Genomic DNA, 113,264 nt, shown 5'->3' on the forward strand with positions numbered 1-113,264 from the left:
GGTCATCCTCGTTTCGGCGTCACGCTGCGCAACAACGATCGATCCGGACGCCAAGCGACAATCCCCCCAGACGGGCTACTTTGAAATCGCCCTGCCCACAGGCAGAGACCGTCGTGACCAGGGCCAGACCTGTGAGGGCCATCGCGGCGGAACGAACAAAACTTGACATGGCCATAAGAGGAACCTTTCGGCTGAGAGGGCACGGCGAAAGAACGCCTTGAGGCGTCAGACATCCAACGACGTATAGCGGTGCTTGATATACCACCGGTGCATCAGAAATCCGGCGACAGGCGTGCCAGATGATTAGCTCGGCGGAGAAGCTTGTCGATGATCATACCTGAGTATGGAGAGCGGCCATCGCGTTCTTCAGGCCCTCGGCCACTCCGTCTGCCTCACCTTTACGTTTGCCGATCATCGGGCTGCGGCATGCCAAGGCAACCGACGTCGCTACAGAGAGCTAATGACCGTTACAGACAATGGCTCATTGTCTGCGTTCAGGATGGCGACCAGCAGGTTCGTCAGACCGATCACTCCGCGCGGTCGAGGATTGGTGAACGGAGGTCCTGCTTTCAGGGAAGTGATTCGATCCGCAGTTCGCCGAAGACCTGCGGGAGTTCCGGGCCCCCGATCAGCGGGGAGCTGCTGCCCGTACCGGAGGCCGCAGAGCGGACCACGCCGCATCGTTCTCCGACGCTCTGCCCAGAGACGGTTCGATCGACGGCAGTAAAAATCAATCCCGTCTGCCTTCGCCCGCCCTTCGGACGTGTACACGGCTCAGCCGCGACGGCGAGAACCCCAACGCCTTACTCAACCACTTACGGAATGGAACCCACCAGGATCCATGCCCGGCGGTATTTCGTGCCCTAGCACCTTTAGATGATTAAGCGAGAATGATGGGATCGTTGGCGGCGGATCTGACTGACTCCAAGGATGCGCACCTGTATCACGGTCCAGGCGATGCCAACGGACTCCATCCCAAGGGCGAGAGTCACACTCAGACCGAGCGCCATCACCGCGGTGAGCCAGCCGTTCAACTCTGCGGACATAGTTGCCCAGTTGATCTCTACCAGCCAGCCGACACCCGCAAAGACCGGCGGCTCACCACTCAAAGAGCTCGTTCAGTAGTAGGCCGGCTCTTCGGGGAAGACCACCAGGCGGTACGCGAAGCGGGAGCCGCCAGCGCCGCCAGGTTCAACAAGGACAACCCCCAGCGCGGGGGAATCGCCGGTAACGGAAGCAAGAGGGCCGCCACCTGTCGTAGATCGAGGCGCCCAGCCTAGATCATCTCTGGAGCCCTTCAGCTTGGCCGCTCATTGGCCGTGGCGACTCCGGATCAAGGACACGACCAGGGGAACATGCCATGACGTCGCCGTACCCATTGACCGGCGCATGCCCAGGCCAGCACGTGCTGTCATGGCTCAGCGCTAATACTCGCGAGTGGAGTACGGCCTCCCGTGTTACCAGTCCTGCGTGCCGCCGGTGCGGGCGTACCAGTTGAGGTAGGCCACTCCGAGCAGTGACGAGCCGAACTGCGGTCCGATCTCCCTGGCCGCGAAGATGGACCCGGAGTGCGTGAATATCTTCGAATCCTGGAAGGCGAACGGCATCCAGCGTGGCGCCTGCGTGTACTGCCCTTCCGGGGCGAGCCCGCCCGTTCCGTCCACGCGCATGAATGTGGTCGGCACACCAGACGGATCGGCGGTGGCCAGATTCCTGCTGTAGGTGCGTGCGAACCTCGCGCCCCAGGTGGGGCTCAAAAAGGCGAGTCGGCTTCTCAGAGCGGCCGCGACGAACTCCACGTCGATGGCGCCGTGGCTGAGGTCTTCGATCTGCTTGGCGCCCGTGCCCGACGGGGTGTACACGGAGATGTTCTGGCTCGCCGTGTAGCCCTGGTAAGTGCGACCGTATGTCGGCCAGTACGACCAGGTGTAGGCGTTGTCGGCGGTGTCCAGCTTGAGCTCGCGGGAAAAGGTGTTGGCCAGGCGCTGCACCCGGTCGGAGTAGATCGGGTCGCCGGTGGCCATGGCGAGCTCGGCGTAGGTCTTGCCGAGCGCGAGGGTCTGGTTGTTCGGCTGCGCCGTACCGTCGTAGGCGAGCGGTGTGCCTTTGTTCCACACGAAATACCCGCCACGGTCCGCGGTCTCCCGCCATTCGGCATCGTGTACGGCTACGGCCGCCTGGACGGCCTCAAGGTACTCTTGCGCTTTGGCCTGGTACCTCGAATTGCTCGCCAGTTCCGGACGGGTCTTTACCAGCCGCACGAACGTTGCGATGGGGTAGGTGATCATCCCGGTGTGCACCGTGAAGATCACCGGCGGGGACACGCATTGTGTCACCCCCAGAGCCGGCAGCGCCCTCCCCAAAGCCTTCGCCGTCACCAGGGGCGGCGTCGGGTAGGCGGCCAGGACGCGCTTCTCCACGAAGTTGGTCGACGCGGGGTCCATTGACAGGTCCGCGAACGTGGCGGTGGCGCCCGTCCTGCTGTTGAGTACCTCCAGAGTGAAACGGTAAGAGACGCTACCGGCCCGCACTGTGACCGCGGTCAGGTCGGCATAGCTCAGCGCGCTGCGCACCTCCAGTACCGGCTGGCCGTCAGCGGACTTCAGCGTGGCGATGCCTGCGGTGTAGGGGTGCAGCGCACGCCACGCGGGCAGCGACTGCCCTCGATGATCGGTGACGCCGCGTACGGAATCGCGACTGGCCAGCACCTGGTCGATGTTGTCGATCATCCGGTCCAGGTAATGGGTATCGCTGTAGGCCCGGTACATACGGGCGAGGCCCAGCAGAACGTACGACTGCCCCCAGGCGAGGCCACCACGCTCATTGGTGTCCGTCGGCTGGCCTGCGCTATTACTGGAATGGAAGACCTGGTCAAATTGGTCGAAAGTCGCCCTTGCCGTGTAGTCGTAGGCCACTGCCCGCGCGGCGCGGGCCGTACCTGTCGAAGTGACAGCCAAGGCACTCGTAGCGAGCGCCCCAAGCCCGAGCTGCCTGCGTGTCAACATGCTGGTCGCCCTTTCCGCAGCGTCAGGCCCCGACCCGCCGCAACTTTGGAGGAAGAAAATTCCGGTCCAGACCTAAAGCTGCACTATCGGCGTCGACGAGATTGACCGTCAGTGAAATCGCCCGTCATTGATGAGCAAAATAAGATCATGATGCACGATAACGGTCAAGACCCAAATCGACGTGGTGACGGCATCCTCAACGCAGCCGAGGCCAGGCGTACCTGACCAATCCGGAGACCAACTCCCCGGGCGAGGTGGTCGAGGCAGGGGCGGTCGCCGTACCGAACCGTGGATGTCCTGCTCCGCGTCTAAGCCAAGTGCATCGACGGACAGGAGGAAATCGTCAACCAGCGGATCGAGGACGCGCTTGCGGCCTGAGATCTCGTCAAGACCGGCCAACGGGCTCCGGATCACCCTCCGGGGCCCTTCGGCGTTGCCGGGGCCTGATCGTTCCGTGACTGTTCCGGATCAAGGTGTCCGACTTGGGGAAACACGCCATGATCCATTCCGGATATATTCCGGGACCAGCTACAAACGGTGGCTCAGAGCGGCCTACGGCCGCATACCCCTGAAACGCAGAAGAGGCCCCGTAGGGCCTCTGAACTGCGCTAACTGCGTGTGGCAGGTGCAAGGTTCGAACTTGCGTAGGCTGAGCCGACGGTTTTACAGTCCCGTCGCGATCAAGCCCTGACCTCGGCTTTCGTAGCCAGCAGAGCGAATTTGGCCGCGTATTGGCCGTGATCAAGCTTCAGACGGCTTCTGACAGGCGGCAGCCCATCGTTGGCACTGTGCCTGCGCTTGACGTTGTAGAAGTCCGCGATCCAGGTCGCGATCTTCAGACGGACCTCGGCCCGGGTGCGGAAGCGCTGCCGGTGGACGTACTCGACCTTGAGCGTGCTGTTGAACGCCTCGGAGGCTGCGTTGTCCAGCGCGCAGCCCACCCGGCCCATCGACTGAACCACCCCATGCCGACGACATTCAGCCTGGTAGCGGGCGGCGGTGTACTCCGACCCGCGATCGGAATGGAAGATCACCCCATCCACGTCGCCACCACGGGTGGTTACTGCCATCTGCAGCGACGCGACGGTCAATGCCGCATCGTGATGCTCCGACATGGCAAAGCCGAGCAGACGGCGGGAAAACAGGTCCTCGACGGTGGCCAGGTACAGCGGCCCCTCATCGGTATCGATCATGGTGCCGTCGCCGACCCACAGCACGTCCGCAGCGACCGCGGTGAACTTCCGGCCGACCAGATCCGGCGCGGCCGGACGCTTGCCCTGCCGGGTCAGCGAGCGCGGCCTCTTCGGCTTGCGGCCGGCCAGGCCCAACTCGACCATCCGCTTAGCCACCGTGTTCTCCGATACCTTCCAGCCCTCCGCGTGCAGATCTTGAGTGATCCGAGGCGAACCGTAGGTGCCGCCCGACGCTTCGAAATGCCGCTTGACCTCCTCATCCAGCCTGATCCGTCGCTGCTCTCGGGCCGTCGGAGCGCGCTTGTTCCACTTGTAGAACCACGACTGCGACACCCCTAACGCGCGGCAGGAGATGACGTGGTCGATGCCGAAGTCGGTCTTCTGGGAGCTGATGAAGGCCGCCACGCTCACCGGCCCATCGCCTCTTTGACCCACAAGACCACCGAACGCTTGAGGACATCACGCTCGCCTTCCAGCTCGGCGCGTTCCTTCTCCCAGGCCGCCTTCTCCTTGGCGTGCTGCCGGGCAAGCTCGGCCTTCTCCCGCCGCAGCCGGGCCAGTTCCTCCTGCTCGGACTCCGTCAGCTTCCCGCTCCCACCGCCGTTGCCACCGACCCGGCCGCTGGCATGCCGATCCATCTGCATCCAGTTGTGCAGCGTGTACTCGTTGATACCAAGGTCCCGCGCGACATGCGAGACGGGCTTACCGGTCTCCTTGACGATACGCACCGCGCCCGCCCGAAACTCCGGATCAAACCTGCGCCTGATCACTCCCATGACCCAACCTCACCTCAGGTTCGGTCTCCACGGTATGAGGGGAAGCACATTCCCCCGTGCACCACCCAGCGCGTCAGCTCAGCGTCATCAGCCACACCGTGAAGCTACCGGCCCACAACCCCGACGTACACGCACTTCCAGGTAACAGAGGCATGAGACCTGGAGGGTAGGAGGCTGAGCCCAATCCTCGCCACTACACCAGCGAACAGAGTTAGTTTGGCTCGCTTGACAAAGACAAGGCTACGCCGCCGCAATGTGCATTGATGCGTCCCGCATGGCTCCCAAAGGGCGACCCCAAAGCAAGTCGCCTTTTTGCAACACAATCTAAAAATATCAGAGAGCCCTACTATTCATGCATATTGGCGGCGTATCATCATTTTGATGACCGTATAGAGCCTTGGTGATCAGAAATCTGAAACCAATGCAAGTTCCTGTGCCTATAAATGCCGTCACCATATCTCCGCAGTCGATAAGAAAGGTGCACGCACGTTAACGCACACTGCGATGGCGAAGCAGAATAGGAACATTCCTCTGAGCCACGGCTCATTGAAGGGGTCAGTCATGGGGCAATTTATCGTCAACGGACAAGTAGTAGATTTGCGCAGCCCACAACCGACAGCTCGCGAACTCAAAGCGCACACAGTAGGGGCTAGCCAAGATGACGGGGTGATGGCCTATTTCGAAAATGGCGAATACTCCCTACTTCGAGATGACGAAGTCCTCCCCTCCACTGCAATTGATTACAATATCTCCCCACAGCATAGCCTAGGCGACGGCTAAGGAGAGATACGCCATGGCATCAGACCTTGAAAAGCGCTTGCGCTTGTCTAGGCTTAGGTCAGAAGCGATGCTACTTGGGCGGAGATACGGCGAAGTAAGCTTCGATAGCCAAGACGCAAGCTGGATTCATATACCTAGCTTTCCCCTCCCTCCGGGGTGGGATAGGCGACAGGTTGCCATCCTGATTGATATCCCATGGGGCACTCCGGGGTATCCGTCCGTAGCCCCCGAATGGTTCTGGACAGAACATGATCTGAGGACCAAAACGGGCAAGAAAATTGGACACTTCTTCGTAGAAGCTCCTATACGCGATAGCGACAGAGATTACCTAGCGGCCGGGTGGGGGCACTTCTGTGTGCATCTACAAGGACCATGGCGTCCAAGTACAAATATCGCTAATGGTCACAATCTTCTCTCCTACGCAAATCTAATCTGGTCTGTCTTGCGGAACCCGCCAGACCTTGCAGTTGAATGAGTTCCGTTTCTGCAATATCTAGGAGAATCCCGTGTCCATAGAAATTGTTTTTCCGGTTGGCTTGTGGGATGAGCTGAATCGCCACCTACTACGGGCGCCGAAAGACGGGTCGGATCATCTCGTAGACGAGCAGATGGCCTTTGTTATCGCAGGGATTAATAGGTCTGACAGTCGTATCAGAATTCTCGCACATGAGATTCATACTGCAAAACCAGAACATCTTTTCCGGCAATCGCCCGCAGCCATAGCGCCACGTATGGAATACGTGGCAAGCATGCTAGCCCGGTGTCGACGAGATGGATGGAGTCTGATCGAGGTTCATTCCCATCCGTTCGCAAGCGGCCGTGGGACTACATTCAGTTCCATTGACTGGCGCAACGATCGCAGAACAATGCCTCCTACGTCCGGGTTCCTGCCTGACGTAGCTATGTATGCGTCCATGGTAATCGGCCAGGAAAGTCTAGATGCACATGTATATGAACGCTCAACCAATTCTATTGTACCGGTGACAAATATTTATGTGCTAGGGCGTGGCGCGAACAATCGAGCTATTACCTCCATACCCACCACAAGTGGCTTCAACGGGAATTACCATGCAGGATCCGTTGAAGAACGCCATCAACGCCAAGAACTGCTATTCGGCGGAGAGGGCCAACGCATGCTCTCGAGAGCCGCCATTGCCGTCGTAGGACTCGGCGGGCTGGGCTCCTTCGTGGCACTGGAGCTTGCCTACCTTGGCATTGGGAGGCTTGTGTTGATCGATCCGGATTGCGTAGAAAAGAGCAATTTGAATAGACTGATGGGTGCGAAATCTACTGACATAGGACGCAAGAAAGTGGAAGTATATAGAGACCTAATTGGCGCCATTGCGCCTGGAACGCAGATCGCCGCCGTGGATTCCTCTATCGCTTCAGAAGAGGCTCTGAACTATGCTAAGGATTGCGATCTACTTATGGGTTGCGTTGATAATCATGGCGCCCGTCTGATTCTAAATCACTTGGCGATACGCTACCTGCTCCCGTTGATCGACGCCGGCACTGGTATCCGGCTATCCGGAGTCAAGCGATCCTTTGCTATGGGAGGACAGGTTCACGTAGTAATCCCAGGTACCGGATGCTTGGAGTGCCGAGGCTTCATCGATGCCTCCAAAGCTGCCTTCGAACTGGCACCTCCAGATATTCGAGGATATGAACGTGAACACGGTTATGGTACACAGCAAGTTGCGCCGTCGGTTGTATTTCTGAACGGGGTTGTCGCGTCCCTCCAAGTAGCGGAAATAGCTTACCTTTTGAACCTGTCTGAACTGATTCCCGTGATTCCGCTGAACATTTATGATGCCATCAAGCGCAATGTGATAGCAGTATCTATAAAAGACTATAAGGCGTGCCCCACTTGTGGCGTAGATGGCGTTCAGGGCGTCGGTGATCTTGCCCCTATTCACGTCCCTATCGCTAGCGCGGGGAAGCCTCCTCCCTCTATAGCTCGCTGAAGGGGGCGGAGGCGGGTGCCTGAACGAATTCCACATAGCCCTAGCTTTCGGAGAATAAGGCAACGCGAAAGAAATCACCTGCCTTATCCGCGTCAGCGCACGCGCCAGTTCCCCTGGAAGATAATCTTTGGCTTGGCTATCGCAGCAGTATTCATTTATGTCGTCGCCATTAACATATCCGGGAAGGTCTCAACGTCACCGGGGCCCATTACGCAGGATCCGGATGTTCTCTTTCAGGATCCTCTGACTAGCGACAACCACGCCGCGGGGTGGCCTGATGGTTCCAGCTGCAACTTTGAGAGCGATGGCTATCACTTTGCGCAAGATACGGGTACGTGCACACTCAGTTCAGGGAATTTTGGGGACGCGACAGTTTCAGTGACTGCTAGATGGATCGATGGGCCCAAAGCTGCAACTTATGGATTGGTTTTTAGGGGCTACTGCTACATAATCAGAGGGGACGGAAGATGGAAAGCCTATCGATGCTATTACGATAGCAGCGAAGTCCGCTTCCGGCGCAGCTCCGCCATCAATAGGGGAGAGGGAGCTATTAACGTGCTTAAAATGAAAATCAAAGGTGCTCGCGTTACGTTGAGCGTGAATGGCAAGGTGGTGGCCAAAAACAGGCATGTCCACTTGGAGGATGAGGGTGGCGTAGCGCTTTATGCCTACAATGGAACCTATGAAGGCCATAATGAAGTAGTCTACACCGACCTTGTTGTAAAGCGACTAAAATAACCACGTCCGATCGTCGGAGCCGGGGGCGCAAGATCGGGCAGCAACAAGTACTCTCAGTGAGCCGTTTTTTATCCATCAGGAGCTGTCTGGACACAGCATGATCGCGGACAAGGACAGCGATTCGAAACTGACGATCATGGTTGACACCTGGCCTCCGGCCACTAGGGAGATCCTTCATGTGGGACCCGACCCCCACAAGCGTGACGGGACAGACAAGCACAGCGTGTATTGGTAAGCATTCACGTCCAGCGCATGTCGGGTTCTGTTGATCGCGCTGTGTGATCGTTCAGAATTGTGCGAGGGTGCGGCCGGCTCCGGAACGTCAGGTGGTGACCGGGTCGGGTGGCATCCAGAGGTTGCCGAGGAGGGCATCGCGCAGGACGGTCATGACGTCAAGGCCGTGTTTGAGCGCGGTGGACAGGTAGCCGCGTACGGTGTACCGGTGCTCGGTAGCCTTCTCCGAGCGGAGCCTGCCAGAGATCTTTTGCTGAGTTTTCGCTGGTCGCAGGTCCCGCTCGGCCTGGTTGTTCGTGGGTGGGATCCGCAGGTCATAGGCGAAACGCAGGACGTCGCCCGCACGGTCGCGCAGCACCTCCAGCAGCACGCGGCCGGCCGGCTGGGTGACGGTCTTGGCCGGGCCGGGCAGGCGCTTGACCTGTGACAGGCCGACAGCGACTCCGCCGCGGAACATCTTCACGAACATTGCCAGGGTGCCCGGCGCGATCGCGTCCCTGGCCTGGGCGCGGGCGAGGTTGGCGGCGTGGACCAGGCCGCGCAGCGCCATCTGGAGTTGCCGGGGCCAGCGGACATCGGGATGGGTCTCGGCGCAGTCTTCAAGATCGCGTAGCAGGTGCGCGACACACAGTTGATGATCGCGCGTACCCAGGTCGGTGGCGTCGTAGTTCTGGTAGCGGTCGTGCACCACGACGCCGGCCAGGTCGGCCAGCACGAACCGCTTGAAGGTGGCCATGTCGCGCCCGCCGAGCATGTACCAGGTCAGCAGCTGGTTGCAGGCCACCAGGAGGTACTTCTTGGCCTTCTTCGGCCCCACCCGGATCGGCGTCTCGTCGCAGCACACCACGTAGGCGAGAGTGAGCAGCGTCCGGATCCGCGCATTCGCGGATGCGACCGCGCCGGCGGCCCGGCTGATCAAAGCGTGCACGAACCCCGCCGACGGCTCCGCACCGGTCAGCGAGGCCACCAGCTCGGCGACCCGGTGCACCGGAATCGCGTGAACGACCAGCAGATACACGCACCACGCCTGCAGATTCACCCCGAGGCTGACCGGCGCTGCGGGTACCCCCGCCGGCCGCGTCGCGGTGTGCACCCGGCCGCACCGGCAGGCCACCGAGTGCAGGTGATGCTGCAGGCGGCGGGCCACCACCAGCGGGATCTCGATCTGCGGGTGCCGGGCCGTCACCCCTAGATCGGCCGCCTGTCCGAGATCGGCCCCGCACCCGCACGGACCGTGCGGATAGTGCTCGACGATGTCCCCATCGGCGACCTCGTCCGACCAGGCCAGCGCCTTGCCTTCGGCGCCGGGCTGCTTGCCGGCCTGCGCCCGGCGATGCTGCCAGGCATGCGGTCCTTCGGCCGCTTACGGCCGGGAAGGTCATCGACCGAGGGCGGCATCCCGGAGTTGCCGCTGTTACGCGAGACCAGCCGCTCCAGCTTGGCCACCCGCTCGCGCAACGCAGCGTTCTCGGCCCGAAGCTCGGCTACCTCCGCCTTCAGCGCGGTGTTCTCGGCCATGAGCTCGCGCGTCAGAGCGATCAGCTCCCCGCGGGACAGCTCCTCCAGGCCGGACACCTGAAGATCACATCACCCATGACCAGATTCATCAAAGTGACGGACAGTTACGTAACCACTCGGACTACTACACCCTGTACACGACGTGAATGCTTACGTGTATTGCCGAATAGCCCCTGTAGGAATCAAGGCGGCGGCTACGCCGCCGCGCCCGCGCGGCCCGTCCCGCGCGAGCATGCGGCCTGGGGGCCGGTCTCGCACGGAGGACCCGCGCGGGCAGCAGCAAGCCTCCCAAGGACCTACCCGTCTCCGCCGACAGCCAGCGAGTCATACCGGTCCCACATGTTCAGCGCACGAGGGGTTCCAAGGGAGCCTCTGCCCGCAGACGCAACCTCATTGGCCCGTCTCCACCAGCGCCTCAGGCAGCTCACCGAGGCGAAATAATGGCGTCGGACGGCCTGCCGCACCATCAAAGTGACCGGGGGAGGGTCGCCATTCACGATTTCCCTTTCACCAACAGCTCAATTCTCGCCACCGTCCCACTCGGGCCCCTCCTCCAGTGAACGCTTTTCATCCTCACGCTGCCTGCGCAGCTCGGTGGTTCTGGAGGACGGCGATGGCCTTGCAGAGGTGGCCAGCCTTGCTCGGGCTGCAGCGTAGCTTGCGCAGGATCTTCCAGCTCTTCAGCTGGACGTTCGCTCGTTCACCGGGCCCCCGAAGCTTTGCGTGGGCACGGTTGGCCTGCTTCTGGGGTTCAGGCTTGTTCTTGCCCTTATACGGAGTGAGCACCGGACCTTCGGCTCCCTGATACGCCTTGTCTGCCAGGGTGATGATCCCGGCCGCCTCCAGCGCGGCAGGATGCTGTATGCGGCCATCTGAAACCCCAGGTCGGCGGACAGTCGGTTCCCGCGCCACGGTGTTCGTTCCGGAGAAGGACGCGGGCACCGGCTACCTGGTCGGCGCGACCCCGATGCCCAAGGTGGTCAAGGCCGCCTACCTCAACACCCCGGACACTCAACTCATCGCCGACCGCGCCTACGCGCTTCGCAAGGCGGCAGGCACGCTGTCCGGGTACGCCCTCGGCGAGACAGCCGAGCAGACCGCGCCTAGCTACGACCTGCTGGCCGACATCCGGGCGGTGGTCCCGCCGTCCGAGGCCAAGGTGTGGAACGAGGTCATCGTGGATCGCCTGGCCGAGCTGCGGCCCGACATCTACGGCCCGTGGGCGGCGCTGGAGGGCGGCGCGAAGACAGCCCAGCTCACCACCGTGCTCAAGCCGTACGGCATCCGCACCTTGCAGGTGTGGGGCACGCCGGAGGGCGGCGGCAAGGGCGCCAACCGCATCGGCATCACCCGTGACGACATAGTCACTGCAGTCACCCAGCGCGACAAAGGCAAAGCGTCGTAGCCCCGTCGAGCGCCTCTAGACCTAGAGGCATGCCCCTCTAGGTCTAGAGGCTCCCCTAGAGCCCGAAATGGTGTTCTACCTGGGCTCTAGCGCCTAGACATCGACCTGTGGAAACCCTGGAAACGGCCCTGGAGGCCCTCATGGCTACTGTCATCGCCCTTCTAGCAGCCTGCCTACCGTTCATCACTCTCAGTTACATCATCGTCTGCCTGGCGTGGCCCTGGGGCCGCTGCACCCGATGCCGCCCCGGCGGCAAGAACCGCACCTGCCGCGCCTGCAACGGCACCGGCAAGCGGCCCCGCCTCGGCTGGCAGCTCTACGTCTACGCCCGCCGCCTCCACCACGACGGCAACCGCTGATGCCGCCCAGCACCCACGGCATCACCTCTCAGGAGAGCCACATGCACGACCTCACCCGCTACGCCCTGGCCGCCGTCGCCCGCGGCTGGCACGTCTTCCCGCTTACTCCGAACGACAAGCGCCCGCTGCCCGGCTTCACCGCGTGGGAACGGCACGCCACCACCGACACCACACTCATCCGCCACATGTGGGCCCGCGGCCCGTTCAACATCGGCATCGCCTGCGGTCCGTCCAACCTCGTCGTCCTCGACCTCGACGTACCCAAGCCCGACGAGCGCCCGCCCGCCAACTGGGCGAAGCCCGGCATCAACGACGGCGCGGACGTCCTGGCCTCGCTCTGCGAGCAAGCCGGCCAGCCGCTCCCGCTGGAGACCTTCATGGTCGCCACCCGACGCGGCGGCACCCACCTCTACTTCACCGCACCGGCCGACACCGACCTGCGCAACAGCGCGGGCAAGCTCGGCTGGAAAATCGACACTCGGGCGCAGGGCGGCTACGTCGTCGCCCCTGGCAGCCACGTCACCCTGCCGGACGGCAGCGGCTCCTACGACGTCCTGCACGACCAAACTCCGCCCGTGCTCCCGACCTGGCTCACCGAGCGCCTCAACTCTCCCCCACCGTCCACGTCCAGCACGTCTGCGGGGGCTGTATTGGCCGCCAGCGGCGGACACCGGGCAGCCGGATACGCCCTGGCGGCACTGCGCGGCGAAGTCGAACGAGTCCTGGACGCCGTCCCCGGTACCCGCAACGACACCCTCAACCTCGCCGCGTTCGCTCTGGGGCAGCTCATCGCCGCCAGCCTGCTCCCGCGCAACCTCGCCGAGGCATGTCTCCACAATGCCGCCGAGGCCATCGGGCTCGACTTCCGCGAGGCGTTCAACACCGTCCGCTCCGGGCTCGACAGCGGCCTACGCCGTCCAAGGAGGTCAGCCGCTTGACCGCCAACGGACGCCCCACCGCCGAGAACATTCTGAGCAGTCTCGGCGCTGCCCAGCAGCTCACCGACCTGCACAACACACCCGCACCATGGGAAGCGCCCGCGCCTCTCGGCCAGCGCGGAGAACTTCCCTCCTTCCCGGTCCACGTACTCCCGGCCTGGGTCGCCGACCACATCAGCGCTGTGGCGGAGGAGACACAGACGCCCCTCGACCTGGCGGGCTGCGTCGCCCTGGCCGCGCTGTCCACCGCCGCCGGAGGGCGCGCGGTGGTCAACGTCCGCGGCTCCTGGGTTGAGCCGGTGAACCTGTTCGTCCTGGTCGCCATGCCACCCGGCTCACGCAAGTCCGCCGTCTTCCGTGCCATGACCACGCCACTGCTTCACGCCGAAAGCGTCCTGCTCAGCAAGGTCGGCCCGCAGATCACCGAGGCCGAAGTCGCCCGCCGCCTGGCCGAGGACCTCGCCGAGAAGGCCGCCCGCGCTGCCAGCTCGGCGCGCGGCGAGGCGGCCACGGAAGCCATCGTGGAGGCGCAGAGCGCGGCCCTGGCCGTCGAAGGCATCAAGGTACCGGTCAAGCCCCGGCTCATCGCCGACGACGTCACACCGGAGACCGCCTCAACCATCCTCGTCGAACAAGGCGGACGCCTGGCCGTCCTATCCGCCGAGGGCGGCATCTTCGCCACCCTCGCCGGCCGCTACTCCGGCGCACCCAACCTGGACCTGTTCCTCAAGGGCCACGCCGGAGACCCGCTCATCGTCGACCGGCGAGGCCGCAGCGAACGCGTCGACCAAGCCGTCCTGACCATGGGCCTGGCCGTCCAGCCCGAAATCGTCTCCGACATCGCCACCATGCCCGGCTTCCGCGGCAAGGGCCTGCTTGGCCGCATCCTCTACAGCCTGCCGAAAAGCAACGTCGGCTACCGCAACGTCGAGTCACCCACCGTTCCCGACCACATCGCCGCCCGCTACGACACCAACCTGCAACGCCTCACCATCGACATGCACGCCTGGGACGACCCCGCCCGCCTCGTCTTGGCCCCCGAGGCCGCCGAAATCTTCACTGAACACCGCCGCACCACCGAACGCCGCCTGCGCCCAGACTCCGGCGACCTCGGCCACATCACCGACTGGGCAGGCAAATTCGACGGCGCCGTCATGCGCATCGCCGGCCTTATCCACCTCGCCGCCCGCGTCGAAGACGGGTGGCGCCACCCGATCACCGCCAACACCGTCAACGCCGCCATCACCATCGGCCAGTACTTCATCGCCCACGCGCTCGCCACCTTCGACGCCATGGGCGCCGACCCAGACCTCGAAGCCGCCCGCACCGTCCACGCCTGGCTCCACCGCACCGGCACGGCCCGCTTCACCGTCCGCGAAGCCTTCACCGCCCTGCCGCGCAACCGCTTCCGCAAGGTGGGCGAGCTGGAGACACCGCTCGATCTGTTGGAACAGCTCGGCTGGATCCGCCGCGAGCCCGAACCGCCGCGCACCGGCCCCGGCCGGCGGCCTTCCCCTGCGTATGCCGTCCATCCCAGCCTCCACCAGCACTCCGCCTGAGAAGGACCGCCCTTGAAGACAACAACCCGCACCGACGAAAAGCTCACCGTCGCCGAGGTCTGCGCCGAACTCAAGATCGCCCGATCCACCTTCTACGACTGGCGCGCCAAAAGGCAGGGACCGCGCTGCATCACCCTCGCCAACCGCGAACTGCGCATCCGCCGCTCCGAACTCGACCGCTGGCTGAACGCGCGAGAGGACGCCGCCTGATGGGCAAAATCACGTACAGCGTCCGCTTCTGGGCGATCAAAACGTACAAGGGCAGCAGGGTCACCACCCACACCGTCCGGTGGATCGTGGAAGGCCGCGAGCGGAAGGAGCCCTTCCGCACCCTGGCCCACGCCGAGAGCTTCCGCGCCCAGCTCATGACGGCTGCTCGGCAAGGCGAGGCGTTCAGCGTCGCAACAGGACGCCCTATCTCCTGGCAGCGCGAGGAAACCGTCCTTACGTGGTTCACCTTCACGTTGTCCTACGTAGAGGCCAAGTGGCGATACGCCTCTCCCAACCACCGCCGGGGCATTGCCGAGGCCCTCACCGACGCCACAGAAGCCCTACTGACCAAGGAAAACGGCGGGCCAGACACCGACACTCAACGCGCCGCCCTCCGCTGGGCATACAGCGAACGTGTACGGAGCGCGGCAGAACCGCCGGCCGAGTTCGCGACGGCACTGCGGTGGCTGGAAACGAACACGATGCCCATGACGACATTCGAGGAACCCGGCAAGGGAGCCCTCCTCACACGCGGTGTGCTCGATCGGATCAGCCGTACCAAGGACGGCAGGACCGCCGCCGCGAACACGGCGAACCGCAAGCGCATGAGCATCAACAACGCCATGGAGTACGCCGTGGAGATCGGCGTTCTGTCCTCCAACCCCCTCAAGACGGTGAAGTGGACGAAGCCACGCACGCTCAGCAGCATTGACCCACGCGTCGTGATCAACGTCGAACAGGCACGACGCTTCCTCACTGCCGTCCAGCGGCAGGGCGCGCGAGGCCAGCGCATGAAGGCGTTCTTCGGCTGCATGTACTTCGCAGCCCTTCGGCCGGAAGAGGTGGTCGACCTACGGCAGGAGCATCTCGTCAGCCTCCCAGAAAACGGTTGGGGCGAACTGCGCCTCACTCACGCGGAGCCACGCGCCGGCAGCCGCTGGACCGACAGCGGAAAGGTTCGCGAGCGCCGTGCGCTCAAACACCGAGCAGAAGGCGAGACCCGCTCCGTGCCCATACATCCAGAACTCGGCGCGATGCTTCGCAAGCACATCCACAGATACGGCACCGGCCCCGACGGCCGAATCTTCATTGGCCCCCGTGGCGGCCTCATGACGGATCGGGCCTATCTAAAGGTCTTCCATGAGGCCCGCGCAGAGGCGTTCACTGCAGCAGAGATCAAGTCGCCTCTCATGATCGTGCCCTACGACCTACGGCACGCCTGCGTGTCCACGTGGCTCAACGCGGGCGTTCCCGCGCCCCAGGTCGCGGAGTGGGCAGGCCACAGTGTCAACGTCTTGCTACGCGTGTACGCCAAGTGCATCCACGGCCAGCAAGTTGACGCCATGCGACGTATATGGGACGCAACCAAGCCCTGAACCTCGACCGCCCTTCCACCAGTTGGCCAGGGGCCTAACGCTTCCACACGGGCGGTAGGCGGCATCGGCTCCCCACTTGAGCCGAACAACTGGCCCCTGCCCCGCAACGCCCAATCTACCTTCAGTGATGCTTGAGGGTTCGGCTCCTCGACGGCTTCAAGGACGTGCCGAGACGGCGGCACGTCGGCGGTCGTCTGCCGCGCTGCAGCTAGCCAGCCGGTCGCGGCCAACGCCGCCAGTGCAACGGAAGCCGAAGCGGGAAGTGTGGACCTTGACCGTAGCCGCTCTAGCAGAAAGCAGTCGAAGCCTGTCACCCTGGCATGAGGTGTGACAGGAGGAGCCCATGCTTCGCATCTTGATCTGTGCGACGACGCAAGAGGAATATCGTTGGCTAAGCGGCTCCCACATCATGGCCGTCCCCTGTCCCACGGACACCTCTGCACAAGCCCGTCTAGAGGATTAAAGTGGCTTGCACATCGGCTGGTCGGCCAGACCGACGGTCCTATGGAGAGTAGCCTTGACCTTGCCACCAGATGTGCCACTCTTTGATGCACTCAAGTCGATAATCCAAACCGAAAAAGGCGCACAACTAGTTAATAGCAATCAGATTGCAGTGATAGATCTACTCTATAACGCTGATTACAACGACGATGACTTGCTAGAAGGGCTGCTCCTTAATGCACTTCACGCTTAGCACGGACTGTCGTCGTGGCCTTCGTATCATCGAAGACATTCCAGACATTAAACTGTGCCGCCTTGAGGGCCATAATGGCATTGGGAAGAGTACGGCGATTCGCCTCCTCCAGTTGGTTACGGGAACTCAACCATATGTCGAGGATCGGGCATCTTGGAAGACATTCCGCGAGCAGCTCGTTAGTGGCACAATTCATGTCTCGAACATCAAAGGTGCTAACAACATAGAGTGGATTATCGATCCGACTCGATGGCCGGCCTTCCCGGAACCGCTCTCAGATACCGTCGGCGCCATTCGCATCGATGGTCGACCGGCTCGGCTCAGTGATGTCCAAAGTCTGCTAGCCGTCGAGCGCATAGTAGCCAATGAATCTTTTACTGACACTCTCATCTCCCGTGCGGAGCGCGCAGCCGATACGATCGATCGAGCGATTCCATATGCGAAATCCAGACAAAGCAACGCGGACGTAAAGCTGGAGGAACTACAGAGCCTTCTGGCCATGCCGTCAATCAAAGCTTTGCCTGACAGAATCGAGCTTCTACAATCAGCGCTAAAAGCTGCCGAAGATCTCTATGAGCGAACGCACGCCACCCGGCGCTTGGTTGATGGGTTGCAAGAGGCTGTCGTGATCTCGAAGCGGCTCGCTGAAGTACGCGGGCATGGACCTGAGCTTGACGAGCAACTCTCCGCAATAGACCAGGCCATCACTCAAATCAGCATAGAACGGGACTCTCTCGAAGCGGAGATCAGAACAGCAGCAGAGCGCGAAACGAAGGATTCGACCGCTCAGAAGGCTTTCCAGAATGCGGAACGACAACTAGTCCGCCAGAACACCAAGCTAACTCTTGCTCGAACCGCTCTTCATGAACTCGTGGCACAGGCACAATTAGACCTAGATATCTCGCATCTGGGTCAACTTCGGGAACAAGCCGTTTCGCGGCTCGCGCAGCTGGTATCACTGCAGCCACGAATACACTCGACCCCCCTAGTTCTTGCACTACTAGATGATGTCATCGATCGACTAGACCAAGCTGGCTCGGCTGATATAGGGCGCGAGATTATCCTCGGTCCCCCACATACTTCTTCAGCGCTAACAATCGACGCATTAAAGGCTGTTCTAATAGAACAACGAGCTGCGGTTAACGAGCGCGCCCCTTCAGCAACTGAAGAGAGGTTGGTTAGCCAAATATCTCAGGCACGCCGGGAGCTAGGTGTTTTGGATGCGATTGCCAAGGCGCAGGAAACAATGAAGGAGGCCGAACAAGATCGCGATAAAGCTGAGGACCGTTTTCGAGCTGCAGCCGAAAAACTACCGACACGTACCGCAAACTCGCTCAATGACCTATTGGCGTCACGTAATGCCCTAGAAGAGCGACACCGCGACTACGAAGCACGAAAGGCCCGGCTCCATCACGCGCGTAGCCTCCTTGGGGGTGGGCAAAGTGAAGCAGCACTTTCCGCACGCCTTCTTCAACTGTGCAAGGACCTGGACGTAGAGGCATCCAGAGTTCACGGGCGACTGACTAAGACCAAAGAACTTCTGCATCGACAAGAGCTAGCGGCTGCGCAGGCCGTTGCAAAAGCACAAGAGCTGCAGAAGAGCGTCGAAGAGCAGCAACGCAATCTGTCGACGGTTGTTGCTGCCATTCATAATCGCCCGGATCTTGGTTGGCTCAGACGTATAGGCGAGGATAATTTGCCTCTTGCCCACGAATCCGTCAGTGACCAAATTGCCAAACTAACATCGCTCGGCCGCATGATAGAAAACGCGCGGGAGACTCTGCGTGCCTCTGGAGCAACAGCGCCGGGTATTTCGCAAGCCCTACGCGATTTGTCTGCGCGATTCAGAGGGAGCAATCCAACTGATGGAACATGGTCTGAGTCCGTGCGCCAATGGCTGTCACGCGAAGTTACGGATTGGTTCGAGCACGAAGAGGTGCGTGAAGCCCTGTTCCCAGGCGCGCAGGACCTACACCTGGATCTCGTCGGCATGCAGCTCTCCTGGACGGCTGGGAATCTACGGCAGACACGCCCTCTCTCTGCTTTCTCCAGCGGGGAACAAGTGATGGCTTTCACCCGAGCCCGACTGGCACAACTCGACTCGCCAAGTCCGGCATCAGCGGAAAATCGACTTATAGCGATCGACGAATTCGGCGCTTTTATTGATGCTGACCGTCTACATCGACTGGCTACTTACCTCACCGATAGATCTGCCCAGTACCCCAACGACCAGATAGTTGTAGTCCTCCCCCTCAGTTTCCGGCGTGAGATAATCGAGGATCCAGACGAAGAGATGTCTTTGAAGATCCGTCAACTTGAAGCACGTGGTTACTTCGTCGAGAGGCTCTTGAACCATTAAAGGTAACTGATGCACAACATGCCTGATGAGATTTTCGGTATCCCAAACGTGCTAACTGAGTCCGAGACCAAGGACCTTCTACATGTGTTGTCGGAACTATGGAGTCTGACATACGGAGAATCAGCAGCCAGCTTCGATGCCGACCTGACGAAGTTGCGGGAGCTATTCGATCCTGTAGCCCGCGGACACCGATTGAGAGAACGACTGGCAAATATACCTCTCACCCCTCCAGGTGTGCGTAGGATTGCCGACAGGTATGGGCCTCCTGTCTTTGTCGATGTGGGGGACAACCGCAGAATAGTAGGACTTGAGGCACGGATACTTCTAGAAATATTTTCAGCAAAGACGTTTGAGCAGGGATACGTTGTTCTAGATGCTCAAACAATCCTTGAGGCAGAAAGGCGCGCCCTAGCTGCTTATCGCCGATGGTCGCTACAACGACTCACCCAAGTGATCGCCCTACGTGCAGGCCATGGCGCTGAGGTCCTTCAAGCAATATCCGTAGGTGTTGTCCTAGTCATACTCGTGAACAGGTCAACAGCCCCAGAGCGGGCAATGGTGAGGCTGCACGATGAGGCAAGCGGCGAGCAGGTAAACGATGCGCTGTTTAGATCTGCGAGCGAATTTGCCGAGTCGATCGCTACTGGTCGCGGACGGTCTAAGGCAGAACTAAGGCTTCGTAGTGGCTATCAGCTAACAGAGGCAAGCCGACGACTTGCTCATCGGCTCGCTATTGATAAGAAAGCCCGAGCGGACGGCGATCTTGTCTATGTGCCAGAAAACTACAGGCACGAAGTCGTCGACTTTCTAGCTAAAGATCTCGCACGACGAACGTCTCTGACGGAAGAGGCTCTTGGTAAGGGATTCGATAGGCTCGTTCAAGCTTTCCATGCTGAGGCCGGGAAGCTCGCCAATCGCTCAATGGTTTTCGAGCGTTCTGGCGACACCGCAGTGTTGCGACGTGACCTGCTTAATGCCTTTTCGGAGACACGGAGCAGATCACGAAGTGCATAGGAAGACTGTCCCTAGGAGATCAAGGGCATCGTCGCATCAGAAGAAGCCTTTCGGATAGTAGAACTTTGTGCCGAGTGGCGTTTGTTGCCCACCTATTTCCCCTATGCCGCAAGGTGATGTCTTTTTCTTGACATAGGCCGAAGTTTTCTGCAATCTCACCAATCAGTGCGGGAGTGTCTATGTAAACACCATAGGGTGCGCTATCTCCAATCAACCAAGCAGCGCAGGCGCCTGGAGCAAGTGATGAAGCTAGATTTTCGAGCACCTTAGCTATGGCGGAAAAGTATTCCGGTATGACTCTGTCGTACTCTTTGCCTCGAGGACGGGCCTTCCGCTCTTCGGTAAGCGCTTCAACTATTGTTGAGATTTTTGATGAAGTCGACCCTAAAGAGGCGAGCATGTCACTAGCGGTGCGCGCCGCGGGGACACTGCTCTGCTGCGTTGTAGCCGTGATCATATCTGACCTGACCGTTCTGACCATCTCCGCCCACGAAGTAGCTTCCCCCCAGAAATACAACTCTAGGCGGGTCGCATCAGCGTAGTCGAAGTTATTTAGATAGGGCGGTGACGATACACAGCCGTGCGATACCTCCATCGGAGCCTTTTGCCAGAATTTCGCGTCCCGCGCATCGCCGGCCAAGACCATTGATGTTGCATCTATTTCTCGCTGCATAGCGAGATCCTCTGCAATCCACGACAGGCGTTGCTGAAATCGCGCTAGCACGCTTTCATATCGAGCTTTCCTTCGCCGTCCAGGGCGTTGGTAGGGCCAACCTACTTGGACGGCGGCCAAGTCTCGTAGGCTACCGAGCAGAGCCCATTTGGCATAAGGGCTCCAGGCGCCCTGGGTTTCAGATTTGATGAGCTCTCGCAAGATGAGTAGCTCTCCGAGAGTGGACTCGGAAAAAGACCTCTGCACCAAATCTGGCTCAAGGGAGATAGTCGCACCTTGCGACTTACTCTTAAGCTCTTTAGCTACGCTGGATGCTAGGTTGTTTCCGGCTTCTATCAACTGAGCGGGATCACCTGGCGGAGATTGGAGCTTCAGTGCGGCAAGCTCCGCTATAACTGGGTGAGCTTCGATGCCGAAGAAGCGCATACCTAGCTGTTGCGCAGCCGTGCCCGTCACCCCTGAGCCCGCGAAGGGGTCTACGACCACTTGTCCTGGTGAGACATTGAGATGCCCTAGTAGGGTTGCGGCATAGTCGGAGGCGAAGCCAGCAGGGTAGCGGAACCAACGGTCGAAAGGGGCCCTGCCGCTGGTCCCGTGGCTTCGGCCGATACCGGAAGCGGGGCTGAACTCCGACGGTTCCGATGTGTCACCTGGAGCCTCTGGTGGCTGAAGGACTTGCATGTCACTCATTCCACCACGGCGCATGCCCGCACCACCACGGTGTTGGCTGAGCAATCAGACTTTCAGGATCTTCGCTAGGTGCGCGGAGCGGCATGTCCACGTAGCCGACTGACGGTAGTAGTCCTGGATGCTGTTACGTCCACGGATGGCGCGGGCCATGGCGTCAGCCGCTGCGCCATCAAGGTCAGCGAGCCACTCAACTGTGCGGAGCCTCTGAGGTTCGTGCCTCCACTTGACCTCTGCAGCAAAGAAGTCCTCCGCAACATCCTCCGCGAGCCCGACCTGACCAGCCTCCACAAGGGCTTGGAGCACGGTGTACACGAAGGCAAGGGGTGTTCCGACATACTCGAGATCTCGGTCCTCCCACGGGCTGCTACAGACGTGTCGTGCCATCGTGCAGGCTAGATTTGCTGCCTGCTCTGATGAGGAGAGGACCCATGTCCTGAGCTGCGCGCTGGGGACTCTCGCTAGATGGTCGATGAAGATCGCAGTATCCCCTTCATGGTCGCTTGCCAAGGTGACAAGAGCGACTAACTGCTGAGCCCCTCCCCCCAAGACGATCTCTTCGACAAGCCTACGTGCCCGTACAGCTGGAGTCTCATCTTGGAGAGCGAATACGTTGCTCAACCGGGCGCGCAGCTCTCCCATCGTGGCAAGGCGTCGATCAAGGTCCGATTCCGTGCATGCACGGATGAAACTTCTCCAATGCTGGTGATCGCCGTCTGGTAGGAGCATGACATCAGCTCTAGGGCGGGTCCGGGTGAGGAACCAAGCGGCGACTCGCCCAAGGCTGTACACGTCAGCCGCTTCTGTTGCCTGCGTTGCGTCCTGCCAGATCTCCGGAGCGGCAAACCCCTCGGTGCCCATACCTTGACCCACCCGGGTTAGAGGTGTGGAAGACCCCTTAGCTGGCCGCCGAACCAGTCCCCAGTCTGCGACTACCCAGCGCCGGCCTCTGTTGCCAGACGAAGGCAGGGCCAAAATGTTGCCCGGTGAAATGTCTCGGTGTATCAGTCGATCACTGTGCGCTACCTCCAAGGCGTCAGCTACATGGAGGAGGATGGATGAAAGATCGTCTTCATCTAGGTCGTCTCGTAGCGCCTCAAGGTTGCCCTCCGCGATGGGCATCGTGAACCAACTACCCCCGGGATCTGCATCCCATATGGGCATGATGTTCGGATGCGCGAGACCGCGCTGTACTTCTATCTCTCGTCTCAGCCGGTCGACGGCCCCGGAGACTCTTCGGGGCCGTTTTAGAGCCACTTCTAGGCCGTCGGTCCGTCGAGTTGCTCGAAAGACCTCGGCGAAGCCGCCTCGTCCTAGAGGCTTAGGGTCGAGGGCATACCGCTCCTTGTGCGGCACTTTGCCTTCGCCTGGGGCCATGGCACAGGAGCGTACTGTCCGCCGATACGGCGCGGGCAGTGATTTGAGCGTGTCGTGGCGTAGTTACAGGCGTTCCTCCCCACCGTCTCCGTAAGTAGGCAAACAAACACGATATGTGACCAATTGTGCTAGGGGTCGTGACGATCGCTTACTTCGCTCATTACCGCCTGCGGCTTGGCCATCCGAGCTTAGGTGACAGCACTGCCGACAGCTACATCTCCACACGCCGACGCATCTGCACCACCACACACACGGACCTGACCACGGTCTCGATCATCCGGGCATGGGCGACTGCTCCCTCTGAGAAGGAAGGTCAACAGCTCGACCTGCTGACCACCACACATGCTCAATAAGGAGGCGCGCCATCGATCATCGTGTCGGGCGCAGTGGGACACGATGCTTCCGAAAACTTGGCCGCGTATTGGCCGTGGACGACCGTAGTCCGCCGTTGACGATCGTGAACCGCCGGACACAAAGCGAGAGGCCCGTCACCGCGTTTCCGCTGGTGACGGGCCTCTTCTAGCTGGTGTGGCAGGTGCAAGGTTCGAACTTGCGTAGGCTGAGCCGACGGTTTTACAGACCGCTCCCTTTGGCCACTCGGGCAACCTGCCTCGTCATCCGCTCTCGCGGCGACAGAAAGAAGAATAGCGGACTTCCGAGGTGCACGTGACACCGGTTTGTCCCACGCCGGATCACGCCTCCCTGCTTCACCGAAACAACAGCGGCACCACCGCTGACCGTGCCAACCTCGCGAACATGTCCGCGTCGGATGCCTCGCGGGAACGGCTCCGCCGGCACCAGGATGCCGAGGAAGTCGCACAGCGACTCCCAGCCCTGGCTCACTGGGAAGACGAGCAGGCTCTCGATCGCGATCACGGCCTTGACCTCGACGGCATCCTCCGAGAAGGTGCGCAACGCGTGCTTGAAGATGGTTGCGTTCGCCAGCCAGCCAGCGCTCTGGGCTCCTACGGTCAGGATGACCTTGGCGCGGAGGATAGTGCTCCCAGCCGTTCGAGTGCGCTGTTCATAGACAGTGTTCCTGTACGACCGAAGCCGGCCTCGATCACCTCCAACTCGATCGGAGCCTGCCCTTATAGGCAGGCAATGCCGATGATCCTTCGGTGTGGCGCGTGGATCAAGGCCCGGCGCCCTGCACGACGCGCCGATGCTGGCTAGGCTCGTACGCTGGGGTCCGCGTTCGCAGGGGGCGCGTTTCGAGGTCCGCAGGAACTGGAACCGGATACCGCCTAATGCTTACGCAGCGAGAGGATGTGCGTTTTGGCCGATTCATCTTTCGACATCGTCAGCAAGATCGACCGCCAGGAGGTCGACAACGCGCTGAACCAGACGGTCAAGGAGATCGGACACCGCTTCGACTTCAAGGGCACCGGGGCGAGCATCAGCTGGTCCGGGCAGAGTATCGAGATCAAGGCCAACAGCGAGGAGCGGGCCGGGGCCGCGCTCGACGTGTTCAAGGAGAAGGTGATCAAGCGAGGCCTCTCCCTGAAGATCCTCGACGCGGATGAGCCCAAGCTGTCCGGCAGGGAATATCGCATGCTGGTCTCGCTCAAGGAGGGCATCGACCAGGAGAACGCCAAGAAGATCTCCAAACTGATCCGCGACGAGGGACCCAAGGGCGTCAAGGCCCAGATTCAGGGTGAGGAACTGCGGGTCAGTTCGAAGAAGAAGGACGATCTCCAGGAGGTCATGTCCCTGCTCAAGGGCAAGGACATGGACATCGCCCTGCAGTTCGTGAATTACCGGTAGCGGGCGCCCACCGTACGTCAGAGATCGCGGAGGGCACATCCGGGGCACACGGCCGAGCGCGCTGTCCGCAACAAGGTCACGCGCGTCTTCTCCGGTGCCTCGGGCCGCTCCCCTACGCAGGAGTGACCCCGAGGGCGAGTTTCACGCATACCGCTGGAAACCAGATGGCCTGATGCGCCCGCGACAGAATGCGGCAGATTCGCGGTACAGACGAGCAGCCGATGCTTGGTGGTTGCGGGTGTTGATCGAGATATGCCACCATCGCGAGATTTGTGTGATCGAGAGGCGGGGGTCTTGGCGTTATCGCGTGTCGCGACCGGGCTGGCTGTGGGTGTGCTGGCCGCCGTACTGCCTGCGAGCAGTCCCGCCCTGGCGAGCGCCGCGCTCCCGCCGTGTCCGCAGATCTTCGGTCACGGCGGCTATCCCAGCGGCGCCAACGGCGCCGACACCTGGAACAGGGATCAGGTACGCCAGCCCAACAACCCCACAGCCATCCGGAAGTACAAGGCTTGGGGTGCGGCGGGGGTCGAGGCGGATCTGCAGCTCACCAAGGACGGTACGAAGGCCGTCATGTGGCACAACACCTCCACCTGGGGCCTGAGCGGCGTCAAGAAGAACATCACCGATATCTGGTGGGCCGCCGGTGACACCGCGCTCAAGGGGCGGACGATCAACCGCGGCCTCTTCAACGGTGAGACCGTCTACACCTTCCGCGAGTGGCTGGCCGCCATGAAGGCCGACGGCATGATCGGACTGGTCGAGATCAAGCCCGAGACCCGGCGGTTCCTGCTCGGCGCCGACGCCGCGATCAAGTCGCGGGCGTGGGCGGAGGTCCTGAACCCGGTCAGGGACGGGTACGGCGTGCAGGAGATCATCCTGTACTCCCATGATGCCGATCTCGAAGCCGAGCTCAAGAGGCGCGTCATGACCGCGGGCCTGGCGCGGGTGCTGACCGGCGGGCCCAGTTGGCCGGAGGTCACCAAATGGGAGGAACCGCCGCCCTCGTGGAAGCTGAACGAGAGCGCCTGGAAGGCCGCACTCCAGCGGCAGGCCAAGCGGGTCGCGACCGACTACACACCCCAGCTCAGCGCTTGGCTCAAAGGGAAGTGCCAGTAGCTGGACACAAGGCCCCTGATCTGGAGCACGGCGGAGGTCAGCCAGAGCGCTCCAGTTGGGACCCAAGATCGAGTCCAGTCACACGGCCGGTTGATTGGGGGGCTCACACATCGGTGCCCTCACCCGCCGGCTCGACCGGCGTTTCGGCCGACGCGCTCTCCCGCCAGGCGCGCTGCCGTCTTGTTATCTCGCGCAGGAGGCGCTCGAACTCGGCGTACACGTCGGCGCCAATGGCGTGCGTGTGCCGGTGTTCGATCGCGGCCAGGATGGCGTCCGAGCGACTCATCTGGTCCAGCCCGTGCGCTGTGGGCACGATGAGCTTGGCGCGGCGGTCACTGGGGTCGGGGCGGCGTTCGACGTAGCCAAGGGCCTCCAGCTCGTCGATCAGCTTGCCGACGACCTGCTTGTGCTGCCCCGACGAGCGGGCCAGATCGGTGGCACGGCTGCCCTCGGCATCCAGGTAGGCCAGGACCGCCCCATGCTGCGGTCGCAGGCCGGGATGTCCCTGCTCGGCGAGGGTGTCGAACAGTTCCTCCTGCACGGCGAACAGTAGCCGACTGGCGAGCACCCCCAAATCAGGATCCGTCCGCTTTCGCTCGCTACGCCTCATGGCATGCCTCCCTTAGTCACCTAAAACTATAGTCACCTTTATTGACTATAATTCTGGGTGACTATATCGTCCTCACCGTACCGCGATCGAGGAGGAACCCATGAGCACAACCGTCGAACTGACCCGCTTCAAGGTGCGCCCTGACCATGCGGAGGCGATGCTGGCGGCACGCCCGGCGATGCTGGCCGACTTCCGCGGCGACCGGGAGGGCTTCCTCGGTGCCCGCCTGGTGCGGTTGCCCAGGGACGAGTGGCTGGATGTTGTCGAATGGCGCTCGGCGGAGGACTTCGCTGCCTCGCGCGCCAAGGGAGCCAACCTGCCGGGCATCGCCGCCCTTTTCGGCACCATCGCCGAGTTGGTCAGCGCTGAGGAGGGCGTCCTGGCCGACGCCGGCATGTAGCCGTCCCCCTTCGTGTGACTAATCTTGTAACGGCGCAGAATCGCCACGTAGAACTGGTCGTTTCTGCGGACCACACGAGCTACATCCGGGTCCCCGCGTACGCGTGCAGCGCGTCGCGGACGAACGTCGCCCCCGCGACGTCGTCGTACATGCCGGCGAAGCGGGGGTCGTCGACGTACATGTCCCCCAGGCCTTTCACCATCTCAATCGAGCGCTCCCGGTCGCCCTCGGCCGTGGGGGTGCCCGGGATCTGGCTCAGCCACTGGACGTGGCGGGCAGCCAGTGACTGAGCGTGTTCCGATGTCGGCGAATCCCCGGCCTTCACTGCGGCGACCCATGCGGCGACGAGGTCCTCGACGGCCTGCTTCCAGGCAAGCTGCTGGTCAAGGGTCTTGCCGTGCCACCAGTCGTTGCTCACTTGGAACGCGCGATCGCCCCAGCGTGAGATCACCTCGTCCTTGTAGTGGTCGTTGAACCCCGCCAGCATCACGTCCATCCGCGGTTCCGACCCTGCCTGCAGGGCCTCGAGCGTGTGACGCACAGACCGGATCTGCCGTTCGATGCGGTCGCGTTCCTCTTCCAGTGCGGCGATGTGGGCGCGGAGCCCGTCGCACGTGTCCACCTCGTCGGCCAGAACCTCGGCGATCGCCGGCAAGCCCATGCCGAGTTGGCGCATGAGCAGGATCCGCTGGAGCCGGGCGACCGCGGTGGGGTTGTAGTAGCGGTACCCGTTCGCGCCGACCCGGGACGGGGCCAGGAGCCCGAAGCGGTCGTAGTGACGCAGGGTGCGGCTGGTGATGCCGGCCCTCGCCGCGAGTTCCTGGATCGTCCACTCCATCGTTCCAGTGTCACCGGCGGCGGAGCGTGGTCGCGATGATCTCCGAGCTTTCGGCGTGCAGGGCCTGCGCGGCCGTCTGGCCGGTCGCCGCCAGGTAGGTGTCGACCAGCCGGTTGCCCGCTGCGTACCCGGTGCCCATCGGCAGTCCCACCGGGGTGAGGCCGAAGCGCTCGGCGCTGGGGTCGCCGTGCACCCAGGCGGTGAAGTTCTGCATGCCTGTCACGTCGAGCCCGGTGAGTACCTTGCCGAAGATCTCGTCGTCGCGCAGATGCGGCACACCGATGCGGGTGGGGCCGAGCTCGTCGCCGTAGAGCTGGCGGGCGAAGGCGTCGGCCAGGCCCTCGGAGACGATGTGATCGCCGACCGTGACGGTCATCGGGTCCCACACCACCCCGCCCGGGCCGAACCGCAGGTTGTGGTTGAGTTCGTGCACGGCGGTGGCCTCCAGCCGCTCCACGTTCTCGGGGAAGGGCCAGAGCGTGATCACGATGTGTCCCGAGATGCCGCCGAACCCGGTCACTCCCTGGCAGGGGCCCATGAAGTGCTCGTCACCCGGATCGCCGAGCACGAACAGCACGGTGATGTCCGGGGCCTCCAGCGCCGGCGTCGCCTCCAGCAGCACGGTGAGAGCGTCGTCGAGGGCGCGTTGCATCCGCTCCCAGGCTCCGGCCGCCGCCAGGGTTTCGAGCGCGTCGAGGCAACGCTCCTCGTCGCGGTCGATGGGGAACCCGGACGCTTGGAGGTGCAGGGCCACCAGGTCGACCTCGCCGGGGTAGTAGCGGTACATGCCCCTGGTGGGCTCCAGCATCGAACGCAGCAGGTCAACGCGGTCCGCGACCGGGGCCAGCAGGATCCGCCGCATGGCGGAGTAGGTGTCAAGAACAGTGATCGACATGGCCCCGATGCTAGAAGTTGACGCAGCGTCAAGGTCAAACGAGCGGCGCGGTGGGCGTACAGGCGTTCGCGCATCCTCAACGAGGATGCTGTCTACACCTTTTACCCGATCTCGTCAGGAGCCTGTCACGATGACCATGCTTGTTCACATCACCGCAGCCAAGAACACGCGGTCAATGCGGCGCAGCGGCATCCGGGCGGTGAGCGGTGGGCATGAGGGGCTCTCTGGCGTCTATTGCCTGCCGGTGCTCCCGTCGTACCAGATCACCCATCAGTGGGTCCGCGAGCTGCGGCGAGGCGGGCAGCGTACGCTCGTCGCGGTCTATTTCCGGGTGCCTGATGACGAATCGGTGCAGGTCGGCCACTACAGCCGGTTTCCCGCGGAGATGGCCAGTGCCAAAGCGGCGGCGCTGATCGCGGCCCAACCGGACGCACGCGGGTACGAGTTCTTCGTCTCGCGGCCCATCAGGGCCGACGAGATGTACCTCCCCACGAAGCCGTACGGAACGTGGTTGAAACGACAGGCGATGAGGCCACTACCGCAGATGAGTGGAGCCGGGCCATCGAAGCGATACTACGAGACCGCGACGGGGCATTCACTTGGGCCGAACAACTTCAAAACCGCTTGGCTGCAACCCGAACCTGGACAGGCTCGATATCAAAGCTTCTAACGGCTATCGGCTTGCCCGACGAATCAACCGCTAGCGCAAGCACACCCCACTGTGGACCAGTGGACGGTACGAATTCAGCTCCTCCGTTTCCCGCACTGCGACAATCAGATGCTGCGCCTCTACATCCAACAATCCGCCGACTCACTCGCGGATTTACCGGTCGCGAGGAATTGCTGGCGCGCATACGTCAGGCATTTTCGGCCACGCCCTCAAGCCCGGTGGTTCTACACGGCCCTGGAGGGGTGGGCAAGTCCTGGGCGTCCCTTGAATACGCCTACCGGTCCAGGGATGACTATGACTTTGTGCAGCTTGTGGATGCCGAGAATCCGGAACTCATCGCTGGCCAGTTCGCCGATCTGAGCGTCACTTTGGGAACTGCTTCCTCGGCCGCTGATGTCGACACCATGGCCAAAGCCACGCTAGCTGCATTGCGGGATCGTCAGCGCTGGTTGCTGATATTTGACAACGTCGAAAAATCCGATGATCTACTTCCTTGGCTACCAGGAGGAACAGGACACGTCCTGGTCACCTCCCGCGCCGGAGGCTGGCGAGAGATCGCGCATCCGATTCCCGTCGACGAGTTCACCCGCCCTGAATCCATCACCCTGCTCACCACAGCAGTCGGCGCCCTTACCGCTTCGGAAGCCGATCAGTTGGCCGAGACACTAGGGGATCTTCCCTTGGCGTTGGCTCAAGCGGCCGGAGTTCTCGACTCAGGCTTACCTGCAGCTGAGTTCCAGCGAATGATCGACAAAGAAGCGGCGTACATCCTGGACCAAGGGATCACGCGTGGTTATGAAGGATCGCTCGCTGCGGTTACCCTGATCGCCAAGACCAGGCTTGCCGATATCAACCCCGCAGCTGCCCACGTTCTTTTGCTGTGCAGCTATCTGGCACCCGAACCAATTTTGGCTACCTGGATCCACCAGAGCGCCAACCTATACGAATCAGGGTCCGCCACAGATTTCAGCGATCTGGGTGATCTGCCGAAAAACGCGTTAGAGACCAGCCGCGCCTTCGCCCTCATCAGGGATAAAGGGCTAGGCCGAGTTGATGTCAACGGATTGCGTCTGCACCGGCTCACTCAGGCGATCCTTCGCGACCACACGTGCGCGCGTGAAGGAGCATTTCGAACCTTGGTGGCCGCCGCTCTCGCTGCCGCCGCGCCCAAGGACACCGATAAGCCGGCGTACTGGTCCGACTGGGCGAGGCTCGTTCCCCATCTTCTTTCCGCCATCCCACACTCCGAGACGTACCTCACACTACGCGTAACGGCGTGTAACCTCGCTCGCTATCTCATCGTCAGTGGTCAAACCAAAGCCGCTGCCACCTTGACCGATCAACTCCGAGCCCGCGTACGTGTCGCGCTGGCCGACCCTGAGTGCGCACACGTGCGCGAGCGCGACGACCTGGAGCAGCTCGGCGGCACCTTGCCGGGCCGGATCCACAACGCACTCAACCACCTGAAAGAGCTACGCGACGTACCCGGCGTCCAGGTCAGCCTGCACCAGGTCCACCTGTACTCAGCCGTCTACCGCTTCGACGAGCAAATGATCGTCACGCCCTACCTATACCGGGCCCGCGGCTACCAGCACCCAGCCCTGCACTTGCGCCGGCTCAGCCCGCACGGCATCTTCACTCGCTACGCCGACCAGTTCGAGCAGATCTGGGGAACCGCCAAGCGACTGCCGTCCGCCACCGCCGGGTAGGGCCGACGGCATGGCCCGAACGGACTACTACGACGACCCAAGCGCGCCGACCCCGAACACGATCGTCCCCGGGGGATCCGCGGTGGTCATCGACGATACAGGCCGTGTCCTGCTACACCGTCGGCGCGACAGCGGCCTATGGGCCCTTCCCGGCGGCGTCATGGATGTCGGAGAGACCATCGCCGAAGCGGTGGCCCGCGAGGTGATCGAGGAAACCGGCGTCGTCGTCGAGATCACCGGGCTGGTCGGCATCTACAGCGATCCCCGGCACGTGATCGCCTACAGTGACGGCGAGGTCCGCCAACAGTTCAACATCTGTTTCCGAGCCCGCCCGACCGGCGGCGATAGCCATGCCACGAGCGAGGCCAGCGAGGTCCGGTGGATCCATCGCGATGAGTTCGACACCCTTGACATGCACCCCACACAGCGACTGCGGCTCACCCATGCCTTCGATGAGACTCGCTCCGTTCCGTACATGGGCTGATCGAGGTTAGGTGCCGTCAGACCATGATGCTCCGGACGCGCGGCGGCGTCCCACTGACTAGATGATCAGCGAGACGTCCGAGAGGGTTCGCGCTCAGCGCTTGCCCTGATCAGCACCTAATGGCGGCGCTCGCTGTCGAGATCGATCACGTTCTCGACCGGCGTGGCTGCTGGGTGATGGGACGGGGGCGGTTGTGCTGGAGGTCACGACGCAACCGTGACAGTACGGTGTCGCGCCCCCGGTCGAACCTGGCCCCATGACCCCACCCACCATCCTCGTCACCGGACTCGCCCCGGACGACCTCGCCGAGACCCGCGCCGCCAACAACCGCCTCGAAGATCTGCTCGACCGCCAAATCCCGCTCCACGTGCAGAATGACCCGCCCGCCGCCTGTTCCTTCCAGCGTTCGGGTGGCGGCGGGTTCCCGGCCGCGCCAACGCTTCCGGACGGGAGCTAGCGAACGAGCAGCGGCCGTATTCCGCTGCGGGTCTTTCTGCCAGCGGAAGGGCGAGCGCCGTCAGGCGTGTTTCTGCGCTACCACGGTGGCGGAGGAGTGATCGGCTCGGCGGATGGCCAGGATCCGCGGCTGCGTGATCTGGCGGTCAACTGTGGCATCGCCGTCGTCAGCGTCGAATACCGGCTGGCGCCCGAACATCCCTACCCCGCTGCCATGGACGACGCGGAGCAGGCCGCGCTCTGGCTGCTGGAGCACGATCCGGTGCTGGATGACACGCTGTTCATGGCGGCCCGCTGGTGGGCGGCGGGGAACGCGGCCGAACTGGTGGTGGCGGCCGAGGGGCGGCACGGGTTCACGCTTCAGCCCGTTCTCGGCCGCTGTGCGGGGCGCGGGTTCCGCCTGGATCGCATCCGCGCCGCCGAGCTGCGCGACGAACCCTCCCCAGCCCGTACGATCGCCGCGCTCGATCACGACCTGGCCGATCGCGCCCGTCAGGCGGAGACGCTCCGTTCGCTCAGCGGGCCGAGCCGCGACCTCCGGCGCTGACGCGACGCCCTAAAATCACCCGCAATCCGGAGAACACCCGCATAAGCTCAACTGACGTGACGAAGATCCCCCTGCGCCGTTTCACCGGCCGTGCCCTGCCCATTGACGAACAGGGCAGGGTGCTCCTGCTCCACGGGTTCGATCCCGCCCGGCCCAACGAGCCGTTCTGGTTCACCATCGGCGGCGCCGCAGAGGACGGTGAGACGCTCCAGGACGCCGCCCTGCGCGAGCTGCACGAGGAGGTCGGGATCCGGGCCGGCACCGACCAGCTCACCGGACCGTACGGGACGAGCACGATCGAGTTCTTCTTCGCCGAGTACGCCGTCACCCAGGATCAGACGTTCTTCGCGATCCGGGTGGCCGGGGACGTGGCCATCTCGTACGAGCACATGGAGGAGATCGAGAAGGACACCACGCTGGGTCACCGGTGGTGGAGCGCCGAGGAGCTGGAGGCCACGGACGAGGTCTACTTCCCTGAGGACCTGGCCGCCATCGTACGCAAGATCAATTCGGCTGCTTGACGATGTGACAGGGCACAGTGCGCCGGTAGAGGTCAGGCGTGGGAGGCGGACTCGGTGCCCGGCTGCTCGCTGAAGTCGATCTCGGGCGGCGGGACGCGGAACAGCCGGGTCAGGTAGGCGAGGTAGACGACGCCGACGGCGAGCCAGACCAAGCCGAGCGTGATGGCGTGCCTGTCCAGTTGGGTGAGCAGCCACAGGTCGATGACGGCCCCGATCGCGGGCGCCACCACGTACGCCACCGGCCCGAGCCTGCGGCCCGCACGGCGCTCGCGCAGGTAGAGGGCGATGACGGCCAGGTTCACGAAGGTGAAGGCGGTGAAGGCGCCGAAGTTGATGAACGAGGTCGAGGTGGCCACGTCCATGCGCACGGCGATCAGCCCGACCAGGCCGGTGAGCAGGATGGAGAAGACCGGGGTGCGGAAGCGCGGGTGGAGGTAGCCGAAGACGCGATGGGGAAGCACCGAGTCGCGGCCCATGGCGTACAGCAGGCGGGTGGTGCTTGCCTGGGCTGCCAGACCGGAGGTGAACTGTGCGACCACCAGACCCGCCAGGAAGATCGCGCCGAAGAGGCTGCCCCCGATGGTCTCGGCGATCTCCGCGGCCGCCGAGGAGGAGTCGGCGAACGCGCCGCCGGGGTGGACGAGCTGGGTCACGTAGGAGACCAGCACGAAGATGCCGCCGCCGATCAGCGCGACGAGCAGGATCGCCCGCGGGATGGTCCGCCTCGGCTCGATCGTCTCCTCGGTCAGCGTGGTGACGGCGTCGAAGCCGAGGAAGGAGTAGGCAGCGATGGCGGCGCCCGCGGCGACCGTCGACAGCGTGGCGCCGGTGCCGGTGAAGGGTGTCAGGTCGAACAGCGAGCCGACGCCCGCGCCGCCGACCAGGTGGCCGACGGACAGCAGCACGAAGAACGCCAGCACCAGGACCTGGAAGAGCATGAGCACCGAGTTGGCCCGGTCGGCCACCTTGATCCCTGCCAGGTTGAGCCCGCTGGTCAGCACGACGAACGCGACGATCCACAGCCATGAGGGCACGCCGGGGAACTGCGCCGACAGGTAGGAGCCGCCGATGAGCCAGATGACCATCGGCAGGAAGAAGTAGTCGAGCAGGACCGCCCAGCCGACCAGGAAACCCACCCGCGAGTCGACCGTGCGCCGCACGTAGGTGTAGGCCGAGCCCGCGACGGGGAAGGCGGCAGCCATCTTGCCGTAGCTGAACGCCGTGAACAGCATGGCGACCAGCGCGATCAGGTAGGCGGACGGCGAGGCGCCTCTCGTGGTCTCGGCGACCACGCCGAAGATGCCCAGGACGATCAGCGGCGTCAGGTACGCCAGCCCGAACAGGACGACGGAGCGCAGGCCCAGCGTGCGCTTCAGAGTGGGTTCCATGTCGATCACTCCATATCAGGGGGTGGGAAGCTGCCGTCCGGAGTCCATCGGGCAGGGTCGAGGCGCCCCTGGTAGAGGGGGAGCTCCAGGGAGACGTCGCTGTCGGTGAACTGCGACCACATGCGGTTGAGCCCGGCGGTGCCGTACCGCCTGACCCTGCTCACCTCGCTGAGGTCGAGCACGTCGGTGAGGACGGTGTCCGCCTCGCCGGCCTCCGTCCTGACCCGCCCTTCGGGGTCGACCACGAGGCTGCGTCCCGTGCCGGTGGGCGCGGCGACGTTGACGGAGGCCACGAAGACCTGGTTGACGATCGCGTTCGCCCTGGCGAGCACCAGCTCCTGGGCGCGGTCGGAGGTGGTGGTCAGCACGGGGTTGACGATCACCTCGGCGCCCATCCATGCCAGATGCCTGGCCACCTCGGGGAACCACGCGTCGTAGCAGATGGACAGGCCGATCCTGCCGTGCTCGGGAAGGTCGACCACGACGAATCGGTCGCCCGGACGGTACGGCTCGCGCGGCCGCCACGGAAAGATCTTGCGGTAGGAGGCGGCCAGCTTGCCCTCGGGGGAGAGGACCAGCGCGGTGTTGTAGAGCGCGCCGTCCTCGCCGCGCTCGCAGACGCTGCCGGGCACCAGCCAGACGCCCAGGTCTCCGGCGAGTTCCGCGAGTTCCGCGACTCGCGGTCCGTCCAGCGGTTCGGCGGCGTCGGCCAGCTCGGCGTCCCGCTCGGCAGGACGTACCCGGCTGCCGGCCAGGTGCAGCTCCGGGTAGACCACGAGCCGGGTGCCGGGGAAGTGGGCCAGCAGATCCTCCACCTGCTCGGCGAACTGGGACACCGGCGCCCCGGCGGGAACCGGAGTGGCCTGCGCGAGTGCGAGGGGTAGTGGCTGTCGCATTGCTCAACCTGCCTTCTGACCAGCACTTTCGTGCCGTGCCGACAAAATAGCTCATATTGAGCTTTTAAAGCAACGTACGGTAGTGCCATGGAGGCCCTGACCGCGCTCAACTCTCAGGCCCTGGAGGGGCTTCGCCGGCTGACCGCGCTCGACACCGTTCGTGCGCGCATCGCGCTGGCCGTCGACCTGCGCCTGCTCAAACCGGGCGAGCGCCTGCCGCCGACGGCCGAGGTCGCGCGCGCTCTGGACGTCGGGGAGATCACCGTGCGCCGCGCGCTCATCGCGCTGTGCGAGGAGGGTGTCCTGGTACGGCGCCGCGGCAGGACCGGCGGCACCATGGTCGCCGACGCACCCACCGTCGGGCAGGTGACCGAGATCGAGGCCTACCGGGCGGCCACCGCCGAGGTCCACCGCCTCATCGACCACCGGCTGATGCTGGAGTGCGGCATCGCTCACCTGGCCGCCACCGCTGTCACGGCCGAACGGCTCGCCGAGCTGAAGACACTGGTCGAGACAATGGATCAGGCCACCAGCTGGGCCGATTTCCACGCCAACGACGAACGCTTCCACCTGGCGCTGGCCTCATCCACCGGCGTGGACTCCGCGGCCGACCACTACGCTCCCGTCCTGCACCAGCTCTACCGCTACTACCTGCCCTACCCGCTCGACTACCTGCGCGAGTCGAACCGGGAGCACGCCGCTCTGGTGGCAGCCCTCGAACGGCAGGACCCTGTCGAGGCCGTCAGGATCGCGCACGCGCACGTCGACGTCCTGCATCGGACGATGTTCGTCGGCCTGTTGCCGACATCGGACGGGTCAGGGACCTCCGCAACCGGGCCCGGCTCTACGGCTGGCCCCAGCTAGCTCGCCGACCTCGCGCTCCCAGCCGATCGGCCCCCACATCCACTGACGAGCAGCGCCCGCCGCGGACGGGAGGATCATTCCCTTCGGCACGCTCGGCTCAACGCTGCGGCCGGCTCCACATCGGCGGAAAGGCAGCGAGTGAGACGGTCAGCCCGTGGCAGGCGCCGCTGCCGCGTTATTGACGAAAATAAGGCAATTGTTTTAAATGCGGTCATACCGGCCATCAGGAGGTCACCGTGAGTGGCACGCCCGATTACCCGTTCCGCAATCCCACCGCCCTGGAGCCGCCTGAGGAGTGGGCGAACCTGCGCGAGGGCCGCCCGGTGGCTCCGATCCGGCTCGCCAGCGGCGACGAGGCGTTGCTGCTCACCCGCTACGACGACGTCAAGCAGGTGCTGTCCGATCCGCGGTTCACCCGCCACCTGGACGCCGCCAACGCGGCCAGGACCACCGCCAACGCGTCCGGCGGGCCGTTCGCCCAGCGTAGGAGCGGCATGGCCGCCTCGGTCGGCGAGGGGCACCAGCGGTGGCGCCGTCTGATCGGCAGGGCGTTCACCGCCAAGCGCGTCGCGGCCATGGCGCCGCGGATGGCGGCTATGAGCGAGCAACTGATCGACGCGATGGTGGCGCAGGGGCCGCCGGCCGACCTCGTCTCCGGTCTGGGGTTCCCGCTGCCGGTATGGGTGATCTGCGATCTGCTCGGGGTGCCGAACGAGGACCGGTTCCGGTTCGCGTACTGGTCGGACACGCTGATGAACCTCTCGAAGTACGAGCAGAAGGAGGTCGACGCCGCGCAGGCCGAGTTCAACGAGTACTTCGCCGCGCACATCGCCGCCAAGCAGGCACAACCCGGCGACGACCTGATCAGCGACCTCCTCGCCCTCGTCGAGGAGGACGACTTGATGACGGAGGCCGTGGTGCTGGGCACCGGCCAGAGCCTCCTGGTCGCCGGGCACGAGACCACCGCGAACATGATCGGGAAGATGGTGGCGATGCTGCTGGCCGACCGGCGGCAGTGGGAGCGGCTGCTGGCGGACCCGTCGCTCGTTCGGTCGGCGGTCGAGGAGACGCTGCGCTTCGACGCGAACCCCGGATTCGGGATGCCGCGCTACATCACCGAGGAGATCGAGGTCGGCGGGACGACGCTGCCGCCCGGGACCACGGTGGTCTGCAGCATGGCCTCGGCCAACCGCGACGGGCAGGCCTTCGAGGACGCCGGTGACATGAACGTGAGCCGCTCCCCCAACGCCCATCTGTCCTTCGGTGCTGGGCCGTACTCCTGCGTGGGGCAGGCGTTGGCGCGCACCGAGTTGCAGACCGTCCTGTCCGTGCTGCTGCGCCGGCTGCCCTCGCTGGAGCTGGCCGTTCCCGCCCGCGAGCTGGCCCGCCGCGAGGGGCTGCTCGTCGGCGGGCTCCAGCAGGTGCCCGTCAGGTGGTGAGCACCATGAAAGTAGCGGTGGACCGGGACAAGTGCTGCGGGGCGGGGCAGTGCGTGATGATCGCGCCGGAGGTGTTCGACCAGGACGAGGACGACGGGATCGTGCTGCTGCTCGACGACACCCCGGCGGCGCGCCTGCACCGGGCCGTGCGCGAGGCGGCGAGCGTCTGCCCGGCCGCCGCGATCCAACTGTCCGAGCCCGACGTGACGACGTAGTCCAGCCTGTCGCACCGTAGCCCAGCCTGTCGCACGACCGCCCGAGCCCGGCGTGACGGAACTAGCGGCGGTAGCCTGCCATGCGCTCCAGCCGGGCCACCCGCTCGGAGGTGGGCGGATGCGTGGAGAACAGCCGCCCGAACCCGGACCCGCTGAACGGGTTGGCGATCATCATGTGGGAAGCCGAGGTGAGGCGGCTGTTCTCCGGCAGCGGCAGCCGGCGAGCGCCCATCTCGATCTTGCGCAACGCCGACGCCAGCGCCAGCGGATCGCCCGTCAGCCGAGCACCCGACTCATCCGCCTGGAACTCCCGCGTCCTGGAGATCGCCATCTGCACCATCCCCGCCGCCACCGGCCCGAGGAGCATCATGAGCAGCGCCCCCAGGAACCCGGGCCCCTCATCGTCATCGGACCCGCCGAAGAACACGGCCAGATAGCTGAGCCAAGTGATCATCGTGGCCAGAGCCCCGGCCACCGACGAGAGCAGAATGTCGCGGTTGTAGACATGGGACAGCTCGTGCCCGATGACCCCACGCAGCTCGTCCGGGTTGAGCAGTTGTGTGAGCCCGTACGTCACGCAGACCGCCGCCTGGCGCGGGCTCCGCCCGGTCGCGAAGGCGTTCGGTTGCACGGTGGGGGAAATGTACAGGCGCGGCATCGGCTGCCGGGCTTCGGTGGAGAGCTCCCGTACGATCCGGTAGAGCAGGGGCTGCTCGACCTCGCTGACCTGCCGCGCCCGCATCGCCGACAGGGCGATCCGATCGGAGAAGAAGTAGGCGACACCACTGCTCGCCATGGCGAGCACGAACGCGATCTGCAGGCCGGTGCCGCCGCCCAACCACCCTCCCACCGCGAGTATCAACGCAGATAGGCCGCCCAGCAGAATGGCGGTGCGCAGACCGTTGTGGTGCAAGGTTCCCCCCTTCGTGGTGTGGGTTCACCCGGTCCAACGACGATCCCCCGGTCCATCGTTCCCCGTCGTGCTCACCCGAGGGCGCAGCGCGACCGAACCGCCCGCCCAAAGCACTGGAGTCCCCTTTATCACCCGGAGGCGGACAGCGACGTCACCCCCAGCACCAACTGAGGTGCGACCGAGAACAGGAGCGCCACCACCAGAGCGATCCCGATGGCCACCCAGACAGCGGGCAGCGCCCGGCGGACCCCGGCGGGCACGGCCTCGACCGGGGCGAACAGTCGTGCCGTCCAGACCACGTAGTAGTACAGACCGATCACGGTGTTGACGGCCATGACGACCGCGAGCCACCCGGCTCCACCCTCGATGATCTCCCGGAACACCACCACCTTGGCGAACAACCCCGCCAGCCCCGGCGGCAGCCCGGCCAGGCAGATCAGGCAGAACGCCAACGCGATCGCCGCCACCGGGCTGCGGAAGGCGAGGCCGCGGTAGTCGTCCAGCTCGTTGCGCGCGGTCGTCCGCGACACCAGCATGACGACCGCGAACGCGCCCAGGTTCATGGCCGCGTAGATGACGAGGTACGCCACCGACGCCCCGACCGCTCCGGAGGTGAGGCTGGGCGCCCCGGTCCGGGCCACCACTGCGAGCGGGGCCAGGATGTAGCCCGACTGGGCGACCGAGGACCAGGCCAGCAGTCGTACGGCGGAGCGCTGGCGCATGGCCAGGAGGTTGCCGACCGTCATGGTGAGCGCCGCGACGACCGCGATGATGGGCGTCCAGGTCGACGCCTGGCCGGGCAACGCGGCGACCAGGACGAGGATCAGGCCCGCGAACCCGGCCGCCTTCGAGATCACCGAAAGCAGCGCGGCGACCGGGACCGGCGCGCCCTGGTAGACGTCCGCCGCCCAGGAGTGGAACGGCACAGCGGCGATCTTGAACGCGAAGCCGGCCACGACGAGCACCAGCCCGACCGTGACCACGCCCGGCAGCCCGTGATCGGCCGCCAGCAGGGCCGAGTGTGCCTCCGGCATCGCCGCACCCGGCGCGGCCGCCGTCCCGCTGAACACCGAGGCGAGACGGGAGAGGTAGACCGTCCCGGCGATCCCGTACAGCAGGGAGACCCCGAACAGCATGACGGCCGTCGACACGACCGAGACGAGGAAGAGCTTGACCGCCGCCTCGGAGGAGCGCCCGTCGTAGCGTTTGAGCGCGGTGAGGGCGAACACCGGCAGCGACACCAGCTCCAGGGCCACCACCAGCATGATCAGGTCACGCGAGGCAGGCAGGGTCACCGCGCCGACCAGGGTACAGAGCACCAGGAAATACCACTCACCAGCCGGAATGCCACCCCCGGCCAGCTCGGACATGGACATCAGCACGACCACGACGGCCGCGACCAGCACCAGCCCCGCGAAGATCAGCGTGAACCGGTCGACCACGAACGAACACGCCGCCGCACTTCCTGCCCCCGCCGGGCTCCCGGCCCCCGCCGCGGTGGCGAGGCTTTCGGGAACGCAGAAGGTCGCCCGCGAACCGCCACCTCGTACGGCCTGCGCCACGACGAACCCCAGCGCGACGACGATGCCCCCGAGACTGACCAGACCGAGCCCGGTCTGGGTCCGCCTCCCGGTGGGAAGGAACGCGTCGAGCATCAGCACGAGCCCGGCCACCAGCGCGAGGACCAGCGGCACCGCGATGACGAAGTAGTCGATCTGCTGGATCATGACAAGGCCCCCAGCAGGGTCTGCACGGCCGGTGTGGTGAGCGAGAGGAGCAGTTTGGGCCAGAGCCCGAACAGCAGGATCAGCACGATCAACGGCACCCAGGCCGCCCACTCGTACCCCTGGATGTCACGCAACACCCGCCGCCCGGCCCCACCCTCGATCGGCCCGGCCACCACCACCGGCCGCGGGCCTGAGCCGAGCGCACCCGAGCGAGCGGCTGCGGCCGGAACCGCCCGTTCAGGGAGCCCGTGCGTCACGCGGGACAGCATGACGAGGAAGTACGCCGCCGTCAGCACCGCGCCCAGCCCGCCGATCACCATGAACGTCAGAAACAGCCCCCGCGGCAACCCATCCCCCGGCTGGAAGGCGCCGAACAGGGACAGCATCTCCCCCCAGAACCCGGCCAGCCCAGGCACCCCGAGCGAGGCGATGGCCGCGAAGGTCAGCACCGACCCCAGGTGAGGAAGCGTCGCCAGCATGCCGCCGCCGAGTACCCGCATGTCGGCCGTGCCATAGCGATCCTTGATCGCGCCGGCGAGGAAGAAGAGCAGGCCGGTGATGAGGCCGTGGGCGACGTTCGCGAACAGGGCGCCGTTGACGCCCACCGTGGTCAGCGTGGCGAAGCCCAGCAGGACGAAGCCCATGTGGCCCACGGACGAGTAGGCGATCATGCGCTTGAGATCGCGCTGCGCGAGGCATGCCAGCGCACCGTAGACGATGCCGACCACGGCGAACGCCCCCAGCCACGGCGCCACCGCCACCGCCCCCTCGGGCAGGACGGGGATGGCGATCCTGGCGAAGCCGTACGTGCCCATCTTCAGCAGTACGCCGGCCAGCAGCACCGAGCCGACGGTGGGCGCCTCGGTGTGCGCGTCGGGCAGCCAGGTGTGCAGCGGCCACATGGGCGTCTTGACCGCCAGCCCGACACCGATGGCCACGAAGGCGAGGATCTGTACGGCTCTCGGCATGCCCGCACCGTGGGCCTGGCCGAGGGCGACGATGTCGAGTGTGCCGGTCCGCGCCCAGACGAGCAGCAGGCCGAGCAGCATCACGACCGATCCGAGCAGCGTGTACAGGATGAACTTGATCGACGCGCCGCGACGGCCCTTGCCGCCCCACACGGCGATCAGGAAGTACATCGGGATCAGCACGATCTCGAAGAACACGAAGAACAGCAGCAGGTCGAGCGCGAGGAACGTGCCGATCATGCCGACTTCGAGCACGAGCAGCGTGAACACCAGCGCCCGAGGCCGCGCACCGCCCGCTCTCGCCCGCAGCAACTGGCCGGGACCGCGCGCGTCGCCCCAGCTCAGGTAGACGAAGCAGAGGAACGTCAGGAGAGCCGTCAGCGCGACCAGCGGCAGCGAGATGCCGTCGACGGCCAGGCGGAAGTGGAGCCCCAGGCCAGAGATCCACTCCCGCTCGACGGCGAACTGCGGCCGCGCCGCCTGACCGTAGTCGAACGTCGCCACCATCACCACGGCGAGCACCAGCGCGGCACCCGACACGACCAGCCCGTAGACCCGCAGCCACGGGCGCAACGCGCTCGGCGCCACCAGGAGCAGCAGCGCCCCGAGCAGGGGCACGGCCAGCAACGCGACAGGAAGCAAGCCCGTCATGTGGACACCACCGCCCCCACCACAGCAGGAAGCCAGCTCGTCATGCGAACACCACCGCCCCCATCACGACAGGAAGCCGGTTCGTCACGTGAACACCACCGCCCCCACCACGATCAAGAGGACTCCGGCGAGCACGCCGCTCACGTAGAGCTGGACGTTGCCGTTCTGGGCGAGCCGCAGCAGCCCGGACAACCCTCGCGCGGACCGTCCCGAGCCGCGTACCGCCCCGTCCACGACCACGTCGTCCGTCCTGACCACGAGCCTGGCCAGCGCCAGGACCGGCCGGACGAACAGGGCGGAGTAGACGCCGTCCACGTAGAACGCCCGCTCGCACGGCACACGCAGGGGACCAAGCAGGCGGGCCGGGTCGGCGAGGGGGTCACTGCGCCAGAACGCGTACACCACCCCGGCGCCGAGCAGCGCGAGCACGACGCCGATGGCCGCCACCCCCAGGTCCACGTGGAGCCCGCCCGCGAGCCCGAGCAGCAGGGCGGGAACCGAAAGGAGCACGATGGGCACGAGCATCGTCCGCGGCGCCTCGCGGACGTCGATCACGTGGGCCGTGCCGGGCTCGGGCTCGGGGAGCGCGACGACTCTCGCCGCACCGAAGAAGGTACGGAGCCAGGCCCTCGTCGCGTACGCCCCGGTGACGGCGACGGTCGCGAGCGCGCAGCCGTACAGCAGCAGGGCGGCGGCGTCCGTCAGACCGCCACCCGACAGTGCGTGGTCCATGGCCAGCAGGAGTTCGTCCTTGCTGAAGAAGCCGCTCGCCGGGGGCAGCCCCGCGAGGGCGGCGAATCCAATCGTCATCGTGACGAACGTGACCGGCAGTTGCCGTCTCAGGCCGCCCATCTGGGTCATCAGGTTCGAGCCGACGTGGTGGATGACCGCGCCCGCGCACAGGAAGAGCAGCGCCTTGAACGCGCCGTGCGTGAGGAGGTGGAAGATCGCCGCGCTGTCGGAGCCCGCCGCCAGCCCGCCGGCCATGTAGGAGAGCTGGCTGATCGTCGAGTACGCGAGCACGCGTTTCAGGTCGTCCTGGGCGAGCGCGGCCAGAGCGGCGCCCAGCATGCCGAGGGCGGCCAGGACGGCCAGCACGTCGAGTGTGGGGCGGGCGGCCTGGAAGGCGGGGAAGAGCCGCGCCACGATGAAGATGCCGGCGGCCACCATGGTGGCGGCGTGGATCAGCGCGCTGATGGGCGTCGGGCCCGCCATCGCGTCGGGCAGCCAGGTGTGCAGCGGCACCTGCGCGCTCTTGCCCGCCACCCCGGCGAGCAGCAGCATCGTGGCGGCCACCAGCGTGCCCGTGGACATCTCGGGCACCTTCGCCAGCACATCCGCAATCCGGAAGCTGCCCGCGGCGGCGCCGAGCACGAAGATGCCGAACAGGAAGCCGACGTCGCCGAGCCGGGTGACCAGGAACGCCTTGATGGCGGCTCGCGAGTTGGCCTTGTCCTCCCACCAATGGCCGATGAGGAGATATGAGCACAGGCCCATGATCTCCCAGCCCACATAGAGGACGAGGAGGTCGCCCGCGTAGACCACCAGCAGCATCGCGCTGGTGAACAGGCTGATGAAGGCGCTGTAGGAGGGATAGCGGGGATCGTCGTGGAGGTAGCCGACCGAATAGACCTGTACGGCCAGCGCCACGAGGGTCACCAGGACGCCGAGGATGGCGGACAGGTCGTCGGCCTGGAGGGTCAGCGAGATCGGGATGGCACCGGTGCCGATGGTGCCGTAGGTGCGGCCGACCGCCGGGCCCGGCCTGGCGCCTTCGAGAAACGCGAAACCCGGCTCCCAGGCCAGCCAGAGCGCCAGGACCGCGGCGCCCGCCGTCGGCACCACCGCGATCCACGCCGCCCGCGCATTGGCGCCCGCGCCCGGTCCCGGTGTGCTAGTTGGACGTCGGTGCGGCCAGCGCGACAACAACAGGCCTGCGACGGCCGCGACGAAGGGAAGGACGACGGCCAAGAGCGGGAAGATCGTCACAACGTGCCCCCTCGCCTGACAGGCCCGGCTGTCTCGGCTGAATCCCCCGCCGCTGCGGGCCCGTCCAGCCGACGAGCCGGCGAGTCGGCCGAATCGTCCGAGGTGCCGGGATCTGCCGGACCATCCGAGGTGTCGGGATCTACCGGGCCGCCCGGCCTACCGGAGACTGCCGGGTCATCCAACGCGCCAGGACCTGCCGGCCCGCCCGACCTACCGGGGCCCACCGGATCGTCCGGCGTGCCGGGATCTGCCAGGCCGCCCGACCTACCGGAGACTGCCGGGTCGTCCGGCGTTCCCGGTTCGGACAGGTCGCGGAGTTGGTCGATGTCGACCGTGCGGCGGTTGCGGTAGAGGGCCAGTACGATCGCGAGGCCCAGCCCGACCTCGGCGGCGGCGATCACGATGATGAACAGCGTGAGCACCTGGCCGCTGTGCAGCCGATCGCCCAGCCACACGTCGAACGCGACCAGGTTGAGGTTGACGGCGTTGAGCATCAGCTCGACCGACATCAGCACGAGGATCGTGTTGCGCCGGGCGAGCACCCCGTAGATGCCGACGGAGAAGAGGAGCGCGGAGACGACCGCCGGGTAGACGATGTGCACTAAGAACCCCCGGTCTGCTCGGGTGGCGAACCCCCGGGAATGTCCGTGCGGGACAGCACGATGGCGCCGATCAACGCGGCCAGCAGCAACACGGAGAGCGCCTCGAAAGGCAGCACCCAGGTGCTGAACACGCTGGCGCCGAGCTCCTTGGCGGCGCCGGAGCCGGGTCTCAGCGGTGTGTACGCCGTACGGAAGCCGTCGATCACCACCGTGACCAGGACGGCCGCCGTCGCCACCGCCACCACGGCCGCCACCCACCGGTTGCCACTGTCGAGATCGGCGGAGCGGCCGATCGGGGCACGGGTCAGCATGATGCCGAACAGCAGCAGGACCACCACCGCGCCCACATAGATGAGCACCTGCACCCAGGCCACGAACTCGGCGGTCAGCACCAGGTAGCCACCGGCCAGGGCGCCGAAGGAGAGGACCAGCCAGAGGGCGGCATGGACCAGTTGTTTGGTCGTGACGACGAGCAGCGCGGATCCGACCGCCACCGCGCCCAGCAGCAAGAAGACGATCTCCTGCCCGGTGGGTGACAGGTAGGAGGGCACCGCCTCGGTCACGAATCCTCCCCGGACTCCCTTGTCTCATCAGGGCCGAGCCGCCCGGGCGGGCGGATGGATCGAGGATCGGCCATCCTGCGCCCGCGCCGGCTCGCGCCAGAATTCTGCTCCCCCGCGCCGGGCTGCGACGACGGTTCGCCCGGGCCTGTGGATGACGCTTCGGCAGATGGCCGGCCTGTGGATGACGGGCCGCCTGAAGCCGATGCCGACGGGCCGGATGCGGGTGCCGACGGGCCGGAAGCAGGCGCTGGCCGACCGGATGTCGGTGCCGGCGGACCGGATGTAGGGGCGGGTGGACCGGATGTGGGCGCGGGTGGCCCGGGAGCAGGTGCCGACGACCCGGATGCGGGGCCTGGCTCGCCAGGACGGTCAACAGTACCGGTCCGGTCGGCGGCCGAGCCCGTGGCACCGGAACGGTCAGTGGCCGACTCTGCGGTACCGCGACGGTCAGCGGACGAACCCGTAGCACCAGAACGGTCAGCGGTACCGGCCCGGTCGGCGGCCGAGCCTGCGACGCCGGGGCGGCTGGAGGTTGGGCGGGCGGGGGCCAGATCTGTGGTGCCAGGGCGGTCGGCGGCGGGGCGGCGGGGGGCGGCTGTGAGTTCCTTCGGGGGTGCGGCGCCGGGGTCGTGGGCGGGTGGCGGGGGGACCGTGGGGGCCCAGGCCGCGAGCCGGTCCTTCTCGTGCAGAAGGTTGCGGATGTCACCCTCGGCGTACTCGAACTCGGGCGACCAGAACAACGCGTCGAACGGGCACACCTCGATGCAGATCCCGCAGTACATGCACAGGGCGAAGTCGATGGCGAACCGGTCGAGGACGTTCCGCTGGCGGGCACGCCCGCCCTCAGGGGCCGGAAGGGTCTCCTTGTGCGAGTCGATGTAGATGCACCAGTCGGGGCACTCGCGCGCGCAGAGCATGCAGGAGGTGCAGTTCTCCTCGACCAGGGCGATGACGCCGCGGCTGCGCGGCGGGAGGGTGGGCTTGACCTCGGGATACTGCTGCGTCACGGATTTGCGCAGCATGTGACGAAGAGTCACCGATAGACCCTTCGCGAGGCCGACTCCCGGTATCCGCGCCATATCAACATCATGTCGCACTTGACCGTGCAGGTGAATGATCCAGGCCCGTTGTCCCCAAGTTTTCCACAGTCATCCACAGGTTGGCCGAAGGTTATCCACAAGATGTGTCCACAGCCGATATGTGAAAGTCCTGCGCGATAGTCTTCCCGCCATGTCGTACAGCCAGCCAGCCCGTCCCACTAGCGGAGCGTGGGCGGCTGCCATCGTGTGGGCGGCGCTGCCGCTGATGACGTGTGGGCTTGCGACACCGTTCACGATCGGGTTCGCGGCCTACTGGCTGCGGAGCTCGTGGCACGTTGTCGCGGCGGGCTTCTACGCCATCTGCATCGGTTCGTTCGTGCTGGCGGCCGTCAGCTACACGGAGTTCGCGGACATCCCCAGCCCGCTGTCGGGGCTGGTCTCGTTCGGGCTGGTCATCAGCTGGCTGGGCGGGGTCGTCCACTCGGGCATCCTGGTCCCCACCATGGTCAGGGCCCGCCGCGACAGACCCGCCTACCAGCCTCCCCACCAGCACCGGAACACTCCGCCCCCCTTCGATGTGCACCAGCGCACCACCTCCCCGAGTCCCCAGCGCCGGCCGCACGAGCCCGAGTGGATCGGGCACTACCGGGTCCTCCAGCTGCTCGGGCGGGGCGGGCAGGGCGCGGTCTATCTCGCGATGGCGCCCAACGGCGTACGCGTCGCCGTCAAGGTCCTGCACGACCTCGTGGACGACGTGGCGCGGGCCAGGTTCGCCAGGGAGGTCGACTCGGCTCGGCGGGTGGCGACGTTCTCCACGGCCCGGGTGCTCGACGTCAGCATCACGGGTCAGCACGCCTACATCGTCAGCGAATACGTCGAGGGCCCGTCGCTCGAACATCTCGTACGAAAGTACGGCCCGCGCGACGAGGACAGCCTGACGCGGCTGGCGTTATCCACAGCCGGAGCGCTCGCAGCCATCCACAAAGCGGGGATCGTCCACCGCGACTTCAAGCCGAGCAACGTGCTGATCGGGCCGGACGGGCCGCGCGTGATCGACTTCGGGATCGCGCGGGCGCTCGACCAGATGACGGTGACCTCGGGCAAGATGGTCGGCACCCCGCCTTACATGTCGCCCGAGCAGTTGACCGGGGCGACGGTGGGGCCGGCGTCCGACGTGTTCAGCTGGGCTGTGACGATGATGTTCGCGGCGACGGGGCGGCCGGCGTTCGGGGAGGATACGGTGCCGGCGGTGTTCAATCGGGTGCTCACCTTCCACCCGGACCTGTCGCCACTACCGCCCGCTCTCCGCAGCATCGTGGGCTCCTGCCTGCACAAGAGCCCGAACGACCGCCCGTCCGCGTCGGACGTGATGCTGGCCATCGTCCACTGATCGCCGATCGGGTTGACGCGCCATCACGGACGCCAACCACCGAACGGGCCCATCCGCCAATCACGGACGCCAACCACCGAACGGGCCCATCCGCCGTCGCGGACGCCAACCACCGATCGGGGAAAAGATCTCGATCTTGTACGGCAAGCCGACCCGGCCGCCGCCCACCGACCAGGGCCGGGCTCTGTCACTTCAACGGCCCTGAGGTGTGCGTGGCGCGCCCCGTAACGGGACGGTGAAATTGCGGAGACCCCTCAGGACACCCGGCGTCAGATTGTCGCGTCCCGGGCGTTGCGAGTGAGGTCCAGATACTCCTCCCGTGAGATCGAGTGCACCGCCAGGCTCAGCTTGTGGCGGTCCGCGAAGCGGTGGACGGCGTCAGGGGTCCATCCGCCGGGCAGGTGGTGCACGGGGCCGCCGTCCCCGTCGAGGACGAACAGGCCGGTCAGATCGTCATAGCGATAGAGCAGCAGGGACGCGGCCATCCTCCGGCCCGCGCCGATCTTGATGGACGGTGTCTGTTCCTTGCCCCGGTTCACGTGCAGCTTCTCGCCAGGGAGCACCGAGAGATACGGCCCCCCGGCGGGGCCGAGGATCAGGCCGCGGTCCGCGCGCCAGCGGTGGACACGGGCGGACACCGGGCGCAGCACCAGGAGCACGGGGCTGAAGCCGACGGCCAGCCACTTGACCTCCAGGAGGTCCAGGAGCGACCTGCCCACCATGGAGATCCCGCGCCAGGCCGCCCACATGCCGGTCGACGCCAGGTAGACCATCACCGCCAGCCCGGCGACACCGACCCCGATGCTCACCGGCCGGCGATACCTGGCCAGGAACGGTGGCGGCAGGCCCCGGAGGCGGCGCCAGCCTGGGGCGCGGCCGGCGAGCACCGCCCGCACCCGGTTCGAGGCGTGTCCGCGGGCGTCGACGATGGGCAGGCCCGCGTACCTCACGAACGCGGCCACATGCGGGACGTACCACTCGCCCGGCAGGTCGAGCAGCACCAGGCCGTCGCCGTCGAGCGCGGCCAGGCCCTGGACCGAGAGGGTCTTGGCCTTCCTCCTCGACACGAGGACCCGCTGGTCATAGCGGTAGTGGTAGAGCGTCGCGGGCACCAGCCGCACGGATTGCCCGGTTGCGTCGTCGGAGACGGCCAACGCCGAGCCGTCCCATAACACGTCCGTCCGGGGACAGGGATTCCCCGCCACCGCCCCCGCGACCGGCCGAAGCCGAACTTCCATGAAGATCACCCTCCATAGAGCCCCCTATCCACATCAAACGGATAAGGCGGAGGTAAAGTGCCGGCGAACCAGCGGAACTACGTGAGCACCTTCACGACGCCCGTGAGCGCCAACTGGACCAGCGCCAACGGCACCAGCCCCATCCACGCCAGCTTCTGCAACTGGTCCTCACGCATCCGGGGAAAGCTCACCCGCAGCCAGATCACCACAAAAGCCAGCGCGAACACCTTGACCAGCGTCCACACCCATCCGGCCAGCAACGGCCCATGCCACCCGCCCAGAAACAGCACGGTGGTCAGGAACGACAGCACGACGATCCCGACGTACTCCGAGAGCATGAACAGGGCGAACCGCATCCCGGTGTATTCGGTCATCGGCCCCATGATGATCTCGGACTCGGCGATCGGCATGTCGAACGGCGGCCGGCGCAGCTCGGCCAGCCCGGCCAGGAAGAACACCACGCCGCCGATGGCCTGCCACGGCAGCCACCACCACTGCCACGCCGAGACGATCGCCGGGATGGACAGCGTGCCCGCCGCCATCGCGACGGAGGAGGCCGCCAGCACCAGCGGCAGCTCGTACGACATGAGCTGGGCGGCCGACCGCATGCCGCCGAGCACCGAGTATTTGTTGGCCGACGCCCACCCCGCCATGATCGAGCCGAGCACGCCGATGCCCATCACCGCGAGCACGAAGAACAGCCCGAGGTCGAGGTCCACGCCGACCAGCCCCTGGTCGACGGGGATGGCGATCAGCACGAGCAGGTAGGGCACCAGCGCGACACCGGGGGCGATCATGAAGACGCGCCGGTCGGCGGCGGCCGGGATGATGTCCTCCTTCTGCGCGAACTTCACCCCGTCGGCGATGAGCTGCGCCCAGCCGTGGAAGCCGCCCGCGTACATCGGCCCGAGGCGCGACTGCATGTGCGCCATGACCTTGTGCTCGGTCTGCCCGACGATCAGCGGCAGCACGAGGAACACGATGAGGATGGCGACGAAGCGCAGCACCACGTCAAGCATCGGGTGTCCCCCAGTCGGCGGGTACGCCGGGCGGCAGCGTCTTGCGCCGGCTCGGCGAGCCGTGCCCGGATTCGCCCGGCTCCTTGGCTCCCGGCCAGGGCTTGGCCACCCGGGCGGCGAGGATGAAGTCCTTGCGCAGCGGATGCCCCTCGAACCCGTCGGGCAGCAGCAGCGGCACCAGGTGGGGGTGGCCGTCGAAGAGCACCCCGAACATCTCGTACGTCTCGCGCTCGTGCCAGTTGGCGCCCCGGTAGACGCCCACGGCGGAGGGCAGCCGCGGATCGGCGCGCGGCACCCGGGTGCGCACCAGCACCCGCTCGCACGAGTCGGGGTCGTAGACGTGGGCGACCACGAAGAACCCGTCGGGCGGATCGTCGACCCCGGTCAGCCAGTCGAAGAAGGTGTGGCCGGAGTCCCTGAGGAAGGTCAGGACCTCGATCCAGTCGGCCGTGCCGACGTCGACGGTGGTCTCGCCGAACGAAGTGGAGACGGAGACCCGCTCACCGAAGCGCTCCTCGGGCGTCACGACACATCCCCGTGCGAGCGCGACCAGACGTAGCGGTCGCTGAGCTTCTCGGCGGCGATCTTCTCCTGGAGCTTCATGATCCCGTGGAGCAGCGCCTCGGGTCTGGGCGGGCAGCCCGGCACATAGACATCGACGGGAATGATCTGGTCGACGCCGTTGGTGACGCAGTAGGAGTCCCAGTAGGGGCCGCCGGTGTTGGAGCAGGCGCCGAACGAGATCACGTACTTCGGATCGGGCATCTGCTCGTAGAGGCGCTTGACGGCGGGGGCCATCTTGTCGGTGACGGTGCCCGAGACGATCATCAGGTCGGCCTGGCGCGGCCCGTTGGCGAACGGGATCACCCCGAACCGGATGAAGTCGTGGCGGCTCATGGAGGTCGCGATGAACTCGATCGCGCAGCAGGCGAGCCCGAAGTTGAACACCCACAGCGAATAACGCCGCCCCCAGTTGAGCACGAAGCGCATCGGCTTGGGTGCCAAGCGCGAGATCGGCCCCACCGTGGGCATCGGGAGATCCGTGGCTGCCATACGGCCATTGTCCCGCGTGATCTACCCAAGGAGTAGAGGGGCGGCGGATGATCGACCGAAAAACAACCTAAGTCCAGCCGAGTACGCGCTTTCGCCAGGCGTAGAGGATGCCGAGCGCGATGAACCCCAGGAAGACGAACATCTCCACGAGCGTCGTCAGCCCGAATCCCGGCGCGTCGAAGACCGTGGCCCACGGGAAGAGGAACACGGCGTCCACGGCGAAGACCACGTACAGGTACGTGTAGACGTAGTAGCGCACCTGCGACTGGGCCCAGCCGTCGCCGACGGGGTCGACGCCGCACTCGTAGGTGGTCAGCTTCTCGGCCGTCGGCCTGGTCGGGCGCAGGAGACGGTTGATCAGGAGGGCCCCGGCCACGATGGCCACGCCGATGGCGAGCAGCGCCGCGACCAGCACATAGGACCCGAAGTAGCCGTCCATGTCCTGATCGTAACTCAGTCAAGCCTCGTCACCCATCGTACCAAAACGGAGTAAAACGGAAGATCGCTCCTTTAACCTGACGTTCATGCACAAAAAGGGACTCATTGGAGGAATCGCCCTGCTGGCCCTTTCCGCCGTGGGTGGTGGGCTGGCCACCGCTTCCCCTGAGCGGGACGTCATGGTCCCCGCGGAGCCGACCATGATCGACTTTGTCGACCCCGCGACCGTGAGCGGTCTGGTCACCAGAACCCTGGGCGACGACGTCCGCGGGCACGCGAGTCGCCATGTGCATATCACCTACCCCGAGCTGCCGGACGCGCCCCGCCTCAACAAGGCCCTGCGTGACGAGAGCGAGCGGACGCTGCGCCGCTTCCGCTTTCTCACCAGGTTCGACGCCCTCCGGCCCCGCCCCGAGCTGAACGTGGACTGGCAGTTCGCCGCCGTCTCCGGCGACATCGTCGGCGTACGGCTGCGCACCGGCGAGTCCCTCGGCGCCGGCTGGGGCAACTCCACCCGGACCCTCTGGTACGACCGGCGGACCGGCAAGGCGACCGGCTCGGCCGGCCTGCTCTCCGGCCAGGCGGCGCTGCGCGATCTCACGCGGCTGGTCAGGGACCGGCTCGCGAAGCGCGGATCCCCGACGGACCCCGGCAGGCTGAACGGCGACCGGCTCGACTCGATGGCCTTCAACCAGGGCGGGGACCTGGTGGTGGAGTTCGACGACTGCCAGGTCGGGCCGTGCTCCCTCGGCCGCCTGGCCGTGGCCGTACCCGCCCGGCAGGCCGATCCCCTGCTGTCGCCGACGGGCCGGCGCGCGCAGGAGGTCGTACGGGAGGCCGCCAGGCAGGCGGCGCCGACCATGCCGAGGATGGTTCCGTCATCCAGCCCCGAGGCCGTCAGCAACCGGGCGGGATCGGTCGACTGCGCCAAGGCCAAGTGCGTCGCGCTGACCTTCGACGGCGGGCCGGGACCGGACACGCCCAGACTGCTCGACATGCTGCACCAGGCCGGGGCGCGGGCCACCTTCTTCACCGTCGGCACCAGTGCCGCGGCCCGGCCGGATCTGCTGCTCAGGATGAGCGTCGAGGGACATCTGGTGGCCAACCTCTCCTGGGCGCACCTGGACCTGTCGAAGTTGCCGACCAGCAAGATCGCCGACTCGCTCCGCCGTACCCAGGACACCATTTCGGCGGCCACCGGCGAGCGGCCCACGCTGATGCGCGCGCCATACGGAGCTGTCGACCAGGACGTGACGGACGTGGCGGGGGACATGGGCCTCGCCATCGTCGGCCGGAACGTCGACTCGGGTGACAAGTACGCGAAAGACGCCAAGGCGATCGCCGACCGGGTGACCGGGCAGGCGGGCGCCGGGGCCATCGTGCTCATGCACGACGTTCGGGCGGCGACCGTTGACGCGGTTCCGGACATCCTCAAAAAGCTGCAAGGGAAGGGTTACACGCTTGTCACTGTTCCAGAATTGTATGGAACAGCAGGTATGGAGGCCGGACAGCTTTACCGATCGGGGTCGGAGATCGCGCGTCATCGCCCCCTGACGTAAGCCACGCCTGGGGGGGACGTATAGTTGGCGCTCGTGACCCGAACAGTCCTCTTCGCACGCCTGCACGTCGACCTGTGCAGAATCGCCGGCGGCCTGTGTCACCCCTAGTGGTTCTCCGGTATCCCCTGATTGACCCCGCGTTTACCCGCATTCTGTAGCGAGGAAACGTGTTGAACCTCGCGAGGATCTAGCATGGAAACTGAGAACGCGCCACATACGACCGCGCCTCGGCGCGTCGGGGAGGACTGAGCTGTGACGAAGCAGGTCCAGCAACTCGACCGCGTGATCATTAGATTCGCCGGCGACTCCGGCGACGGCATGCAGCTCACCGGAGACCGCTTCACCGCGGGCACCGCGGAGTTCGGCAACGACTTGTCGACGCTGCCCAACTTCCCCGCCGAGATCCGTGCCCCCGCAGGCACGCTCCCCGGCGTCTCCAGCTTTCAGCTGCACTTCGCCGACCATGACATCCTGACGCCGGGTGACGCGCCCAACGTGCTCGTCGCGATGAACCCGGCGGCGCTCAAGGCCAACCTGGGCGACCTGCCCCGGGGCGCCGACATCATCGCCAACATCGACGAGTTCACCAAGCGCAACCTGCAGAAGGTCGGCTACTCGGCCAACCCGCTGGAGGACGACTCGCTCAATGAGTGGCGCGTCCACGCCGTGCCGCTGACCTCGCTGACGGTCAAGGCGCTCGAAGGCTTCGACCTGTCCAAGAAGGACGCCGAGCGTTCGAAGAACATGTTCGCGCTGGGCCTGCTCTCCTGGCTGTACCACCGGCCGACCGAGCACACGATCAAGTTCTTGCAGCAGAAGTTCGCCAAGAAGCCGGAGATCGCCAAGGCCAACATCGCGGCCTTCCAGGCAGGCTGGAACTACGGCGAGACCACTGAGGCGTTCTCGGTCTCCTACGAGGTGAAGCCCGCCCAGCTCGCGCCCGGCGTCTACCGCAACATCTCCGGCAACCAGGCTCTGGCCTACGGCCTGATCGCGGCCTCGGTGCAGTCCAAGCTGCCGCTGTTCCTCGGGTCGTACCCGATCACGCCGGCCAGCGACATCCTGCATGAGCTGTCCAAGCACAAGCGGTTCGGCGTCCGCACCTTCCAGGCGGAGGACGAGATCGCCGGCGTCGGCGCTGCGCTGGGCGCGGCGTTCGGCGGCGCGCTGGGCGTGACCACGACGTCGGGGCCCGGTGTGGCGCTGAAGGCCGAGACCGTCGGCCTGGCGGTCACCACCGAGCTGCCGCTGCTCATCGTGGACGTGCAGCGGGCCGGGCCGAGCACCGGCATGCCGACCAAGACCGAGCAGACCGACCTGCTGATGGCCATGTTCGGCCGCAACGGCGAGTCCCCGGTGCCGATCGTGGCGCCGATGTCGCCGAGCGACTGCTTCGACGCCGCCATCGAGGCGGCGCGGATCGCGGTCAAGTACCGCACCCCGGTCATGCTGCTGTCGGACGGCTACCTGGCCAACGGCTCCGAGCCGTGGCGCCTGCCGGAGGTCTCCGAACTGCCGGACATCTCCCAGGAGTTCACCACGGCGCCCAACGGCGACGACGGCGAGTTCCTGCCGTTCAAGCGGGACACCGACACGCTCGCCCGCCCGTGGGCCGTCCCCGGCACACCGGGCCTGGAGCACCGCATCGGCGGCATCGAGAAGGCCGACGGCACGGGCAACATCAGCTACGACCCGGACAACCACGACCTGATGGTCAGGACCCGGGCGGCCAAGATCGCCGGGATCGACGTACCCGACCTCGAGGTCGATGACGCCGACGGCGACGCCAAGGTGCTGGTGCTCGGCTGGGGTTCGACCTACGGCCCGATCGCCGCGGCCGTGCGCCGCATCAGGAGGGCCGGTGGCAAGGTCGCGCAGGTGCACCTGCGTCACCTCAACCCCCTGCCCGCCAACACCGGCGAGATCCTCAAGAGCTACGACAAGGTGCTGCTGCCCGAGATCAACCTCGGCCAGCTCGCCCTGCTGCTGCGGGCGCGCTACCTCGTCGACATCATCAGCTACAACCGTGTGCGCGGGCTTCCGTTCAAGGCCGAGGAGCTGGCCGGAGTCATCCAGGACGTGATCGACAGTGACTGAGCTGGTAAACGGGCGGGGCCTCTCGCTCGTCCCCAAGACAGACGCCAAGCAGACCCTGAAGGACTTCAAGTCCGACCAGGAGGTGCGCTGGTGCCCCGGTTGCGGTGACTACGCGATCCTGGCCGCCGTGCAGAGCTTCCTGCCGGAGCTGGGGCTGAAGCGCGAGAACATCGTGTTCGTCTCCGGCATCGGCTGCTCCTCCCGCTTCCCGTACTACCTCAACACCTACGGCTTCCACTCGATCCACGGCCGCGCGCCGGCGATCGCGACCGGGCTCGCCGCGAGCAGGCCCGACCTGTCGGTGTGGGTGATCACGGGTGACGGTGACGCGCTGTCGATCGGCGGCAACCACCTGATCCACGCGCTGCGCCGCAACGTCAACCTGAACATCCTGCTGTTCAACAACAGGATCTACGGTCTGACCAAGGGCCAGTACTCACCCACCTCCGAGGTCGGCAAGATCACCAAGTCGACGCCGATGGGCTCGCTGGACAAGCCGTTCAACCCGATCTCGCTGGCCATCGGCGCCGAGGCGTCGTTCGTGGCCAGGACGATCGACTCCGACCGCAAGCACCTGCAGTCGGTGCTGCGTGAGGCCACCGCCCATCGCGGCACCTCGCTGGTGGAGATCTACCAGAACTGCAACATCTTCAACGACAACGCCTTCGAGCAGCTCAAGGATCCGGAGATCCGCGACGACATCACGCTCAGGCTGGAGCACGGCCAGCCGATCGTGTCGGCGTCGAAGGCGGTCGTCAGGGCCGCGAACGGCGGCATCGAGGTGGCCGACCGGGCCACGGTGAGCGCGGACCAGATCTTGGTGCACGACGCGCACAACCCGGACCCGTCGCTGGCCTTCGCGCTGTCGCGGCTCGACGAGCCCGCGTTCGAGCACGTGCCGATCGGTGTGTTCCGCTCGGTCGACCGGCCCGCGTACGACGTGCTGATGGCCGAGCAGATGGAGGAGGCCGTGGCCCAGAAGGGACCCGGCGACCTCAGCGACCTGCTCCTGGGCGGCGACACCTGGCGTATCAGCTAAAACCAACCTGGCGTATCAGCTGAAACCACTGGGTAACGCAGCTCCTTCGCGAACCGATACACATCAGATGCATCGGACTCGCGGGGGAGCTGCGCAGTGGCCGAAGCGCCAAAAGTGGCCGAACCCAGCCGATCCCGGCTGAACGCCTTCAACCTGCTGCGCCTTCTGGGAGCGCTCGCGGTCATCGTCGAGCACAGCTGGGTGCTGACCGGGCACGGCTCACCGCTGACACCGGCCAGCGGGATCGGCGTCGGCGGCATCGGCGTCGGCGTCTTCTTCCTCATCAGCGGCTACCTGATCAGCACGAGCTGGCTGTCGGACCCGTCGGGCCGCCGCTACACGGTACGCAGGGCGCTGCGCATCTATCCCGCGTACGCGCTGGTCGTCATCGTCACGGCCCTGCTGCTCGGCCCCTTGGTGAGCACGCTGCCCGCCGCCTCGTACTTCTCCGGCACCGGCGCCTGGAGCTACATCGCCAGAGGGCTGCTCATCCAGCCGGTGAGCTATTCGCTGCCCGGCGTCTTCCAGGGGCTCCCCTATCCGGACGCGGTCAACGGGTCGCTCTGGACGATCTGGGTGGAGGTGCTCTGCTACATCGGCGTGGCCGTCATGGGCCTGCTGGGCCTGCTGCGGCGCCGTACGGTGCTGGTGGGGCTGGTGCTGCTCGCGCTGGCCGCCGCCTCGGCCGTGCATCTCACCGGTTACTCCGGTCCGCTCATCCCGCTGGTCGTGTCGGCCTACGCCGCGCAGCCCGTGGCGTTCTTCGCGCTCGGGATGCTGATCCGCGAGGTCCGCTGGGTGCCGCCGCTCTGGCTGACGGCCCTCGTGGTCATCGCGTGGTGGCTGCTGTGGGGCACGCCGGTGGCCAATCTGGCGGCGATCGCGGCGATCACCTGCCTGACGTTCCTCATCGCCTTCCGCGCGCCGACGTGGCTGCACCGTCCCACCGGGTCGTACGACCTGTCGTACGGCACCTACCTGCTGGCCTTCCCCGCCCAGCAGGTCCTGGTCCAGTCGGGGCTCCGGGCGCCCGTGCTCGTGCTGCTGGCCACGGTCGGCATCGTGCTGCCGCTGGCCGCCCTGAGCTGGCGGCTGCTCGAACAGCCCGCGCTGCGCCTGCGCTATCGCAAGCCCGCCCCGGTCCCGGCCGCCGCGCCGGTCCCGGAGACCCCTTAGCGCGGCTCAGCCTGCGCCAGGAGTCGTTGCAGCCCTTTAGCTCGGCTCAGCCTGCGCCAGGAGACGCTGCAGGTGCAGGCCCCGGTGCACGTCGATCTCGTGTGACCGTCCTGTCCGTACGGCGGTGGCGAACTCGGAGCGCAGGGTCGCCCGGGTCTCTATCGAGTCATCCGGCAGCAGCTCGGAGTCCAGCACCAGCGTGCCCTCCGGGCCGTACAGCTCATAGCGGGTCTTGCGGCGCGGCGGGACCCGGCCGCTGATCGTGAGCTGGCTGATCACCTCGTTCTCGTGCAGGCAGGTCAGCGCCAGGAGACCGGCCCGGTTGCCGACCGGCCTGATCTCCGTAATGCGGCCCAGCGCCGCGTCGAGCAGGTCCAGGCCGTGCGGGCCGGTGTTGTAGAGCACCCCCGCGCGGGACCGCCACGGGCTGTCGGCGAAGGTGTCGTCGAGGAACTCGCCGGTGAGCTGGCAGGCGCGGCCGCCGATGGCCGGGAAGTCGCGGGCCTGCTTCAGGAACTCACGGACCACGGGACGGTAGCGGTTGGTGAGCACGAGCTGCGTGGCCACGCCCGTGGCGTCCACCGCGTCGGCCAGCGCCTGCGCGTCGCGTACGGTCAGCGCGATCGGCTTCTCCAGCAGCAGCGCCCGGCCCTGCCACGCCGCCTGCACGGCCATGACCGCCTGGACGTCGGGCGGGACGGCGAAGACCACGGCCTCGCTGCGCTCCAGCAGCCGCTCGTAGGAGGTGAAGGCGGGCACGCCGAACCGCTCGGCCAGCGCCTGCGCGGCCGGGGCCCGCCTGCTCCAGACGCCCGCCAGCCGGGTCTCGGGCCCGGCGGCGAACATGGGCGCGTGGAAGTCCCGCGCCCAGGGACCCGCGCCGACCAGGCCCACTTCCACCGGCCCGCTCATGGCGTGACCTTGTAGACGTGGTAGGTGTTCTCCCGCTCGAAGGAGTCGGTGAAGCCGCCGTCCTTCACCGGAAGCGTCCGGTTCTCGAACAGCACCTCCACGCTGGAGGCCGAGGCCAGGGCTTCGGGCAGCCGCAGCGTCCGCGGCCCCGGCTGGACGCCCGCCTTGGGCATGGCGAACACGTAAGAGGAGCCGTCGAGGTCCTTGAGCATGGTGTCGAGTCCCGGCGCGAAGGTGTGGACATAGGACTGGGTGTTCAGCACGGGCGCGAGCGTGCGGATCCGCCGGTTCAGCTCCGTCACGACCGTCCTGATCCCCTGGGCGCACGGCTCACGCAGCACGTGCTGGGTCGGGCAGGGCCCGGCGAAGCTGTGGTTGAAGTAGATGATGCCGCGCGCCTCGTGGATGAGGGAGTTCATCACCGCGCCGGCCAGCTCGTCGCCGGTGATCGAGCGCAGGCCGTTGGTGCCCGGCCAGCCGAGCTCCACGAACGCGTAGATCGGTTGCCTCTTGCCGTCGAGGGCGTCGAGCTGCCTGCCCCGGTCGACGACCTGGCCGTAGTTGGCGGCCCGCGGGCACCGGTCGCGCGGCAGCTTGAGGAAGTTCTCGGCCTCCTCGCAGATGCCGGTGTCGGTGTACCAGTACACGTCGGTGGACATGACGTCGGTGTAGCCGTTGACGAACTTCGTCGCCTCGCCGTCCTTCTCCCACATGGCGATGCCCTTGCCGTAGTTGGCGTAGTGCAGGCGGCCGTCGTTCTTGGGCAGTTTGTCCTTGAGTGTGCGCATCGCGGTGTAGCCGCAGGGCGGCTTGTCGGGCAGGCACACCTGCCCTTCCCCGCCGTACTTGCCGCTCCAGACGCCGTCGCCGGGCCCGGCGAACATGTCGGCCTCGTCGGCGATCATCCAGCCGACCGTCTCGCTGCCCGACCCCGGCAGGGGCTTGCTGGTGATCGCCGACATCCCGTTACCGCGGATCAGGCCCATGTCGCTGTTGGCCGTCAGCTCCACGTAGGTGTTGAGCCCGGCCTCCTTGTCCATCCGCACGTCGCGTTCCTCGACCACGGACTCGAACCAGACCCCGATGGGGAAGAACGACGGATCGGTCCAGCCCGCGGCGGCTGGCGCGCCGAACCGGGCGTAATAGGCCGGGCCCCCGTCCCAGGGGACGCGCGGCAGGCCCAGATCGTGGCGGGTCGACTTCGCCTGCGCGATGACCCAGCCCACGGCGATCACCAGCACGGCGGTGATCGCGATCAGCAGGATCCGTCTGTTCGTCGTTCGAGAACTCATAGCCCTCCCAGCTATGGGGCGATCCGGTAGACGTGATAGCTGTGCTCCGCGTCGAAGGTCTCGGTGAAGTGTCCCGCCTTGTCGGCCTGGATGGTCCGCTTCTCGAAGACGTCCTCGACGCGGCCCGACGCCGACAGGTCGCCGGGCACGGTCAGCACGTGCCGCCCCGGAGCCTGGCCGCGGCCGAGCATCGCGAACAGGTAGAAGGCGCCGTCGTGGCGCTTCAGCATGGTGTCCAGCTCTGGGGCGAAGTCGTAGGCGTACGACTGGGTGTTGAGCACCGGCGCGAGCCGCTTGATCCGGCGGTCGAGTTCGGCGACCCCGTGCCTGACCGGCTTCCCGCAGGCGCGCCGGAGCACGTTGTCCACCGCGCAGCCCGGTTGCGTACCGTGCGCGTCGTAGACGATCCCCCTGGCGCCGTGGATCAGGGCGCTCATCGCCGCGCCGCCCACCTGCTCGGGGGTGAGGCCGGAGAGCGAGATGATCGCGTAGACCGGCTGCCTGCGGCCGTCGGCGGCGTCCAGGGCGCGCAGCCGCTCGACGGTCGCGCCGTAGTTGGCGGCCAGGCGGCACTGGGCCGCCGGGAGCTGCAGCCACCGGGTGGCCTCCGCGCAGACGTTGGCGTCGCCGTACCAGGAGACGTCGGCCGCGACCACGTCGGTGTAGCCGTTGACGAACTTGGCCGCCTGCGCCTCGTCCTCCCAGTAGGCCACGCCCTTGCCGAAGGAGGCGTAACGCAGCCGGTCATCCTGGGGCAGGCGCTCGGCGAGCGTGCGCATCACGGTGTAGCCGCACGCGGTGAGCGCGGGGGTGCAGACGGGCCGGGTGAAGCCCCGGGCACCCGTCCAGTGCCCGTTGCCGGGCCCCGCCCACACGTCGGCCTTGTCGGCGATCAGCCAGCCCACGCTCTCCGCGCCCGCGTCGGGCAGCGGGCGGCTGGTCAGCGCCGTCATGCCGGACTCCCTGAGCAGCGCGGGCCGGCTGCCGTCGGTCAGCTCGACGTAGGTGTTGATCCCGGCCGCCCGATCCAGCGCGACCTCCCTGCCGGTACGCGCCGAGGCGAACCACAGCCCCACGGGGAAGAAACCGGGACGGGTCCAGCCCGCCTTCACGGCCGCCGCCGAACCCTTGTAGGCGGCCGGCCCGCCTTCCCACGGCACCGCTCTCAAGGCCATCGTCAGAGCGGGCAGCGTGCTCGCGACGGGCTTCAGCGGCACGGACCGCAGCCACAGCCAGCCCCCGACGGCCACCGCCGCGGCGGTCAGGAGCGCCGCCCACTGCGCGATCGTCGTCAGTCTCACCCGCGTCACCGCACGTCGGACGGCTGCTCGGCCAGCGCCATGAGATCGGCCGCCCGCGCCGACCAGGAGGCGCCGGCCAGCGAGCCGCGCAGCGTCTCCGGCGGCTGCGGGCCGCCTTCGGCCAGGCAGACGCGGATGGCCTCGATGAACTGCTCCGGGGTGGTCGCGGTCCTGACCCGGCCGGCGTAGTGGGCCAGCTCGTCGAACTCGGTGCTGACCACGGGCAGGCCGAGCGCCAGGAACTCCTTCAGCTTGATCGGGTTCGCGTGCTTGATCCAGTCGTTGTCCAGCCATGGCATGATCGCCACGTCGAAGCCCGAGCCGTAGGCGGGGATCACCGAATAGGGGCGTAACCCCAGCCAGTGCACGTTGGGATGCTTCGTGAGCCGCTCGATCTGCCCGTTGGCGTCGCCGACGAGCACGAGCGACGCCTCGGGCAGGCCGATCGCGACCTGTTCCAGCAGGTCGAAGTCCACCACGAAGTCGTCCAGGGCACCGAAGAAGCCGATCCGCGGCCCAGGGACGGCACGCAGGTCGGCGGGCTGGCGGTCGGCCGGGACACGGCTGAAGTGCTCCAGGTCGACCCCGTGGTCGAGGAAGCGCGCCCGCGCGCCGGCGATCGGGCGTTCCTCGGCCATGAGCCCGCGGCTGGCGTAGACCACGTGGTCGGCACGTTCCAGCAGGTCGCGTTCGAGCGTCTCGATCGTGTCCGTGTCGGACTCGGGGAAGGCGGAGTGGCGGTCCGAGCGGTTGAAGATCAGCGCGCGGCGGCGCATCGGGCGTACTACGTCCCAGGCGGTGGGGATGGTCACCACGATCACCGGCACCTTCAGGCCCAGCGCCCGGCAGACCGCCCGTACCTGCATCCTGACCAGCCAGGCGTTCAGCCCGCGGCCCAGCCGCGAGCCGTACAGGGGGAGCGGGAGCGGCGACATCACCCACAGATCGGGCTCCACCCGCCTGACGAACTTGGCCACGCTGCGCAGCTTCCTGGCGATGCGCCGGAGCACGAAGGTGGAGCGGCCGGGCAGCGGCATCCGCATGCCGATGCTGTTGACGATCAGCACCTTGCGCGATCCCGCGAGGTGCCGCATGAGCTGGAAGTCGGAGTGCGCCCTGTTGTGGTACCACCAGTCCTGGGCGGCGAAGCAGACGTAGGCCGGCGGCGGTAAAGGGCCGCCCGGCGGCGTGGGCCATTCGGCCATCGTCGCGAGCTCGCGCAGGGCCGCCCGGTGCCGCTGCCCGGCCCGCCGGCCTCGGGTGACGGCGCGGAGCGCCTCGTTCAGGGCGACCGCCAGGCGCATGAGCACCGCGCGGGGCCTGCCGTACCGCTGCCGGTGCAGCCGCACCCGGTTGGCGGCGGCGAGCGTCCACAGCGGGCTGGAGTTGGCCTGCTCGCCGCCGAGATGGACGGCCACGGCCTCGGGCTCGTAGCGGACCGTGAAGCCGAGGTCCCGGATCCGCAGCATGTACTCGGTCTCCTCCGAGTACAGGAAGTAGCGCTCGTCGAGCGGTCCGGCCGCGTCCAGGCAGGCGCGCGAGATCAGCCAGGCGGCGCCCGTCGCCCAGTCGGGCGTGCCCGGCCGCTCGTACTCGCGCGGGTCGACGACGAGCTCGCCGAGCGGCGCGTGGCGGCCCGCCTTGAGCCCGCCGAGCAGCGCCTCCCCCACGGCCCGCAGCACGGTGGGCCGCCTGCGCTGGGAGAGCTGGAGCTCGCCGTCGGCGCCCAGCAGCCGCGGCACCGCGATGCCCGTGCCGGGCACGGCCAGCGCCTCGCGCAGCCGTCGCACCGAGCCGGGTCTGAGCCGGATGTCGGCGTTGAGTATGAGGACGTCGCAGCCGGGAGCGGCGGCGATGCCCGCGTTGACGCCGGCGGAGAACCCGCCGTTGCGGCCCGTCCTGATCAGCTCGACATGCGGCCCCGCCGCGAGCACCCGCTCCACCGTGTCGTCGGGGGAGTCGTTGTCCACGACGATGATCCGGAACGGGTCCCCCTCACGTAACACGGTGTCCAGAGAACGCAGGCACTCCTCGATGACCTGACCGCTCTGGTAGGTGACGATCACGATGGCAAGCGGCGGCCGCTCGGGAACAGTCATCAGGCAGACCAATCTGTCGGGATCAGGAGCGCCGGCCCTCGGCCAGCCGGTGCCACGCGGCCCCGGCCAGCAGCCTGAGCGCGAAGGGCAGGTCGTCACGGAGGTAGCGGCGTACCAGGCGGCGGGGTTCGAGGGCGAGTCTGAACAGCCATTCGCCGCCCACCCGCTGCACCCCGTCCGGGGCGCGCCGGAACTGACCGGCGGCCATCGGGATGGCGGCGCCGCAGCCGAGGTACCAGGCACGCGGGAGTTCGGGGCGGAGCGCGGTGATGACGTGTTCCTGCTTGGGAAAGCCCAAGCCCACGTAGACGAGGTCGGGCGCGGCCGCGCGGACCTTCTCCACGATCTCCCCCATCCCCCCGGCGAGCCTCTCGAAGCCGAAGGGCGGCGCGTACACGCCGGCCACCCGCAGCCCCGGGTAACGCTGTGCCAGCACGTCGCCGGCGGTCTCGGCCACCCCCGGCTCGCCGCCGAGCAGGAACACCGACCGTCCCTCGCGGGCGGCGACCTCGCTGAGGGTGTACACCAGGGAGGCCCCGGTGACGCGGTCGGGCACGCGCAGCCCGCTGAGCCGGGCCGCCCACACCACCGGCATGCCGTCGGCGACCACGAGCTCGGCGCCCGCCACGAGCTCGGCGAGCTCGGGGGCGCGGGTGGCGGCGCGGACGATGTCCACGTTGGCGGTCACGATCATGCCGCCCCGGCCGTCGCGCCAGGCCTGGGCGAGATGCTCGGCGACCTCCGGCTCGGTGATCGCGTCGATCTCGACGGCGCCTACCCGCGCGCGAGGCGCGACGGGTATGCCGCGATTCTTTGGACCGTTCTCATATGCAGAGTGGCCCATCGGAATGCCGCACCCCCCGTCTGACGTCACCCTTTTGACATCGGTATCGGGCTTTATCCGTTACACGGTGGCGGCCGATAAAAGAGCGGGCCAAGATGTGTGTCCATGAGCGTTCAGCAAATGAGAGTCGAGCAGGGCGCACTCGCGGGGACGCTGCTGTTCATCCCGAGCCCGCACAGCGACGAGCGCGGCCTGTTCACCAGGACGTTCGACGCCGGGATCGCGGCCGAGCACGGCCTGGACGGCGCGGCGTTCGTCCAGGACAGCCAGTCCCGCACGGTCAAGGGCGCGATCAGGGCCATGCACGGCCGCTCGGGCCGGGGCGAGGCCAAGCTCGTCAGGTGCGCCCGCGGCGCGGTGTTCGACGTGCTCGTGGACGCCAGGCCCGGGTCGGCCACCTTCGGCGAGCGGATGTCGGTGGTCCTCGACGACGAGACCTTCACCCACCTGTACGTCCCGCCCGGCCTGCTCCACGGCTACCAGGCGCTGAGCGACGCCGACGTCTGCTACCGGATCGACCGGCCGCACGACCCGGCCGAGGACATCTCCGTACGCTACGACGACCCCGACCTGGCGATCGACTGGCCGCTCCCGGTCTCGGCGATCAGCGCGCGGGATCTGGCGGCCGGCTCGTGGAAAGAGGCACGGCGGCGCCTGGAAGGCTGACCTCGCGGCGCGCGGCCCGCATCAGCGCCCCGGCCATGCCGATGAGCAGGAACGACAGCGCGGTGGCCGTGCTGAAGGAGTTCAGGTCGAACGTGGCCGACCCCACCACCGGCACGATCAGGCAGGCGGCCAGCGTCAGCCCGAGGTCGCGGGTCTGGTCGTCCGCGCTCAGCCGTCTGGCACGCAGGGCCGACCACATCCCGACGACGAAGAGTCCGACGAACGCCAGCACGCCGATCGCCCCGCCCTGCACGGCCGTCAGCAGGTACTGGTTGTCGAAGACGGGGTGGTGCGGCGGGAACCAGGTGCCGTTGCCCCTGCCCAGCAGGGGATGCTGCGAGAACTCCGCGATCGCCGTGGTGTAGTCGTTGGTCCGCCAGCGCAGGCTCTCGTCGTTGTCGAGGTTGGTGAACAGCCCGGCGATCGCGCCGATCAAGCCGGGGACGACCAGCTTCATGACGACCAGGAACCCGGCGAGCGCGGCGGCCGCCCTGACGCGCCGGGCGTTGGGCCAGCCGAGGAACAGCACCGCCCCGGAGGCGGCCAGGCCCAGGACCGTCGAGCGGGAGGCGGAGAAGGCCATCCCGCAGGCGATCAGCGTCACCAGGACCCACCAGCGCCGCTGCGGCTCACCACGTTCGCGCGCGCCGAAGGCGTAGTGGAGGGCGACCGGCAGCACCATCGCGGACACGACACCGAACTCGATGGGGTGCCCCGCGGTCGAGGCCACCCGGTTGAGCCCGTTGCGCTCCAGGATCGTCACTTCCACCGCCCGTACGCGGCTGCCGGGGATGTGCATGTACTGGGTCAGGTCGAACGACAGCACGAACTGGACCGCGCCGATCACCCCCATGATGGCCCCGGCCACCACCAGCGTCTTCAGCACCAGGTCGATCCGCTCGCGGCTCGGCACCCCGTCCACGCCGATCAGCGAGATGCCCACCATCGCGACCGCGATGACGAGCACGTGGTCGGACAGGTCCAGTTCGTACGAGGGCAGGAACCCGGCCGTCGCGTAGGCGTAGGTCGAAAGGAAGGCGAGCGCGTAGAAGTAGATCGCGTACCGCACCGCCGCCGGCCCCTTGGCCGCGCCGAGCGTACTGGTGAGGTGCGCGCAGAACCACCACACGGCGGCGAACAGCCCGATGGCCTCCGCGTAGGTGAGGTCGAACGGCAGGCCGCCGATCACCTGGCGGGCGGGCACCAGCATGAGGACCACGGTGAAGATCGCGCACAGGGTGGCGGCGTCGGCCCGGTGGGGCACCGGCCGGGCGATGGACCGCTCTATTGCCACGTTCAACGCTGCAACACCGCTTCCTCGGTCCGTACGCCGGTCTCGGGCGCCGATTCCGGCTCGCCCTCCTCCCGCCTGCGCCGCAGCCCGGCCATGACGCTCTCGGTGCAGAAGGAGGCGCCCAGCGCGGCGGCCACGCCCAGCGCGAACACGGCCGCGGCGCTGCGGATCTTCCCGCCGCGCTGCGGCTGCGGCTCGGTCGGGGCGACCATCTCGTTCAGGTTGATGTAGGTCTCCGGCGGGGCTTTCAGTGCTTCCTGGCGCCGTTTCAGCTCGACCTTGGCCCGCTCGGCGACCCTGACCACGATCGCCCGCGCGTCCTGGGGCGCCCGGCTCGTGCCCTCGATGACCACGAAGGGCGCGCTGATGAGCAGTTCGGGATTGGGGTGGCCGTTGTTGACCTTGTACGTGGTGTCGCCGTCCGCCCGGACGCCCATCTGGTCGGCCACCTCCTTGGTGTTGAGGATCTGCACCAGGATGGAGGCCGACATGTTCAGCCCGCCGTCGAAGTTCAGCAGCGGGTTGATCAGCGGGTTGGGATTCTTGGGGTTCGGCGGCCGGTACGAGCCGTTCGGCGGCACCGTGAGCACCATGAGCGTCGTCGAGGTGTACTGGACCGGGATCTGCGTGTAGACGCCGTAGGCGGCGGTGAGCGTCAGCAGGAACGCGGGAGCCGCGACATACCAGCGACGCAGAAGGACCGCGATCGCTCTCCAGAAGTCCAACACAGCCCCCCAGGCTTCTCACACCCGTACGACAAGCCATCGCCGAGGCTGCGACCAGCGTTACTTAACGCATGTAACGTGCCAAAGCCTCCTCCCGATAGAGGGTGACGTGACCAAGCCCTTGAACTCGCTGGCCGTCGTCACTCCCAGCTACGGACCTGACGCGGATCAGTTCGCCGATCTGCACCGCTCCGTGCTGGAGTACACGCCGGAGGACACCGTCCACCACGTCTTCGTGCCGCGTGCCGACCGGCCGCTGTTCGCCGCGCACGAAGGGCCCCGTTGCCGGGTCAGGAGCGTGGGCGAGCTGCTGCCGAAGCGCTACGTCAAGGTGCCCCGGCTGGGCATGTGGGTCAACGTCCTGCGGCCCTGGCCGCCCGTGCGCGGCTGGGTGATGCAGCAGATCGTCAAGCTGGCGGCCACGGCGGCGATGGACACGGACGCGGTCCTGGTGGCCGACTCCGACGTGGTGCTCGTCCGGCCGACGACGGCCCAGCGCGCCCTGGTCGGCGGCCGGCCGCTGCTGCACCGGCTGGAGGACGGGGTGCACCCGCTCATGACGCGGCACGTGCTGTGGCACCGTGTCGCCCGTGAGCTGCTCAGGCTGCCGCCCCCGCCCGAGCCGCCGCTGCCCGACTACATGAGCCCGCTCACCTTCTGGGACCCCGCCATCGTGCGGGGGCTCCAGCGGCGGCTCACCGAGAACATGGGGCGGCACTGGGCCGACGTCTTCGGCTCCCGGCTGCACGTGTCGGAGTTCATGCTCTACGGCCTCTTCGTGGACGAGGTGCTCAGCGCGCCGGGCGGGCGCCCGCCGTCGGACACCTCCCTGTGCCACAAGACCCCCGACGAGTCGCCGATGGACCTGCCGACCGCCCTGGCCTTCGCCGATCGCCTCGGGCCCGGGGCGATCGGCATGATGGTCTCCGCCAAGTCGGGGACCCCGCGAGAGGTCCGGCAGGCGGCCATCAGGCGCAGTGCCGAGGTCGCCAACCGGGTCTCCTAACCCGCGCGACCGTCCCGGTCGGACTTGCGCGGGTCGGTGACGGCGCCCAGCAGCTCGCTCGTGATCCGGGCGAACTCCTCCGTCGGCGGATCGTCGCTCTCACGGTCCGCGGCCGAGCCCTCGGGTGCGGGTGCGGCCTCACCACCCGTGGACGCACTGGCGGGTGATCGGCCGTTGAGCGCGGGCCCCTTCACCGCGTCCGGTACGGCGACAGGGACGGCCGCGGCGACGTCCGCCTCGCTCCCGGCCGGTCCCACCGGAGCGGGCCGGGCGCGAAGGCGGCGGACCGACATCAGGTAGGCGCCGCCGAAGCCGAGCAGCAGGGCGACGACCAGCACCTCCACGGCCAGCTGGATCTTGCCCGTGCCGTCGTACTCGGTCGGGATCAGCGCCACGTTGTTGACCGCGATGAACGTGCTCTTCGGCGCGCCGAGCGAGCCCTGGTAGCTGGTCAGCTCCTCACGCAGGCGCCGCTCGGCCCGCTCGAGGATGGCCTTGGCGGTCGCCGCCGACGGGTCCTCGACCGCGATGTGGATGAACGGCCCCTGCGTCACGACGCCGAGCAGGTCGGCGTTCGACCGGCCGTCGTCGATGACGATCTCGGTGCTGCCGTTCTCCTCGATCCCGAGTTTGCGCAGCTCGTCCTTGCTGTTGAGCGCCAGGATGAGGATGCCGGCGACCGTCCGCAGCCCGTCGTTGTACTGCAACAGCGGATTGGTCAGGCCGACCGGCTTGGTCGGGTCCATCGACAGGGTGCCACCGGACGGCGGCGCGGTGAGGATGAGCGACGACTCCGTCTTATAACGCGGCGAACCCAGGAAAAACGCCACTGTCGCGAAGATCAGGGCGAGGGCGATGATGGGAGGTCCAACGCGCTTGTTTCGGATAAGGCCGAACAGATCGTTCCAAAAAGCCATATTTACCCGCCCAAGCCCCCGCTGTATGAGCCATGCCTGGCCAAAAAAATGGTACAGATTGCTTATCGTGACCGCTCGATGCGATGTTACGAATCGCTGCCTTGGTTGCCGTTCGCCCTACTTCGCGAGACCATCGCCCCGACCGTACCTCAGCCTCCGCAGAAAGGCTGGCCGGATGACGTCCAGTTCACCGCATGTACGCTCCTCCGCCCCACTCGTCGGCCGCGCCGCGCCGCCCATCGGGGTCGGCATGCCGGTCTACAACGGCGAGCCGTACCTGGAGGGCGCCCTGCGATCGGTGCTCTCCCAGAAAGGCGTCGACTTCGAGCTGGTGATCGCCGACAACTGCTCGACCGACGGCACCGAGGAGCTCTGCCGCGAGCTGGCCAGGACCGATCCGCGCGTCCGCTACCTGCGGCGCGAGCGCAACGTCGGCATCACGGCCAACCACAACCAGGTCGTCCACGAGACCCGCGGCGAGTTCTTCTCCTACGCCACCTCCGACGACGAGTACCGCGAGGACCGCCTGGCGCTGCTCTCGGCGGCGCTGCGCCGGCATCCGACGGCCGCCGCCGCCGTCTCGGGCGTCGAGGAGATCGACGAGGCGGGGCGGACGATCGGCACCTGGCGCGACACCGCCCCCACCGACCAGCCCGATCCGGTGACGCGCTTGCGCCACCGGCTGGACAACTACGACGAGACCATGCACTTCTACGGGCTCATGCGCAGGGAGACGCTGCTGCGCGCCCGGCCCCTGGAGGCCATCCTGCCCGCCGACCGGGTGATGATCTCGGGCCTGGCGCTGCTCGGGCCCCTGGTCGTGGTGGACGAGCTGCTGCTGCGGCACCGCAACCATCCGGGCAGCAACAGCCAGGTCAACCACGCGCGGGCCTTCCGCGCCCGCGAGATGCCCGGAGACCAGCGCTTCTTCCTGCCCAACGTGGAGGAGGGCCGCGCGCTGCTCCGGGTCATCAGGAACGCTCCACTAAGCCCCGGCCAGCGGCTGCGCGCCTACGCGGCGCTGCGCCCCTGGCTGCGCCGCAACGCCGTGCCCATGGCCCGCAACGTCGCCCACTCCGGCATCGACGTGGCCCGCGACTGGCGGGGACGGCTCAGCTCATCACCACCTCGCGAATCTTCCTGATCCGGTCCCGCGAGAGTCCCGTCACCACGTACACGATCGCTCCGGCTCCGCCCGCGGCGCAGAGCCGGACGAAGTCGATGGCCCCCTCGGTCCACCTGGACACCAGCCAGGCGGCGAGGCCGGCCAGCAGGCCGCCGAGGAGCAGCCGGAGTATCCCGGGAAGGACCGGCCCGAGCACGACCCCCGAGCGGCGCAACTGCAGCGCCGTCACGGGAAGGGCGATCAGGAGCGCGACGGCCGCGTGCGCGATCGCCACGCCCCGGATGCCGTCCAGCCGCGCGCCCGCGTAGAGCGCGGGCAGCAGCGCCACGGCCCAGCTCAGGTTCATCCACACGACGAGCCTGGTCGCGCCGAGCGAGGTCAGGATGTCGAAGGCCAGCGCGGTGAGCATCCGCACCACCATCAGCACCATGAGGAAGGACAGCGCCTGGGCGGAAGGCAGCCACCTCTCGCCGTACAGGAAGGGCACGACCAGGGGCGCCAGCACGCCGAAGAGGACCGCGACGGGCACCACCAGGGTGAGCAGCATCGGCACGATCTGCTGGACGCGCGCGGAGAACGCCTCGGGGCGTTCCTCGGCGACCCGCGAGAAGCCGGGCAGCGTGACATGGCGCAGGGCCTCGCCGACCAGTCCGGGCACCCAGCTCGACACGTTGAGCGCGATCATGTAGAAGCCGAGCGTGGTGGCGCCCAGGAGCCGGCCGATGATGATCGCGTCGGAGTTGAGCACCAGTGCCTCGATGGCCAGGCTGACCGCCAGGGGCACGCCGAAGCCGAGCAGCTTGCGGGCGATGGCCCGGTCGAAGCCCAGCCGGAGGGGCATCCTGGCCCAGTAGAACACCAGGATGCCGCTCACCAGGGAGTTGGCCACGGCGCCGATGACGAAGCTGTAGACACCCGCGCCCATGGCCGCCAGCGTGATCGCCAGCGGCACCTGGACGGCGATGCCCGCCATGTTCGCCTTGGCTATCTTGTCCTGCTGGAAACCGCGCAGCATGACCGCGCTGCGTACGTTGACGAACCCGTCGATCACGATGATCACGGTGAGCAGCCGCACCACGGGCGTGGCGGAGACGTTGCCCGCCATGCCGGTGAAGTACGGCGCCGCCACCCAGAACAGCGCGTAGATGGCCACACTGAGGGTGAGGACCACGGTGGTCGCGGTGACCACCATGTCCTCCAGCTTGCCGCGCCACTGCACGACGGCCGCGACGATGCCGGCGTCGTTGACGTAGAAGAGGAACTGGTTGGCGGCCAGCGCGACCGCGTACAACCCGAAGTCCTCCGGGGCGAGCAGGCGGGCGAGCACGAGGCTCAGGGTGAAGGTGGCCAGCTTCGACCCGCCCCGCGCCAGCAGCCCCCACCGCAGTCCCCTGCTCGCCGACCCAGCCCGGTGATCACTGGTGACGGGTTCGCTCGCCGTGGGCTCACTCACCGTCCGCGACCCGTTCCAGCCAGATCTCCCGCCAGAACGGAAAGAACTCCCTCGGGCAGTTCAGCGAGTGGACGCCCTCGCACACCACGTTCTCGAGCACGATGCAGGGCGTCTTCATCTCCAGCATCCGGCCGGAGGGCTCGTCGATGCAGCGGTCCACCCGGGCGCGCACCCGCGCGGTCCGGCCGCAGTGGCGGGCCAGTTCGGCGTCGAAGTTCATGCCGCGGTTGGACAGGTCCTCGTTGACGGTGTCCAGGATCTCCTGCCTGGACCGCACGCGGACCAGCTCGCCCGGCTGGAGGTCCAGCGTCTGGACCGGCGTACGGCCCCTGACGTTGCCCTTCATCTGGCCCCACGGCCGGCCGCCCTTGATCCGTAACGCGCGGGGGAGCTTCCTTCTGCTCAGGTGCTGGAACCGGTTGTACAGCCCGATCCCGGTGGCCTTCAAGGTTCTGAGGACACCGACGTTGCCCGTCCGTACATCCGCCACGAACTGCCCGAGATCGGCCATCGGCAGCGGCACGGGAGCCGCTCTCAGCAGCTCGGTCGCCTGGCAGGAGTAGCGTTCCGCGCCGTCCTCGGCCGGCGGCTTGCGGCTGTTGATCTCCAGCAGCGGCAGCAGCCGGGAGTCCGGCACGGCGTGCGAGGGCAGCTCGTCCGCCGCGACCTGCTTGATCCACGCCTGTTTCCAGTACATGGAGCAGGCCGTCTGGCAGCCGCCGTGCGCCGAGCCGTCACAGCGCGCGCCGAGCAGGTGCACGGCGCTGTCCATCCGCCGCAGGCCCGTCTTCGTCAGCGTGTCGCACAGCTTGTGCGCCACCTTGTGCACGGTCAGGCGCTGGCCGCAGAACTTCAGCATCTCCGGCATGAACGGCAGGCCGTCCAGCTCGCCGCGCTCGTCCAGCGTGGCCAGGATCTCGGCCTCGCTGCGGATCTCCACCAGGTCTCCGACCCGCAAGCTCATGGTTTCCATTCCCTCACCAATCCCGCGTCTTCCAGACTGTGCGCGGCCTCGGCCACCGCCCGGAACGGCAGGCCGGCCCGTTCCGCGACGTCCAGCAGCGTGTGCGTGCCGTCCGAGAGGTTCAGCACCCAGAGCATGGCCATCTGGGCCTGCTTGGTGTCGCTCCTGCCGCCCAGCGCCCCGTACAGGCCGCGCCGGCCGAGCTGCGGCTCGCCGTAGGGGCTGAGGTTGACCAGGCGCCGGTCGTCCTCCAGCACCCGCGTCACCTCCCAGCAGGTCTCCAGGGTGTCCTCCAGCGACTCGGGCAGCACGAAAGCCGGGTTGTCGCCCGACGTGTGGTATTCCGGGTAGCCCGCGTACGTCGATCTGGTCAGGCAGCCGACGGGCAGGTCGAACCCGGGCGAGCAGTACTGCCGCTCGTCGTAGCCGTACGGGGAGAAGTCGAGCGTGCGGTGCGGGCGCCCGGAGGTGCGTAGCACGTGTCCCACCGCCCGGTCGATCTCCGTGTCGCCGCGCCTGCTCCGCTTGTACGTGAGCGCGCCGCCGTCCCCCGCGCACGCGAGCACCAGCCCGTGCCTGACCCGCTCGACCGCGTCCCTGTTGCGGGCGAGCCAGGTGATCGACCCGATCGTGCCGGGCGCGAACAGGAAGCGGTAGGTGTAGCGCGGCGAGGTGGCCGCCAGCCGCCGGGCGAGCTGGGTGGCCACCGCGATGCCCGCCAGGTTGTCGTTGGCCAGCGACGGGTGGCAGGTGTGACAGGAGATCAGCACCTCCTCGCTCGTCCGGCCGGGCACGACGTGCTCGGCGTAGGTGAGGTGGCCGTCCGCCAGCGTCGAGTCCACCACCACCTCGTAGTCGCCGTCCCGGAGGCTCTCCAGCGTCTCGTGGCGCAGGCAGAACCCCCAGTCCTCGGCGTAGTAGCTGGTCCGGTACGGGATGAGCCCCGGCTGGTCGGGCAGCGTGTGCAGGTGGCCGCGCAGCTCCGCCAGCGGCATCCGGGCCGACACCGGCACGCTGTAGCCGACCACGTGCAGGTTGGACTCGGCGAAGTCGACGACCTTGGCGCCCGTGGGGTCCTTGACGTAGGCGTCGCGGATGTTCCACTCCTGGGGCACGTTCCAGTCGAGCACCTGCGTGCCGGTGGGCACCTCGTGCACGTCCAGCGGGACGAGCTCGCCGATGATCTCCAGAGTCCGCCGGACGCCGTCTCCCGTGATGCTCCGGCACAGCGGGTAGAGCCGCTCGACGAGCTCGTGCATCTCCTTGCCGAGGCCGGTCACGACGGCATCAGCCGATCGTCGACGGTGCCCGCCGCCCGCCGGTCCGACAGCCGGGCCAGGCGGGTGAAACGGCGCTCGAAGCCCTCCCTGGTCAGCCCGTGGCGCCGGTAGGCGTCGATGAGTTCGAGCGCGCCCTCCTTCACCGAGCGGCGCGCCTCGTAGCCGGGCAGCGCGGCCCGGATCTTGGCGAAGTCGACCCGGTACGAGCGCGGATCGGCCCCCGTCTCCCCCGTGATGGCCAGCGTGGCGCCGGGCACCGCCTCCACCACGGTCGCCGCGATCCCGGCCACGGTGACGTTGTTCTGCTCGGTGCCCACGTTGAACGCCTCGCCGTGCACGGCCTCGCGCGGCGCTGTCAGCACGGCGGCGAACGCCTCCGCGATGTCCAGCGCGTGCACCAGGGGCCGCCACGGCGTGCCGTCGGACAGCACGCGTACCTCGCCCGACAGGTGCGCGTGCCCCACCAGGTTGTTGAGCACGATGTCCGCGCGCAGCCGGGGCGAGAAGCCGAAGGCCGTGGCGTTGCGCAGGAAGACCGGCGAGAAGGCGGCGTCGGCCAGCTTCAGCACCTCGTCCTCCACCCGCACCTTGGACTCGGCGTAGGGGGTCACGGGACGCAGCGGCGCCTCCTCCCTTACCAGGTCGTCCCCGCCCGCGGCTCCGTAGACCGAGCAGGTGGAGGCGTACAGGAAGCGTCGCACGCCCGCGTCGCGGGCCAGCCGGGCCAGCCGTACGGACGCGTGGTAGTTGATGTCGTAGGTCAGCTCGGGCGCCAGCGAGCCGAGCGGGTCGTTGGAGAGGGCGGCCAGGTGTACGACCGCGTCGAACCCCGCCAGCGCCTCGGCCGGGACCTCGCGCAGGTCCACGGCGAGCCCCTGCGGGTCGTCCGGCGGGGGCCCCAGGACGCAGTCGGCGAACAGCCCCGAGTCGAGGCCGATCACCTCGTGCCCCGCCCCGGCGAGTACGGGGGACATGACAGTGCCCAGGTAGCCCTGGTGTCCGGTCAGCAGTACACGCATATCCGGCTAGCCTCCTGCGAGGTCGAGAGTCAGTTTGCGGGTGTGGAAGGCTTCGGCGTACCTGTCGCCGCACTCGATGCCGCGGATGCGGGCGAGGCCGAGAAAGGCTTCGGCGTCGAACCAGGGACGCCGGAGTTGCGAGGGGTAGTGCCGCCGCAGCAGCGCGACCTTCTCCGCCGCCACCTCCGGCCACAGCGGCTGGTAGGCGGAGGGGCGGCCGAGGTCGCCGTCCCACTTGACGATCTCGTAGCCGAGCGTCAGGTGGTCGCGGAAGGCCGTGGGCACGAGCTCGGCCAGACCCCGGTGGTCCTGGTGGGCGTCTCCCGGGTGCGGGCCGAGGATCAGGTCGGGGTCGCTCCTGGCCCGGAGCAGTTCCAGCGCCTCCTTGGCCTGCTCCCAGTGCGCGGGCAGCCGGCCGTCGGGCAGCTTGAGCACGGTCAGCCGCAGGTCGGCGCCGGGGCAGAAGGCGGTGAGCGCCGCGTGCTCCTCGTCCTCCCGCTCGGTCCCGCCGCCGGACAGGACCAGCGCGTCGATCCGGAGTCCGGGACGGCCCGCGCAGAGGGTGAGCAGCGTGCCGCCCGCCCCGATGGCGATGTCGTCGCAGTGCGCGCCCAGCGCGACGATCCGGTCCATCCGCGGAGCCGTCAGCCGGATCATGCCTCCCACAGCGCCCAGGGCCTGTCGCCGCGCGAGTACGCCTCGTCCAGCTCGATCCGCTGGTTGACGGTGTCGGTCGGCCGCCAGTAACCGCGGTGCCGGTACGTCAGCAGCCGGCCGCGCTTGGTCAGCTCCATGCAGCCATCCCCCACCAGATCCCCATTTTCAGGAATGTGATCGAAAATTTCCTGACGGAGCACGAAATATCCGCCGTTGACCCACATGGGGAGCTCGGTGACCGGCGCGATGTTCCTCGCCAGCCCGTCGTCGTCGACGTCGACGCAGTGGAAGGTGCCGGGCGGCGGCACGACCATCATGGACGCGCCCACGTCGGCGGCGGTGAAGCGATCGATGATCTCCGGCAGCGGCGCGTCGGTGAGCACGTCGGCGTAGTTGGCCAGGAACATCTCATCGCCGTCCAGGTGATCGCGGACCCGGCGTAACCGCTCGCCGATCGGCGACTGGATCCCGGTCTGCACGAAGGAGATCGACCAGTCGGAGATGTCCTGCGCCAGCAACTCCACCTGGCTGCCGTGCAGCCGGAAGTCGTTGGAGACGGTCTCTCGGTAGTCGAGGAAGAACTCCGTGATGTGCTGCGCGCCGTACCCCAGGCACAGGATGAACTCGGTGTGCCCGAAGTGCGCGTAGTAGCGCATCACATGCCAGAGAAGCGGCCGGGGGCCGACGAGCTGCATGGGCTTGGGGACTTCGCCCGGAGCGCCGGTACGCATCCGTGTGCCGTACCCGCCGCAGAAGAGCACGACCTTCATGGCACGATCTCCAGACTCGGGATGGGAAAGACCAACTGCCCGCCCCACTCGCGGACGTAGGAGAGCTGTTCGGTGAGCTCCTCTCGCAGGTTCCACGGGAGCACCAGCACGTAGTCCGGCCGGTCCTCGGCGAGGCGCTCTGGCGGCAGGATGGGGATGCGGGTGCCCGGGGTGAACCTGCCGTGCTTGTACGGATTGCGGTCCACCGTGTACGCCAGCAGGTCCTCGCGGATGCCGCAGTGGTTGAGCAGCGTGTTGCCCTTCCCCGGAGCGCCGTAGCCGGCCACGGTCTTGCCCGCCTCGGCCGCGTCGATGAGGAAGCGGAGCAGGTCACGGCGGACCTTGGCCACCCGCGCGGCGAACTCCGCGTACCCGGCCAGCTCGTCGAGCCCGGCCCCCTTCTCCCTGGCCAGCACGTCGGCCACCCGCTCGGTGGGCTCGCCGCCCGCCTCCTCGGGTCGCGCCCAGAGCCGGATCGAGCCGCCGTGCGTCGGCAGCAGCTCCACGTCGACCAGCGCCAGGCCGCCCGTGGCCAGCGCCCGCCGCGCGGCGGCGACCGTGTAGTACTGGAAGTGCTCGTGGTAGATCGTGTCGTACTGGTTCAGCTCCACGAGCGTGAGCAGGTGCTGCACCTCGATGGAGACCCACCCGTCGTCGGCGACCAGCGCCCGCAGGCCCTTGGTGAAGCCGACGACGTCGGGGATGTGCGCGTACACGTTGTTGGCCACGACCAGGTCGGCGGGACCGTGCTCGGCGCGGACCGCCGCGCCGGTCTCCGGGTCGAGGAACGCGGTACGGGTGGGAATGCCCTTGTCCCTGGCCGCCTCGCCCACGTTGGCCGACGGCTCGATGCCCAGGCAGCGCACTCCCCGGCCGGCCACGTGCTGCAGCAGGTACCCGTCGTTGCTGGCGACCTCGACCACGAAGCCGGGCGCGAACCGGTCCACGGCCGCCTCCACGAACTCCCGGGCGTGCTCCACCCAGGAGGTGGAGAAGGAGGAGAAGTACGCGTACTCCGTGAACGTCTCCTCCGGCTGGATCAGCGGCGGGATCTGGGCGAGCCAGCAGCTCGTGCAGACCCGCAGGTGCAGGGGGTAGGTGAGCTCGGGCTCGTCGAGCCGTTCCCGGGTGAGGAACAGCTCGCAGGGCGGCGTGGCGCCGAGGTCGATCACGCTCGCCAGTTCGGCCGAGCCGCAGAGCCGGCAACGGGTCACCGGCTTCGACCTCTTCCGCGCTCTTTCCGACGAGACATGATCCCCTCCCGATGAGTGAAACGACCTCTGAATCAGTGCGAAATATCGGCTTTTTCGGCGTTGGCTCGCTCCAAGTGAGCCCTGGCCTCCTTCTCGTACTCCGCCGAAAGCTCCTCCGGGATGCGCTCCAGGTCCTTGGCGCGCATGAAGTCGCGCAGGGTGGTGCCCAGGCACGTCGCGTCCACGTTGGGCGCGCCCTTGCGTGACTTGACGTCGTCGATGTGGACGGTGCGGAAGTCGATGCTGAAGCGCGTCAGGCCCGAGGTGTTGCGCACGGTCGAGTGCAGCTGGGCGCCCGAGAACAGGAGCACCCCGCCCGGCTCCGTGACGATCCTGAGCTCGCCGGACAGGTCGAGGTCCTCTTCCGGCTTCGGCTGCTCGCGCGTGTCGCTGTAGATGTGCTGGGCCGCCGACGGGCGCTCCGTCCTGACCCACGACGCGTAGTCGTAGCGGCCGCTGCCGTTGCGCACGGCCCGGTCGAAGTACTCCGGGTGCAGGGCGAACACGTTCTCCGGCACCACGTCGTAGACGGGGATCCACCAGTTCACCTGGTTGAACGGCGCCGCGTACCAGCAGTCGCGATGCGCGTGGTAGGCGTAGGAGATGCCCGAGTCGAGGTAGCCGTCGGAGGTCGAGGTCCGCAGGCGCGGCACGTCGAAGTAGGTCTCGCCCGGCGCGAACCCCAGCTCGTCCAGCAGGACGGCGATGATCTCCTTGCACCTCGGATGGTGGATGAAGCGCGGCTTGACGTCGGCCAGCAGCGCGGCGAAGCGTTCGACCGGCATGCCGTGCTGGGCGGTGGTGGGGTCTATGTCGCCGAACGTCTCGGCGACCAGTTCGCGCGCGAAGGACACGAGCTCGCGGGACGCGGGCGAGGCCGCGTAGACGAAGACGTCGCCCTGGAAGATCCGCTCGCGTCGTAACTCGTCGTTCATCGTGCTGCCGCTGAATACCGTGGTCATCAGGTCTTGCCCCCTACACGTGCATGGTGCGAGTCGAACCGATCTCCCCTCGTAGGTCTTGCGAGGACGTGCGTGGGGCGGGATGGGTTGCTGGCTCCCGGAAAAGTACTGATGGGGACGATGCCGACCCTGACCCCGCTCAGGATCACATGCCTCAATCAACTGGCATTTCGCGACTGCCATCTCACGCGTTACACACACTGGTGGGAACGTTCCTGCTATGTCAGGATCCGCTGCATGGATCCCCTCGGTTTCGACGGCGCCTGGCTGTTCAGCCCACGTATCCATACGGATCGGCGTGGGGCGTTCCTCGAATGGTTCAGGAACGACGAGCTCGACCGTCCGCTGGACCTCGCGCAGGCCAACTGCTCGGTCTCGACCAGAGGCGTGCTGCGCGGCGTGCACTACGCGGACGTGCCTCCCGGCCAGGCCAAGTACGTCACGTGCGTCTCCGGCAGCATCCTCGACGTCGCGGTGGACCTCAGAACCGGCTCGCCCACCTTCGGCCGCTGGACGGCGGTGCGGCTGGACGACGTCACGCGGCAGGCGGTCTACGTGGCCGAGGGGATCGGCCACGCGTTCTTCACGCTCAGCGAGTCGGCCACCGTGATCTACCTGTGCTCCACCTCGTACGCCCCCCAGCGCGAGCGCGGCATCCACCCGCTGGACCCGGCACTCGGCATCGCCTGGCCGGAGGGCATCGAGCCGATCCTCTCGGACAAGGACGCCGCGGCGCCCACACTGGCGGAAGCGGCCGGACAAGGTCTACTCCCCTCCTACGCCGACTGCCTGGCTCACTACGCGAGCGCTCCAGAAGGTCAGCAGGGCCGGCCAGGCCTCGTGTAAGGCGGCGGACCAGTCGCGCATCGGCGGCAGCCCGGCGGCCATCCAGTTCCCGTGCCCCAGCAGGCTGTTGGCGGGACGGGGGGCGGGCCGGCACAGGGCCGTGCTCGGGATGGGCTCGACCCTGCCGGGATCGGCCCCGAGCAGGGTGAAGATCTCTCGCGCGTAGTCGTACCAGGTCGTCCGGCCCACGCTCGTCCCGTGATAGACGCCGGGCGGGGCGTCCGCCCGGCCGAGCAGGACGATCCGCTCGGCCAGGTCGCCGGTCCAGGTGGGCTGGCCGAACTGGTCGTCGACCACGGAAACGGTCTGCCGGGAGCCTTCGAGGCCGACCATCGTGCGGGCGAAGCTGCGGCCGTGGGCGCCGTAGAGCCAGGCCGTACGGACCACGTGATGGCCGTGGTCCAGGGCCGCGCGCTCACCCGCGAGCTTGGTCCTCCCGTAGGCGTTGATGGGGCCCGTCTGCGCGGTCTCCCGGTACGGATCATGCCCGGAGCCGTCGAAAACGTAGTCGGTGGAGAGCTGGATCAGCCGGGCGCCCAGCTCGGCGGCGACCCGGGCGAGGACGGACACGGCCGTCCCGTTGATCGCCAGCGCCTCCTGCTCGCGTGTCTCGGCCCCGTCGACGTCCGTCCACGCGCCGCAGTTGACCACCACGTCGGGCCTGGCCGCGCGGGCCGCCCAGGCCACCGCGTCGGCGTCGCGCAGGTCCAGCTCGGACCGGGCGAACGGGACGACCCACATCCCGGGCGTCACCCGGAGCAGTTCCGTCAGGTCGGTGCCGAGCATGCCGCCCGCACCAGTGATCATCCACCTCATGCGCCCCGCCTCAGCACCAGGTCCGTGACCGTCGCGCGATGGTCGGTACGCGGGAGGGCGAGCGTCTCGAACGCGCGCACCACCACCCCCTCGGACGCCAGCACGTGATCGATGGCCACTTTGGGGATGAGGGCGGAGCGCCCGTTGTACGGCCAGGTCATGGCGAGCCCCTTTCCGGTGACGGACGCGGCGTCCTGATAGCCGGTGGCGATCAGCTCCCGCAGCACCGCGTGGTCGAGCGTGGAGTTGAAGTCACCGGCCAGGACGCGCGGCCGCTTCGCCGCCGCCGGCCCCGCGGGTGGCAGGGCCCGGATGCTCTGCGCCCAGCACCCCGCCAGCCAGCCGGCGGCGGGCGCGCAGGCGTGCACGCCGACGATGTCCACCTCCGAACCGTCCGGCAGCGTGAGCACGCCGCCGACGTGCTGCCACTGGTCCGCTTCGAAGCCGATTCCCGGACGCAGCGGTAAGCGCGAGTAGATGGCCGTGCCGAGCTGTTCCAGGTGATAGGGCAGCAGGGTGCCGAGACCGGCCTCCTCCAGCCGCGCCGCCAGGTACGGGGTGAACTCCTGAAGGGTGAGCACGTCGGGACGGTTCCGCTCGACCGCGCCGATCAGGGCTTCGGCCGGCACCGAGCCCCGGAGCACGTTCGCGGTCATCACGCGGAGCGGCTGCCCGTCCGTCTCGGGGACCCCCTGCGGCACCGCGCGGGGCAGCACGACCGAGGCCAGCATCCCGCCCACCACCAGCGCGGCCAGCGTGGCGGGCCGGTTGCGCACCGCCAGAGCGAACGCCAGCGGCACCAGCGAGCCCGCGGCGGCGTACGGGGTGAACGACACGAGCTGGGACCACCTGAACTTGGGCTCCCAGCCGGTCACGCGGAGCACCGCCCAGCCGGCGAACGGCGACAGCAACGCCCAGAGCGCGGGGGTCACCCAGGTGTTCTGCTTCAACTACCGGCTCGCCCCCCACCACGCCGTGTTGTTCGCGTACCAGCTCACGGTGTCCTTCAACCCCTGCTCGAACGCGATCTCCGGGCGGTAGCCCAGCCCGCGCAGCTTGCTGTCGTCGAGCGAGTAGCGGCGGTCGTGGCCCTTGCGGTCCGCGACGGGCTCGACCATGCTCCAGTCCCGGCCGCACGCCTCCAGCAGCCGGGCGGTCAGCTCCTTGTTGGTCAGCTCGGCGGTGCCCGCGATGTGGTAGACCTCGCCCGGACCGCCCTTCTCGGCCACCAGGCGGATGCCCGCGCAGTGGTCCCGGACGTGGATCCAGTCGCGGACGTTCCCGCCGTCGCCGTAGAGCGGCACCCGCTCGCCGCGCAGCAGGTTCGTGACGAACAGCGGGATGACCTTCTCCGGGTACTGCCTGGGCCCGTAGTTGTTGCCGCACCGGGTGATCGACACGTCGAGGCCGTACGTGATCGCGTACGCGCGGGCGACCAGGTCACCGCCCGCCTTGGCCGCGGCGTACGGCGAGCGCGGCAGGATCGGCGCGGACTCGTCCCACGAGCCGCGGTCGATGGACCCGTAGACCTCGTCGGTCGAGACGTGCACCACCTTCGGGACACCGGCGTCCAGGCACGCCTGCATGAGCGTCTGGGTGCCGAGCACGTTGGTGCGCACGAACTCCGCCGGGCCCTCGATCGACCGATCGACGTGCGACTCCGCGGCGAAGTTGACCACCAGGTCGTGGCCGGGCACCACCTCGCCGAGCAGCCCGGCGTCGCAGATGTCGCCGTGGACGAACGTGTGCGGCGCCCCCTCGAGGTTGGCCCGGTTGCCGGCGTACGTGAGCTTGTCGAGCACGGTCACGTCGGCGTCGGGCAACCCGTGGACGAAGTGCGAGCCGATGAAGCCCGCCCCGCCTGTCACCAGGATCCTTCTCATGAACTGATCTGCACCTTGCTGTGATCGCCCAGCACTAAACGGTGGGCTTTGGGGGTGTCTGGGGCAGGGGTGACCTCGACGTCGTGGCCGATCAGCGACGACTCGATCCGGCCGACCCCCTGGATGGAGGCCCTGGGCAGCACGATCGAGTACTCGATCTCGCTGCGGACGACCGCGCAGTCGGCGCCGATCGAGGTGAACGGGCCCACGTAGCTGTCCTGGACCCGCGCGCCGGGGCCGATGATCACCGGGCCGACGACGCGCGAGCGCTCGACCACGGCCCCCGGCTCCACCACGACCCGCCCGATCAGCTCGCTGGCCTGGTCCACCAGGCCGCTCACCCGCCGGTCGAGCGACTCCAGCACGAGCCGGTTCACCTCGAGCATGTCGGTGACGTTGCCGGTGTCCTTCCAGTAACCGGAGATCACCGACGACTCGACGCGTAGATTCGCCTCGATCAGCCACTGGATCGCGTCGGTGATCTCCAGCTCGCCCCGCCACGACGGCTTGAGCTCGGCCACGGCGGCGTGGATGGCCTGGCTGAAGAGGTAGACGCCGACCAGCGCGAGGTCGCTCTTGGGCCGGACGGGCTTCTCCTCCAGGCCGACCACCCGGCCGGCCGCGTCGAGCTCGGCGACCCCGAACTGGCGTGGATCGCCGACCTTGGTGAGCATGATCTGGGCGGTGGGCCGCTCCCTGACGAACCTGTCCACCAGGCCGCTGATGCCGCCCACGATGAAGTTGTCGCCCAGGTACATGACGAAGTCGTCGTCACCGAGGAAGTCCCGGGCGATCAGCACGCCGTGGGCCAGGCCCAGCGGCGCCTCCTGGCGCAGGTAGGTCACCTGCAGGCCGAACGCGGAACCGTCGCCGACGGCCGCCTCGATCTCGGCGTGCGTGTCGCCGACGACCAGGCCGAGCTCCCTGATCCCCGCCTCGGCGATCGCCTCCAGGCCGTAGAACAGCACCGGTTTGTTGGCGACGGGGACGAGTTGCTTGGCCGAGGTGTGCGTGATGGGCCGTAGCCGAGTGCCCGACCCTCCGGCGAGCACGAGTGCTTTCACCGCTAGTAAGCCCCTTCTCCACGGGTGACGACGGACCAGGTCTTCCACAGGATCTGCAGGTCGAGGATGAGGGACCAGTTCTCCACGTACCGCAGGTCGAGGCGTACGGACTCTTCCCAGGTCAGGTTCGAGCGGCCGCTGACCTGCCAGAGTCCCGTCATGCCCGGCTTGACGACCAGGCGGCGGCGTACGTCGCTGCCGTACTTGGCGACCTCCTCCGGCAGCGGCGGCCGGGGGCCGACCAGCGACATGTCACCGCGCATGACGTTGAACAACTGAGGGAGCTCGTCCAGCGAGTATTTACGGAGGAAAGCGCCTACCGGCGTGATTCTTGGATCGTTCCTAATCTTGAAGAGCACCCCGTCGAGTTCGTTGGCATCGAGGAGAGTGCCCTTGAGCTTCTCGGCGTCCTTCACCATTGTCCGAAATTTCAGGACACGGAATTCTCTGCCGCGTTTGCCGACCCTGGTCTGGGTGAACAGCGCGGGGCCTTGACTGGTCAGGCGGATCAGCAGCACGATCGCCAGCAGCGGCACGGACATGAGCAGCAACGCGGCCCCCGCTACGAGCCGGTCGAAGATGGTCTTGACGAACTGCTTGGTGCCGTCGAACTCGGGATGCTCCACGTGCAGCAGGGGCATCCCCGCCACCGGCCTGATGCTGATTCTCGGGCCCGCGACATCCATGAGCGCGGGCGCGACGAACAGATCCGTGCGCGTCGTCTCCAGCCGCCAGGCCAGCCGCCGCAGCGCCGACCCGTCGAACTCCGGGCAGGCGGTGACGGCGACCGCGTCGGCTCGCGTCCGCTCCACCACCTCGGCGACGTCGCCGAACGAGCCCAGCACCGGGACGCCGTCGAGATCGGCGTCCATCCGGTCCGGCGGCAGGCAGGCGCCGACGACCATCATCCCGTGGTACGGCTGACGGCGGAACTGCATGATCAGGTCAAGAATGGATTCGCGATGGCCGACGGCGATGACCTGGCGCATGTACTCGCCGATGACTCTCCGGCTGTGCAGCCGTTTTCGCATCTTGTAGCGGAAGTACAACGTGGACAGGAGCGCCAGCGGCAGCATCGCCATCACGAAGCTGCGCGCGACGACGGTCTGCGTGGCGTAGGCGCCGATCGCGACCGCGGCCATCAACCCGACGCCACCGTTGAAGACGGCCCTGAACTCCTCAGTGCCCTCGCCGTGCGCGCGCTGACGGTATGCGCCTCCCATCAGCAGCGCGAGGGGCCAGCCGATGATCAGGCTGACCCCCATCAGGAACTCGGCCGACGGAACGTACGCGCCGGACGAGAGACGGATACTCAGCACGCAGACGCACGCGATCAACGCGCACGCCATGTCGCCACCCCAAAGAAGCCGTAAATACGCCCGCGTCCAGATGCTCGACGCATGGCGTGATACGGCTTCGAGGAGCACGACGTCGGACTCCCCGGTCCCCACCCTCATAGCACCACCCTGAAGATTCTGTGCACCGCAGTAACATGACGTTCCTTGAACCTCATGGGTTGACAAGTCCCCCATGCACCTTCAAGGGCGGCGGCCCCCACTAAAGAGTAAAGATCCACTCCAGCCTGGGAAATACCGTCAAATGTCCACAACCGGACGGATCTAGGGATGGCCGAGGGGTTGACGGAACGATCCAAAAGTGCCAACCGGCGAGTCGGCAAACGTGGAGTTTATGGCTGTATTTCAGCAGGTATCTGGAATATGAAGTGGCTAGTCATATTCCAGATCCGGCAAAGAGGACGGCGGGTCGGGGCTCCGCCATACGACCACGACCCCGTCATGCGCCGACTCGGCGGCGAGGTTCAGTCGGTCAAGATCGAAGTCGGGTAGGTAGCGGAGGCGGGCGAGGAACGTGGCGTCGGTGGCCGACCTGGGCACTACGCAGCCCTCGCCGTCGCGGTCGAGCAGGATGTAGAGGACATCCTCTCCCGACTCGGTCACCACACGGACCTCGACCACGTCCTCCCACGCAAGGGCTTCGACGCTCCCGTCCGCATAGTGCCGGGTTACGCCCTCTTCCGTGACATACACGTAGGAGTCCGGCATCGCGTTGCCGTGCATGGCCGCGATTCTCGCGAGTTCTGGGGTTCCCCCGCAAGGGTTCGGGATTTTCCCTCGCGAAAGTGGCTCAGCAGGAGGTCAGGACAGGCCCGGACGCGGCCTCGCGAGGAGCTCGGGAACGGCCTTCAAGAGGGCCCGGGGAGGGCTCAGCTGCGGCCTTCAGGAGGGGGGCCGTCGCCCCATGAGTGGCTCAGGTGGGCGGCCACCGCGGCCTGTGCCGTCTCGGCGGGACCGGCGGCGATCGCGTCGAGCAGCGCCCGGTGTTCGTGCACGAGCACATCCCTGTCCTCGTAGACCTCGCGCAGGCGGACCAGGCCGAGCCGGGTCTCGGCGGCGAGCGCGCCGTAGAGCCGTTCGAGCCGCGGACTGCCCACGGCCTCGATCAGCGCCTGATGCAGCGCCATGTGCTCGGCCACCGACTCCGACCACGGCGCGTCGGCGGGCAGCGCGCCCATGCGGGCCAGCGCCGCCTCCGCCTCCGGCACCCGCCGTCCCGCCACCGCCGTGGCCATCAAGCCCTCCAGCGGTCTGCGTACGTACATGAGATCGTCGAGGTCCGCGACCGTCACCTCGGGGACATAGGCACTGCGATTGCGCTCGCGCCTGAGCAGCCCTTCGTGCACCAGCACGGCCAGCGCCTCGCGGACCGTGGGCCTGGCCACGCCGTAGGTGGCGGCGAGCTCCTGCTCGGGCAGCGCCGTGCCCGGCCCGATCTCGCCGGAGAGCACCCTGCGGCGCAGCGCGTCGGCGAGCGCGCCGACCGTGGAGACGGGTCTGAGCGGCAACGTCACGGCTGCGACTCTAACGCCTCGTCGGGGCACACCTTTCCGGCCGGCGACCCCTCGGACACCAGCCTTTCGGCGGCCGGTCGTTCCCGAAGCGGCCTTTCCGGTACGGCCACCGCGACCAGGCTGATCGCCAGCAGAACGAGACCGGCGATCGACACCGGAGTCAGCCGTTCACCGAGGACCAGCAGCCCGAGCAGCGCGGCGACGGCCGGCTCGGTCAGGGCGAGCGTGGCGGCCGTGGCCACCGGAGTGGTGCGCAGGCCCCGGCCGTACAGGAAATAGGACAGAGCGGTGGCCCCGACGCCGAGGTACAGGGCGGCGAGCAGCCCGCGCGGCTCGGCCAGCCACTCGGTGCCCCGCCAGAGCAGGACCGGCAGCATGATGACGGCGGCACCGCCGAACAGCACCCCCATGACCGCGTTCGACGGCACGCCCGCGCTGATCGCCCGAGCGGCGGTGACGGCGTAGAACGCGTAGAGCAGCCCACCGAGCAGCGCGAACACCACCCCGGACACCACCTGCCCACCCGCCTGCGCCCCACCGCCGACGATCAGCGCGGCGCACCCGCCGACCGCGGCGGCGGTGGCCATGGCCCACCGCCCGCTCGGCCGCTCACCGTGCAGCAGCCAGGAGAGCAGCCCTGTGAAGACAGGCCCGCTGCCGATCGCGACGACCGTGCCGATGGCCACCCCGGTACGGGCGACCGCGGCGAAGAAGCACAGTTGGTAGGCGGCCACGGCGACGGCGGCCAGCAGCAGCCCGGGAGTGATCAGCGAGCCGCGCCTGACTCCCGTCCACGCGAACAGGGCGAGCGCCGCACCGCCGATGACCAGCCGGGCAGCGGCCAAGGCGATGGAGTCGGCCGAGACGAGCAGTCCCGCCGTGCCGGCCGTCCCCCAGAGCACGGAGGCGCCGACGACAGCGAGAGGTCCGTTCTTCATGCCCATCATTGTCTGACAATTAGACAATTTCGTCCAATTGCTGGTCGATGAACCGCCCGGCCGGGGCGGCCAGCTCGGCCGCGTAGTCGTCGAGCACGGCGAGCCCGTCGCGGATGCTGGACGTGGTCTTGCGCGGCAGCGCCAGCAACACGTCGCTCTCGACGGAGACCTCCCCGTCGACGTGGAACGCGCCGTCGACGGCCGCGATGGAGACGGTGAAGCTGAGCTCACGGCCGTCGGGGAGGGTGAACGTGGTCCCGGTCCGGGCACCGGCGGGCGGGAAGAAATAGGAGAAGGGCTCGTTCCTGACGAACGGGTGGTGTAACTCGGCGAGGATCTCCGCCGCCCGGCTCAGCGCCGCCAGCAGGCCGGCCGCGGCCAGGCTCTCGCTGTCCACCCCCCGAGCCTAGATCAGCCCGCCCACCGATGACCAGGCGCTCGGTGGTGGGTCAGTCGGTGGCGAGGCGGGCGTGGCGTTCGACGTCGTAGCGGCGGCCGTCATAGCGGAGCTTCTGGCGTTCGATGCCCTCCGGGCGGAAGCCCGCCTTCGTCGCCACCCGGCACGAGGCCGGGTTGTTCGTACGGTGTCCCAGCTCCAGCCGGTACAGGCCGCGTTCGCGGAAGGCCCAGCGGGTCAGCTCGACCATGGCCGCCGCCGCGACACCCCTGCTCCTGGCCTCGGGCACCGTCCAGTAGGAGACCCAGCCGTTGCCGTTGCCGTCGATGCCCGTCACCGCGACGTTGCCCACGACCTGCCCGGAGAGCGTGACGGCGAACGCGTGCCCGGCGCCGGCCCAGCCCGCGATCCACCCCGCCGCGTCCTTGAGCGACACGATCGGCCACGACGCCTGGCTGAGCATGTCGGGCGCCTGGAACGCGCGCAGCACCGCAGGAGCGTCGTCCGCGCACCACTCGCGCAGCTCGATGTCCAAACCTGTCACGCTGCCCGAGACTAACGCCTCTTCCGACACCTTTACGCCCTATTGCCCGATTTTATGAGCAGCCTCGAAGGGCGCGACCAGCTCCTTGGGCGCCGTCAAGCACCACGCCTCGGCCACCAGCTCGAACAGCTCGTCGGCATCGATCCGCTTGAGATGCACCACGACCCACCCGAACCGGCCGGCGGTGAACTGGACCTCGAACACCTCGGGCCGCTCGGTGACCAGCGCGATCTGCTCCTCGATCGTCGCCTTGAGCCCGACGGTCTCGGTCTCTTCCCACAGATAACCGAAGCCCTTGTCGCGCACCTTGAGGCTGACCCAGGTGCCACCATGATCACCCAGGCGCGCCTCGGGCAACTCGTGCAGCAGTTTGAGGAACTCGTCGACGCTCACACCCATGGTGTCTTGTGTAGCAAACCGCCCCGACACTTTCACCCGGCTGCGGCGATCGGGCCTCACTCGTAGTAGCGGGCCTCGATCACGTTCCCGTCGAGATCGGGGAAGTAGATCACGTCCGGCGCGATGCCCCTGGCTCCGAACGAGTTCGAGCCGGTGCCGGTGATTTCGACGCCGTGCCGCGTGAGCCTGGCTTCGAGCTCGTCGAAGTCCGCGCGGCCGAGTGCCAGGCAGAAGTGGTTCACCGGGTGACCGGCGCTGCCGCTGACGCCGGTGCCCTCGTCGATGCGGTTCGCCGCGCTCTCGGGCATCAGATCGATGATCGTGTCACCGGAGACCCGCACGCTGGGGAACGGCGCCTTGCCATCCCTGAACTCCTCTGCACGTACCCCGGGCAGGCCGATGACCTGCTCGTAGAAGTCGAGCGCGCGAAGCTGGTCCGAGACCCAGCAGACGAGATGATCCAGACGCACGTCCATACAGACCTCCGGGATGAGGGTGTCGGCCTCGTCCAATATCTGTTGCCCGACTTATCCCTGTCCACCTGTCGGTTTGTGAGGGGGCCGTCCGTCGTAGGGATAAGAGCGAGGAAAAAGAGGAAGTGATCCTGGTGAAGTACCCCCTGCTGATCTGTATGGACCCGTCCGTCGAGGTGAGCGCGGACGAGAGCCGCGCCGAAGAATGGGTCGAGGAGATGGACCGGCGCCGGGTCCGCCTGGAGGGGTACGCCCGAAGAGCGGCTGGCCGACCTGCGGGCGAACATGACCAAGACCATCAGGGCGATGACCAGAACTGAGGCAATTTTGCGTCCAGAAAGCCTTCAGCCTGTCCCTATACTCTCGACGGCATGGGACGACCGCCTCGCCACGACGTTGACCGATTGCTTGACGCGGCCGCCGAACTGGTGGCCGCGAGCGGCCCGAGCACCGTCACCGTGGCGGCGGTCGCCCGCGCGGCCCACGCGCCGAGCGGCTCGATCTACCACCGCTTCCCCAGCCGTTCCTCGATGCTCGCGACCCTGTGGCTGCGTACCGTCGACCGCTTCCAGGACGGCTTCCTGTCCGCGCTCAACACCGAACCCGCCGCACGGGCCGCCCCCGCCGCCGCGCGCCACGTCGTCGCCTGGAGCAGGGCACACCCGCACGAAGCCCACATCCTGCTGTACGGCCCGGCGGACTTCGACGAACCCAACTGGCCACAGGAGGCCCGCGACCGCCTGGAACGCAGCGACCGCCGGGTCCGCAACGCGGTACGCGCCCTGGCCGAACGGCTGGACAGGCGCGAGCCGCGGGAGGTCGAGCAGTTGTTCCTGGCCACGGTCGACCTGCCGTACGCCACGGTGCGCCGCCACCAGAGCTTGGGCCACCCGATCCCCGCCTATGCGGAGGACCTCGTCACCAGTTGCGCCGCCACGCTCATGAGGTCCTAGTTTCAGCGAGCCGTCGCCAGAAATCCGAGCTGCTGGATCCCGGTGATACGTCTTCCATTCCGCGCCACGAGATACGCAGGGGTAAAGCAGAGGTTTTGCCCTGGAGGCGGGTGGCCCTATAAAGCTCTCGGACCGAATTCGCGATTATTGGGATGCCGGTTGATACGGACAGGTCAGTAATAAGCTTGAGGTACATCGGTGTCAGTGGGTCACGGTGACCACGATCTTGCCGAACTGGGTGTTGGACTCCATGTGCTGATGGGCCCGCACGATCTCCTCCAGCGGAAACAGACGATCCACCACCGGCCGGAAGGCTCCGGCGCGAAGGCCCGAGGCGACGAACGTCTCGGCGCGACGTAGCCGCCGCAGATCCTTCGTGGTCTCCAACACCGTGTACGTCCGGATGTTCAGCGCGGGCATGCCCAGGTCGAACCCCGGATACGGCGTCGGCTGCCCGCTCAGCGCCCCGTACAGGAAGAGCGTGCCGCCCGGGGCCACGACCCGCGCCAGGCCGGTCACGCCCGGACCGGCCACGGCGTCGAAGACGTAGTCGACGCCCTTGCCGCCGGTCAGGGCCAGCAGCCTGGCCGGTACGTCCTCCTCGTCGGACACGATCGCGTCGGCCGCGCCCTCGTTGAGCAGCCGTTCCTTCTTCTCGCGGGTGCGGGTGACGGCGATCGGTGTGGCTCCCACCCGGTTCGCCGTGTGGAACCGCACCGTCCTTGCCATGCCACCGTCCTTCGCTCGCCGTGAAACGCGATCCACTGTGGAGTAGAAGTACGATTGCTGTCAAACTTTGATAGGTGTCGTACTATGTGGCCCATGGGACGTACGCCGCCGCACCCAGAGGTGTCGCAGTTCGACCTCCAGCAGGTGCTGGAGGCGCTCGTCGATCCGGTGCGCCGGAGCATCGTCACGCAGCTCGACGCCGCCGACGAGGACCTCAAGTGCGGCGCTTTCGACATATCGGTCACCAAGTCCACAGCTACCCACCACTTCAAGGTGCTGCGCGAGGCCGGCCTGATCCGCCAGTACTACGTCGGGACCTCACGGATGAACGCCCTCCGCCGCGCCGAGATGGACGAGGCGTTCCCCGGCCTGCTCGACGCCCTCACCACGCGCCAGCCCGATCATCGCTGAGCGGCCCGGGTGGCGAACGGGACAGTGAGCGTCAGGGCTGGGTGTCGCCGCGGTAGCGCAGGCCGTCCATCAGCAGGTTGAGCATGCGGCCGGTCCTGTCCCGCTGCCCGTGCTCGGCGGCGACCAGCGCCACGCCGCCCAGGCTCGACAGCACGTCCTCCGGCTCGACGTCCGCCCGCGTGGCCCCCGCGGCGGCCCCGGCCGTCAGCAGTGACCCGATGGCGCCGACCAGCCGGTCGCGGCTCTCCGCGAACGGGTTGCCGCCGGAGGCGATGACCGCGCGCAGCGCGTCGGCCATGCCGCGCTTGGTCGTCATGTAGTCGACGAAGCGGTCCATCCAGGCACGCGTGGCCTGGTCGGGCGGCATGGTGCGCAGGAGGTTGGCCGCGGCCTCGCACAGCCGGGTGAGCTCGTTGCGGTACGCGGCCTCGATGAGCGCCTCACGGGTGGGGAAATGCCGGTAGAGCGTACCGATGCCGACGCCCGCGTCCTTGGCGATCGCGTCGAGCGTCACCTCGGGACCGTCGTGGGAGAAGGCGCGCACGGCGGCGTCGAGCAGCCGATCGCGGTTGCGGCGCGCGTCGGCGCGCAGCGGTCGGGACCCGGCCTGCACGGCGTCTCCTGTCGGGTTCGGGGGGCGAGACTTGCTAAACGGAGGAGGCTCCGAATACAGTGAAGCTTAGTGGAGGCTCCTCCGCTTCACATCGTACCGTCCGGAGCTCTCCCACCGCATCCCTGACCAGGACTGGGAAATCATGACTGCGAACACCCGCATCACCACCCCGTTCACCGCCCGATCCACCGCGGCCGAGGTGCTGGCCGGCGTCGATCTCACCGGCCGGCGGGCCATCGTCACCGGCGGGGCGTCCGGCATCGGCGTCGAGACCGCCCGCGCGCTCGCCGGGGCGGGCGCGGAGGTGACCCTCGCCGTCCGCGACCTCGACACGGGCGCGGCGACCGCCGAGGACATCATCGCGACGACCGGCAACAAGCAGATCCACGTTGCTCCGCTGGACCTGGCCGACCGGAGCACGGTCACGTCGTTCGTGGCCGCCTGGGAAGGCCCCCTGCACATCCTGGTCAACAACGCCGGCGTGATGGCCTGCCCCGAGGCGCACACGCCCGACGGCTGGGAGCTCCAGTTCGCCACGAACCATCTCGGCCACTTCGCCCTGGCCACCGGCCTGCACGCCGCCCTCGCGGCGGCCGGCGGCGCCCGCGTGGTCTCGGTCAGCTCCAGCGCGCACCTCCGTTCGCCGGTCGTCTTCGAGGACATCAACTTCCGGGACCGCGCCTATGAGCCGTGGTCCGCGTACGGGCAGTCCAAGACGGCGAACGTGCTGTTCGCGGTGGAGGCGGGGCGGCGCTGGGCGGACGACGGGATCACGGTGAACGCGCTGATGCCGGGCGGCATCCGCACGAACCTGCAGCGTCACGTCAGCGCGGAGGACCTCGACCGGCTGCGCGCCGCCGCCGCCTCCTCCGGCGAGGACATGTCGTGGAAGACGACCGGGCAGGGAGCGGCCACGTCGGTGCTCGCCGCCGCGTCGCCGCTGCTCGACGGCGTCACCGGCCGCTACTTCGAGGACTGCAACGAGGCCCTCCCGAGCGACGGACACGGGGGTCGCCACGGCGTCGCCGCCTACGCGCTCGACCCGGCTTCGGCCGCGCGTCTGTGGGAGCTGTCGGTCAAAGCCTGAGTTTTCAGTACGGCCGGCATGGGGCACCCCCACCCGCCGTCCATGTCCGGGGACTGTCCAGGGGAACGGTCCTCCGGTGGGCGGGGCCGGGCGCCGTTACGTGCGCCTTCTTGGCCGGTTCCCGCCTGCTAAGATACCCATTGGATCAGTCGATCCCAGCCGCCGGTGAGTCTCCCCGCGTGCTTCACTCTTCCTCATCGTTCCTGGTGATCCGCTGCAGAGTCCCCTTTATGGACACCACAGGATTTCCACGTCAATTCGCCCGTACTCAGCGGTTCTCGCTTGGGGTGCCCCGCGCCTTCACCCTGTCGCCCGATGGGCGTCGGGTGGTGTTTCTCCGGACTCGTGGGGGTGCGGAGCGGGACAGCTGTTTGTGGGTCGCCGACGAGACGGGCGAGCGGCTGATCGTGGCGCCGGAGTCGACCGGGTCAGTGCCGGAGGCGGAGCGGGTTCGGCGGGAGCGGGCTCGGGAGCGGGCGACCGGTGTGGTGGCCTATGCGGCCGATGCCGAGGTACGTACCATCGCCTTCGCCGTCGACGGGCGGCTCTGGGCGGTGCGCATCGACGGCGGCGAGGCCCGGCCCGTCCCCGCCGCCGGGCCGGTGGTCGATCCCCGGCCCGATCCCACCGGGAGCCGGGTCGCCTACGTGACCGGCGGCGCGCTGCATGTCGTCGAGCTGGCCGACGGGCATGACCGGCGGCTGGCCGTACCCGATGATCCGGAGGTCGTCTGGGGGCTGGCCGAGCACGTGGCGGCGGAGTCCATGGACAGGGCGCGCGGCCACTGGTGGTCGCCCGACGGCACCCGGCTGCTGGCCGCCAGGGTGGACAACCGTCCCGTGCGGCGCTGGTGGATCGCCGATCCCGCCAACCCGTCCCGGCCGCCGCGCGAGATCGCCTATCCGGCGGCCGGGACGGCCAACGCCGAGGTCACGCTGCATGTGTTCGACCTCGACGGCGGCTCCGTGGAGCTGCGGTGGGACCGGGTCGCGTACGAGTACGTGACCGCCGTCAGCTGGGACGCGCACGGCCCGCTGATCAGCGTGCAGAGCCGGGACCAGCGCACGCTGCGCGTGCTGGCCGCCGATCCGGACACCGGTGGGACGGAACTCCTGCACGAGCAGCGCGATCCCGCCTGGGTGCAGCTCGTCGCGGGCACGCCCGCGCGGACCGCGTCCGGCGCGCTGGTGCACACCGGCGACCTGAACGGCACCCGGCGGCTGCTCGTGGACGGCCGTCCGGTCACCCCCGAAGGGCTGCAGATCCGCTCGATCGCGGACGTCTCCGGCGAATCCGTGCTCTTCACCGCGAGTGACGAGCCCACCGAGCAGCACCTGTGGACATACGACGCGGAACGCGGTCCCGTACGACTGAGCGACGGGCCCGGACTGCACACCGGCCGGCAGGCGGGTGGCACGTTGCTGCTCACCTCGCACACCGAGGCCGGTCACTCGTTCCGCGTGGTCCGCGACGGACGGCCCGGCGCGGAGATCGCCTCGCTCCAGGCGGAGCCGCTGCTCGTCCCGCGTGTCACGTGGCTGCGCGCGGGCGAGCGGGCGATCCGTACCGCGTTGCTGCTGCCGTCCTGGCACCGGCCGGGCTCCGGTCCGCTGCCGGTGCTGATGGCCCCGTACGCGGGACCGGCGATGCAGTTGGTGACCCGGGCCCGGCACTGGTGGCTGGCCGAGGCGCAGTGGTTCGCCGAGCACGGGTTCGCGGTGGTGACGGCGGACGGCCGCGGCACCCCGGGACGCGGCCCCGCCTGGGAAAAGACGGTCCACGGAGACACGCTCACCGCGCCGCTGGAAGACCAGGTCGTGGCGCTGCGGGCAGCCGCCGGCCACTGCCCCGACCTCGATCTGGGCCGGGTGGGCATCCGTGGCTGGAGCTACGGCGGCACGCTCGCGGCGGCGGCGGTGCTGCGCATGCCGGAGGTGTTCCATGCCGCCATCTCGGGGGCGGCGCCGAGCGACCAGCGGCTGTACGACACCCACTGGCGGGAGCGGTTCCTTGGCCACCCGGACGAGCAGCCGGAGAACTACGAGCGCTCCTCGCCCATCGGCGACGCGGCCCGGCTGAGCCGCCCGTTGCTGCTGGTGCACGGCCTGGCGGACGACAACGTGGTGGCCGCCCACACCCTGCGGATGTCGGCCGCGCTGCTGGCGGCGGGCCGGCCGCACCAGGTGCTGCCGCTGTCGGGGAGCACGCACATGCCGACCGCCGAGGCGGCCGTGGAAGGGCTGCTGCGACACCAGTTGGAGTTCCTGCGTACGGCGTTGAACGTCGCTTCCGGCTGACCCCATGACCCCACCGCCCGCGGCCGGGCCCTCCGCCCGGCCGCGGGCGGGTGCGGAGAGCGGCCTTGGCCGGTCCGACAGCGGCCTGACAGCGCGATAGCAGCGGGCTGCCAGCGTGCGGCGCCATCGTGGGCGGACAACCTCCTCCGAAAGGGACGGCTCATGACATCGACAGACGGCATCCGGTTGGGCGTGGTCCGCGGCATCCAGTACGGTCTGGTCGCCAAGCCCGGCACGTTCGCCCCACAGGCCCGCGACCTGGGCGCCGGGCTGCTGCGGATGTTCTTCTACTGGTCTCAGCTCGAACCCGAGCCGGGCCGCTACGACTGGACGTCGGTGGACGCGGTCCTGGACCAGGCCGACGACGACACCGAGCTGTGGTTCACCCTCAGCGCGGCCTCGATGTGGGGCTCGACCAGGTCGACCGACCTGCTCCCCGGATCGCCGCCCACCGACCCGGCGGCGTACGAGGCGATGCTGCGGGCCCTGGTGACGCACTGCGCGGGCCGCGTGCGCTACTGGCAGTGCGAGAACGAACCGTGCATCCCCCTGTTCTGGGGCGGCACCGCCACCGAGTACCTCGACCTGCTGACCCTCTTCCACCGGGCGGTCAAGGCCGCCGACCCGCGGGCCGGCGTCGTGCTCGGCGGCTGCCCGCCCGGCGTCTTCCCCGCCCCCGAGAACCCCGACGGCGAGCGGGACTTCTTCCTGCGGCTCATCGCCGAGGGCGCCTATGACGTGTTCGACATCCACCTGTACGGCGACCCGTACCGGATTCCGGCCACCATCGACGACATCCGCGCCGTGATGCGCTCGTACGGGCACGAGAAGCCCATCCTGGCGGGCGAGTACAACGGTCCGCTCCTCCTCGAGTACCCGGAGGTGATGGAACACCTGGCCGACGTCATGAGCTCCGGCGCCATGACCCCGTGGCACACGCTCACGGTCGAAGAGTTCAGAAAGGGCGGGCTGTCCCCCGCACCCGCCCGGGAGGCCATGAAGCGGCTGTACGCGCGGATGAGCGAGCTGCCGCCCACCCTGCAGATGTTCATGACGGGCTGCCCGCCGGAGCTGGAGGACGAGCGGCATCGGATCAACGCGCGCGACCTCGTGGTGCGCAACCTGCTGGCGCTGTCCTGCGGCCTCCGGCGTACGGTCTGCTGGCAGCTCGGCCCGGAAACCCCGGAGCCCCCGATGCCCGACGACCATCTCGAACTGCTGCAGTTGATGTTCTCGAAGTTCGTGCTGCTGGCCTACGACGGCGAGACGCTCGGCGTCCGGCACCCGTGCGCGGACGCCTTCGCCGAGCTGGCCGCGCGCCTCGACGGCGCCGAGAGCGTCCGCCGGGTCGAACTGCCGGGCCGCCCGGACACCTACCTGTTCGAGGTGATCCGCCCGGGTCATCCGCCGCTCCACGTGACCTGGGTACGCGGTGCGGAACAGACCATCGAGTGGACGCCTCAAGGAAGCAGCAGCCCCCAGTAAAGGGCCCATGGGAGGAACACCGCCCCACCGGCGAGCAGGAGGCCGAGCCGTACCCTCTCCCCTCCCGGCACGGACGCGCGGAGCCGGCGCCAGGCCAGCGCCGTCCGGACGGTGGCGACCACGCAGGCCACCGCGAGAAGCTGCAACGCCACCCAGATCACCGGGTGACCCGCCACCATGGGCCCGGGAGCGGCCAGCTTGCCCCCGGTCATGACCACGTAGAACAGGTATCCGAACGCCCCGAGCACCACCCCGAACCCGCCCGCGCTCACCAGCCGGGCGGCCCTGGACACCGGCACCAGGGAAGCGCGGCGAAGTCGCCGTACCAGCGCGACCACCGGATACGCCCCGAACGCGACCAGGAACACCAGCAGCGCCACCACCTGCATCCACGCCGCCTCCCACCAGGCCGGAGGATCCATCGGCACGGTGAGCGACGCCTGCACGGGGGCCGGTCCGTTCGTCTGAGCCGTAGGCGGCTTGCCGTTCGTCACGTCTTCGACCCAGGACCCGACCAGATCGGCGTAGCCGGGGGCGAGCGTCTTCAGGCGGGTGACGCCACCGTCAGGAGTCTGGTGGGCGGCATGGTCGGCGCCCGGGAAGAACTGGAAGGTGTAGTGCCGATTCCCGCCCGCTTCGAGCGCCCTGGCGAACAAGGGAGGGGTCTCCTTGGGCGGGGTCAGCAGGTCGTTCACGCCCCAGATGCCGAGAACGGGCTGGCGTACCGCGGCGATGGTCGGCGCGGGATCGTAGTAGGGCTCGGGGAACATCCCGCCGTCGGCGATCGCCGTGTACAGCTTGGGCTCGGCCCGTTCGACGAGCGACCCCGACACCCCCGCCTTACGCAGGCCGGCCGCCACGGCCCAGGTCTGCTGCCGCAACGGCGCCAGCCCGTTGGCCCCCACGAGCACGATGAACGCGACATCCTTCGAGCGGGACGCCGCGATCGGCACCACCCAGCCGCCCTCGCTGAGTCCCCAGAGCCCGACCTTCGCCGGATCTGTGCCCGGCTGCGTACGCAACGTGGCCACGGCACCGAGCGCGTCGTCGGCCAGCTGCGAGTAGGACCGGTCGAAGAGCGAGTACCCCTCAGATCGTTTGTCGTAGATCAGCACGGACAACCCTCTGCGGGCGAACTCCACCGCCTCCCCCAGCAGCTGCTTGCGGGGCGTTCCCGTACCCGCGCCGTGCACCAGAACGATCCCCGGCCGTCCGGCCTTCGCCCCGGGCTTCGCTTCGGCCGGGGCGAGAACCGTGCCATGCATGGCGAGCCCCCCACTACCCCGGAAGCTCACCTCGGTCGCCCGCAGATCAGCCGGCACGGCGAGTGGGGATGGCTCAGCGGCCGCGGCGGCCGCGGCGACCGGTGTGACGAGCAGGCACAGGGCAAGAGCCACTGCCGCTCGGGCAAGAATCCGTCTCATATGCCGAACGTACTCTGCAGAGATGTCTCGGCAAAGACTTCTCTGCAGATATCGTTCTGCAGGAGGACTAGGCTGCTCCTCATGAAGGATGACGAGGCGTTCGTGCTCGACGACCCGGAGCGGCTCAAGGCCCTCGCCCACCCCATGCGACGACTCATGCTGCGCCACCTCAACGTGCACGGCCCCGCCACCTCGACAACCCTCGGCGAGCTGCTGGGCGCCAAGACCGGCACGACCAGCTACCACCTGCGCCAGCTCGAGAAGTACGGCTTCATCGAGGAGATCCCCGAACGCTCGACCGGCCGGGAACGCTGGTGGCGCCGCGCCGACGTCCCCAGAGACATCCGCCTCCCCACCCCGGACCAGCTCGCCCCCGAGGACCGCCCCGTACTCGCCGAATTCCACCGCATCGGCATGGACGAGGATCGCGAACTGTTCGAACGCTTCCCCGCCGCCTACAGCCGCGACCCTGACTGGGCCAAGGGATCGCGCGGCATGGGCCGAATGACCAAGGAGGAGTTCGCCCGGTTCTATGAGGAGTACATAGCCCTGCTGCTGAGATACAGCCACCGCGCCGAGGACGCACCCCCAGACGCCCGCCCCCTGTACATCCGCCTCTTCGCCCTTCCCGCCGACGAGGATTTCGCTTGAGGCCCCGCGCAGCCGCTAACCCTGCGGCTGAGCCACCGGCGCCGGAGGCCGCATCGGGGTCGAGCGAATCTTCGCCAGCGCCCGGGTGAGGTCCCGGGAGGACAGATAGAGCTTGAACATGATCGCGGCCTCGAAGACCAGCAGGAGGGCCGCCGTACCGACGGTCACCGGCACGATCCACCCGGTGAGCGGGCCGACGATGAACACCGCCATCTGGAACTCGATGCCGCTGATCAGATGAGCTCGGACGCGGTGGTCGCGCAGCCAGTCGCGGATGCGGATGTACCAGGCGAAGCGCGCACGGAAGTTCTGCTGCAGGTCCACCGAGTCGGCGGAGCGGATCTCGCCTGATTCGAGACCCGCCTCTTCCAGGTCCGGCCTTTCCAACGAGACGGCCGGGACGCCGGTGACCTCCTCGATCGCCTCGTCCAGTTTGCGGCGCATCTGGCGGCGTACCTTCGCGACCTGGAGCGCGTCAACGTAGCGGAGCATGTCGAGGAAGACGACGAGAATGCCGAGGACGAGGTAGAACTCCTCACCAGTGCTCTCGAAGCGCCCCCACATGAGCGCGAGGGCGCAGGTGAGCACCCGAATGCGGTCGAAGACGTAGTCGAGCCAGCCGCCCAGCACGGTGCCGGTGCCCTTGAGCCGGGCGATCTTGCCGTCCACGCAGTCCAGCACGAAGCTCAGGTGATAAAGGACGGCGCCGGCGACCAGCCACGCCCAACCGTCAGCCATCAGGAAGCAGCCCGCCGAGCCGAACCCGAGTAAGAAGGCGCTCCAGGTGATCTGGTTCGGTGTGATGGAGGTACGGTTCGCCAGGCCGACCACCAGACGACCGGCGAGCGGATCGACCAGGAACACCGTCCACCAGGCGTCCCGCGCCTTGTAGGTCAGCGTGCGCACGTCGTCCAAAGTGAATGTTGTCACTGTGCAGGCCCTTCGTCCGTCCATCCGATTCGCTGATATGCGATGAAAGAGCCAATTTCGACGTCCCGCCCGTCAGCCACCCGGCTGACGATTCTCGTCTCCGTGGCCAGCGGCAGCCCGCTCTCCGCGTCGATGACGAGCCGCTCGTCGCTGAGCCGGTCGTCCCTCATCACCTGGTAGCTCAGGGCCTGGCCGGCCCGGCCGAGCGGGTCGGTGACCGCGCCCTCCGGCTTCATGCCGGGCATCGAGGCCAGGATCTGGTACGCCGAGGAACGCACCTCGGGCGAGACCGGCAGCCCCGTGATGATCTCCAGGCAGCTCTCGCGCAGCTCGGCCTCCATCTTGCGCCCGACATACGCGCCGTTCTCCCGGGCGATGTGGGTCACGAGGAAGGCGCGCAGCGCCGTGGGGTCGCTCGGGATCGTACTCAGGGCCGTCCAGCTGACCAGCTGTTTGGTCAGGATGCCGTCCGCGTTCCGCCATCCGACGCGATGCGGTCCACCCTGTGGTGGACCGGGCGCCGACTCCACCAGCGCCTCCGGAGAGACACGGCCCAAACCGGTCACGTCCGCCGGGTACTGCCAGTGGCCCGGCGACCCGGCGGTTCGCCACGCGGCCTCGTCCTGGGGTGTCGCCGGTCGCGCGCCGAGGTACCGGCCGGTCCAGCGATCCCGCTGACCGTCCGTCCTGGTGAGCCAGATCTCACGGAGGGACTGGCGCTTGATGACGTACTGGCGGTCGGGAGAGAGGATCAGCTGCCCGGTCACGACGCGGGTGCGCCAGTAGGCGCCGTCGGACGGCGCCGTGGCCATCGCGACCGCCGCGGCGAGCAGGATCTGCCTGGCGGTCGGCGGGGCGGAGGCGGACACGACGGGATCAGGCGAGAGGTCGATCAGCGAGTTCGAGGGCACGGCCACGGCGAGCGCCAGCGCGGCCGCCGACGCCGCCCCGATCAACCCGTTGCGAACCGGCGCCCACCACCGCGACCGCCCCCTTCGCGACCGCTCTCTTCGAGCGGCTCGAAGCGGTACGCGTTGAGGGGCTTCCGGTGCGCGTTGAGGGGCTTGAGGTGGCGCGGCCAGCGCCGCCAGCAGCCTGGCCCGGCCGGAGTCGACGACCTCGGATGAGGGACGGGGCGTCGAGAGGAGATCGCGTACGGCGGCCAGCTCGTCCGGGCGGTCGTTCAGCTCATCCATCGAACCCTCCGATCATCGGATTGACGCCGCCCAGGGCTCTGCGAAGCTTCTTACGCACCCGGTTGAGCCGGGAGCCGACGGTCCCGAACGGAATGTCGAGCGTCTGCGCGACCTCCTCATAGGTGAGGTCGGCGAGCGCGACGAGGAGGAGCACGTCGCGATCGCCGGTGGAGAGACGTCCAAGCGCTTTCGCGAGCCGCCCCTGTGCGTTCGCGGCGGCCACTCTCGCCGTCACCCTGTCCTCGTGCCCGTCATCCGCCACTTCGCCGGCAGGTGCCCGCTGAAAAGCCTCCAGCCTTCGCGTTTCGCCCCTTCGATGCTGAGCGAGCAGGTTGGTGGCGATCCCGTACAGCCAAGGCCGTACGGCACCGCGGGCGGAGTCGAACGTCTGCCGTTTCCTGAACGCGACCAGGAACGTCTCGGCGGCCAGATCATCCGCGATCTGCATGCCGAGCCGTCCGGAGACGTACCGATGTATCTCTTCGAAGTAGCGGTCGTAGAGCACGCCGAACGCTTCCGGGTGGTGCCATGACCGCTCGATGAGCGCGGCGTCATCGTCTGTCACTGGCACGTCCGGGGGAGCGGCCATTCGCATGGTGTCCCTTCTGTGGGGTACACCTCTATTCCGCCGAAACCCCGACTTCCCTTCACGCCTCTTTCAAAATCAGCACGAAGTTTCCCGAAATATCCCTGATTGTCCCCTTAAGTGCCCGCATGGCGGGCGCCCCGCTTCGCAGCTCGGAAAGAAGCTACTTTTACTCGCGCTTGCCGATCGAGCAGTAGGCCGGGCGACATCGCGGTCCTATGGTCGCGTCCATGGCCTCTCCAGAAGACAACGAGCGGGAGTTGATCCTGCAGGTGGCGACCAGGCTGTTCGCCGCGCTCGGCCACGACGGCGTCTCCATCGGTCAAATCGGTGAGGCCGCCGGACTGAACACGGCCGCCATCACCCCGCATTTCCCCACCAAACGCCACCTCTACCTGGCGGTCATGGAACGCGCCCAACAGGCGCTCACATCCGTCATCGACAACAGAGCCGGCGACCTGAAAGCCGCCTCACCCGAGGAGAGGCCGGCCGCACTCCACCGGTTCATCGACGGTTACATCGACCTGTGCGTCGAGCATCCCGAGGTTCCCGCGCTATGGATGCACCGATGGCTCTCCGATGCCAGCGACATCGAAGAGCTGGAGTCACTCAGCGCTCAGCCGCTGGCCCACTACGCCATCGACGGCATCGCCGCCCTGGCGGAGTCCGCACACGCCGACGCGCTGTTCACCACGTACACGATGGTCTGGTGCATCCAGGGGTTCTCACTGAGCGGGGTCCTCGACACGACAGGACAGCGTCGCGGCCCCAGCGACCCCGAAGCACTGCGGCGATTCCGCGCTCACATGCACCAACTGCTCGATCGCCTTCTCGACCTCACCCCCTCCGCCGAACCCCCGTCCGACAACTGATCCGACTGAGCGGGCCTCCGCGTGCCGCATAGGCTGAGCCTGTGACACCGAAGGCCGGACGGGGGACAGCATCGCGCACGCGTGTTGCGAGCCGCCCGCGAACAGCTGCGGCGACCATCACCGGCGGCAGCAACTCCCCCGTAGCGATCCACCGGGCGTCCCGCAGCCGCAGACCGAGCGTGCGCCGGAGCCGAACCCTCCAACCGGCGGCTAGATCAATTTGCCGTTCAGGCCGCAGTTTGTCAGCTTCTTGCACGGGCACGCCGCCGAGGCGGCTTGGCAAGATCACGGCAACGGGCCACCAGATCGTCAATTTCCGACAAATCTGGATCCGTGCCGTCATCGTCGCAGCAGGCGGGCTTGGTGCGCTCGCCCGCCGGTCGCACATCCAGCCCGCACACCTTCCACAGCGAGGCGTAGACATCCTGTGCCCGGTTGCGCTCATCATGAGGCCCGAGCACCAGAACCCATGCGCGACCCGGCGCCTCGAAGGCGACCACGACGCGTGTGGCATCTCTCAAATGCTTGACACACAACCGGCTCACCGGAATCTCCCCGGTAAGCCGGTATCCGAGGGCCGCGCAACCTCGCACTTCCAGATCACTGACAAAGGCGACAAACGCCCTCAGATCCGCCCCGCGCAAAGTCTCGGCCTGCTTCTCGGCGAGAACCGAGAGATAGACCTCAGTCCTCACCGACGGCCAACTCCGAATTCTTGGAACTCCACTCCGCCTTGATCTCCCGCCACGGACGCCCCTCGCCCTGCTGCATTTGCCGCAGGCCCTCGGCGAGCTGATCATCCTCAAGAAGCCGACGGTCCTGCAGGCGGTACCAGACCGCCTCGATAAGATTTCGGGTACGGCCGGTCCGGCGTAGATCCTGGACAAGCGTTGCCACGGTGTACAGACGTTCAGCTTGAAGCATCAATCGCGGCTTCCCCCTGACCGGGATGAGCAGCCCCTCCTTGACCCACGCACGAACGGTCTTCTCATCAACGCCGAGGATCTTCGATGCGATCGTCGCTCGCACTGGCTCGGCATGGGCAAGCAGGTCTTGGACGACTTCCCTGACCGTGTCGCGGGTGCCGACCTCATGAGTGGCGGCAACCACTCCGTCCAGCCGCTGTGCTTGATCGAACAGAGCCAGCGCCGCCCGCTCGTCAAGTTCTTTCCGGCGAGGGGCCTGTGTCGTGCCTGCGACCTTGTCACCACGCTGCGCCGGGAACGTGTGATGCTTTCGCTTCTTGGCCGCTCCCGCCGAAGACTTCCTGGGCTTGACATCGGTCATAAGGATGGGCCCTCCCTTCCCCCTCATGCTACTCCCTGATTCAGGCTTTAAATCAGGAGTCGGCTGCTCAGCAAGGGGAGCGGTTTGACCGCGCGCAGAGCGGTAGCAGTCTCAGTTGAAGATGGAGACGCGGGTGCGGTGGTGCCGTGGCGTGTCGATTTCGTCGATCACCGCCACCGCAAGGTCCGCATAGGACAGATGCGCGGATACCGACTGCGGCACGGCCTCCCCTCCGACCCGGTAGCGGCCGGTCCTGGGACCTCCCTGTTCCAGCAGCGCGGGCGGGGTCAGCATGAGCCAGTCGATCGCCGTGTCCTCCGCCGCCCGCAGCCTGTCCAGCCCAGCGGTGTGCGCAACGGCGAACGGCCGGATCTCGGCCGGGAAGCTCGAGGGATCGTCCATCACCAGACGCCCGTGCGCGTCTTTGAGATTCGCGAACAGACCGACCAGAACGAGCCTGGGCACGCCCACTTCCGCCAGACCATGAAGCAGAGCGTCGGCCGCTTTGACGTAGAACTCCGGGTCGAGATCGGCGAACCCCTGCTCCGGCCCAGAGAACGGGCTCACCGCGTGAACCACGGCATCATGACCGGACACGATCGACGAGATCGCCTGTACGTCGGTGACATCGCCCCGCACCAGCCGGACACCATCCTTCTCGATGTCCCGGTATTTGCCTGGATCCCGAACCACGGCCGTGACCTCGTGTCCGCGCTCCCGCGCCTCAGCCGTAACCGCTCGTCCTGCCCGGCCACCCGCCCCAAATATGACAATGCTGCTCATGTCACTCCGATCTGGCCACGTACGTCGTTGCCAGAAAGGACGGTATCTATGAGATACCGATTACCTCAAAGATACTGGGGATAGCCTCTTGCGCATGACCGAGCCCTTGGACCCGCACATGTTCGACCCCGTGTGCCCGTCCAGCGCCCTGCCGATTCAGATCGGTGACAAGTGGACCGCCATGGTCGTGCTCTGTCTCGAAGGCGGCCGGCGGCGGTTCAACGAGCTCCGGGCGCCACTGCGCGGCATCACCCCGAAAGTGCTGACCCAGACCCTGCGGGCGATGCAGCGTGACGGCCTGGTCACACGCACCGCGTACGACGAGAACCCGCCCCGGGTCGAGTACGAGCTGACTCCGTTGGGGCGCAGCCTGCTGACTCTGATCGCGGCCGCACGCGCCTGGAGCAAGGACCATCTCCCCGCTCTGCTCGAAGCCCGCAACGCACACGACTCTTCATCGAGCTCATCGCGCTGAGACACCCGGCACCGACGGCACCTCGGTCGAAGTGCAGCATCTCCGGCCCCCGGCCGATCTTCTCCCTGGAAGTGACGTAACGCTGCCCAATGGGTTCACGGGCTACAACCGTCGCGCAACTGCTGGCATTCGGGACGGCGAACGCGCGCGGAAGGAGATCCTGAACGCTCGATCGGTGGCGCCGCCGACGGCCCCAGAGACCGAGAGCTCTTCGAAGCTGTTGTCAGAACGGCTGCATCTGATCGATCACTTTCGCTGCGATCTCCATGATCGTCTCGACCCTGACCAGGTCGGCCCGTACATCGTCGGCACTGAAGCTTGGTGAGCCCAGACGCGGATACTCTGCTTCGTTCCGTCGCCGGCGCATCCGGTCAAAAGGGCGCAGACTCTGACCCAGCGGAGGATCGAGCTGCGCGCTGACCGCCTCATACACCGCGATGTGCCCACCCCGGCTGCTGGCCCGGAGCCCCTGGTTCTCAAGCACGGCGCACAGTGCCTTACGTGCTGCGTCGTAGAGCAACTGGTATGCGCCGATCGGATCCGATTCCATGGCGAGGCGAGCCGTTGCCACGTGTTTTCCGGCCTGAACGAGCAACTCTTCGGCCTGCGAACGGCTCGCCGCAACCTTCTGGATCTCGCCACGTCCGAGCATGCCCTCGAGGACGGCGCGTCCCTGCTCCCATCTCACCGGCTGTTCCTCTTCTCGATCTTGAGTCGTACATAAGGCCGGGACCTGACCGTTTCCAGGAAGGGATCACCGGCGGAGGACTCCCAGTCAGCACGGCTCAACCGCCGCATGTTCACCTCTCGGCCGAGTTGCCGCTCCGCAGCCCTGGCGACGTCGTATAGATCGTCTTCGTCAACGGCACCGACAACCATGACGTCTACATCGTTCGGCACTTTGCCCGGCTCGCCGGAGTACCGCGCAGCCCAGGAACCATAGATATACGCCTCTTCGACGCCAACGACGTCAGACAACTGCTCACCGAGCACAGCCACCGGCCCGTATGTCAGAGCGAGCAGCTCCGTCAGCGGTCGAGCCACGACTACATCGGTGTCCGCGCGGATCATCCGCAGATTGCCGATTCTCCGCTCGACGACCAGACCTGCGGCAGCGAGGCGATCGACTTCGCGAGTCACGGTCGAGGCGGAAACATCGAACCTCTTCGCCAGCTCAACCTGTGCATATTCTTCACCGGGATGCAGAAAGAGCCAGGCCAGAAGCTCCCCCTGGAAGGGAGAACGCAGCAGCGGAAGCAAGACAGACGGCGGCTGTTTCATAAACTGAAACATAGCTTGCAGTTTACGCAAGTTCTAGCGCCGCGTACTGGAATCGAGATCACTGTCCGTGAGATCACCCACCTGAAAGGCTCCCGCTTTCGGCGAGCGCCAGATTCGGCCGCTTCTCCGGACGCCCGGGCGGGAGACCCAGCGGCTGGTACGGACAGGAGCGGTCGCCTACGTACGGGACGGCGAACGCGTGTAGCAGGCCCGCCGCCGGCATGGCCCTCAAGGGGGTTCCGATGCGGACCGATCACCGGTTCAGGATCGCCGGCATCACCAAGACCTTCACCACCGCACTCGTGCTCCTACCACCGGCGACAATCAGGGACGCGACCCAGTACGACTACCTGACGCGGTCACGGCGTACGAAACCGATGGGAACACACAGTGAGCACAACGGCGGAGCAGCGGATCGAGAAGGCCATCACGTCTGGCAGCCGCGAGCTTGACCTCTCCAGGCTCGGACTGCGAGAACTCCCGGACTCCCTGCACAACCTCACCGATGTCACCAAGCTTCACCTGCAGGACAACGAACTTTCGGCGTTACCGGACTTCCTGGGTGACCTCACCAACCTCGGCTGGCTTTTCCTCGGGGGCAACAGAATCACCGAACTGCCTCACTCACTGGGCAACCTCCGCAATCTAGCGGCGCTATATCTGGACCGTAATCCGCTCACCGCTGTTCCGGATTCCCTGGGCAACCTCACTGTTCTGGCTCAGCTCGGCATGAGTGGCTGCGGGCTCACGGAGCTACCCGCCGTCCTCTGCGACCTTACGGCTCTCACGCACGTCAATCTTTCGGACAACCAGCTCACAGCGCTTCCGGAGTCCCTGGGCCGCCTGAGCGCCCTCATCAGGCTCGAACTTCACAGCAACCGGCTCATCAGGCTGCCGGACGCCCTTGGGAACCTTGCCCACCTGACCTGGCTGAACCTGCACGACAACAAGCTCGTGGAGCTGCCGGATTCCGTAGGCGATCTACGCAATCTCCAGGAACTCCGATTGGCCGACAACCGGCTCGCCGCGCTACCAGAATCGCTGGGCGACCTCGCCGCCCTCAAGAACCTGAATCTCGGCGGCAACGAACTCGTAGACCTGCCGGACTCACTGGGCAACCTCACCAACCTCACCCGGCTCAGCCTCGGCGGCAACCGGCTGAAGGTGCTTCCCGACACCTTGGGCAACCTCAGCAAGCTCACCGAGCTCGACCTGGATCGCAACGAGCTGGAGACGCTGGCCGACACTCTGGGCAACCTCGCGAACCTCGAGGAGCTCGGCCTGCACCGAAACCGTCTCACCGCCCTACCCGAGACCCTGGGCAACCTCAGCTCGCTCACCTTGCTCTACCTGCACGGCAACCAGCTGACCACACTGCCGGAGCCCCTGGGCAACCTCACCGCACTCGAGGAACTCAACGTGGCCGACAACCACCTCACCGCACTGCCGGACACCTTGGGCAACCTCACCAACCTGCGCCACCTGAAACTGGACCGCAACCCGATAACCGCGCTACCAGGCGGCCTGCGCAGCCTCACCGACCTGACAATCGTCGGCGGACCGTCACCAACCGAGTAGGGAGACAACAGTGCCGGGCGGCGCAACTCCTCCTGCTCGTGCTTCTCGTACTCTGGGCTGATCCGGAGCGGCACCGGCTCTCGTACCATGAGTTCGTGCACCCCCTCATCCGCTCGGTGTGGGACGAGCCCCGTCCCCCCAACCCGCCGCCGCGGGTGTGGCGGGACTGGGCACTCGTCGGGGTGCTGGTGCCGCTCGCGGTGCTCGAAGGAGTGCTGCGGCCGGATCTTCCGTGGCGGGCCGTCTCGGTGATCGTCACGGCCGGGCTGGTGCCCACATTGTTGTGGCGCCGGAGCAGACCGCTGCCGATGGTCGTGATCGCCTTCGGCACCCTGGCTCTGGCCCCCTTACTGACGGGCGGCCATTCTCCAGAGACCTACACCATGGTCTATCTGCTGCTCCTGGCCTATTCGTTGCTCCGGTGGGGGTCCGGACGCGAGGCGGTGATCGGCTTGGCGATCATACTCGGCGAGGCCGGCTTTTCGGTGGCCTCCGACTACCCCGGCCCCGCCGACGCCATCGGCGGATTCGCCGTGGTGTTCCTGGTCGTCGCCCTGGGCGTGGCGTTCCGATATCGGGCCAAGGCGCGGATACGCGAGCTCGATCAGGTCAAGCTGCGCGAACGCGAGCAGCTGGCCCGCGACCTGCACGACACCGTCGCTCATCATGTCTCGGCAATGGCGATCCGCGCGCAGGCGGGCCTGGCCACATCGGCGTCGCGACCGGACGCCGCCACCGAAGCGCTGCGAGTGATCGAGGCCGAGGCCGCGCATGCCCTGACCGAGATGAGCGCCATGGTCCGCATCCTGCGCCATGACCAACCAGCGGACCTCGCACCCCGCCGGCGCATCGCCGACCTCCGCCAACTCGCCGGCCAAGGCCGCACCGGCCCGGCCGTCAGCCTGGAGATCTCGGACGACCTCGACGACCTCTCCCCATCGGTCGAGGCCGCGATCTACCGCCTCGCCCAAGAGTCGGTCACCAACTCCCGGCGACATGCGCGTCACGCCACCCGCATCGAGATCCGCGTCACCGCCGACGACGCCTCGGTGCACCTGCGCGTAAGCGACGACGGCGACGGCAGCCTCAAACGGCCGGCCAGGTCACAGGGATATGGGCTCATCGGCATGATCGAACGCGCCGACCTGCTCGGCGGCACCTGCGTAGCCGGCCCCAACCCCGATCGAGGCTGGACCGTGACCGCCACACTGCCCCGCACCGGATCGGCCACATGAGCATCCGAGTGATCGTCGCCGACGACCAGGAGATCGTCCGCACCGGGCTCACGATGATCCTCGACGCCCAGCCGGACATCGAGGTCATCGGAGAGGCCGCCGACGGGCGCCGAGCCGTCGAACTCGCGCGCCGCCTACGCCCTGACGTGTGCCTGTTCGACATTCGCATGCCCGGCCTCGACGGCATCGAAGCCACCCGCTCCCTCGCCGGACCGACCGTCGACGACCCGCTCGCCGTCGTCGTCATCACCACGTTCGACCTCGACGAGTACGTCTACGCCGCCCTGAGAGCCGGCGCCCGAGGTTTTCTGCTCAAGAACGCCGGCGCCGGCCTGCTCTCCCAGGCCGTCCACGCCGCCGCCAACGGCGACGCGCTCATCGCCCCGAGCATCACCGCCCGCCTGCTCGGGACCTTCGCCCGTACCGGGCCCACCGCACCGCCGGTACAACCCATCGAGGCGCTGACGGACCGAGAAGAACAGATCCTGGCCACCGTGGCACGTGGACGGACCAACAGCGAGATCGCCGACGAGCTGCACATCTCTCTCAGCACCGTCAAGTCCCACCTCACCAGCCTGATGGCCAAGCTCGGCGCCCGCAACCGCGTCGAGATCGCCATGTGGGCGTACGAGACCAACCGCGTCAAGAGCTGAGCCTGGGCGGCCGCTTACGGATGAGCCATTCGGCCACGGCGAGGTTGATCACCCACGCGGCGGCCATGAGCAGCGCCCTGGGGAACTCTCCAGGTTTGCCGACGAGCAAAATCCACGGCAGTTGGGTCAACGCCTGCGTTCCCGCCCCCAGCCCGATCGCATAACCGCGAATCATCCAAGCCCGATGCCGGACGATGTCCCGCCGCCGGATCGCCGCCAGGCCGAGCACGATCGACAGGAACATGGCCGTCCCGAACACCACCCGGATCCCGGCCAGGAGATCCCCATCCCCCTCCGGACGGGGATAGAACAGGGTCATCCACAGACCCGTCAGCGCCACGACCAGCCCACATACGACCAGCAACCGCCCGGCGACGCGATGCCAGCCCAGCCGCCGGCGACGGAACCCGGAAGCGAACTGGAAGGCCCCCAGAATGCTGTACACGCTGACACAGATGATGTGCAGCACCACGGGCAGCGGCATCGCGAAGAACCGCGCGTTGTCCGGAGTGATCGCCGCGCCGCCGGTCAGCTCGGTCATTCGTACGGCACCGGCGATCACGGGAATGGCGCTGAGCGCGATCAGGGCGGCGGGCACGCGCCACCCTCCCCTCCTGGAGGAGGCAGTGGCGAGCGGCGCCGATCCGCGTCGGTCATCCGTCAGCCTGCCACCTCGCGGCGCCTGCGGGAGCAGGGGGCGTTCCGTCGTACTCTCGTCGGTCATGACCTGAGTGTGATGACTGAGGCGATGCCGGCTCATCGAGAGAAAGGCCCGTTCTGAACTGGCCGATCGTCCGGCAATCGGGCGTACTTTCGGCCAGGTCGGCTGCCTGTGAGCACCCGCCGGGGTGCACTCTGACCTGCTGGTTCCTTGTCCCGCCGATCCCGCGGTACCCGTTCGGCACCACCGCTCGACCGGATGGAAGACACCCATCACACTCGGGGAGCACACCCCAACGCGGAACACGGTTACGAGGCCGCCGCCTCGTGGTGGCGGGCTGACGAGGAGGAGCAGCATGCCAAGCCGCCACATCCATCTCGTCGGAAGCCATCCGGCAGCCGATACGCGCCAGGCCATGACGATCGTGGCAGAAGTGGCGGGCCCGTACCTAAGGACCCTGGCGGACGGGGAGGTCGGCGCCCGACGCCGCTGGATCACGCACATCATCGACGGCCTCCGCGAGCATCCGGACGTCGAGCTGCGGACGGACGGAGACTGGTCCGGCTACGACAACCGCCCGGTCTTCAAGGTGAGGCGCGGACACCGGCTCACCCCCAGCTCCCTGAGCCTTGGCCACGCGGCCGCCGCCGGGGAAAGCTACGAGGTGTTCAAGGAGATCCGCCAGGAACACCGTCTGGACGGTGTGTCGTTCCAGGTCGGAATCCCCGGCGACCTGGACCTCGCGCTCTTCGCCTTCGGACCGGCAAGAGCGTTCAGCCGCCGCGCACCTTTCCGGGACGCGCTCGCCCATGAGATCGAGGAGATCGCCGGGTGGGGCGGCCAGGACGTGCTGTTCCAGCTTGAGGTGCCCGTCGAGCTGGTCATGGTGGCCCGCGCCCCCAAGCCACTGCGGACGGCGGCCGCGCGCCTGCTGGCCCACGGCATGGCCAAGCAGGTCGCCGCCGCACCGCCGGGCACTCGCTTCGGCGTCCATCTGTGCGTCGGCGACCTCAACAACAAGGCGCTGAAGCGATTAGGCACCGTCGCCCCTGTGGTGTCCATGGTCAACGCGCTTCTGCGGGCCTGGCCACAAGGGCGTTCGCTGGAGTACGTCCACGTTCCGCTGGCGGCGGGCGACCAGCCGCCACCGCTGGAACCGGGCTTCTACCGAGCTCTGGAACTCCTCGCCGCGTTACCCCGGGACACCAGGTTCGCCGCCGGCCTGGTCCACGAGGCTCAAGAACCGGACGACCAGCGGAAGATCCTCCGCACCGTGGAGAGCCTCCTCTCTCGTACGGTGGACGTCTCCCCTGCCTGTGGCCTCGGCAGGCGTTCGCCGCAGGACGCCCGGCGTGCCCTGGAAAGAGCGGTCACCCTGGCCGAATCATGATCCCGAACCTCTACGCCTGGTCTCCTCGCGGGTCTCCCGCTCGGCCGCCGCTCGCGGGCTTTCTCCTGGGTTTGCTCGGCCGCCGGGGAGTTGCCACCGGCTGTGGTCGCTGGCCGTTCGGAGGATCAGTCAATGTCCGGGGCGATCGTCGGCCGGCAGATGGGCTGTGATGACGCAGCCGTACGGCCGGTCGCCTGGCGCGGGTTCGACGGTCGGCCCGCTGCTCATTTCCGAGTCGCGGTGATCAGGTGGCGGGCGCCCTGGTCGAGCAGATCGGAGGCGACGCGGGAGCCGAGGGTGGCCGGGTCGCCCGGATCGCCCCACAGGTGGGCGCGGACGAACTGGGAGCCGTCGTGGTTGAACACCATCCCGTACAGCGACATCTGCCCGTCCGGCGTGGTGGAGGCATGTCCGGCGATGGGGCTGTTGCAGTGGCCGCGCAGCAGGTGCAGCATCGTGCGCTCGGCCAGGATGTGCGCGGCCGTGGCGGGGTGGTTGAGCTCGTCGAGCAGCCGCATGATGGGGTCTTCGGCGGTACGGGCCTGGATGCCGATCACGCCTGCGCCGACGGCGGGCACCATGGAGACGATCCCGCTGTCTGCCGGGTGGAACTCCAGCGGCAGAACCTCGTAGTGCCGGTCCACGGCGTCGATCCGGCCGAGGCCGGCGCGGGCGAGGATGAGCGCGGCGTACTTGGTGTCCTCGTCCAGCTTGGCCAGGCGGCTGTTGACGTTGCCTCGGATGCCTTCGGTCCGCAGGTCGGGCCGGTACATGTGGAGTTGAGCACGGCGGCGGACGGAACTCGTGCCGATGATGGAGCCCTGGGGGAGTTCAGCGAGGGGCGTGCCGTCGCGGGTGACGACGACATCGTGAACGTCCTCGCGTTCGAGGTAGGCGCCGAACGCGGTCCCTTGAGGCAGCGGCACGTCGCCGGGAACGTCCTTCATGCAGTGCACGGCGATGTCGATCTGAGCCGACGTCAGGGAGCGGTCGATCTCCTTGGTGAAGTTGCCCTTCCCGCCCAGTTCGGCCAGGTCGCCGGGCCACAGGTCGGCGCTGGTGGTCATCGGCACCAGCTCGACGTCCAGGCCCGGTACCCGCTCGTGGATCCGGTCGCGTACGTCGTTGGCTTGGTACAGAGCCATGGGCGAACTACGTGTGCCCACCCGCAGCGGCCGGTCGGGGAACGCGTCGTGCAGCAGGTTGATCAAGGCGTCGGTCATGGTGGTCTTCCGGTCAGTCGAGGTAGATGGCGAGCCTACGGCCCTGGGAGAGGGGAAGGGCGGCGAACGGGCCGCGAGCCCCTGGGGCGACCGACCCTTCACGTGTATCGATAGATGATAAAATTGTGACTCTGCGGTCGTTCCGCATCACTGTTCGTATCACCCTGGCCGCGGCACCGGACCACCAAGCACGGGGGCGGTGATGCCGGCATGAGGAATTCCCGAGCTGACGACGACGCACCGAACCGTGCGCGCCGGATGGGAGCCGGTTTCGGAGCGTCGCGTACCGCCCGCCGCATGGCTCTGCTGGCACCGGGCGCAGCCCTGCTGATCGCGAGCTGCGCCTTGCCCTCAGAGACGAGTTTCACGGCCCTCTCCTCCTTCACGTCGGCCAAACCCGCGCCGACGGCGAGCGCGTCCGACTCCACACCGTCGGCGCTGAAGCCCATCGATCCGGCCGTGTTCCGGTCCACCGTCGAACGTGCGGCGAAGAAGCTCATGGTTCCCGGCGCGGTGGTCCTGCTCCGCACCCCGCAAGGAACCTTCCGGGCGACTGTCGGCACAACCGAGCTGGGGACGGCCAAGCCGCCCACCACGGGCGACCACTTCCGGATCGCCTCCAACACCAAGACCATGACCGCGGCGCTGATCATCCTCCTCGCCCAGGACGGCAGACTCCGGCTGAGCGACCCGGTGTCCACCTACGTTCCCGGAGTGCCCAACGGGGAACACATCACCATCGCCGACCTGCTGAAGATGCGCAGCGGACTCTACAACTACACCGACGCCCCCGAACTCGCGGCGACCATGGACGCCGACCCGGGCAAGGCCGTGACGCCGCAGGCGATGCTGGACATCGCGTTCCGGCGCCCGCCGAACTTCGCACCCGACGCTTCCTACGAGTACAGCAACACCAACTACACGCTGCTGGGCCTCGTCGCCGAGAAGGCGGGCGGTCACCCGCTGGCCCAGCAGTTCCGGGACCGGCTGTTCGCCCCGCTCGGGCTGGCGGGGACCTCGCTGCCCGCCGCCGGCGACCTGTCCCTCCCGACCCCCTATTCACACGGCTACATGTACGGCGGATCGGCCTACGCGCTGGTCGACCGGCCCTACCCCGCCGACGTACAGGCGGCGGCCCGGTCCGGCAAGCTCCGGCCGATGGACTACACCCTCCAGAGCCCCTCCTACGCCACCGCCGCCGGAGGCGCCATCTCCACCGCGGACGACCTGGCCACCTGGATCCGGGCCCTGGTGGCGGGCAAGGTCCTCAACCCCGCGTTCCAGCAGCAGTGGCTCCACAGCCCGCAAGCCGAGGACTCGGCCGCTCCTGGCGGGAAGAAGTACGGGTACGGCATCGCCTACCAGCGCTTCGGTCCGAAAGCCTCGATGTACTACCACGGCGGTGAACTGCCCGGCTTCAATTCCTTCATCGGCCGGGACACGGACCACGACGTCACCCTGGTGATCTGGACAAACCTGACTTTGTCGCCCGGCGGCCGGATGACGGCCCAAGCCTTGCTGCCCACCATCCTCAACCAGGTCTACGCCGGCCTCTCGCT

General features: G+C 67.3%; 112 protein-coding genes, 1 tRNA gene and 3 pseudogenes (1 of these 116 running past the window's edge). 46 read left to right on the top strand and 70 right to left on the bottom strand.

Going from position 1 to position 113,264, the window contains the following annotated elements; all coding sequences use genetic code 11:
- Positions 1-1,457 precede the first annotated feature (1,457 nt).
- From AB0F17_RS32915 to AB0F17_RS32925, 3 genes are all read right to left on the bottom strand, one after another.
- Positions 1,458-2,729: a hypothetical protein gene (locus AB0F17_RS32915; protein WP_358031008.1), complete on the bottom strand. Its 1,272-nt coding sequence runs from the start codon at positions 2,727-2,729 to the stop codon at positions 1,458-1,460.
- Between the two features lie 956 nt (positions 2,730-3,685).
- Entirely contained in the window at positions 3,686-4,609 is a 924-nt protein-coding gene (locus tag AB0F17_RS32920) for an IS3 family transposase (protein ID WP_358031011.1), read from the bottom strand.
- Positions 4,606-4,974, bottom strand: a complete 369-nt coding sequence (locus tag AB0F17_RS32925; RefSeq protein WP_358031013.1) for a transposase — start codon at positions 4,972-4,974, stop codon at positions 4,606-4,608. The genes AB0F17_RS32920 and AB0F17_RS32925 overlap by 4 nt, the downstream gene beginning before the upstream one ends.
- A gap of 847 nt (positions 4,975-5,821) precedes the next feature.
- On the opposite strand from AB0F17_RS32925, the gene AB0F17_RS32930 reads away from it, so the two are divergent.
- Both AB0F17_RS32930 and AB0F17_RS32935 read left to right on the top strand, forming a co-directional pair.
- A complete protein-coding gene (locus tag AB0F17_RS32930; protein ID WP_358031356.1) occupies positions 5,822-6,229 on the top strand; it encodes an E2/UBC family protein in 408 nt (135 codons plus the stop codon).
- Between the two features lie 31 nt (positions 6,230-6,260).
- Positions 6,261-7,718: a ThiF family adenylyltransferase gene (locus AB0F17_RS32935; RefSeq protein ID WP_358031015.1), complete on the top strand. Its 1,458-nt coding sequence runs from the start codon at positions 6,261-6,263 to the stop codon at positions 7,716-7,718.
- Positions 7,719-8,778: 1,060 nt separating this feature from the next.
- Here AB0F17_RS32935 and AB0F17_RS32940 read toward each other — a convergent pair.
- From AB0F17_RS32940 to AB0F17_RS32950, 3 genes and pseudogenes are all read right to left on the bottom strand, one after another.
- Positions 8,779-9,978 carry an IS66 family transposase gene (locus tag AB0F17_RS32940; protein WP_358031358.1) on the bottom strand — a complete coding sequence of 400 codons (1,200 nt, stop codon included), beginning with the start codon at positions 9,976-9,978 and terminating at the stop codon, positions 8,779-8,781.
- Positions 9,879-10,265, bottom strand: coding sequence for a DUF6444 domain-containing protein (locus AB0F17_RS32945; RefSeq protein WP_358031017.1), 387 nt, complete (start codon positions 10,263-10,265; stop codon positions 9,879-9,881). The genes AB0F17_RS32940 and AB0F17_RS32945 overlap by 100 nt, the downstream gene beginning before the upstream one ends.
- Before the next feature lie 516 nt (positions 10,266-10,781).
- Positions 10,782-11,075, bottom strand: a pseudogene (locus tag AB0F17_RS32950) (transposase family protein); the annotation flags it as partial.
- Here AB0F17_RS32950 and AB0F17_RS32955 point away from each other — a divergent pair.
- The 8 genes from AB0F17_RS32955 (at position 11,071) to AB0F17_RS32990 (ending at position 20,122) form a co-directional block, all read left to right on the top strand.
- The gene (locus tag AB0F17_RS32955) at positions 11,071-11,613 is read left to right on the top strand and encodes a hypothetical protein (protein ID WP_358031374.1); all 543 of its coding nucleotides are present in this window, start codon (positions 11,071-11,073) and stop codon (positions 11,611-11,613) included. The pseudogene AB0F17_RS32950 and the gene AB0F17_RS32955 sit on opposite strands and share 5 nt — an antisense overlap.
- Positions 11,614-11,753: 140 nt before the next feature.
- Entirely contained in the window at positions 11,754-11,972 is a 219-nt protein-coding gene (locus AB0F17_RS32960; RefSeq protein WP_358031019.1) for a hypothetical protein, read from the top strand.
- A 41-nt stretch (positions 11,973-12,013) separates the two neighbouring features.
- Positions 12,014-12,910 (top strand): bifunctional DNA primase/polymerase, encoded by an 897-nt coding sequence (locus tag AB0F17_RS32965; RefSeq protein ID WP_358031021.1) that lies wholly within the window; start codon positions 12,014-12,016, stop codon positions 12,908-12,910.
- A complete protein-coding gene (locus AB0F17_RS32970; RefSeq protein WP_358031023.1) occupies positions 12,907-14,469 on the top strand; it encodes a YfjI family protein in 1,563 nt (520 codons plus the stop codon). The genes AB0F17_RS32965 and AB0F17_RS32970 overlap by 4 nt, the downstream gene beginning before the upstream one ends.
- 12 nt (positions 14,470-14,481) lie before the next feature.
- Positions 14,482-14,679: a helix-turn-helix domain-containing protein gene (locus AB0F17_RS32975; protein WP_358031025.1), complete on the top strand. Its 198-nt coding sequence runs from the start codon at positions 14,482-14,484 to the stop codon at positions 14,677-14,679.
- The gene (locus AB0F17_RS32980; protein ID WP_358031026.1) at positions 14,679-16,055 is read left to right on the top strand and encodes a tyrosine-type recombinase/integrase; all 1,377 of its coding nucleotides are present in this window, start codon (positions 14,679-14,681) and stop codon (positions 16,053-16,055) included. Before AB0F17_RS32975 ends, AB0F17_RS32980 begins: the two co-directional genes overlap by 1 nt.
- A 677-nt stretch (positions 16,056-16,732) precedes the next feature.
- Complete coding sequence (locus AB0F17_RS32985) at positions 16,733-19,108, top strand: hypothetical protein (RefSeq protein ID WP_358031028.1); 2,376 nt, start codon at positions 16,733-16,735, stop codon at positions 19,106-19,108.
- Between the two features lie 18 nt (positions 19,109-19,126).
- Positions 19,127-20,122 carry a hypothetical protein gene (locus tag AB0F17_RS32990; protein ID WP_358031030.1) on the top strand — a complete coding sequence of 332 codons (996 nt, stop codon included), beginning with the start codon at positions 19,127-19,129 and terminating at the stop codon, positions 20,120-20,122.
- Between the two features lie 19 nt (positions 20,123-20,141).
- On the opposite strand, the gene AB0F17_RS32995 is transcribed toward AB0F17_RS32990, so the two are convergent.
- Complete coding sequence (locus tag AB0F17_RS32995) at positions 20,142-21,500, bottom strand: DNA methyltransferase (RefSeq protein ID WP_358031031.1); 1,359 nt, start codon at positions 21,498-21,500, stop codon at positions 20,142-20,144.
- A gap of 30 nt (positions 21,501-21,530) precedes the next feature.
- Positions 21,531-22,859 carry a serine/threonine-protein kinase gene (locus AB0F17_RS33000; RefSeq protein ID WP_358031033.1) on the bottom strand — a complete coding sequence of 443 codons (1,329 nt, stop codon included), beginning with the start codon at positions 22,857-22,859 and terminating at the stop codon, positions 21,531-21,533.
- Between the two features lie 137 nt (positions 22,860-22,996).
- Between AB0F17_RS33000 and AB0F17_RS33005 the strand changes: the two genes are divergently transcribed.
- Complete coding sequence (locus AB0F17_RS33005; RefSeq protein ID WP_358031035.1) at positions 22,997-23,212, top strand: hypothetical protein; 216 nt, start codon at positions 22,997-22,999, stop codon at positions 23,210-23,212.
- Between the two features lie 176 nt (positions 23,213-23,388).
- On the opposite strand, the gene AB0F17_RS33010 is transcribed toward AB0F17_RS33005, so the two are convergent.
- The 3 genes from AB0F17_RS33010 to AB0F17_RS33020 form a co-directional block, all read right to left on the bottom strand.
- Positions 23,389-23,470 (bottom strand) — tRNA-Tyr (locus tag AB0F17_RS33010).
- A complete protein-coding gene (locus tag AB0F17_RS33015; RefSeq protein ID WP_358031360.1) occupies positions 23,433-23,855 on the bottom strand; it encodes a sulfotransferase in 423 nt (140 codons plus the stop codon). The genes AB0F17_RS33010 and AB0F17_RS33015 overlap by 38 nt, the downstream gene beginning before the upstream one ends.
- Positions 23,831-23,926 (bottom strand): sulfotransferase, encoded by a 96-nt coding sequence (locus AB0F17_RS33020; protein WP_358031037.1) that lies wholly within the window; start codon positions 23,924-23,926, stop codon positions 23,831-23,833. Before AB0F17_RS33020 ends, AB0F17_RS33015 begins: the two co-directional genes overlap by 25 nt.
- Positions 23,927-24,128: 202 nt before the next feature.
- Here AB0F17_RS33020 and AB0F17_RS33025 point away from each other — a divergent pair, with 202 nt between their 5' ends.
- The gene (locus AB0F17_RS33025) at positions 24,129-24,626 is read left to right on the top strand and encodes a YajQ family cyclic di-GMP-binding protein (protein WP_358031039.1); all 498 of its coding nucleotides are present in this window, start codon (positions 24,129-24,131) and stop codon (positions 24,624-24,626) included.
- 294 nt (positions 24,627-24,920) lie between these two features.
- On the top strand, positions 24,921-25,742 hold the full coding sequence (locus AB0F17_RS33030; protein WP_358031041.1) for a glycerophosphodiester phosphodiesterase family protein: 822 nt from the start codon (positions 24,921-24,923) through the stop codon (positions 25,740-25,742).
- Between the two features lie 103 nt (positions 25,743-25,845).
- Here AB0F17_RS33030 and AB0F17_RS33035 read toward each other — a convergent pair whose 3' ends face one another.
- Complete coding sequence (locus AB0F17_RS33035) at positions 25,846-26,352, bottom strand: MarR family winged helix-turn-helix transcriptional regulator (protein ID WP_358031042.1); 507 nt, start codon at positions 26,350-26,352, stop codon at positions 25,846-25,848.
- 100 nt (positions 26,353-26,452) lie between these two features.
- On the opposite strand from AB0F17_RS33035, the gene AB0F17_RS33040 reads away from it, so the two are divergent.
- On the top strand, positions 26,453-26,752 hold the full coding sequence (locus tag AB0F17_RS33040) for an antibiotic biosynthesis monooxygenase (RefSeq protein WP_358031043.1): 300 nt from the start codon (positions 26,453-26,455) through the stop codon (positions 26,750-26,752).
- 79 nt (positions 26,753-26,831) lie between these two features.
- Here the strand turns inward: AB0F17_RS33040 and AB0F17_RS33045 are convergent, their stop codons facing one another.
- Positions 26,832-27,590: a MerR family transcriptional regulator gene (locus tag AB0F17_RS33045; protein ID WP_358031045.1), complete on the bottom strand. Its 759-nt coding sequence runs from the start codon at positions 27,588-27,590 to the stop codon at positions 26,832-26,834.
- Positions 27,591-27,600: 10 nt separating this feature from the next.
- Positions 27,601-28,485, bottom strand: a complete 885-nt coding sequence (locus tag AB0F17_RS33050; protein WP_358031046.1) for a DUF2268 domain-containing putative Zn-dependent protease — start codon at positions 28,483-28,485, stop codon at positions 27,601-27,603.
- Positions 28,486-28,992: 507 nt separating this feature from the next.
- Between AB0F17_RS33050 and fxsT the strand changes: the two genes are divergently transcribed.
- From fxsT to AB0F17_RS33075, 5 genes are all read left to right on the top strand, one after another.
- Positions 28,993-30,864 carry an FxSxx-COOH system tetratricopeptide repeat protein gene (gene fxsT, locus AB0F17_RS33055; protein ID WP_358031048.1) on the top strand — a complete coding sequence of 624 codons (1,872 nt, stop codon included), beginning with the start codon at positions 28,993-28,995 and terminating at the stop codon, positions 30,862-30,864.
- A gap of 10 nt (positions 30,865-30,874) precedes the next feature.
- Positions 30,875-31,348 (top strand): NUDIX domain-containing protein, encoded by a 474-nt coding sequence (locus AB0F17_RS33060; protein WP_358031050.1) that lies wholly within the window; start codon positions 30,875-30,877, stop codon positions 31,346-31,348.
- A gap of 256 nt (positions 31,349-31,604) precedes the next feature.
- Entirely contained in the window at positions 31,605-31,805 is a 201-nt protein-coding gene (locus AB0F17_RS33065) for a hypothetical protein (RefSeq protein WP_358031052.1), read from the top strand.
- Positions 31,806-31,841: 36 nt separating this feature from the next.
- A complete protein-coding gene (locus tag AB0F17_RS33070; protein ID WP_358031362.1) occupies positions 31,842-32,351 on the top strand; it encodes an alpha/beta hydrolase fold domain-containing protein in 510 nt (169 codons plus the stop codon).
- A gap of 56 nt (positions 32,352-32,407) precedes the next feature.
- Positions 32,408-32,872, top strand: a complete 465-nt coding sequence (locus AB0F17_RS33075; protein ID WP_358031054.1) for an NUDIX domain-containing protein — start codon at positions 32,408-32,410, stop codon at positions 32,870-32,872.
- Between the two features lie 32 nt (positions 32,873-32,904).
- Here the strand turns inward: AB0F17_RS33075 and AB0F17_RS33080 are convergent, their stop codons facing one another.
- Together AB0F17_RS33080 and AB0F17_RS33085 are read right to left on the bottom strand one after the other, a co-directional pair.
- Entirely contained in the window at positions 32,905-34,260 is a 1,356-nt protein-coding gene (locus AB0F17_RS33080; protein WP_358031056.1) for an APC family permease, read from the bottom strand.
- Positions 34,261-34,265: 5 nt separating this feature from the next.
- Positions 34,266-35,156: a carbon-nitrogen hydrolase family protein gene (locus tag AB0F17_RS33085; RefSeq protein WP_358031058.1), complete on the bottom strand. Its 891-nt coding sequence runs from the start codon at positions 35,154-35,156 to the stop codon at positions 34,266-34,268.
- An 87-nt stretch (positions 35,157-35,243) separates the two neighbouring features.
- Here AB0F17_RS33085 and AB0F17_RS33090 point away from each other — a divergent pair, with 87 nt between their 5' ends.
- The 3 genes from AB0F17_RS33090 to AB0F17_RS33100 all read left to right on the top strand — a co-directional run bounded on the left by AB0F17_RS33090 (position 35,244) and on the right by AB0F17_RS33100 (position 37,674).
- Positions 35,244-36,020: a GntR family transcriptional regulator gene (locus tag AB0F17_RS33090; RefSeq protein ID WP_358031059.1), complete on the top strand. Its 777-nt coding sequence runs from the start codon at positions 35,244-35,246 to the stop codon at positions 36,018-36,020.
- Between the two features lie 236 nt (positions 36,021-36,256).
- On the top strand, positions 36,257-37,459 hold the full coding sequence (locus tag AB0F17_RS33095; protein WP_358031061.1) for a cytochrome P450: 1,203 nt from the start codon (positions 36,257-36,259) through the stop codon (positions 37,457-37,459).
- A gap of 5 nt (positions 37,460-37,464) precedes the next feature.
- Positions 37,465-37,674, top strand: a complete 210-nt coding sequence (locus tag AB0F17_RS33100; protein WP_358031062.1) for a ferredoxin — start codon at positions 37,465-37,467, stop codon at positions 37,672-37,674.
- Between the two features lie 61 nt (positions 37,675-37,735).
- On the opposite strand, the gene htpX is transcribed toward AB0F17_RS33100, so the two are convergent.
- The 7 genes and pseudogenes from htpX to AB0F17_RS33135 form a co-directional block, all read right to left on the bottom strand.
- Positions 37,736-38,587 (bottom strand): zinc metalloprotease HtpX, encoded by an 852-nt coding sequence (gene htpX, locus AB0F17_RS33105; protein WP_358031063.1) that lies wholly within the window; start codon positions 38,585-38,587, stop codon positions 37,736-37,738.
- Positions 38,588-38,715: 128 nt separating this feature from the next.
- Positions 38,716-40,314, bottom strand: a complete 1,599-nt coding sequence (locus AB0F17_RS33110) for an NADH-quinone oxidoreductase subunit N (protein ID WP_358031064.1) — start codon at positions 40,312-40,314, stop codon at positions 38,716-38,718.
- Entirely contained in the window at positions 40,311-41,933 is a 1,623-nt protein-coding gene (locus tag AB0F17_RS33115; protein ID WP_358031065.1) for an NADH-quinone oxidoreductase subunit M, read from the bottom strand. The genes AB0F17_RS33110 and AB0F17_RS33115 overlap by 4 nt, the downstream gene beginning before the upstream one ends.
- 84 nt (positions 41,934-42,017) lie before the next feature.
- Positions 42,018-43,922, bottom strand: a complete 1,905-nt coding sequence (locus tag AB0F17_RS33120; protein WP_358031066.1) for an NADH-quinone oxidoreductase subunit L — start codon at positions 43,920-43,922, stop codon at positions 42,018-42,020.
- 317 nt (positions 43,923-44,239) lie between these two features.
- A pseudogene (gene nuoK, locus AB0F17_RS33125) lies at positions 44,240-44,524 on the bottom strand (NADH-quinone oxidoreductase subunit NuoK); the annotation flags it as partial.
- Positions 44,524-45,087, bottom strand: a complete 564-nt coding sequence (locus tag AB0F17_RS33130) for an NADH-quinone oxidoreductase subunit J (protein WP_358031068.1) — start codon at positions 45,085-45,087, stop codon at positions 44,524-44,526. The pseudogene nuoK and the gene AB0F17_RS33130, both read right to left, overlap by 1 nt.
- Positions 45,088-45,827: 740 nt before the next feature.
- A pseudogene (locus AB0F17_RS33135) lies at positions 45,828-46,166 on the bottom strand (4Fe-4S binding protein); the annotation flags it as partial.
- A 151-nt stretch (positions 46,167-46,317) separates the two neighbouring features.
- Here AB0F17_RS33135 and AB0F17_RS33140 point away from each other — a divergent pair.
- On the top strand, positions 46,318-47,517 hold the full coding sequence (locus AB0F17_RS33140; RefSeq protein WP_358031069.1) for a serine/threonine-protein kinase: 1,200 nt from the start codon (positions 46,318-46,320) through the stop codon (positions 47,515-47,517).
- Positions 47,518-47,786: 269 nt separating this feature from the next.
- On the opposite strand, the gene AB0F17_RS33145 is transcribed toward AB0F17_RS33140, so the two are convergent.
- The 5 genes from AB0F17_RS33145 to ndhC all read right to left on the bottom strand — a co-directional run bounded on the left by AB0F17_RS33145 (position 47,787) and on the right by ndhC (position 51,266).
- The gene (locus AB0F17_RS33145) at positions 47,787-48,755 is read right to left on the bottom strand and encodes a hypothetical protein (RefSeq protein WP_358031071.1); all 969 of its coding nucleotides are present in this window, start codon (positions 48,753-48,755) and stop codon (positions 47,787-47,789) included.
- 77 nt (positions 48,756-48,832) lie between these two features.
- Positions 48,833-49,774, bottom strand: coding sequence for an NADH-quinone oxidoreductase subunit NuoH (gene nuoH, locus AB0F17_RS33150; RefSeq protein ID WP_358031073.1), 942 nt, complete (start codon positions 49,772-49,774; stop codon positions 48,833-48,835).
- Positions 49,767-50,300 carry an NADH-quinone oxidoreductase subunit C gene (locus AB0F17_RS33155; RefSeq protein WP_358031074.1) on the bottom strand — a complete coding sequence of 178 codons (534 nt, stop codon included), beginning with the start codon at positions 50,298-50,300 and terminating at the stop codon, positions 49,767-49,769. The genes nuoH and AB0F17_RS33155 overlap by 8 nt, the downstream gene beginning before the upstream one ends.
- On the bottom strand, positions 50,297-50,764 hold the full coding sequence (locus AB0F17_RS33160; protein ID WP_246651094.1) for an NADH-quinone oxidoreductase subunit B: 468 nt from the start codon (positions 50,762-50,764) through the stop codon (positions 50,297-50,299). Before AB0F17_RS33160 ends, AB0F17_RS33155 begins: the two co-directional genes overlap by 4 nt.
- Before the next feature lie 130 nt (positions 50,765-50,894).
- Positions 50,895-51,266, bottom strand: coding sequence for an NADH-quinone oxidoreductase subunit A (ndhC, locus tag AB0F17_RS33165; RefSeq protein WP_358031076.1), 372 nt, complete (start codon positions 51,264-51,266; stop codon positions 50,895-50,897).
- An 85-nt stretch (positions 51,267-51,351) separates the two neighbouring features.
- On the opposite strand from ndhC, the gene AB0F17_RS33170 reads away from it, so the two are divergent.
- The 5 genes from AB0F17_RS33170 (at position 51,352) to AB0F17_RS33190 (ending at position 57,136) form a co-directional block, all read left to right on the top strand.
- Positions 51,352-52,824 (top strand): polysaccharide deacetylase family protein, encoded by a 1,473-nt coding sequence (locus tag AB0F17_RS33170; protein ID WP_358031077.1) that lies wholly within the window; start codon positions 51,352-51,354, stop codon positions 52,822-52,824.
- Between the two features lie 33 nt (positions 52,825-52,857).
- Entirely contained in the window at positions 52,858-52,932 is a 75-nt protein-coding gene (locus tag AB0F17_RS33175) for a putative leader peptide (RefSeq protein ID WP_358031365.1), read from the top strand.
- Between the two features lie 144 nt (positions 52,933-53,076).
- Positions 53,077-54,921: a 2-oxoacid:acceptor oxidoreductase subunit alpha gene (locus tag AB0F17_RS33180; protein WP_358031079.1), complete on the top strand. Its 1,845-nt coding sequence runs from the start codon at positions 53,077-53,079 to the stop codon at positions 54,919-54,921.
- Positions 54,914-55,960: a 2-oxoacid:ferredoxin oxidoreductase subunit beta gene (locus AB0F17_RS33185; protein ID WP_358031080.1), complete on the top strand. Its 1,047-nt coding sequence runs from the start codon at positions 54,914-54,916 to the stop codon at positions 55,958-55,960. The genes AB0F17_RS33180 and AB0F17_RS33185 overlap by 8 nt, the downstream gene beginning before the upstream one ends.
- Before the next feature lie 96 nt (positions 55,961-56,056).
- Positions 56,057-57,136, top strand: a complete 1,080-nt coding sequence (locus tag AB0F17_RS33190) for an acyltransferase (RefSeq protein ID WP_358031082.1) — start codon at positions 56,057-56,059, stop codon at positions 57,134-57,136.
- Between the two features lie 36 nt (positions 57,137-57,172).
- Here the strand turns inward: AB0F17_RS33190 and AB0F17_RS33195 are convergent, their stop codons facing one another.
- Genes AB0F17_RS33195 through AB0F17_RS33215 form a run of 5 tightly spaced genes read right to left on the bottom strand, consistent with a single transcriptional unit; the run spans position 57,173 to position 63,584 of the window.
- Positions 57,173-58,048, bottom strand: a complete 876-nt coding sequence (locus tag AB0F17_RS33195; protein ID WP_358031084.1) for a Gfo/Idh/MocA family oxidoreductase — start codon at positions 58,046-58,048, stop codon at positions 57,173-57,175.
- Positions 58,045-59,340 carry a hypothetical protein gene (locus AB0F17_RS33200; RefSeq protein ID WP_358031085.1) on the bottom strand — a complete coding sequence of 432 codons (1,296 nt, stop codon included), beginning with the start codon at positions 59,338-59,340 and terminating at the stop codon, positions 58,045-58,047. Before AB0F17_RS33200 ends, AB0F17_RS33195 begins: the two co-directional genes overlap by 4 nt.
- An 11-nt stretch (positions 59,341-59,351) precedes the next feature.
- Entirely contained in the window at positions 59,352-60,641 is a 1,290-nt protein-coding gene (locus AB0F17_RS33205) for a hypothetical protein (RefSeq protein ID WP_358031087.1), read from the bottom strand.
- A 5-nt stretch (positions 60,642-60,646) separates the two neighbouring features.
- Complete coding sequence (locus AB0F17_RS33210; protein ID WP_358031089.1) at positions 60,647-62,740, bottom strand: glycosyltransferase; 2,094 nt, start codon at positions 62,738-62,740, stop codon at positions 60,647-60,649.
- A gap of 22 nt (positions 62,741-62,762) precedes the next feature.
- Positions 62,763-63,584 carry a WecB/TagA/CpsF family glycosyltransferase gene (locus AB0F17_RS33215; protein WP_358031091.1) on the bottom strand — a complete coding sequence of 274 codons (822 nt, stop codon included), beginning with the start codon at positions 63,582-63,584 and terminating at the stop codon, positions 62,763-62,765.
- Positions 63,585-63,689: 105 nt separating this feature from the next.
- Here AB0F17_RS33215 and rfbC (AB0F17_RS33220) point away from each other — a divergent pair, with 105 nt between their 5' ends.
- On the top strand, positions 63,690-64,250 hold the full coding sequence (gene rfbC, locus AB0F17_RS33220) for a dTDP-4-dehydrorhamnose 3,5-epimerase (protein ID WP_358031093.1): 561 nt from the start codon (positions 63,690-63,692) through the stop codon (positions 64,248-64,250).
- Here the strand turns inward: rfbC (AB0F17_RS33220) and AB0F17_RS33225 are convergent.
- Together AB0F17_RS33225 and AB0F17_RS33230 are read right to left on the bottom strand one after the other, a co-directional pair.
- Entirely contained in the window at positions 64,189-65,544 is a 1,356-nt protein-coding gene (locus tag AB0F17_RS33225; RefSeq protein WP_358031367.1) for an O-antigen ligase family protein, read from the bottom strand. The two genes, rfbC (AB0F17_RS33220) and AB0F17_RS33225, sit on opposite strands and share 62 nt — an antisense overlap.
- Positions 65,545-65,546: 2 nt before the next feature.
- A complete protein-coding gene (locus tag AB0F17_RS33230; RefSeq protein ID WP_358031095.1) occupies positions 65,547-66,269 on the bottom strand; it encodes a hypothetical protein in 723 nt (240 codons plus the stop codon).
- Positions 66,270-66,378: 109 nt separating this feature from the next.
- Here AB0F17_RS33230 and AB0F17_RS33235 point away from each other — a divergent pair, with 109 nt between their 5' ends.
- Positions 66,379-67,275 (top strand): DUF6492 family protein, encoded by an 897-nt coding sequence (locus AB0F17_RS33235; RefSeq protein WP_358031097.1) that lies wholly within the window; start codon positions 66,379-66,381, stop codon positions 67,273-67,275.
- On the opposite strand, the gene AB0F17_RS33240 is transcribed toward AB0F17_RS33235, so the two are convergent.
- Positions 67,272-68,105, bottom strand: a complete 834-nt coding sequence (locus tag AB0F17_RS33240) for a hypothetical protein (RefSeq protein ID WP_358031098.1) — start codon at positions 68,103-68,105, stop codon at positions 67,272-67,274. The genes AB0F17_RS33235 and AB0F17_RS33240 overlap by 4 nt on opposite strands.
- Before the next feature lie 262 nt (positions 68,106-68,367).
- Between AB0F17_RS33240 and AB0F17_RS33245 the strand changes: the two genes are divergently transcribed.
- Positions 68,368-69,336, top strand: coding sequence for a glycosyltransferase (locus AB0F17_RS33245; RefSeq protein ID WP_358031099.1), 969 nt, complete (start codon positions 68,368-68,370; stop codon positions 69,334-69,336).
- Here AB0F17_RS33245 and AB0F17_RS33250 read toward each other — a convergent pair.
- The 8 genes from AB0F17_RS33250 to AB0F17_RS33285 form a co-directional block, all read right to left on the bottom strand.
- Positions 69,305-70,771: an oligosaccharide flippase family protein gene (locus AB0F17_RS33250; RefSeq protein WP_358031100.1), complete on the bottom strand. Its 1,467-nt coding sequence runs from the start codon at positions 70,769-70,771 to the stop codon at positions 69,305-69,307. The two genes, AB0F17_RS33245 and AB0F17_RS33250, sit on opposite strands and share 32 nt — an antisense overlap.
- Positions 70,764-71,735 carry a hypothetical protein gene (locus tag AB0F17_RS33255; RefSeq protein WP_358031102.1) on the bottom strand — a complete coding sequence of 324 codons (972 nt, stop codon included), beginning with the start codon at positions 71,733-71,735 and terminating at the stop codon, positions 70,764-70,766. The genes AB0F17_RS33250 and AB0F17_RS33255 overlap by 8 nt, the downstream gene beginning before the upstream one ends.
- Positions 71,732-73,015 carry a DUF4910 domain-containing protein gene (locus tag AB0F17_RS33260; protein ID WP_358031104.1) on the bottom strand — a complete coding sequence of 428 codons (1,284 nt, stop codon included), beginning with the start codon at positions 73,013-73,015 and terminating at the stop codon, positions 71,732-71,734. Before AB0F17_RS33260 ends, AB0F17_RS33255 begins: the two co-directional genes overlap by 4 nt.
- Complete coding sequence (locus tag AB0F17_RS33265; RefSeq protein ID WP_358031105.1) at positions 73,012-74,034, bottom strand: SDR family oxidoreductase; 1,023 nt, start codon at positions 74,032-74,034, stop codon at positions 73,012-73,014. Before AB0F17_RS33265 ends, AB0F17_RS33260 begins: the two co-directional genes overlap by 4 nt.
- A 6-nt stretch (positions 74,035-74,040) precedes the next feature.
- Positions 74,041-74,691, bottom strand: coding sequence for a PIG-L family deacetylase (locus tag AB0F17_RS33270; protein ID WP_358031106.1), 651 nt, complete (start codon positions 74,689-74,691; stop codon positions 74,041-74,043).
- On the bottom strand, positions 74,688-75,461 hold the full coding sequence (locus AB0F17_RS33275) for a glucose-1-phosphate cytidylyltransferase (RefSeq protein WP_358031108.1): 774 nt from the start codon (positions 75,459-75,461) through the stop codon (positions 74,688-74,690). The genes AB0F17_RS33270 and AB0F17_RS33275 overlap by 4 nt, the downstream gene beginning before the upstream one ends.
- Entirely contained in the window at positions 75,458-76,675 is a 1,218-nt protein-coding gene (locus tag AB0F17_RS33280; protein WP_358031110.1) for a class I SAM-dependent methyltransferase, read from the bottom strand. Before AB0F17_RS33280 ends, AB0F17_RS33275 begins: the two co-directional genes overlap by 4 nt.
- 71 nt (positions 76,676-76,746) lie before the next feature.
- On the bottom strand, positions 76,747-77,676 hold the full coding sequence (locus AB0F17_RS33285) for a hypothetical protein (RefSeq protein WP_358031111.1): 930 nt from the start codon (positions 77,674-77,676) through the stop codon (positions 76,747-76,749).
- Between the two features lie 237 nt (positions 77,677-77,913).
- Between AB0F17_RS33285 and rfbC (AB0F17_RS33290) the strand changes: the two genes are divergently transcribed.
- Entirely contained in the window at positions 77,914-78,522 is a 609-nt protein-coding gene (rfbC, locus tag AB0F17_RS33290) for a dTDP-4-dehydrorhamnose 3,5-epimerase (RefSeq protein ID WP_358031113.1), read from the top strand.
- On the opposite strand, the gene rfbD is transcribed toward rfbC (AB0F17_RS33290), so the two are convergent.
- The 12 genes from rfbD to AB0F17_RS33350 form a co-directional block, all read right to left on the bottom strand.
- Positions 78,442-79,338, bottom strand: a complete 897-nt coding sequence (rfbD, locus tag AB0F17_RS33295; protein ID WP_358031115.1) for a dTDP-4-dehydrorhamnose reductase — start codon at positions 79,336-79,338, stop codon at positions 78,442-78,444. The genes rfbC (AB0F17_RS33290) and rfbD overlap by 81 nt on opposite strands.
- On the bottom strand, positions 79,335-80,288 hold the full coding sequence (locus tag AB0F17_RS33300) for an endonuclease/exonuclease/phosphatase family protein (RefSeq protein ID WP_358031117.1): 954 nt from the start codon (positions 80,286-80,288) through the stop codon (positions 79,335-79,337). Before AB0F17_RS33300 ends, rfbD begins: the two co-directional genes overlap by 4 nt.
- Positions 80,289-81,221, bottom strand: coding sequence for a dTDP-glucose 4,6-dehydratase (gene rfbB / locus AB0F17_RS33305; RefSeq protein WP_358031119.1), 933 nt, complete (start codon positions 81,219-81,221; stop codon positions 80,289-80,291).
- Positions 81,218-82,285: a glucose-1-phosphate thymidylyltransferase gene (locus AB0F17_RS33310; protein WP_358031121.1), complete on the bottom strand. Its 1,068-nt coding sequence runs from the start codon at positions 82,283-82,285 to the stop codon at positions 81,218-81,220. Before AB0F17_RS33310 ends, rfbB begins: the two co-directional genes overlap by 4 nt.
- Positions 82,286-82,287: 2 nt before the next feature.
- Entirely contained in the window at positions 82,288-83,634 is a 1,347-nt protein-coding gene (locus tag AB0F17_RS33315; protein WP_358031123.1) for a sugar transferase, read from the bottom strand.
- Between the two features lie 378 nt (positions 83,635-84,012).
- Positions 84,013-84,363: a hypothetical protein gene (locus tag AB0F17_RS33320; protein ID WP_358031125.1), complete on the bottom strand. Its 351-nt coding sequence runs from the start codon at positions 84,361-84,363 to the stop codon at positions 84,013-84,015.
- A 146-nt stretch (positions 84,364-84,509) separates the two neighbouring features.
- Positions 84,510-85,154, bottom strand: a complete 645-nt coding sequence (locus AB0F17_RS33325) for a GntR family transcriptional regulator (protein WP_358031126.1) — start codon at positions 85,152-85,154, stop codon at positions 84,510-84,512.
- Positions 85,151-86,092: an EamA family transporter gene (locus AB0F17_RS33330; protein ID WP_358031128.1), complete on the bottom strand. Its 942-nt coding sequence runs from the start codon at positions 86,090-86,092 to the stop codon at positions 85,151-85,153. The genes AB0F17_RS33325 and AB0F17_RS33330 overlap by 4 nt, the downstream gene beginning before the upstream one ends.
- A gap of 19 nt (positions 86,093-86,111) precedes the next feature.
- The gene (locus AB0F17_RS33335; RefSeq protein WP_358031129.1) at positions 86,112-86,489 is read right to left on the bottom strand and encodes a hypothetical protein; all 378 of its coding nucleotides are present in this window, start codon (positions 86,487-86,489) and stop codon (positions 86,112-86,114) included.
- A gap of 52 nt (positions 86,490-86,541) precedes the next feature.
- Positions 86,542-87,033 carry a GNAT family protein gene (locus tag AB0F17_RS33340; RefSeq protein WP_358031131.1) on the bottom strand — a complete coding sequence of 164 codons (492 nt, stop codon included), beginning with the start codon at positions 87,031-87,033 and terminating at the stop codon, positions 86,542-86,544.
- 39 nt (positions 87,034-87,072) lie between these two features.
- Positions 87,073-87,432, bottom strand: coding sequence for an MmcQ/YjbR family DNA-binding protein (locus tag AB0F17_RS33345; protein ID WP_358031132.1), 360 nt, complete (start codon positions 87,430-87,432; stop codon positions 87,073-87,075).
- A 56-nt stretch (positions 87,433-87,488) separates the two neighbouring features.
- Positions 87,489-87,908 carry a VOC family protein gene (locus AB0F17_RS33350; protein WP_358031133.1) on the bottom strand — a complete coding sequence of 140 codons (420 nt, stop codon included), beginning with the start codon at positions 87,906-87,908 and terminating at the stop codon, positions 87,489-87,491.
- A gap of 131 nt (positions 87,909-88,039) precedes the next feature.
- Between AB0F17_RS33350 and AB0F17_RS33355 the strand changes: the two genes are divergently transcribed.
- On the top strand, positions 88,040-88,225 hold the full coding sequence (locus AB0F17_RS33355) for a hypothetical protein (protein ID WP_358031134.1): 186 nt from the start codon (positions 88,040-88,042) through the stop codon (positions 88,223-88,225).
- 51 nt (positions 88,226-88,276) lie between these two features.
- A complete protein-coding gene (locus AB0F17_RS33360) occupies positions 88,277-88,858 on the top strand; it encodes a TetR/AcrR family transcriptional regulator (RefSeq protein ID WP_358031135.1) in 582 nt (193 codons plus the stop codon).
- Positions 88,859-89,059: 201 nt separating this feature from the next.
- Here the strand turns inward: AB0F17_RS33360 and AB0F17_RS33365 are convergent, their stop codons facing one another.
- Positions 89,060-89,587 (bottom strand): zinc-binding dehydrogenase, encoded by a 528-nt coding sequence (locus AB0F17_RS33365; protein ID WP_358031136.1) that lies wholly within the window; start codon positions 89,585-89,587, stop codon positions 89,060-89,062.
- Positions 89,588-89,680: 93 nt separating this feature from the next.
- Between AB0F17_RS33365 and AB0F17_RS33370 the strand changes: the two genes are divergently transcribed.
- Positions 89,681-89,998, top strand: a complete 318-nt coding sequence (locus tag AB0F17_RS33370) for a helix-turn-helix transcriptional regulator (RefSeq protein WP_358031137.1) — start codon at positions 89,681-89,683, stop codon at positions 89,996-89,998.
- Positions 89,999-90,029: 31 nt separating this feature from the next.
- Here the strand turns inward: AB0F17_RS33370 and AB0F17_RS33375 are convergent, their stop codons facing one another.
- Positions 90,030-90,611, bottom strand: a complete 582-nt coding sequence (locus AB0F17_RS33375; RefSeq protein ID WP_358031138.1) for a helix-turn-helix domain-containing protein — start codon at positions 90,609-90,611, stop codon at positions 90,030-90,032.
- A 142-nt stretch (positions 90,612-90,753) separates the two neighbouring features.
- Here AB0F17_RS33375 and AB0F17_RS33380 point away from each other — a divergent pair, with 142 nt between their 5' ends.
- The 3 genes from AB0F17_RS33380 (at position 90,754) to AB0F17_RS33390 (ending at position 95,480) form a co-directional block, all read left to right on the top strand.
- Entirely contained in the window at positions 90,754-91,698 is a 945-nt protein-coding gene (locus AB0F17_RS33380; RefSeq protein ID WP_358031140.1) for an SDR family NAD(P)-dependent oxidoreductase, read from the top strand.
- A gap of 371 nt (positions 91,699-92,069) precedes the next feature.
- Complete coding sequence (locus AB0F17_RS33385; protein WP_358031141.1) at positions 92,070-93,995, top strand: prolyl oligopeptidase family serine peptidase; 1,926 nt, start codon at positions 92,070-92,072, stop codon at positions 93,993-93,995.
- A 162-nt stretch (positions 93,996-94,157) separates the two neighbouring features.
- Positions 94,158-95,480 (top strand): hypothetical protein, encoded by a 1,323-nt coding sequence (locus AB0F17_RS33390; RefSeq protein WP_358031143.1) that lies wholly within the window; start codon positions 94,158-94,160, stop codon positions 95,478-95,480.
- Here the strand turns inward: AB0F17_RS33390 and AB0F17_RS33395 are convergent.
- Entirely contained in the window at positions 95,456-96,904 is a 1,449-nt protein-coding gene (locus tag AB0F17_RS33395; protein WP_358031145.1) for a prolyl oligopeptidase family serine peptidase, read from the bottom strand. The genes AB0F17_RS33390 and AB0F17_RS33395 overlap by 25 nt on opposite strands.
- A gap of 81 nt (positions 96,905-96,985) precedes the next feature.
- Here AB0F17_RS33395 and AB0F17_RS33400 point away from each other — a divergent pair, with 81 nt between their 5' ends.
- On the top strand, positions 96,986-97,555 hold the full coding sequence (locus tag AB0F17_RS33400; protein ID WP_358031147.1) for a helix-turn-helix domain-containing protein: 570 nt from the start codon (positions 96,986-96,988) through the stop codon (positions 97,553-97,555).
- Between the two features lie 15 nt (positions 97,556-97,570).
- Here AB0F17_RS33400 and AB0F17_RS33405 read toward each other — a convergent pair whose 3' ends face one another.
- Genes AB0F17_RS33405 through AB0F17_RS33415 form a run of 3 tightly spaced genes read right to left on the bottom strand, consistent with a single transcriptional unit; the run spans position 97,571 to position 100,246 of the window.
- The gene (locus AB0F17_RS33405) at positions 97,571-98,485 is read right to left on the bottom strand and encodes a CDP-alcohol phosphatidyltransferase family protein (RefSeq protein ID WP_358031149.1); all 915 of its coding nucleotides are present in this window, start codon (positions 98,483-98,485) and stop codon (positions 97,571-97,573) included.
- Complete coding sequence (locus AB0F17_RS33410; protein ID WP_358031151.1) at positions 98,482-99,681, bottom strand: hypothetical protein; 1,200 nt, start codon at positions 99,679-99,681, stop codon at positions 98,482-98,484. The genes AB0F17_RS33405 and AB0F17_RS33410 overlap by 4 nt, the downstream gene beginning before the upstream one ends.
- On the bottom strand, positions 99,674-100,246 hold the full coding sequence (locus AB0F17_RS33415; RefSeq protein ID WP_358031153.1) for an RNA polymerase sigma factor: 573 nt from the start codon (positions 100,244-100,246) through the stop codon (positions 99,674-99,676). Before AB0F17_RS33415 ends, AB0F17_RS33410 begins: the two co-directional genes overlap by 8 nt.
- A gap of 251 nt (positions 100,247-100,497) precedes the next feature.
- On the opposite strand from AB0F17_RS33415, the gene AB0F17_RS33420 reads away from it, so the two are divergent.
- On the top strand, positions 100,498-101,139 hold the full coding sequence (locus AB0F17_RS33420) for a TetR/AcrR family transcriptional regulator (protein WP_358031154.1): 642 nt from the start codon (positions 100,498-100,500) through the stop codon (positions 101,137-101,139).
- A gap of 242 nt (positions 101,140-101,381) precedes the next feature.
- On the opposite strand, the gene AB0F17_RS33425 is transcribed toward AB0F17_RS33420, so the two are convergent.
- The 3 genes from AB0F17_RS33425 to AB0F17_RS33435 all read right to left on the bottom strand — a co-directional run bounded on the left by AB0F17_RS33425 (position 101,382) and on the right by AB0F17_RS33435 (position 103,209).
- On the bottom strand, positions 101,382-101,834 hold the full coding sequence (locus tag AB0F17_RS33425; RefSeq protein ID WP_358031156.1) for a hypothetical protein: 453 nt from the start codon (positions 101,832-101,834) through the stop codon (positions 101,382-101,384).
- On the bottom strand, positions 101,824-102,426 hold the full coding sequence (locus AB0F17_RS33430) for a hypothetical protein (RefSeq protein ID WP_358031158.1): 603 nt from the start codon (positions 102,424-102,426) through the stop codon (positions 101,824-101,826). Before AB0F17_RS33430 ends, AB0F17_RS33425 begins: the two co-directional genes overlap by 11 nt.
- A 111-nt stretch (positions 102,427-102,537) precedes the next feature.
- A complete protein-coding gene (locus tag AB0F17_RS33435; protein ID WP_358031159.1) occupies positions 102,538-103,209 on the bottom strand; it encodes an NAD(P)H-binding protein in 672 nt (223 codons plus the stop codon).
- Between the two features lie 94 nt (positions 103,210-103,303).
- On the opposite strand from AB0F17_RS33435, the gene AB0F17_RS33440 reads away from it, so the two are divergent.
- Positions 103,304-103,684: a helix-turn-helix domain-containing protein gene (locus tag AB0F17_RS33440; protein WP_358031161.1), complete on the top strand. Its 381-nt coding sequence runs from the start codon at positions 103,304-103,306 to the stop codon at positions 103,682-103,684.
- A 223-nt stretch (positions 103,685-103,907) separates the two neighbouring features.
- Here the strand turns inward: AB0F17_RS33440 and AB0F17_RS33445 are convergent, their stop codons facing one another.
- Positions 103,908-104,372 (bottom strand): hypothetical protein, encoded by a 465-nt coding sequence (locus AB0F17_RS33445; protein WP_358031163.1) that lies wholly within the window; start codon positions 104,370-104,372, stop codon positions 103,908-103,910.
- The gene (locus AB0F17_RS33450) at positions 104,369-104,965 is read right to left on the bottom strand and encodes an ArsR family transcriptional regulator (RefSeq protein WP_358031165.1); all 597 of its coding nucleotides are present in this window, start codon (positions 104,963-104,965) and stop codon (positions 104,369-104,371) included. The genes AB0F17_RS33445 and AB0F17_RS33450 overlap by 4 nt, the downstream gene beginning before the upstream one ends.
- 390 nt (positions 104,966-105,355) lie before the next feature.
- Between AB0F17_RS33450 and AB0F17_RS33455 the strand changes: the two genes are divergently transcribed.
- From AB0F17_RS33455 to AB0F17_RS33465, 3 genes are all read left to right on the top strand, one after another.
- Positions 105,356-106,543, top strand: a complete 1,188-nt coding sequence (locus tag AB0F17_RS33455; RefSeq protein ID WP_358031167.1) for a leucine-rich repeat domain-containing protein — start codon at positions 105,356-105,358, stop codon at positions 106,541-106,543.
- Positions 106,544-106,638: 95 nt separating this feature from the next.
- Positions 106,639-107,778: a histidine kinase gene (locus tag AB0F17_RS33460; protein ID WP_358031169.1), complete on the top strand. Its 1,140-nt coding sequence runs from the start codon at positions 106,639-106,641 to the stop codon at positions 107,776-107,778.
- Positions 107,775-108,431 (top strand): response regulator transcription factor, encoded by a 657-nt coding sequence (locus AB0F17_RS33465; protein ID WP_358031171.1) that lies wholly within the window; start codon positions 107,775-107,777, stop codon positions 108,429-108,431. The genes AB0F17_RS33460 and AB0F17_RS33465 overlap by 4 nt, the downstream gene beginning before the upstream one ends.
- Here AB0F17_RS33465 and AB0F17_RS33470 read toward each other — a convergent pair.
- Positions 108,421-109,155 carry a DUF2306 domain-containing protein gene (locus AB0F17_RS33470; RefSeq protein WP_358031172.1) on the bottom strand — a complete coding sequence of 245 codons (735 nt, stop codon included), beginning with the start codon at positions 109,153-109,155 and terminating at the stop codon, positions 108,421-108,423. The two genes, AB0F17_RS33465 and AB0F17_RS33470, sit on opposite strands and share 11 nt — an antisense overlap.
- A gap of 352 nt (positions 109,156-109,507) precedes the next feature.
- On the opposite strand from AB0F17_RS33470, the gene AB0F17_RS33475 reads away from it, so the two are divergent.
- Positions 109,508-110,482, top strand: a complete 975-nt coding sequence (locus AB0F17_RS33475) for a hypothetical protein (protein WP_358031174.1) — start codon at positions 109,508-109,510, stop codon at positions 110,480-110,482.
- Here AB0F17_RS33475 and AB0F17_RS33480 read toward each other — a convergent pair.
- Positions 110,477-110,611 carry an NUDIX domain-containing protein gene (locus AB0F17_RS33480; RefSeq protein WP_358031369.1) on the bottom strand — a complete coding sequence of 45 codons (135 nt, stop codon included), beginning with the start codon at positions 110,609-110,611 and terminating at the stop codon, positions 110,477-110,479. The two genes, AB0F17_RS33475 and AB0F17_RS33480, sit on opposite strands and share 6 nt — an antisense overlap.
- 95 nt (positions 110,612-110,706) lie before the next feature.
- Positions 110,707-111,705 (bottom strand): hydroxymethylbilane synthase, encoded by a 999-nt coding sequence (gene hemC, locus AB0F17_RS33485; RefSeq protein WP_358031176.1) that lies wholly within the window; start codon positions 111,703-111,705, stop codon positions 110,707-110,709.
- Between the two features lie 297 nt (positions 111,706-112,002).
- On the opposite strand from hemC, the gene AB0F17_RS33490 reads away from it, so the two are divergent.
- A protein-coding gene (locus tag AB0F17_RS33490; protein ID WP_358031178.1) for a serine hydrolase domain-containing protein crosses the window boundary here: on the top strand, positions 112,003-113,264 show its 5' portion. 19 nt of this gene lie beyond the right edge of the window; only the first 1,262 of its 1,281 coding nucleotides appear in the window; the start codon lies at positions 112,003-112,005; its stop codon lies off the right edge, out of view.

It is taken from the genome of Nonomuraea sp. NPDC026600 (assembly GCF_040638335.1).
Taxonomy (GTDB): domain Bacteria; phylum Actinomycetota; class Actinomycetes; order Streptosporangiales; family Streptosporangiaceae; genus Nonomuraea.

Bases quoted from the DNA above. Each gene is read 5' to 3' on its own strand.
- AB0F17_RS32915 (WP_358031008.1), bottom strand. From the start codon at position 2,729: ATGATCGACAACATCGACCAGGTGCTGGCCAGTCGCGATTCCGTACGC.
- AB0F17_RS32925 (WP_358031013.1), bottom strand. From the start codon at position 4,974: ATGGGAGTGATCAGGCGCAGGTTTGATCCGGAGTTTCGGGCGGGCGCG.
- AB0F17_RS32930 (WP_358031356.1), top strand. From the start codon at position 5,822: ATGCTACTTGGGCGGAGATACGGCGAAGTAAGCTTCGATAGCCAAGAC.
- AB0F17_RS32955 (WP_358031374.1), top strand. From the start codon at position 11,071: ATGCGGCCATCTGAAACCCCAGGTCGGCGGACAGTCGGTTCCCGCGCC.
- AB0F17_RS32960 (WP_358031019.1), top strand. From the start codon at position 11,754: ATGGCTACTGTCATCGCCCTTCTAGCAGCCTGCCTACCGTTCATCACT.
- AB0F17_RS32965 (WP_358031021.1), top strand. From the start codon at position 12,014: ATGCACGACCTCACCCGCTACGCCCTGGCCGCCGTCGCCCGCGGCTGG.
- AB0F17_RS32980 (WP_358031026.1), top strand. From the start codon at position 14,679: ATGGGCAAAATCACGTACAGCGTCCGCTTCTGGGCGATCAAAACGTAC.
- AB0F17_RS32985 (WP_358031028.1), top strand. From the start codon at position 16,733: ATGCACTTCACGCTTAGCACGGACTGTCGTCGTGGCCTTCGTATCATC.
- AB0F17_RS32990 (WP_358031030.1), top strand. From the start codon at position 19,127: ATGCCTGATGAGATTTTCGGTATCCCAAACGTGCTAACTGAGTCCGAG.
- AB0F17_RS32995 (WP_358031031.1), bottom strand. From the start codon at position 21,500: ATGCGCCGTGGTGGAATGAGTGACATGCAAGTCCTTCAGCCACCAGAG.
- AB0F17_RS33000 (WP_358031033.1), bottom strand. From the start codon at position 22,859: ATGGCCCCAGGCGAAGGCAAAGTGCCGCACAAGGAGCGGTATGCCCTC.
- AB0F17_RS33025 (WP_358031039.1), top strand. From the start codon at position 24,129: ATGTGCGTTTTGGCCGATTCATCTTTCGACATCGTCAGCAAGATCGAC.
- AB0F17_RS33035 (WP_358031042.1), bottom strand. From the start codon at position 26,352: ATGAGGCGTAGCGAGCGAAAGCGGACGGATCCTGATTTGGGGGTGCTC.
- AB0F17_RS33040 (WP_358031043.1), top strand. From the start codon at position 26,453: ATGAGCACAACCGTCGAACTGACCCGCTTCAAGGTGCGCCCTGACCAT.
- AB0F17_RS33045 (WP_358031045.1), bottom strand. From the start codon at position 27,590: ATGGAGTGGACGATCCAGGAACTCGCGGCGAGGGCCGGCATCACCAGC.
- AB0F17_RS33050 (WP_358031046.1), bottom strand. From the start codon at position 28,485: ATGTCGATCACTGTTCTTGACACCTACTCCGCCATGCGGCGGATCCTG.
- AB0F17_RS33060 (WP_358031050.1), top strand. From the start codon at position 30,875: ATGGCCCGAACGGACTACTACGACGACCCAAGCGCGCCGACCCCGAAC.
- AB0F17_RS33065 (WP_358031052.1), top strand. From the start codon at position 31,605: ATGACCCCACCCACCATCCTCGTCACCGGACTCGCCCCGGACGACCTC.
- AB0F17_RS33080 (WP_358031056.1), bottom strand. From the start codon at position 34,260: ATGGAACCCACTCTGAAGCGCACGCTGGGCCTGCGCTCCGTCGTCCTG.
- AB0F17_RS33085 (WP_358031058.1), bottom strand. From the start codon at position 35,156: ATGCGACAGCCACTACCCCTCGCACTCGCGCAGGCCACTCCGGTTCCC.
- AB0F17_RS33090 (WP_358031059.1), top strand. From the start codon at position 35,244: ATGGAGGCCCTGACCGCGCTCAACTCTCAGGCCCTGGAGGGGCTTCGC.
- AB0F17_RS33100 (WP_358031062.1), top strand. From the start codon at position 37,465: ATGAAAGTAGCGGTGGACCGGGACAAGTGCTGCGGGGCGGGGCAGTGC.
- AB0F17_RS33110 (WP_358031064.1), bottom strand. From the start codon at position 40,314: ATGATCCAGCAGATCGACTACTTCGTCATCGCGGTGCCGCTGGTCCTC.
- AB0F17_RS33115 (WP_358031065.1), bottom strand. From the start codon at position 41,933: ATGACGGGCTTGCTTCCTGTCGCGTTGCTGGCCGTGCCCCTGCTCGGG.
- AB0F17_RS33140 (WP_358031069.1), top strand. From the start codon at position 46,318: ATGTCGTACAGCCAGCCAGCCCGTCCCACTAGCGGAGCGTGGGCGGCT.
- AB0F17_RS33145 (WP_358031071.1), bottom strand. From the start codon at position 48,755: ATGGAAGTTCGGCTTCGGCCGGTCGCGGGGGCGGTGGCGGGGAATCCC.
- nuoH (WP_358031073.1), bottom strand. From the start codon at position 49,774: ATGCTTGACGTGGTGCTGCGCTTCGTCGCCATCCTCATCGTGTTCCTC.
- AB0F17_RS33160 (WP_246651094.1), bottom strand. From the start codon at position 50,764: ATGCGCTTCGTGCTCAACTGGGGGCGGCGTTATTCGCTGTGGGTGTTC.
- ndhC (WP_358031076.1), bottom strand. From the start codon at position 51,266: ATGGACGGCTACTTCGGGTCCTATGTGCTGGTCGCGGCGCTGCTCGCC.
- AB0F17_RS33170 (WP_358031077.1), top strand. From the start codon at position 51,352: ATGCACAAAAAGGGACTCATTGGAGGAATCGCCCTGCTGGCCCTTTCC.
- AB0F17_RS33195 (WP_358031084.1), bottom strand. From the start codon at position 58,048: ATGAGCGGGCCGGTGGAAGTGGGCCTGGTCGGCGCGGGTCCCTGGGCG.
- AB0F17_RS33200 (WP_358031085.1), bottom strand. From the start codon at position 59,340: ATGAGTTCTCGAACGACGAACAGACGGATCCTGCTGATCGCGATCACC.
- AB0F17_RS33210 (WP_358031089.1), bottom strand. From the start codon at position 62,740: ATGACTGTTCCCGAGCGGCCGCCGCTTGCCATCGTGATCGTCACCTAC.
- AB0F17_RS33215 (WP_358031091.1), bottom strand. From the start codon at position 63,584: ATGGGCCACTCTGCATATGAGAACGGTCCAAAGAATCGCGGCATACCC.
- rfbC (WP_358031093.1), top strand. From the start codon at position 63,690: ATGAGCGTTCAGCAAATGAGAGTCGAGCAGGGCGCACTCGCGGGGACG.
- AB0F17_RS33245 (WP_358031099.1), top strand. From the start codon at position 68,368: ATGACGTCCAGTTCACCGCATGTACGCTCCTCCGCCCCACTCGTCGGC.
- AB0F17_RS33255 (WP_358031102.1), bottom strand. From the start codon at position 71,735: ATGAGCTTGCGGGTCGGAGACCTGGTGGAGATCCGCAGCGAGGCCGAG.
- AB0F17_RS33265 (WP_358031105.1), bottom strand. From the start codon at position 74,034: ATGCGTGTACTGCTGACCGGACACCAGGGCTACCTGGGCACTGTCATG.
- AB0F17_RS33270 (WP_358031106.1), bottom strand. From the start codon at position 74,691: ATGATCCGGCTGACGGCTCCGCGGATGGACCGGATCGTCGCGCTGGGC.
- AB0F17_RS33275 (WP_358031108.1), bottom strand. From the start codon at position 75,461: ATGAAGGTCGTGCTCTTCTGCGGCGGGTACGGCACACGGATGCGTACC.
- AB0F17_RS33285 (WP_358031111.1), bottom strand. From the start codon at position 77,676: ATGACCACGGTATTCAGCGGCAGCACGATGAACGACGAGTTACGACGC.
- rfbC (WP_358031113.1), top strand. From the start codon at position 77,914: ATGGATCCCCTCGGTTTCGACGGCGCCTGGCTGTTCAGCCCACGTATC.
- rfbD (WP_358031115.1), bottom strand. From the start codon at position 79,338: ATGAGGTGGATGATCACTGGTGCGGGCGGCATGCTCGGCACCGACCTG.
- rfbB (WP_358031119.1), bottom strand. From the start codon at position 81,221: ATGAGAAGGATCCTGGTGACAGGCGGGGCGGGCTTCATCGGCTCGCAC.
- AB0F17_RS33315 (WP_358031123.1), bottom strand. From the start codon at position 83,634: ATGGCGTGCGCGTTGATCGCGTGCGTCTGCGTGCTGAGTATCCGTCTC.
- AB0F17_RS33320 (WP_358031125.1), bottom strand. From the start codon at position 84,363: ATGCACGGCAACGCGATGCCGGACTCCTACGTGTATGTCACGGAAGAG.
- AB0F17_RS33330 (WP_358031128.1), bottom strand. From the start codon at position 86,092: ATGAAGAACGGACCTCTCGCTGTCGTCGGCGCCTCCGTGCTCTGGGGG.
- AB0F17_RS33345 (WP_358031132.1), bottom strand. From the start codon at position 87,432: ATGGGTGTGAGCGTCGACGAGTTCCTCAAACTGCTGCACGAGTTGCCC.
- AB0F17_RS33350 (WP_358031133.1), bottom strand. From the start codon at position 87,908: ATGGACGTGCGTCTGGATCATCTCGTCTGCTGGGTCTCGGACCAGCTT.
- AB0F17_RS33360 (WP_358031135.1), top strand. From the start codon at position 88,277: ATGGGACGACCGCCTCGCCACGACGTTGACCGATTGCTTGACGCGGCC.
- AB0F17_RS33365 (WP_358031136.1), bottom strand. From the start codon at position 89,587: ATGGCAAGGACGGTGCGGTTCCACACGGCGAACCGGGTGGGAGCCACA.
- AB0F17_RS33370 (WP_358031137.1), top strand. From the start codon at position 89,681: ATGGGACGTACGCCGCCGCACCCAGAGGTGTCGCAGTTCGACCTCCAG.
- AB0F17_RS33380 (WP_358031140.1), top strand. From the start codon at position 90,754: ATGACTGCGAACACCCGCATCACCACCCCGTTCACCGCCCGATCCACC.
- AB0F17_RS33390 (WP_358031143.1), top strand. From the start codon at position 94,158: ATGACATCGACAGACGGCATCCGGTTGGGCGTGGTCCGCGGCATCCAG.
- AB0F17_RS33395 (WP_358031145.1), bottom strand. From the start codon at position 96,904: ATGAGACGGATTCTTGCCCGAGCGGCAGTGGCTCTTGCCCTGTGCCTG.
- AB0F17_RS33400 (WP_358031147.1), top strand. From the start codon at position 96,986: ATGAAGGATGACGAGGCGTTCGTGCTCGACGACCCGGAGCGGCTCAAG.
- AB0F17_RS33410 (WP_358031151.1), bottom strand. From the start codon at position 99,681: ATGGATGAGCTGAACGACCGCCCGGACGAGCTGGCCGCCGTACGCGAT.
- AB0F17_RS33420 (WP_358031154.1), top strand. From the start codon at position 100,498: ATGGCCTCTCCAGAAGACAACGAGCGGGAGTTGATCCTGCAGGTGGCG.
- AB0F17_RS33430 (WP_358031158.1), bottom strand. From the start codon at position 102,426: ATGACCGATGTCAAGCCCAGGAAGTCTTCGGCGGGAGCGGCCAAGAAG.
- AB0F17_RS33435 (WP_358031159.1), bottom strand. From the start codon at position 103,209: ATGAGCAGCATTGTCATATTTGGGGCGGGTGGCCGGGCAGGACGAGCG.
- AB0F17_RS33440 (WP_358031161.1), top strand. From the start codon at position 103,304: ATGACCGAGCCCTTGGACCCGCACATGTTCGACCCCGTGTGCCCGTCC.
- AB0F17_RS33450 (WP_358031165.1), bottom strand. From the start codon at position 104,965: ATGAAACAGCCGCCGTCTGTCTTGCTTCCGCTGCTGCGTTCTCCCTTC.
- AB0F17_RS33465 (WP_358031171.1), top strand. From the start codon at position 107,775: ATGAGCATCCGAGTGATCGTCGCCGACGACCAGGAGATCGTCCGCACC.
- AB0F17_RS33470 (WP_358031172.1), bottom strand. From the start codon at position 109,155: ATGACCGACGAGAGTACGACGGAACGCCCCCTGCTCCCGCAGGCGCCG.
- AB0F17_RS33475 (WP_358031174.1), top strand. From the start codon at position 109,508: ATGACGATCGTGGCAGAAGTGGCGGGCCCGTACCTAAGGACCCTGGCG.
- hemC (WP_358031176.1), bottom strand. From the start codon at position 111,705: ATGACCGACGCCTTGATCAACCTGCTGCACGACGCGTTCCCCGACCGG.